The organism is Rhodococcus sp. MH15 (assembly GCF_019266045.1).
GTDB lineage: Bacteria > Actinomycetota > Actinomycetes > Mycobacteriales > Mycobacteriaceae > Rhodococcus_F > Rhodococcus_F qingshengii.
The window spans coordinates 1-103,450 of record NZ_LPNP01000056.1 but is presented as its reverse complement, the minus strand read 5'-3'; the positions used below and the strand labels follow the sequence as shown (position 1 = coordinate 103,450).

General features: G+C 62.4%; 95 protein-coding genes and 1 tRNA gene. 38 read left to right on the top strand and 58 right to left on the bottom strand.

The genetic code is table 11. The features are described 5' to 3' along the window. Positions 1–207 precede the first annotated feature (207 nt). The 4 genes from ATN37_RS32350 (at position 208) to ATN37_RS03650 (ending at position 4,116) form a co-directional block, all read left to right on the top strand. Positions 208–630 carry a polysaccharide biosynthesis C-terminal domain-containing protein gene (locus tag ATN37_RS32350; RefSeq protein WP_306300742.1) on the top strand — a complete coding sequence of 141 codons (423 nt, stop codon included), beginning with the start codon at positions 208–210 and terminating at the stop codon, positions 628–630. 1 nt (position 631) lies between these two features. Beyond that, complete coding sequence (locus tag ATN37_RS03660; protein WP_218694763.1) at positions 632–1,720, top strand: glycosyltransferase family 4 protein; 1,089 nt, start codon at positions 632–634, stop codon at positions 1,718–1,720. Beyond that, entirely contained in the window at positions 1,713–2,798 is a 1,086-nt protein-coding gene (locus ATN37_RS03655) for a beta-xylosidase (RefSeq protein WP_054826095.1), read from the top strand. The genes ATN37_RS03660 and ATN37_RS03655 overlap by 8 nt, the downstream gene beginning before the upstream one ends. Positions 2,799–3,018: 220 nt before the next feature. Further along, positions 3,019–4,116, top strand: a complete 1,098-nt coding sequence (locus tag ATN37_RS03650) for a cellulase family glycosylhydrolase (protein WP_180279614.1) — start codon at positions 3,019–3,021, stop codon at positions 4,114–4,116. 15 nt (positions 4,117–4,131) lie between these two features. Here ATN37_RS03650 and ATN37_RS03645 read toward each other — a convergent pair whose 3' ends face one another. Together ATN37_RS03645 and ATN37_RS03640 are read right to left on the bottom strand one after the other, a co-directional pair. Further along, the gene (locus ATN37_RS03645; protein WP_218694762.1) at positions 4,132–5,895 is read right to left on the bottom strand and encodes a hypothetical protein; all 1,764 of its coding nucleotides are present in this window, start codon (positions 5,893–5,895) and stop codon (positions 4,132–4,134) included. 92 nt (positions 5,896–5,987) lie between these two features. After that, a complete protein-coding gene (locus tag ATN37_RS03640) occupies positions 5,988–6,767 on the bottom strand; it encodes an N-acetyltransferase (protein ID WP_125051698.1) in 780 nt (259 codons plus the stop codon). A 53-nt stretch (positions 6,768–6,820) separates the two neighbouring features. Between ATN37_RS03640 and ATN37_RS03635 the strand changes: the two genes are divergently transcribed. Further along, positions 6,821–7,342 (top strand): YdcF family protein, encoded by a 522-nt coding sequence (locus tag ATN37_RS03635; RefSeq protein WP_256933122.1) that lies wholly within the window; start codon positions 6,821–6,823, stop codon positions 7,340–7,342. A gap of 60 nt (positions 7,343–7,402) precedes the next feature. Here the strand turns inward: ATN37_RS03635 and ATN37_RS03630 are convergent, their stop codons facing one another. The 11 genes from ATN37_RS03630 to ATN37_RS03580 form a co-directional block, all read right to left on the bottom strand. Next, complete coding sequence (locus ATN37_RS03630) at positions 7,403–8,884, bottom strand: sugar transferase (protein ID WP_125051702.1); 1,482 nt, start codon at positions 8,882–8,884, stop codon at positions 7,403–7,405. A 319-nt stretch (positions 8,885–9,203) separates the two neighbouring features. Continuing rightward, entirely contained in the window at positions 9,204–10,040 is an 837-nt protein-coding gene (locus tag ATN37_RS03625) for a MazG family protein (protein WP_030536281.1), read from the bottom strand. A gap of 7 nt (positions 10,041–10,047) precedes the next feature. After that, positions 10,048–13,674 (bottom strand): transcription-repair coupling factor, encoded by a 3,627-nt coding sequence (mfd, locus tag ATN37_RS03620; RefSeq protein ID WP_003946285.1) that lies wholly within the window; start codon positions 13,672–13,674, stop codon positions 10,048–10,050. A 128-nt stretch (positions 13,675–13,802) separates the two neighbouring features. Then, positions 13,803–16,388, bottom strand: a complete 2,586-nt coding sequence (locus ATN37_RS03615; RefSeq protein WP_218694760.1) for a glycosyl hydrolase — start codon at positions 16,386–16,388, stop codon at positions 13,803–13,805. Between the two features lie 2 nt (positions 16,389–16,390). Then, positions 16,391–17,377 carry a DUF1839 family protein gene (locus tag ATN37_RS03610; protein ID WP_081558197.1) on the bottom strand — a complete coding sequence of 329 codons (987 nt, stop codon included), beginning with the start codon at positions 17,375–17,377 and terminating at the stop codon, positions 16,391–16,393. Next, positions 17,377–18,333: an amino acid--[acyl-carrier-protein] ligase gene (locus tag ATN37_RS03605; protein ID WP_054781160.1), complete on the bottom strand. Its 957-nt coding sequence runs from the start codon at positions 18,331–18,333 to the stop codon at positions 17,377–17,379. Before ATN37_RS03605 ends, ATN37_RS03610 begins: the two co-directional genes overlap by 1 nt. Beyond that, complete coding sequence (locus tag ATN37_RS03600; protein ID WP_217017643.1) at positions 18,330–19,520, bottom strand: acyl-CoA dehydrogenase family protein; 1,191 nt, start codon at positions 19,518–19,520, stop codon at positions 18,330–18,332. The genes ATN37_RS03605 and ATN37_RS03600 overlap by 4 nt, the downstream gene beginning before the upstream one ends. After that, positions 19,517–19,759, bottom strand: a complete 243-nt coding sequence (locus tag ATN37_RS03595) for an acyl carrier protein (RefSeq protein ID WP_003946296.1) — start codon at positions 19,757–19,759, stop codon at positions 19,517–19,519. The genes ATN37_RS03600 and ATN37_RS03595 overlap by 4 nt, the downstream gene beginning before the upstream one ends. Next, complete coding sequence (locus tag ATN37_RS03590) at positions 19,752–20,198, bottom strand: holo-ACP synthase (RefSeq protein WP_047270297.1); 447 nt, start codon at positions 20,196–20,198, stop codon at positions 19,752–19,754. Before ATN37_RS03590 ends, ATN37_RS03595 begins: the two co-directional genes overlap by 8 nt. A 286-nt stretch (positions 20,199–20,484) precedes the next feature. Next, positions 20,485–21,126 carry a ScbR family autoregulator-binding transcription factor gene (locus ATN37_RS03585; protein ID WP_003946317.1) on the bottom strand — a complete coding sequence of 214 codons (642 nt, stop codon included), beginning with the start codon at positions 21,124–21,126 and terminating at the stop codon, positions 20,485–20,487. Positions 21,127–21,315: 189 nt separating this feature from the next. Then, a complete protein-coding gene (locus tag ATN37_RS03580) occupies positions 21,316–21,969 on the bottom strand; it encodes a TetR/AcrR family transcriptional regulator (protein ID WP_003946303.1) in 654 nt (217 codons plus the stop codon). A 154-nt stretch (positions 21,970–22,123) separates the two neighbouring features. On the opposite strand from ATN37_RS03580, the gene ATN37_RS03575 reads away from it, so the two are divergent. The 6 genes from ATN37_RS03575 to ATN37_RS03550 all read left to right on the top strand — a co-directional run bounded on the left by ATN37_RS03575 (position 22,124) and on the right by ATN37_RS03550 (position 28,245). Further along, a tRNA-Gln gene (locus tag ATN37_RS03575) sits at positions 22,124–22,194 on the top strand. A 76-nt stretch (positions 22,195–22,270) separates the two neighbouring features. Further along, entirely contained in the window at positions 22,271–23,731 is a 1,461-nt protein-coding gene (glmU, locus tag ATN37_RS03570) for a bifunctional UDP-N-acetylglucosamine diphosphorylase/glucosamine-1-phosphate N-acetyltransferase GlmU (RefSeq protein ID WP_081558199.1), read from the top strand. Positions 23,732–23,821: 90 nt separating this feature from the next. Beyond that, entirely contained in the window at positions 23,822–24,802 is a 981-nt protein-coding gene (locus ATN37_RS03565) for a ribose-phosphate diphosphokinase (protein WP_003946284.1), read from the top strand. A 239-nt stretch (positions 24,803–25,041) separates the two neighbouring features. Then, positions 25,042–25,698: a hypothetical protein gene (locus ATN37_RS03560; RefSeq protein WP_030536285.1), complete on the top strand. Its 657-nt coding sequence runs from the start codon at positions 25,042–25,044 to the stop codon at positions 25,696–25,698. Positions 25,699–25,777: 79 nt separating this feature from the next. Next, positions 25,778–27,358, top strand: coding sequence for an SLC13 family permease (locus tag ATN37_RS03555; protein WP_218694759.1), 1,581 nt, complete (start codon positions 25,778–25,780; stop codon positions 27,356–27,358). Then, a complete protein-coding gene (locus ATN37_RS03550) occupies positions 27,358–28,245 on the top strand; it encodes a cyclase family protein (RefSeq protein ID WP_218694758.1) in 888 nt (295 codons plus the stop codon). Before ATN37_RS03555 ends, ATN37_RS03550 begins: the two co-directional genes overlap by 1 nt. A gap of 3 nt (positions 28,246–28,248) precedes the next feature. On the opposite strand, the gene ATN37_RS03545 is transcribed toward ATN37_RS03550, so the two are convergent. Next, entirely contained in the window at positions 28,249–29,454 is a 1,206-nt protein-coding gene (locus ATN37_RS03545) for a sorbosone dehydrogenase family protein (protein ID WP_209447831.1), read from the bottom strand. 108 nt (positions 29,455–29,562) lie between these two features. Next, on the bottom strand, positions 29,563–31,104 hold the full coding sequence (locus ATN37_RS03540) for an HNH endonuclease signature motif containing protein (protein ID WP_218694757.1): 1,542 nt from the start codon (positions 31,102–31,104) through the stop codon (positions 29,563–29,565). A gap of 97 nt (positions 31,105–31,201) precedes the next feature. Between ATN37_RS03540 and ATN37_RS03535 the strand changes: the two genes are divergently transcribed. Further along, entirely contained in the window at positions 31,202–31,546 is a 345-nt protein-coding gene (locus ATN37_RS03535) for a DUF4288 domain-containing protein (protein WP_047270343.1), read from the top strand. Between the two features lie 12 nt (positions 31,547–31,558). On the opposite strand, the gene egtD is transcribed toward ATN37_RS03535, so the two are convergent. From egtD to ATN37_RS03510, 5 genes are all read right to left on the bottom strand, one after another. Next, a complete protein-coding gene (egtD, locus tag ATN37_RS03530; RefSeq protein WP_218694756.1) occupies positions 31,559–32,530 on the bottom strand; it encodes an L-histidine N(alpha)-methyltransferase in 972 nt (323 codons plus the stop codon). After that, entirely contained in the window at positions 32,527–33,273 is a 747-nt protein-coding gene (egtC, locus tag ATN37_RS03525) for an ergothioneine biosynthesis protein EgtC (RefSeq protein WP_030536290.1), read from the bottom strand. The genes egtD and egtC overlap by 4 nt, the downstream gene beginning before the upstream one ends. Before the next feature lies 1 nt (position 33,274). Then, positions 33,275–34,582 (bottom strand): ergothioneine biosynthesis protein EgtB, encoded by a 1,308-nt coding sequence (gene egtB / locus ATN37_RS03520; RefSeq protein ID WP_003946306.1) that lies wholly within the window; start codon positions 34,580–34,582, stop codon positions 33,275–33,277. Next, positions 34,579–35,802 carry an ergothioneine biosynthesis glutamate--cysteine ligase EgtA gene (gene egtA / locus ATN37_RS03515; protein WP_003946302.1) on the bottom strand — a complete coding sequence of 408 codons (1,224 nt, stop codon included), beginning with the start codon at positions 35,800–35,802 and terminating at the stop codon, positions 34,579–34,581. Before egtA ends, egtB begins: the two co-directional genes overlap by 4 nt. A 78-nt stretch (positions 35,803–35,880) precedes the next feature. Beyond that, on the bottom strand, positions 35,881–37,155 hold the full coding sequence (locus tag ATN37_RS03510) for an APC family permease (RefSeq protein WP_218694755.1): 1,275 nt from the start codon (positions 37,153–37,155) through the stop codon (positions 35,881–35,883). 14 nt (positions 37,156–37,169) lie between these two features. On the opposite strand from ATN37_RS03510, the gene ATN37_RS03505 reads away from it, so the two are divergent. Together ATN37_RS03505 and ATN37_RS03500 are read left to right on the top strand one after the other, a co-directional pair. After that, a complete protein-coding gene (locus ATN37_RS03505; RefSeq protein WP_218694754.1) occupies positions 37,170–38,351 on the top strand; it encodes an aminotransferase class V-fold PLP-dependent enzyme in 1,182 nt (393 codons plus the stop codon). Between the two features lie 82 nt (positions 38,352–38,433). Beyond that, complete coding sequence (locus tag ATN37_RS03500; RefSeq protein ID WP_218694753.1) at positions 38,434–39,894, top strand: FAD-dependent oxidoreductase; 1,461 nt, start codon at positions 38,434–38,436, stop codon at positions 39,892–39,894. Here ATN37_RS03500 and ATN37_RS03495 read toward each other — a convergent pair. Then, the gene (locus ATN37_RS03495) at positions 39,891–41,096 is read right to left on the bottom strand and encodes a GAF domain-containing protein (RefSeq protein ID WP_075834005.1); all 1,206 of its coding nucleotides are present in this window, start codon (positions 41,094–41,096) and stop codon (positions 39,891–39,893) included. The genes ATN37_RS03500 and ATN37_RS03495 overlap by 4 nt on opposite strands. Before the next feature lie 290 nt (positions 41,097–41,386). On the opposite strand from ATN37_RS03495, the gene ATN37_RS03490 reads away from it, so the two are divergent. Both ATN37_RS03490 and pth read left to right on the top strand, forming a co-directional pair. Continuing rightward, positions 41,387–41,995 (top strand): 50S ribosomal protein L25/general stress protein Ctc, encoded by a 609-nt coding sequence (locus ATN37_RS03490; RefSeq protein WP_003946242.1) that lies wholly within the window; start codon positions 41,387–41,389, stop codon positions 41,993–41,995. Positions 41,996–42,101: 106 nt separating this feature from the next. After that, on the top strand, positions 42,102–42,674 hold the full coding sequence (gene pth, locus ATN37_RS03485) for an aminoacyl-tRNA hydrolase (protein WP_003946229.1): 573 nt from the start codon (positions 42,102–42,104) through the stop codon (positions 42,672–42,674). A gap of 3 nt (positions 42,675–42,677) precedes the next feature. Here pth and ATN37_RS03480 read toward each other — a convergent pair whose 3' ends face one another. Then, positions 42,678–44,312 (bottom strand): fatty acyl-AMP ligase, encoded by a 1,635-nt coding sequence (locus ATN37_RS03480; RefSeq protein ID WP_218694752.1) that lies wholly within the window; start codon positions 44,310–44,312, stop codon positions 42,678–42,680. A gap of 352 nt (positions 44,313–44,664) precedes the next feature. Between ATN37_RS03480 and ATN37_RS03475 the strand changes: the two genes are divergently transcribed. The 3 genes from ATN37_RS03475 (at position 44,665) to ATN37_RS33105 (ending at position 47,583) form a co-directional block, all read left to right on the top strand. Continuing rightward, positions 44,665–46,269, top strand: a complete 1,605-nt coding sequence (locus ATN37_RS03475; RefSeq protein WP_135000451.1) for a peptide chain release factor 3 — start codon at positions 44,665–44,667, stop codon at positions 46,267–46,269. Continuing rightward, positions 46,269–46,919, top strand: coding sequence for a nicotinamide riboside transporter PnuC (gene pnuC / locus ATN37_RS03470; RefSeq protein ID WP_019744670.1), 651 nt, complete (start codon positions 46,269–46,271; stop codon positions 46,917–46,919). The genes ATN37_RS03475 and pnuC overlap by 1 nt, the downstream gene beginning before the upstream one ends. Before the next feature lie 355 nt (positions 46,920–47,274). Next, the gene (locus ATN37_RS33105; RefSeq protein WP_306669658.1) at positions 47,275–47,583 is read left to right on the top strand and encodes a hypothetical protein; all 309 of its coding nucleotides are present in this window, start codon (positions 47,275–47,277) and stop codon (positions 47,581–47,583) included. A gap of 18 nt (positions 47,584–47,601) precedes the next feature. Here ATN37_RS33105 and ATN37_RS03460 read toward each other — a convergent pair whose 3' ends face one another. From ATN37_RS03460 to ATN37_RS03430, 7 genes are all read right to left on the bottom strand, one after another. After that, on the bottom strand, positions 47,602–48,276 hold the full coding sequence (locus ATN37_RS03460; RefSeq protein ID WP_042920963.1) for a pyridoxal 5'-phosphate synthase: 675 nt from the start codon (positions 48,274–48,276) through the stop codon (positions 47,602–47,604). A gap of 25 nt (positions 48,277–48,301) precedes the next feature. After that, a complete protein-coding gene (locus ATN37_RS03455; RefSeq protein ID WP_003946235.1) occupies positions 48,302–48,802 on the bottom strand; it encodes a nuclear transport factor 2 family protein in 501 nt (166 codons plus the stop codon). A gap of 97 nt (positions 48,803–48,899) precedes the next feature. Further along, on the bottom strand, positions 48,900–49,541 hold the full coding sequence (locus ATN37_RS03450; protein ID WP_235867843.1) for a TetR/AcrR family transcriptional regulator: 642 nt from the start codon (positions 49,539–49,541) through the stop codon (positions 48,900–48,902). A 5-nt stretch (positions 49,542–49,546) separates the two neighbouring features. Then, a complete protein-coding gene (locus ATN37_RS03445) occupies positions 49,547–51,283 on the bottom strand; it encodes an ABC transporter ATP-binding protein (protein ID WP_030536297.1) in 1,737 nt (578 codons plus the stop codon). Beyond that, complete coding sequence (locus ATN37_RS03440; RefSeq protein ID WP_231915160.1) at positions 51,280–53,181, bottom strand: ABC transporter ATP-binding protein; 1,902 nt, start codon at positions 53,179–53,181, stop codon at positions 51,280–51,282. Before ATN37_RS03440 ends, ATN37_RS03445 begins: the two co-directional genes overlap by 4 nt. Then, positions 53,178–54,170 carry an ABC transporter substrate-binding protein gene (locus ATN37_RS03435; protein ID WP_166502528.1) on the bottom strand — a complete coding sequence of 331 codons (993 nt, stop codon included), beginning with the start codon at positions 54,168–54,170 and terminating at the stop codon, positions 53,178–53,180. The genes ATN37_RS03440 and ATN37_RS03435 overlap by 4 nt, the downstream gene beginning before the upstream one ends. Before the next feature lie 55 nt (positions 54,171–54,225). Next, the gene (locus ATN37_RS03430; protein ID WP_047270341.1) at positions 54,226–55,608 is read right to left on the bottom strand and encodes an MFS transporter; all 1,383 of its coding nucleotides are present in this window, start codon (positions 55,606–55,608) and stop codon (positions 54,226–54,228) included. Positions 55,609–55,692: 84 nt separating this feature from the next. On the opposite strand from ATN37_RS03430, the gene ATN37_RS03425 reads away from it, so the two are divergent. Together ATN37_RS03425 and ATN37_RS03420 are read left to right on the top strand one after the other, a co-directional pair. Then, positions 55,693–56,331 (top strand): TetR/AcrR family transcriptional regulator, encoded by a 639-nt coding sequence (locus ATN37_RS03425; RefSeq protein WP_030536301.1) that lies wholly within the window; start codon positions 55,693–55,695, stop codon positions 56,329–56,331. A gap of 71 nt (positions 56,332–56,402) precedes the next feature. Then, positions 56,403–57,377, top strand: a complete 975-nt coding sequence (locus ATN37_RS03420) for an ABC transporter substrate-binding protein (protein ID WP_042448946.1) — start codon at positions 56,403–56,405, stop codon at positions 57,375–57,377. A 1-nt stretch (position 57,378) separates the two neighbouring features. Here ATN37_RS03420 and ATN37_RS03415 read toward each other — a convergent pair whose 3' ends face one another. From ATN37_RS03415 to ATN37_RS03395, 5 genes are read right to left on the bottom strand one after another with little or no spacing between them, the layout of a single operon-like run. Continuing rightward, the gene (locus tag ATN37_RS03415) at positions 57,379–58,419 is read right to left on the bottom strand and encodes an ABC transporter substrate-binding protein (protein WP_064074046.1); all 1,041 of its coding nucleotides are present in this window, start codon (positions 58,417–58,419) and stop codon (positions 57,379–57,381) included. Continuing rightward, a complete protein-coding gene (locus tag ATN37_RS03410; RefSeq protein ID WP_050794099.1) occupies positions 58,416–59,267 on the bottom strand; it encodes an ABC transporter ATP-binding protein in 852 nt (283 codons plus the stop codon). The genes ATN37_RS03415 and ATN37_RS03410 overlap by 4 nt, the downstream gene beginning before the upstream one ends. Before the next feature lie 23 nt (positions 59,268–59,290). Then, a complete protein-coding gene (fepG, locus tag ATN37_RS03405; protein WP_003946259.1) occupies positions 59,291–60,340 on the bottom strand; it encodes an iron-enterobactin ABC transporter permease in 1,050 nt (349 codons plus the stop codon). After that, positions 60,337–61,464, bottom strand: coding sequence for a Fe(3+)-siderophore ABC transporter permease (locus ATN37_RS03400; RefSeq protein WP_003946222.1), 1,128 nt, complete (start codon positions 61,462–61,464; stop codon positions 60,337–60,339). The genes fepG and ATN37_RS03400 overlap by 4 nt, the downstream gene beginning before the upstream one ends. Further along, entirely contained in the window at positions 61,461–62,348 is an 888-nt protein-coding gene (locus ATN37_RS03395; RefSeq protein ID WP_308125193.1) for a siderophore-interacting protein, read from the bottom strand. Before ATN37_RS03395 ends, ATN37_RS03400 begins: the two co-directional genes overlap by 4 nt. A 257-nt stretch (positions 62,349–62,605) precedes the next feature. Between ATN37_RS03395 and ATN37_RS03390 the strand changes: the two genes are divergently transcribed. Both ATN37_RS03390 and ATN37_RS03385 read left to right on the top strand, forming a co-directional pair. Then, a complete protein-coding gene (locus ATN37_RS03390) occupies positions 62,606–64,264 on the top strand; it encodes an ABC transporter ATP-binding protein (RefSeq protein ID WP_225320113.1) in 1,659 nt (552 codons plus the stop codon). Next, complete coding sequence (locus tag ATN37_RS03385) at positions 64,261–66,018, top strand: ABC transporter ATP-binding protein (protein WP_064074043.1); 1,758 nt, start codon at positions 64,261–64,263, stop codon at positions 66,016–66,018. The genes ATN37_RS03390 and ATN37_RS03385 overlap by 4 nt, the downstream gene beginning before the upstream one ends. Before the next feature lie 43 nt (positions 66,019–66,061). Here ATN37_RS03385 and ATN37_RS03380 read toward each other — a convergent pair whose 3' ends face one another. Further along, a complete protein-coding gene (locus tag ATN37_RS03380; RefSeq protein WP_063316779.1) occupies positions 66,062–66,886 on the bottom strand; it encodes an AraC family transcriptional regulator in 825 nt (274 codons plus the stop codon). Between the two features lie 139 nt (positions 66,887–67,025). On the opposite strand from ATN37_RS03380, the gene ATN37_RS03375 reads away from it, so the two are divergent. Then, a complete protein-coding gene (locus tag ATN37_RS03375; RefSeq protein ID WP_217017653.1) occupies positions 67,026–68,516 on the top strand; it encodes an acetyl-CoA acetyltransferase in 1,491 nt (496 codons plus the stop codon). Between the two features lie 80 nt (positions 68,517–68,596). Here the strand turns inward: ATN37_RS03375 and ATN37_RS03370 are convergent, their stop codons facing one another. After that, a complete protein-coding gene (locus ATN37_RS03370) occupies positions 68,597–69,835 on the bottom strand; it encodes an HNH endonuclease signature motif containing protein (RefSeq protein ID WP_064074040.1) in 1,239 nt (412 codons plus the stop codon). A 218-nt stretch (positions 69,836–70,053) separates the two neighbouring features. Between ATN37_RS03370 and ATN37_RS03365 the strand changes: the two genes are divergently transcribed. Further along, positions 70,054–70,473: a TetR/AcrR family transcriptional regulator gene (locus tag ATN37_RS03365; protein WP_218694747.1), complete on the top strand. Its 420-nt coding sequence runs from the start codon at positions 70,054–70,056 to the stop codon at positions 70,471–70,473. On the opposite strand, the gene ATN37_RS03360 is transcribed toward ATN37_RS03365, so the two are convergent. From ATN37_RS03360 to ATN37_RS03345, 4 genes are all read right to left on the bottom strand, one after another. Beyond that, a complete protein-coding gene (locus ATN37_RS03360) occupies positions 70,470–72,278 on the bottom strand; it encodes an ABC-F family ATP-binding cassette domain-containing protein (RefSeq protein WP_003946255.1) in 1,809 nt (602 codons plus the stop codon). The two genes, ATN37_RS03365 and ATN37_RS03360, sit on opposite strands and share 4 nt — an antisense overlap. After that, positions 72,278–73,213 (bottom strand): 4-(cytidine 5'-diphospho)-2-C-methyl-D-erythritol kinase, encoded by a 936-nt coding sequence (locus ATN37_RS03355; protein WP_030536307.1) that lies wholly within the window; start codon positions 73,211–73,213, stop codon positions 72,278–72,280. Before ATN37_RS03355 ends, ATN37_RS03360 begins: the two co-directional genes overlap by 1 nt. A gap of 81 nt (positions 73,214–73,294) precedes the next feature. Beyond that, entirely contained in the window at positions 73,295–74,071 is a 777-nt protein-coding gene (locus ATN37_RS03350) for an ABC transporter permease (protein WP_042448972.1), read from the bottom strand. Positions 74,072–74,107: 36 nt separating this feature from the next. After that, entirely contained in the window at positions 74,108–75,103 is a 996-nt protein-coding gene (locus ATN37_RS03345; protein WP_080726601.1) for an ABC transporter ATP-binding protein, read from the bottom strand. Between the two features lie 97 nt (positions 75,104–75,200). Between ATN37_RS03345 and ATN37_RS03340 the strand changes: the two genes are divergently transcribed. After that, positions 75,201–76,169 (top strand): YafY family protein, encoded by a 969-nt coding sequence (locus tag ATN37_RS03340; protein ID WP_042449230.1) that lies wholly within the window; start codon positions 75,201–75,203, stop codon positions 76,167–76,169. Between the two features lie 96 nt (positions 76,170–76,265). Here ATN37_RS03340 and ATN37_RS03335 read toward each other — a convergent pair whose 3' ends face one another. Beyond that, the gene (locus tag ATN37_RS03335; RefSeq protein ID WP_003946232.1) at positions 76,266–76,469 is read right to left on the bottom strand and encodes a cold-shock protein; all 204 of its coding nucleotides are present in this window, start codon (positions 76,467–76,469) and stop codon (positions 76,266–76,268) included. A gap of 314 nt (positions 76,470–76,783) precedes the next feature. Between ATN37_RS03335 and ATN37_RS03330 the strand changes: the two genes are divergently transcribed. From ATN37_RS03330 to ATN37_RS03320, 3 genes are read left to right on the top strand one after another with little or no spacing between them, the layout of a single operon-like run. Continuing rightward, positions 76,784–76,993 carry a heavy-metal-associated domain-containing protein gene (locus tag ATN37_RS03330; protein ID WP_003946267.1) on the top strand — a complete coding sequence of 70 codons (210 nt, stop codon included), beginning with the start codon at positions 76,784–76,786 and terminating at the stop codon, positions 76,991–76,993. 7 nt (positions 76,994–77,000) lie between these two features. Further along, on the top strand, positions 77,001–77,915 hold the full coding sequence (locus ATN37_RS03325) for a hypothetical protein (protein WP_064074038.1): 915 nt from the start codon (positions 77,001–77,003) through the stop codon (positions 77,913–77,915). Then, complete coding sequence (locus tag ATN37_RS03320) at positions 77,915–80,176, top strand: cation-translocating P-type ATPase (RefSeq protein ID WP_003946240.1); 2,262 nt, start codon at positions 77,915–77,917, stop codon at positions 80,174–80,176. Before ATN37_RS03325 ends, ATN37_RS03320 begins: the two co-directional genes overlap by 1 nt. Positions 80,177–80,234: 58 nt before the next feature. Here the strand turns inward: ATN37_RS03320 and rsmA are convergent, their stop codons facing one another. The 3 genes from rsmA to ATN37_RS03305 are packed head-to-tail and all read right to left on the bottom strand — an operon-like array spanning position 80,235 to position 83,427. After that, entirely contained in the window at positions 80,235–81,134 is a 900-nt protein-coding gene (rsmA, locus tag ATN37_RS03315; protein ID WP_003946263.1) for a 16S rRNA (adenine(1518)-N(6)/adenine(1519)-N(6))-dimethyltransferase RsmA, read from the bottom strand. A 9-nt stretch (positions 81,135–81,143) separates the two neighbouring features. Then, positions 81,144–82,271 carry a resuscitation-promoting factor gene (locus tag ATN37_RS03310; protein WP_064074037.1) on the bottom strand — a complete coding sequence of 376 codons (1,128 nt, stop codon included), beginning with the start codon at positions 82,269–82,271 and terminating at the stop codon, positions 81,144–81,146. A 31-nt stretch (positions 82,272–82,302) separates the two neighbouring features. After that, positions 82,303–83,427, bottom strand: coding sequence for a resuscitation-promoting factor (locus tag ATN37_RS03305; protein ID WP_063316774.1), 1,125 nt, complete (start codon positions 83,425–83,427; stop codon positions 82,303–82,305). Between the two features lie 236 nt (positions 83,428–83,663). Between ATN37_RS03305 and ATN37_RS03300 the strand changes: the two genes are divergently transcribed. After that, the gene (locus ATN37_RS03300; RefSeq protein WP_003946214.1) at positions 83,664–85,112 is read left to right on the top strand and encodes an amino acid ABC transporter substrate-binding protein/permease; all 1,449 of its coding nucleotides are present in this window, start codon (positions 83,664–83,666) and stop codon (positions 85,110–85,112) included. Next, on the top strand, positions 85,109–85,876 hold the full coding sequence (locus ATN37_RS03295; protein WP_003946239.1) for an amino acid ABC transporter ATP-binding protein: 768 nt from the start codon (positions 85,109–85,111) through the stop codon (positions 85,874–85,876). Before ATN37_RS03300 ends, ATN37_RS03295 begins: the two co-directional genes overlap by 4 nt. Before the next feature lie 36 nt (positions 85,877–85,912). On the opposite strand, the gene ATN37_RS03290 is transcribed toward ATN37_RS03295, so the two are convergent. Both ATN37_RS03290 and ATN37_RS03285 read right to left on the bottom strand, forming a co-directional pair. Further along, positions 85,913–86,302, bottom strand: coding sequence for a DUF6578 domain-containing protein (locus tag ATN37_RS03290; protein ID WP_218694745.1), 390 nt, complete (start codon positions 86,300–86,302; stop codon positions 85,913–85,915). A gap of 76 nt (positions 86,303–86,378) precedes the next feature. Beyond that, positions 86,379–87,206, bottom strand: coding sequence for a TatD family hydrolase (locus ATN37_RS03285; RefSeq protein WP_030536315.1), 828 nt, complete (start codon positions 87,204–87,206; stop codon positions 86,379–86,381). A 21-nt stretch (positions 87,207–87,227) separates the two neighbouring features. Here ATN37_RS03285 and metG point away from each other — a divergent pair, with 21 nt between their 5' ends. Then, positions 87,228–88,826 carry a methionine--tRNA ligase gene (gene metG, locus ATN37_RS03280; RefSeq protein ID WP_003946248.1) on the top strand — a complete coding sequence of 533 codons (1,599 nt, stop codon included), beginning with the start codon at positions 87,228–87,230 and terminating at the stop codon, positions 88,824–88,826. 81 nt (positions 88,827–88,907) lie between these two features. Continuing rightward, positions 88,908–90,155, top strand: a complete 1,248-nt coding sequence (locus ATN37_RS03275) for a DUF2786 domain-containing protein (RefSeq protein ID WP_202425863.1) — start codon at positions 88,908–88,910, stop codon at positions 90,153–90,155. On the opposite strand, the gene rsmI is transcribed toward ATN37_RS03275, so the two are convergent. Further along, the gene (rsmI, locus tag ATN37_RS03270; RefSeq protein ID WP_003946264.1) at positions 90,152–90,982 is read right to left on the bottom strand and encodes a 16S rRNA (cytidine(1402)-2'-O)-methyltransferase; all 831 of its coding nucleotides are present in this window, start codon (positions 90,980–90,982) and stop codon (positions 90,152–90,154) included. The two genes, ATN37_RS03275 and rsmI, sit on opposite strands and share 4 nt — an antisense overlap. 74 nt (positions 90,983–91,056) lie before the next feature. Here rsmI and ATN37_RS03265 point away from each other — a divergent pair, with 74 nt between their 5' ends. Continuing rightward, positions 91,057–92,565, top strand: coding sequence for a dolichyl-phosphate-mannose--protein mannosyltransferase (locus ATN37_RS03265; protein ID WP_003946230.1), 1,509 nt, complete (start codon positions 91,057–91,059; stop codon positions 92,563–92,565). Positions 92,566–92,637: 72 nt separating this feature from the next. On the opposite strand, the gene ATN37_RS03260 is transcribed toward ATN37_RS03265, so the two are convergent. The 4 genes from ATN37_RS03260 to ATN37_RS03245 form a co-directional block, all read right to left on the bottom strand. Continuing rightward, entirely contained in the window at positions 92,638–94,272 is a 1,635-nt protein-coding gene (locus tag ATN37_RS03260; protein WP_003946258.1) for a BCCT family transporter, read from the bottom strand. Positions 94,273–94,356: 84 nt separating this feature from the next. After that, entirely contained in the window at positions 94,357–94,788 is a 432-nt protein-coding gene (locus tag ATN37_RS03255; protein WP_003946228.1) for a DoxX family protein, read from the bottom strand. A gap of 48 nt (positions 94,789–94,836) precedes the next feature. Then, positions 94,837–95,196, bottom strand: coding sequence for a GntR family transcriptional regulator (locus ATN37_RS03250; RefSeq protein ID WP_003946225.1), 360 nt, complete (start codon positions 95,194–95,196; stop codon positions 94,837–94,839). A 42-nt stretch (positions 95,197–95,238) separates the two neighbouring features. Continuing rightward, the gene (locus tag ATN37_RS03245; RefSeq protein ID WP_050654500.1) at positions 95,239–95,922 is read right to left on the bottom strand and encodes an SDR family oxidoreductase; all 684 of its coding nucleotides are present in this window, start codon (positions 95,920–95,922) and stop codon (positions 95,239–95,241) included. Positions 95,923–96,016: 94 nt separating this feature from the next. Between ATN37_RS03245 and arsC the strand changes: the two genes are divergently transcribed. After that, positions 96,017–96,370 (top strand): arsenate reductase (glutaredoxin), encoded by a 354-nt coding sequence (arsC, locus tag ATN37_RS03240; protein ID WP_003946209.1) that lies wholly within the window; start codon positions 96,017–96,019, stop codon positions 96,368–96,370. A gap of 13 nt (positions 96,371–96,383) precedes the next feature. On the opposite strand, the gene arcA is transcribed toward arsC, so the two are convergent. After that, the gene (gene arcA, locus ATN37_RS03235) at positions 96,384–97,601 is read right to left on the bottom strand and encodes an arginine deiminase (RefSeq protein ID WP_003946210.1); all 1,218 of its coding nucleotides are present in this window, start codon (positions 97,599–97,601) and stop codon (positions 96,384–96,386) included. A 99-nt stretch (positions 97,602–97,700) separates the two neighbouring features. Between arcA and ATN37_RS03230 the strand changes: the two genes are divergently transcribed. Together ATN37_RS03230 and soxR are read left to right on the top strand one after the other, a co-directional pair. After that, positions 97,701–98,189, top strand: a complete 489-nt coding sequence (locus ATN37_RS03230; protein WP_218694743.1) for an FABP family protein — start codon at positions 97,701–97,703, stop codon at positions 98,187–98,189. Between the two features lie 5 nt (positions 98,190–98,194). Continuing rightward, on the top strand, positions 98,195–98,674 hold the full coding sequence (gene soxR, locus ATN37_RS03225; RefSeq protein ID WP_003946250.1) for a redox-sensitive transcriptional activator SoxR: 480 nt from the start codon (positions 98,195–98,197) through the stop codon (positions 98,672–98,674). Here soxR and ATN37_RS03220 read toward each other — a convergent pair. The 3 genes from ATN37_RS03220 to ATN37_RS03210 all read right to left on the bottom strand — a co-directional run bounded on the left by ATN37_RS03220 (position 98,660) and on the right by ATN37_RS03210 (position 100,338). Then, positions 98,660–99,142, bottom strand: a complete 483-nt coding sequence (locus ATN37_RS03220; RefSeq protein ID WP_030536322.1) for a DUF2505 domain-containing protein — start codon at positions 99,140–99,142, stop codon at positions 98,660–98,662. The two genes, soxR and ATN37_RS03220, sit on opposite strands and share 15 nt — an antisense overlap. A 48-nt stretch (positions 99,143–99,190) precedes the next feature. Beyond that, entirely contained in the window at positions 99,191–100,036 is an 846-nt protein-coding gene (locus ATN37_RS03215) for an SDR family oxidoreductase (protein WP_007729029.1), read from the bottom strand. A gap of 146 nt (positions 100,037–100,182) precedes the next feature. Further along, complete coding sequence (locus ATN37_RS03210) at positions 100,183–100,338, bottom strand: hypothetical protein (protein WP_003946253.1); 156 nt, start codon at positions 100,336–100,338, stop codon at positions 100,183–100,185. A 479-nt stretch (positions 100,339–100,817) separates the two neighbouring features. Between ATN37_RS03210 and ATN37_RS03205 the strand changes: the two genes are divergently transcribed. Continuing rightward, positions 100,818–101,234, top strand: a complete 417-nt coding sequence (locus ATN37_RS03205) for a helix-turn-helix domain-containing protein (protein WP_003946231.1) — start codon at positions 100,818–100,820, stop codon at positions 101,232–101,234. Positions 101,235–101,294: 60 nt separating this feature from the next. Here ATN37_RS03205 and ATN37_RS03200 read toward each other — a convergent pair whose 3' ends face one another. From ATN37_RS03200 to ATN37_RS03190, 3 genes are all read right to left on the bottom strand, one after another. Further along, positions 101,295–102,296: a hypothetical protein gene (locus ATN37_RS03200; RefSeq protein ID WP_003946245.1), complete on the bottom strand. Its 1,002-nt coding sequence runs from the start codon at positions 102,294–102,296 to the stop codon at positions 101,295–101,297. Beyond that, a complete protein-coding gene (locus ATN37_RS03195) occupies positions 102,293–102,793 on the bottom strand; it encodes an ImmA/IrrE family metallo-endopeptidase (protein ID WP_003946241.1) in 501 nt (166 codons plus the stop codon). The genes ATN37_RS03200 and ATN37_RS03195 overlap by 4 nt, the downstream gene beginning before the upstream one ends. A 3-nt stretch (positions 102,794–102,796) precedes the next feature. After that, positions 102,797–103,450 (bottom strand): cell surface protein (locus ATN37_RS03190; RefSeq protein ID WP_218694741.1); only part of this gene is annotated, 654 nt, incomplete at its 5' end.

Sequence of the window (103,450 nt, the reverse complement as noted above, 5' to 3'; positions counted from 1 at the left end):
CCGCACCGGCCTTCTCCTCCGGCGAATACCGCCGCATCGTCGGCCTCCCTGACACCCGTTCATTCGGCATGCTTCCATCCTCGTTTCCAAGGCCAGAAGTCTCCACCGAACCCAGGGCGATTCAGAGTGCTCACCTTTCTGTACGGAGAGCGGTTCGCAATTGCAGGGACCTCGACGCGACTGTTGGTGCTTGGCGCATGCTTCTCGATGCTCACCCAGTTGGGGTTGATGATCCTGGTTGCGAGCGGCCGGCATCGAATATATCCGTGGATTGCATTGGGCGGCTTACTCTTCAATATCGTGGTCAACATCGTGTTGATTCCTCGAATGTCATTCAACGGAGCGGCAGTTGCGACCGTATCGACCGAACTGCTTCTTTTCGTTGCAATTTGGGTTGTAGTGCGGCAAAGTCTGCCGGTTCACAGAATGTTTCCGATGCTCCCGCTCGGAGCGGCCGTCGCCCTCTGCGCGGTGGTCACAGTAGCAGGAACGATCTGCGTCGAAAGGTTGGGCGTGCCATGGCCAGTCGTTTCGGTTCTCGCTCCACTTGGGACAGTCGGAATCTATGCACTTGTATCGCTCGCGGGCGGGAAGTCGCCACTCGCAATGGTAAACCCGACAGGGAAGTAAAATGACACGAACGATCATTTTCGTCAGCCACACTGGAGAGATCTCCGGCGCCGAACTGGTCATGCTCCAGCTGATGCGTTTGGCACACGAGCAGGGTTTCACGGTAATGTTGGCTTGTCCGGAAGGGCCGCTGAGGGATCGCGCACGCGCGTCAGTCGACTTCGAAACGGTCACGCTACCAACCCTGTCGCTCAGAGGCGAAGGGGGTCTGGCACGCGTCCTGGCGATTCTCGAAGTTGCAAAGAATTGGCGAATTGCCGGGCGCATCATTGCGTCTCGGCCTCAGTCGGCCAGCTCGACCGTGATAGTCAACTCACTGTTCGCATTGCCGGTGATCAGGCTCGGCCGCGTACCGCAACGTGCAACGTGGCTTGTCCACGACACTCTCTCGAGCACAAAACAACGAATCGTCGTACGGATTGCAAAACCCGGGATCCGACGAGCAGTCGCCGTCTCCGGACCGACATCGCTTCCTGTTCTTTCGCTGGGAATTCCCACCTCGGTGTCACGACTTGGTGTTGTAGTTCCCCCTGAGGTAACGGAAGTTCGATCACCGGCACGCCGAGTTGTCGGAATCATCGGGTCACTGACGCCGTGGAAAGGCCACTTGGTGTTGATGGATGCCATCGCCCGCACAGTAGACGTCCAACTCGAAATCGCCGGACTTCCGTTCCCGGGCGATGAAATGTACGCACAAGTACTTCGTGAACGCGCACAGCAGCCGGATCTGGCGGGTCGCGTCACATTTCTCGGATATGTCGATTCACTGGCAACTATCAAAGGATGGGACATCGCGATTTCTGCGAGCACCTCTCCCGAAGCCGGCCCACTCGTGGCACTCGAAGCAATGAGCATCGGAGTGCCAGTCGTCGGAACCGATCTCGGCGGCACCAGCGAGCTGCTGGGGGACGGCGCCGGATCGCTCGTCGAGCCATCTGATTCAGTAGAACTCGCAGCCGAGATAACGAGACTGTTGGAGGACGGGAGTGCACGATCCGAATTGTCACGCATCGGCCGGCGGAAGGTAGAGGACCGATATGACATCCAGAAGAATCTTCCGGCTCTGCTGAAGGAGCTCATCGATGGCTAAGGCACGTCGAGTCGCCGCAGTCGCAGTGGTCTTGTTGATTGTCGGATTGGTAGTCCATTCTTCGATTACCGCAACCGGCGAACCTTGCGCAGTTCAACCTTCGTCAGACAATACTGGCATCGCACTTGGTTCCGGCTATACCGCAATGAGTGACGCCGAAATGGATCGAACGGTGGAAGCTATTCGATCATCGGGTTCGCACTGGGTCAGATTCGACATCGACTGGTCCGCCATCGAAAGTACCGAGGGCACCTTCGATTGGTCCGGAACCGATCGCCTCGTGGACATCGCGAAATCTTCCGGGCTCGAGATTCTCGGTCTCATCACCTACACGCCTGCCTGGGCAAGAGATCCGGCAGCGACGAGTCCTGACACGCATACCCGTCCGGCCGACCCGGACGCGTTCGGTAGGTTCGCGGCGCTTGCCGCTGCCCGCTACTCGAATTCCATTTCGTCATGGGAGATCTGGAACGAGCCCAATCTCCAAACATTCTTCAATCCGACGCCGGATCCTGAGTATTACTCGAAGCTGCTCGCCGCATCGAGCGTAGCAATCGAGGCAGTGCAACCGGGCGCAACAATTGTCTCCGGTGGCTTGTCCCCCGCAACTGACAACGGCGCTGACATAAGCCCCACGACGTTCCTCGCGAACATCTACGAATATGGAGCTGGACAACACTTCGACGTTGTCGGAATGCATCCGTACACCTACCCGGCACTGCCCTCGGACCCGTTGACTCGAAACTGGAACTCTTTCTATCGAATGCGGCTGATGCACGACACAATGGTTGCAAACGGCGACTCGACCAAATCTATTTGGGCGACCGAATTCGGGGCACCAACAGGAACTGGTCTCGACGCTGTGACCCCGTCGATGCAAGCCGAGATACTGCGTGACGGATTCAACGAAGCGCGTAGCCTCGGGTTCGTTCAGAAGGTCTTCGTTTACAGTCTCCAGGACCGCGGCTCCGATCCCGGTGATCGCGAACAAAACTTTGGCCTTCTGGATCTCGACTTCGAACCGAAGCCCGCAATGGCCGTGTTGCAAGATGCAAACGAAACTGGAGGATGCCTCTGAACTATTGATCATTTTCGACCACAGTCACCGAGAAAATCGGACAATACCAACCGGCGCATTTCGCAGTAGCACCCAACCGGACGGAAGTACTGCAGAACCGACTTCGAGACTGGTGCCAAGTGACCCAATTCATGCAATTCTTTGATTTGTCGGATTGGTCATCTAGTTCGGCTTCCAACTTGTCTGTTCCGCACCGGTTTCGAGTCACTGTGGAAAGAAGGTGGTCGGCGTGAGTCGACTTCGATTGTCCCTCGCCTGCGCCCTGTTGACTGTCGGGTCATTGAGCGCGTGTGCACCGAGTCCAGTTCCAACAACAACCCCAACCCCGAACTCGACGTGCAGTTCCGTTGGTTTAGGGATCGCCGCGGGCGCCCCACTCAACGGTCTCTCTCAGAATGATCTCGATGCAGAACTGACCGCAATGAAGAATGCCGGCGCGACCTGGCTCAGGTTCGACGTCGATTGGTCCGCCGTCGAATCAACCAAGGGCCAACAGAATTGGAGCGCAACGGACCGCGTCGTCGATCGAGCACGTCTCCAAGGATTGAGCGTCTTGGGAATCGTTACGTACACGCCGGCTTGGGCTCGCGTCGCCGGGGTCAACGATACCCACGGGTATCCATCCGATCCGGCCGCGTTTGCCAAGTTTGCACAACAAGCAGCACAACGGTACTCGAACAGAATCAGCACTTGGGAGATTTGGAACGAACCGAACCTGACACAATTCTTCCGCCCCAAGCCGAATGTGAACACATACACTGCACTCCTGAAAGCCGCATCTGAAAGTATCCGTGCGGTACAACCGGGTGCAAAGATTCTCAACGGCGGTTTGGCACCGGCCGTCGACAACGGATCCGACATCTCACCGGTCACATATCTCAAGGGTATGTACGCGGCAGGAGCAAAGTCTTCATTCGATGTCTTTTCGATCCATCCGTACAGTTGGCCTGCGCTACCTTCGGATTCGTCCACCCAGAATTGGAACACTTTCTACAGGATCCGACTGATGCGAGAATCGATGGTGCAGAACGGGGACAGCGGAAAGAAAGTCTGGGCAACCGAATTCGGAGCTCCGACAGGTACAGGCCCGACCGCCGTCAGCCCGCAATTACAGGCCAACATCATCTCGGATGGATTCGCGCAAGCAAAGGTGCTCGGTTACATCGAGCGCATTTTCATCTACAGCATGCGTGATCGCGGAACCAACACTTCGGATATCGAACAGAACTTCGGTCTGGTCACGATCAATTACACTCCGAAACCCGCACTCGCAGCGGTGAAACAGGCAGTTGGAGGGTGCAGCACACCCAAGATCTAGTGAAAGCCCGGTCCTTCAGGATTCCGACTGTCCGTCTGCTGAATCCGAACGTATAAGGCTCACGCGAGTTCTTTGCCTCCTCTTTCGAATTTCCGCTATATCTTTGGAGGTCAGCATAATTCGTTCGGTCGAGGCTTCGGAGTCGATGCCGTCGGCTTCCCCGGACGCCTTGACACCAGTTGCATCATTGCTGGTCGACTCCGCTCCGGAAATCTCCACTGCGGACGCCTCGACTCCGGCGCCCTCGACATCAACAGCCTGCACGATCTGCGGCTCTTCGAGCTCGACCCCTGCGCTCGGCTTGGGCATAGCCTTCGGCAGGTTCTTCTTCGCAATACTGACCGTTTTCGCATCCACCAGGCTGGCGCGATCCCTCCTCGAATCCAGGGCGGAAGTATCCATTCCGTACGGCACGGCAACGGAAGGCTCGTTCAGCCGCGGCGCACCGGACTTCACCCAGGCGCTGTCGGACGGGGCCTGTGAGTTCGTGGCCGAGTTGGTCGGCTCGGCCGCCAGTTTCACTGAACTTGCGGGCCTGCGTCTGCGACGCAGCACCGCGAGGGTAAGTACGTCGAGGAGAGGCTCGGGAGCAGACGGACCCACGAGTACCAGTGTTCGCGCAACATCGACTTCGGCCAAAGCCCTGAGGCATTCGACGATCTCCCGTTGGTTGGCGTGCTGTGCGGAGACAACAACCAGGGCAAACCCGGTTCCATTGGAGTCAAATCGGCGCCACCAGTCCGACTTCAGCGAATATCGGGAGACCCCGGATCGCACGTGCGCAGGAACATCCCATGATGTGGAGAGGACGCCGTCACCCGAAAGCACCAGGACATGATCACCGAGACTTGCACGCTGGCATATCGTCAGCGCGAGGTTCGGCGGAAACTCAGCGGCTTCGGAGTGCTGCAGGAGTAGTGAGGCTCCGTATTTCCGGGCCGTTCGACGTGCCCACGCGTCGGTCACTCGCGAACTGAATCGACCCCGGCAGGCAGAGAGGATTTCGGCAGCGAGAATGAGGACCACCAAGAACGCAACCGCCGACTCGACGAGTGGCTTCGGCGCAACCGGCAGACCCGTTCCCGCGGGGGCGGAAAGCAACTGCAGTCGGTCGGAACCGGATACGGTCGATCTCAACTGGCGCAACTGCTCCAGCCTCGCGTCGAGATCCGCCTTGATAGTCGGATCGTCGGCGGGTGTCTCGTATTCGTCCGAGCTTTCTCGCCGCGCTGCGTCCAAGTCCCCGTTCAATCGAGCGATGTCGTCGGTGAGAACTCGGGTACGACGATCCAGCGTGTCTGCATTGCGTCGTGCCTGCGCGTCGCTCAAGGTGGCGACGACTATTCGTGCCAGCGCGTCCGCGTCAGCCTGACTGAAGGCAGTCGCCTTGACGAATACCAATGCCGGAGAAGTACCGGGCGTCACCGAGATGTGGCTTGAGACATCCGCTGTCGTCCACCCGTTATTCAACTGGTCGTGGATGGCGGCAACCACATCGCTATCGGTGGCCAGCGCGACATAGGGGGCAACCAACTGGCCGAGGTTCGCGTCCGTCACGACGATCTGAGAGGCAGACTGAACCTCCGCGACGATGTCGGATTGATACACCGGTGTCGCGCTTCCCCGCACAGCGTAGACAATCCCACCGACGAGCAATGCGATGACAAGAGCGGGGAAGAACACTCTTGCAAGGTTTCGTGCATGCCTCACCAGGTCGAAAGTGGGCGGAACGCCGAGTTCGCGACGTATCGCCGCATCCCTGGTACTCGAATCTGCCATCTTGAGTACCCCCGATTGGATCGCGCGTTGAAGCGTAGCTGAAAGAAACCAAAAGTTTGCCGAACGCACACAAACATACCTGACGGCTGATGTCAGCTACCAAGTAGCCATCGCGGTCGCGACCACATCTGCCAGTACTCGACGATTTCGGCTCCGCTCGCGTCGTACAGAGCATTGCCGGCAGCGCTGGCGAGACCACACACGGCGCCGTCGCCGACAGCCTCGAATGCGGCTGCCGACACTTGCCGAAGGACCCGTAACCCATGTCCGCGCCGCTGTCCTTGCGCCCTGGTTCCGGCCGCCCACACAGTGCTGATGGGCTTACCGAACGACAGCATCGCTGCGGTCTGCAGCGTGTCGAGTTCGAACAGGCCGACGACTGAACGCTCACTTGGTCGGTCGGGGGCCGCCTCCTGATACACCAGAGTCGCAGATTCGCGATCGATACCGAAAACATCCTCCGCAAGTTGTCGTGCTGAACGCAGGTCGCCATCTTCCAGGATCCGCACCGCGGCATCCGGCGCTGACGGAGAATTCGGTAGCGCGCGCAGCGAACTCGAACCGACGCACACCCACCCTGCATCCGCGAGGACGGTCGCGGCATCCAGACCGGCCCCGGCGAGCATGACAACGGTGCGCAGTCGCTCTGCGAGCACTCGTTCCACAACGGCGACCGTGTTTTTCCGCACATCACCCCCATGGACCAATGCAAGGTTGTAGCTGGGATCGGGTGCACCCGTGAGAGCGATCCACCAACCGTCGTCGGCGAGATACACACCGGTCTCAGGTACGAGTCCAGACATGTTCTGCCCATAGGCATCCCGTAAGGCGGTCAACCCCGCCACCGTCCGAAGTGGTTGCCATCCGGTCATCGTCGTCTCCTGGGTCCAGGTATTGTGGGGCCATCAAACAGATCAAATCGGCCTTGAAGATTGCGGGCATACCTCTATCACTCCTCGCCCTTGGTGCGGCAGCGGGTTGGCCCGTCTTCGTCTCACCCAAGATCGATGCACCACGAAGTGCTGACGCTATCGTTGTCCTCGGCGGAGCACACGACGGACGCGAGGAGGTCGGAATCCAACTGATGAAAGACGGTTACGCACCACGCCTGATCTTCTCGAATCCTTACGGCGACAACGACAAGAAGATGCGGTCGATCTGCGAGGGTACGTTCGACTTCCCTGTCGACTGTATCGTCCCGTCACCGTCCACCACCGAGGGCGAGGGGTTCGAAATCGAGAGAATGGCTAATGCCAACGGATGGAAGACTGTCATCGTCGTGACGTTCGTTCCTCATATCTCGCGGGCGCGGCACATCATTTCGCAGTGTTATCAAGGAGAACTGGTCATGGTCGCAAGCCGTCCGGAACTCTCGATCGGGACGTGGACATTCAACTACGTTTACCAAACTGCCGGCTACGTCAAGAATCTGTTCTCGCATTGTTGAGCTCGACAGCTGACAGGTTGGTGCCCGGCGCGGATATCCGCGCCGGCACCAACCGCGTAGTCAGTACGCTCCGTCGCTTTTCGCGACCGCTGAGACGGTACGAGTAATGATCGAAAGATTTTGCAGGATAGACCAATTCTCCACGTAGGAAGAGTCCAGTCGAACAGATTCTTCCCACGAGAGATCACTGCGACCACTTACCTGCCAGAGACCGGTGATGCCAGGCTTGACCAGCAGGCGCCGGGCAACCTCGTCGTCGTACATCTCGACCTCGCGACGCAATGGCGGCCGCGGGCCGACAACGCTCATCTCTCCGCGAATGACGTTGAAGAACTGCGGTAGCTCGTCGATACTCAATCGACGAAGGATCTTGCCGACGGACGTGATTCGTGGATCCTCACGCATCTTGAACAACACACCTCCGGCGCCTTCGTTGTCCCCCATCAGATCGACAACCTGCTGATCGGCGCCTTCCACCATGGTACGAAACTTGAACATGGGGAACGGTTTCCCGTTGAGGCCGATGCGTTCCGCCTTGTAGAACACCGGGCCTTTCGACGTGAACTTGACTGCAGCGGCAGCGGCGAGCATGACCGGCGCCACGAGGAGGATCATCAGCATCGAGAACACCGCGTCGAAAACAGCGGGCGCAAGCCGGTTCGCGCCCTGGTAGCGCGGCCGCGCAACGTGAATCAACGGGAGTCCCGCCGCAGGGCGAAACATCAAGCGAGCCTTCGACACATCGGCCACGACCGGTGAAACCACCATGTCGACGCCCTCGGCTTCGAGGTCCCACATCAGTTTGCGAATGCCCACCTGTCCGAGGTCTTCGGTCCCGGTTACGATGACGGTGTCTGCGCCACTTGCGCGCATCGCCTCGACTACCTCGAACTCGTTGCCCATTACCGGGACTGCTGCTCCGTCGACAACGATGTGATCGTCCAACGCGGTCGCCCGACGCGGAATGCACGCTCCCACAACGTCGTAGCCTGCCGAGGATTCCCGCACGAAGGCACGCGTAGTAGCAACGACGGACGCATGTCCACCGACCAACAGCACCGAGTTACGGCAATCCCCGATCGCACGCTTCCTTCGAATGTCGCGTCGCCAGAGGTAACGTCCGAGAAGCAGCGCAGCGAGTCCGACGGGCAGTGCGATCATGAGGTAGCTTCGCGCAATTCCCACGCCCAGAATGATCCCGGCCAATGCGCCTACTCCGAAGACCTGGCCGGTAGCGAGCAGTACCTTCTCGTACTCGTCACTGCCCTCGCCCAGCATCGCCTGATGACGGCTACGCCCCCGTGCGAGGGCGATCATCCACAGTCCGCCCAACGCTGCAGACGCGATCACTTTAAGTGGTGTCAGCCACTCGATGGGATGCGGCCACATACTGCCGATCTGAGCGAGTGCGATCACGAACAGGACCGTGATCGAATCGCTCACTGCGATCCGCTTCCGGTATGCCCGGCGCCAGTCTGTTCCGACATGAGCGGAATCCTGCGATACCGCCGACCGGCTCTCCACCTCAGCATGAACGCTCATTTGCCATCAGTCTTTCTTGTCATACGAACGGCGTCAGCGGATCGAACGGCTTGGGGGATCGCTGATCGGTAGCCACCGCGAGCGTCCAGGTACGGCAACACCCCGCCGGTTGCCGTACCTCGCTTCTCGCAGTGCAGAAATGAACCGTCATCGGACCCCCCTACATAACCGCCGATCAAAGGCCAATTCATGCAAGAAAACGACCCAGTGTTGCTCATTTCGTACGTAAACATACCTTAGGTTTGTTTCAACTGCACTCACCAAGCCCAAGCTATTTTCCGATTGCCAGGTGATTACCGGGCAATTACGTCAAAGTGGGCTAATCCTCCACGTCTTCGAGACGTCTTCCCTCACGAATCCGAATGTCGGCGATCAGCATGTCCAGGGCGCCCAGGAGTGCAGTGTCGGCGCGTCGGCACTGCTCGATCAGAGCTTCCAGATCAGCTTCATCGGCGCTTTCGATCACACCAGCTTTGGCGGCCCTGCTCAGTACTTTTTCGGCGAGGAGCAACGGCGGCTGCGACCGAGCGATGCCGTCCATGGATGACGCGCGAGCCTTCTCGGCAGCCTTCAAAGCGTCCCACGCCCGCTCTTGCTCAGCGATGTCGACCGCCCCGGAACTGACCAGGTGCGGGCTGCGGTGCACGAGTTTCGCGATCAATGCGCCGGCCACGTCGTCCAATTCGAAAACACCGTGTGCTTGAGCGATCCGCGAGTGGAACAACACCTGAAGCAACAGGTCTCCGAGTTCCTCCCGAAGATCGCTCTCGTCGTCGCTTCGAATCGCGTCGAGTACCTCGTAGGTCTCCTCGACGAGGTAAACGGAGAGGCTCTCGTGCGTCTGGGTCGACTCCCAACCGCCGCGATTCCACAACCGGTCCATGATCGACGCCGCTTCCACCAGTCGATCGCCGTGAATGGGTTCGGCGCGAATCATCTTTACCCCAGCGGCAGACAACGCCGCGATCTTCGGCTCGGCGGTGTCCATCATCACAGTCACCGCGGCGCCGGGTGTCGTGGCCGGCAGTGCGCCGCGTACCGAGTCGGGGACGTCCGGGTCGATATCGATCGCGCCGGACAGGAACGGGAGCGCCTCCAGCGGAAAGACATGCGGCCGCAAAGGATCGAGCAGTACGACGACGGGCGATTCGTTCACCGTGTGCTCACGCCTCGACCAGGACGGCACCGGCGGCGCGCCCGTCAATCGCCAGGATGAAGTCCGCGATGTACTGGAGCAATTCGACGTCCCGCAGGCGATCCGAGCCGACTCCGCCGGTGCGAGGCAGCGGGAGTTGCACGAGCCCGGTCGTTGCCCGGTACTGCGCGCTCGGATAGATCCTCTTGAGCCTGATCTGTTTGGAATCGGGCAGTGACATAGGCGAGATCTTGAGCTGAGTTCCGGTGACGGCGACTTCCTCCAGTTGATACTCGCGGCAGAGCAGTCGAAGCTTGGCCACCGAGATCAGCCGTCGAACCTCTTCGGGCAGTGGGCCGTAGCGATCGACCAGTTCTTCGACTACGGCAGCGATGCCGTCGGAATCAGTTGCCGCAGCGAGCTTGCGGTACCCCTCCAACCTGAGCCTGTCACTGGTGACGTAGTCGGGCGGGATGTGTGCGTCCACCGGTAGGTCGATCCGGACTTCCTTCGTGCCCTCGTCCATGGTGATCGGTTTGCCGTCGGCTGCAGCCCGGAAGGCTTCGACCGCCTCACCGACCAGCCTGACGTACAGATCGAACCCGACCCCGGCGACGTGGCCGGACTGCTCTGCGCCCAGAACGTTTCCGGCTCCACGGATTTCAAGGTCCTTCATCGCGACTGCCATACCAGCGCCGAGGTCCGAATTCTGCGAAATCGTTGCCAGTCGGTCGTATGCCGTTTCCGTCAAAGGCTTTTCGGCCGGGTACAGGAAATATGCGTATCCACGTTCACGACTACGCCCGACGCGTCCGCGAAGCTGATGCAACTGCGAGAGGCCCAGCGAATCCGCACGTTCGACGATCAGTGTGTTCGCGTTCGAGATGTCCAGACCGGTTTCGATAATCGTGGTACAGACCAACACGTCGAAGTCGCGTTCCCAGAATCCTTGCACGGTCTTTTCGAGAGTGTCCTCGTTCATCTGACCGTGCGCGACGACGACGCGAGCCTCCGGGACGAGTTCACGGATCTTCTTGGCTGCCTTGTCGATCGAGCTGACACGGTTGTGTACGTAGAAGACCTGGCCGTCGCGCAGAAGTTCACGCCGGATGGCCGCGGCAACCTGCTTGTCCGCATACGCGCCGACGTACGTGAGGATCGGATGACGTTCTTCCGGCGGTGTGAGGATCGTGGACATCTCGCGGATCCCGGCCATGCTCATCTCGAGAGTACGAGGAATCGGGGTAGCCGACATCGTCAGGACGTCGACGTGGGTGCGTAACGCCTTGATGTGTTCCTTGTGCTCGACTCCGAATCGCTGTTCCTCGTCGACGATCACAAGCCCGAGGTCCTTCCAGCGAATACCGGTCTGCAGCAACCTGTGAGTACCGACGACGATGTCGATCTCACCTTCCGCCATGCCGGCGATGATTTCCTTCGAGTCCTTGGCGTCGGTGAACCGGGACAGCCCTCGCACCTTCACCGGGAACGACGCCATTCGTTCGGTGAAGGTCTGAAGATGTTGCTGTGCAAGCAGAGTCGTCGGCACCAGCACCGCCACTTGCTTGCCGTCCTGCACTGCCTTGAACGCGGCGCGGACGGCGATCTCCGTCTTGCCGTACCCGACGTCACCGATGACCACCCGGTCCATCGGAACCGGCTTCTCCATGTCGGCCTTGACCTCACTGATAACGGTCAACTGGTCGATCGTCTCGGTGAACGCGAATGCGTCTTCGAGTTCCTTCTGCCACGGTGTGTCCGGGCCGAACGCATGCCCGGGAGCAGCCTGACGCGCTGCGTAGAGCTGAACCAGCTCGCCCGCGATCTCACGAACTGCCTTGCGGGCCTTACGCTTGGTGTTTGCCCAGTCGGATCCACCGAGCTTGCTCAGCGCCGGCAACTCCCCACCGACGTATCGGGAGAGTTGATCGAGCGATTCCATCGGGACGAACAGACGATCGCCCGGGTGACCGCGCTTGCTCGGCGCGTATTCGATGACCAGGTATTCACGACGCGCCCCACCGATGGTGCGTTCGACCATTTCGACGAACCGGCCGATACCGTGCTGATCATGCACGACCATGTCCCCTGCCGACAGCGCGAGGGGATCAACCTGATTGCGGCGCTTGGCCGGCAAGCGCTTTCCGTCGCCGACCGCAGCAACGCGGTTGCCGGTCAGATCGGACTCGGTGACGATCACCATCCCAGGCGTCGAGTCGTCGCCGGCGAGTACCAGTCCGTCATGCAGTGATCCGCGGAGCACCGCGACCTGTCCACGGGCGGGGGTAGCGCCGGCATCGAGCATCTTGGCGGGCACTTCGGCTTCACCGAGTCGCTCCACGACGCGGCTTGCGGTTCCGGCACCTGCCACCACGATCGCCGCGCGACCGCCCGTGCTCACGTGCGCCCGAAGGCTGACGAACAGCTCGGCCAACAGGTCGTCGGAACCGCGCACCTGCGGTGCCGCATGCACCGGGAGTTCGAGTTCTTCACCGTTTCCCGACGCCAGCGGGCTGACTGTCCACCAGGGTCGGCCGGCAGCTTCGGCAGATTCGCGAACATGACGAAGCGACCGGTACGCGGAGGCACCGAGATCGACTCCTCCGCCGTTGAGGATCGACGTGTCGAGCGGTGCAGCGCCGCCGATCGACGCCGCCGTCCACGATGCTTCCAAGAATTCCTGGCCGGTGCGCACCAGGTCGGTGGCGCGGGTGCGCACCTTTTCCGGATCACACAGAAGAATGTGCGCCCCTTCGGGAAGTACATCGGAAAGTAGCTGCAGTTCACCGGGTTTGAGAACCGGGAGCAGAGCTTCCATCCCCTCGACGGGGATACCTGCCGAGATCTTGTCCAGCATCTCGACCAACGACGCGTCAGCCTGGTTCTCAGCAGCGAGTGCCGCAGCTCGATCACGAACATCAGCTGTCAGAATCAGTTCACGACACGGCGGCGCGATCACGGAATCGACGTCGACGTCCGCTAGCGAACGCTGATCGGCAACTGAGAAGTACCGAAGCTCGGATACCTCGTCACCCCAGAATTCGATACGGACCGGATGATCCGCCGTGGGCGAGAACAAGTCGAGAATGCCACCACGGACCGCGAACTCACCACGCTTTCCCACCATGTCGACCCGGCTGTACGCCATCTCAACCAGACGAACCAGAACGGAATCGAAATCGATCTCGGTGCCGACGCGCAACGTGATCGGTTCTATCTCGCCCAGGCCTGGCGCCATCGGCTGAACGAGGGAGCGCACCGTGGTGACGATCACCCGAAGAGGCGATCCGTACGAGGCGTCGTCTGGCCTGGCGAGTCTGCGCAGTACCTCCACCCGTCGCCCAACGGTATCCGCGCTCGGCGACAGTCGCTCGTGCGGCAATGTTTCCCACGACGGAAACTGCGCCACTCCTCCACCGAGCATCTCGGTGAGTTCCGAAGTCAGATCGTCGGCTTCACGACCGGTGGCTGTCACCAGCAGCACCGGCGTGCGAGCGGCGAGTGCAGCGGCGATGAACGGCCGAGCCGGCTTCGGAGCCACGATGTCCAAGGCGGCCGATCCGATGGATTCGATCACCGGAGTGAACGCGGCATCTGCGAGGGCGACCTCGGCGAGTCCAGCGAGCGCAGTCTGGGCAGAGGACAAGGAAGTCAACGAACGCGCTCCTGAACAGTGATGACGGGTTGCGGACGCACAGCCCGAGCGCAATATCCCCACCGAGGCAGAGTTGTGCGCCGGTTCGATTCTATCGGTGTGCGATCTCGCAGCGCAGTCCGATCCGTTCAGTTTCCCGTAGCACTCGTCTTCTTCGACGTCCGCTTGGACGGCGAGGATTGTGTGACCGGAGTGATCGGCGGCGCCACGGCCACACTCACGTGCGAGTTGAGCGCCCGAACGCGACCGATCACCTTCGTCGCCTGACCGGTTCTCCGTAGGCGTACAGTCCTGCGACCGTTCGGCGCGAGGTGGAACCAGGAGTCTTCGGGCTCGAAGCCCTGCAGTTCGAGGGCAACGTATTGGGCGGAAGCATCCGTCGAGACGTCGACTACCCACTCTTCGTCACCGACGTTGCGCGCTGTGGCAACAAGTCCGACCGATCGCTCGCGAGGCCGCGCCGAGCCACCCAGGAGGTGGACCACTTCGTCCACCATCTCGCCGTCTTCGTCTTCGAGTGTGACGGTGACGGCGTCGTATGTCCGCGCCCCGAACCGAAACACGTGAGTGAGGTCGGTGAAACGGCCGACAAGGCTGTCCACGGACCAGGTCAGACTTGAATGCGCTTCCACCTTGACCGGTAGCGCGACGTCGACCGGGACGACACCTGACCGACTGTGCGCTCGAAACCTGATCTCGCCGACGACAGGTTCGGCGGTCTCGTTGATCGCGTCGAGCCTCAATCCGTCCATACCGTCGTCCGTGACGAGGAGCGCGATCGGTTTGGCGCTCCTACGGAGCACGAACCACGGAGCTTTGGGGCTGCCGCTCCAATCGAGGACCCCCCATCCCGGTCCGGGCTCCATGTCTCGCAGTGCGAGTGTCAAGGCGCCGTCGCACCGAGAGTCCGGGCGACGCCAGTATCCGAGCGTCGATGCGAACGCCTCACATACAGCTGCTCGCCCCAGGTCGAGATAGCGTTCCGGGTCGGACCACCGGACTTCACGAGCGTCTTCGCCGAAAAGCGCGTGGACGTAGTGGTCCCGAACATCCTCGAAATCCCACGACGATCCGTTGTCCCGAGGCACCGCGGCTTTCCATGCCGGGTGGTGCCCCGCGACGGCGAGTGAACCGAATTCGTTCTCGATCACCGCATTCGACGGTGGAATCGAAAATGCCAATGATTCGGTCGCAAAACGTACTCGCGCGCTGAGCACGTCGGCCAGTGGACGACGATAGGCACCCACCCCGAAGTAGTGAGCGACCCCGCTTCCGACATGCGTTGCCAATTGCTCGCCCCCGCGAGGCGCCGAGGGGGACGACGTCACGTACTCGAGTTCGGGTGCCACCGTCGAGATCAACTCCGGCAGTCTCGAATGAATGAGCGGGATGTGTTGATCGACCAAGCCCAGCATGGTCGGCTGCTGTTCGGTCTCGCTGCCGCCGCAGAAGACTGCCAGAGCGGGATTTCCGCGCACTCTGTGAAAGAACGCGGTGACCTCGCCGGCAACAAGTTCGAAGAATTCGTCGGTGTCGGGCGGATCGAGCGTCGCCAACATCATGTCCTGCCACACGAGAATGCCCAGTCGCGCACATTCCTCCCAGAAGTGGTCGCTCTCGTAGACCATCGTCCCCGGGATTCGAATCATGTTCAGGCCCGCCTCAGCCAGGCGTTCCAAGACACGAGTTGTGCCGGCGTCGCCTTGAAGCGAGATCGGGTCGGTCGGCACCCACACCGAACCACGGCAGTACACCCGGATGCCGTTGACATACAAACGGAATCCACCATCGGATCTGTCGACCTCCACCGTCCGGAAGCCAACTGAACCGAGATGCTCGGAGACTCCGACCGCTTCCATCGTCACCGGATAAGTGCGCGGGGTGCCATGTGTGTGCGGCCACCACAACTGCGCGTCCGGCACTACGACGACACCGGACACCTCGAGAAATCCATCCGGTCCGGCGGATACAGCCAATTGCCGCGAGTGTTCGCCGACGCGCACGGTCACGTACTCCAGCGCGGCCGGCAATCCGGTGAGCCGAGCACTGACGGCAACGCGACCGGTTGTGCCGTCAACACTCGCATGCTTGACAGCAGAGACTACGGCGGCAATCCCCTTGTCCAACAAGCGGATACCCCGCCACGGACCCACCGGTACCGGTACACCACTGAACACGGGAGCCATACCGAGCATCGTGGTTCGGATCCACCGAAGACCCTGTTCACGGACCATCGACGAGCGCCAACGCCCTCGGGGACGCCTCGATCTCAAAATCGCGGAGAGAGAATGAAAATGAACAGCCACCTGGACACGTTTACCAGCTCCGACTCCGGCCGGAATGATCACTTCCCCAGGTGTGAACATGGATTCAGTGGACGCGACACGGACACCGCCGATCCAGACATCCGCAAACGCCGTCATACCGTCGAACTGGAGCAGCCACGACCCCTCACCGGTCGTGGCCACGGTAGTCACGAACCACCAGTCCGACGATGAAACGGACGATTCTGAAACAGACGACGACGAAACGGACTTTGTGCGTCCGGCGTCCGTTTGCGCCGCACGTAACGCACCGATGACTGTTCCAGGCACGGACGCTGCGACCCACTCGGTCACAGCTTCGAGGGCATCCGGGTCGGATATGGATCCGGGTTCGGTTGCAGCGCATCGCCATATCGCGCCGGCCAGCAGGTCTGCTGACGAACGAGGCACTGTCAGACCAACCTCAGGTGTCGATGCGAGTCGACGCCGACTGTGTCGGCAACGATTTCCATCGCCCTCTTCCACGACACGGCCATCTCGTCGAGTTGCTCACGCGGGTCCACCGCGCGACCCCTGGAGGCACGCGCCATCTGAAACTGCACGCTCTTGGCACCGGATGCCACTTTGCGGAAATCTGGCGCAGCTTCGCCTGTCCCGGAGAAACCTGCAGTGTCCAAGAACTCGCTGGCGTCGGCAGCCAGCTCCGCGCTGGCCCCGCACTGACGAAGTAGCCCGAAGGACCAGAGGTGAAAGGCATCCATACCCGCCCCCTGCACCCATTCGAGGTCTTCGATCACCTTGCGTCCCAGCTCTCGCACGGGATTACCCACCGCTCGAACCGCTACATTCCGCCGAGCCACTTCGGCGATGTTTCCGGCGTTGGTCGCGTGAACCGGATTCAACCTGATCTGTTCGACATAGGGCACGAACGAAGGAAGTGAGGAACGATCGAGATCGAAGACGCCGGAGAAATCGTCGCCTCGCAGCAAGTAGTACCCGCTGTTGTGAAAGTACTCGAGCTCGCCGGCAACGCGATCGATCCGATTGGGCACGATCGTGGTCTTGGTGTGCCCCTCGTGATAGCTCGTTCCAAGAGTATCGGGAAGCCAGTATCCGTCCACTTCAACCGTCGACAGCATCCCAACCGCGAGGTTGTCCTCGACATGGATCAGCGGTGCCCGCCAGACGTTCATCTCGGCGACTTCGATTCCGTACAGCGCGTAGATGTCCTCGGCCTTGAGCTTGAGGAACGTCCACTGAGTCCCGTCGAACCGCGATGAGAAGGCACACGCCAATGCCGGGACGGGGTCCAACCCCAGCGAATGCAACACTTCGATCCACAGATCCGTGTAGCAGTTGGTCTGCGCCCACACGCGGTCGTCCTGGTGCAACGAATGGGGCCGGTAGCGATCAGGTGAAATGTCGATGAGCCGTGACATCAGATGCCCATTCGTTCACGAACGGAGGTTGGCCATGCAGCCACGTCAAGACCATGAGTCCGCAACAAGGACAACGCGATTCGCTCCATCCCGAAGCCGACGCACGAGCTGTGTGCCACCTCCCCCTCCGCCGTTCGGATGTCGAAGTTGACACCGAAATGGTCGAGATGGTTGTTCGAGGACACGATCGCCGTGCCCTCGTCGAGATCTCCGTAGAGCCGAACTGTCAGTTCCGTCTTGAGATTCTCTTCACGCTGGTTGGCTGCAAGCATCTTTCCGGCGCGCCCGAAGAAAGGATCATTGGCGATCACCGGGGTAGCGTCGAGTTCGAGCCGGCCGAGCACCTCGAGCCCCCGCTCGATCCAGTGCTCGCGATGCGCTCGCGCTGCCGCGGCGTCACCGATCGTCACGAACTCGTGCATCCGAAACGCTTGCATGCGAGCCGGATCGATGGCCGGTTCGTGCCGGAAGCAAAAACCGTAGATGTCCAGCAGCACGCCGCCTTCGGGCAGAACTCCGGTGTACCGCGCATAGGCAGGATGGCACGCTGCGGACACGAGCATGGTCTCGGTCGGCTCGAGGTGGCGGTCCCACGATTGTCCGTCGGCGCGATCGGCCAGCAGTCGCGCGTGATCGCGATTGGAACCAGCGAAGGTGTTGATGGCGCCGGTGAGGTTGGGAAACGAAGCGATGTAGTCGGTGCGCTCGAAACTGCTCCGCGGGAACACCGGCGGGAACCGCAGCCGAGTCGCGGCGTCGCCTGGCCCCGCTGCAATCACCACTCGGTCGATACCGTCGACGATGTCCTCGAACACTCCGGAACGCCCGTAGAGTCCCGGCACCTCCGTCTCGACGAGAAGTCCTTCGACGAGCAGTTCACGTTGAAATGCAGCCCGGGCCCGATCCAGATCGGTCTCGCCTGTCACAGTCTCGGTCGTCACAGTCTCGTTCGTCATAGCGTTCCCCGGTATCCGATGGCCATGTGCGCTGAACCTGCCATGATTCGATCGTTGTTCACCATCACCGCTGCGCCGTGCGCGTCACGAAGGTGCCGACCGAGCGAAAATTCGGTGTCCTCGCGATATCCCGAGATTCCACAGATCAACATTGTCTGCCCCACGATTTCCACCACCGCTGTCGACGCTGTGACTTTCAGGTTGTTCATCGCGAGCGAAAATCCCACCGCTCCCGTCGCCTCGAAATCGGCAACGCCTTCCACCGCGTGGACTGCGCGGTCGTACCTGCGCGCAGAGGCGCCGACGAGATCGGCGAATTGTTGTGCCGAAGCGGCAACTTCGGCGAGCCGCAGCGCTCCGGGGGAAGTGACCCCGGGCTGCTTGCGGGCGGCGGCACGCACGTACTTGCGCGCCTTCTCGACTGCAGCGTCGGCAATTCCCAACCACACCGAACTCCAGACGACGTGCGAGACCGGAAGCATGGTGTGGGTGGAGATATCGGAATACGGTACGCCGGCGACCATCTCCGGCGTCGAGGTGGCCCGAAGGATGTAACCGAGACTGCAAGTACCCCTCAGCCCCAGCGTGTTCCACTCGGTGGTGCGTTCGAGCGTCAGGTCTGGGGTACGACACACCACGAGAACCTGATCGTTCGGCTGACTCTCCGGTGTTCGCCGAGCCGTCACGACTATCGCGTCGGAGTGTTCACCGTACGAAATGACAGGCGCGTTCTTGATCAACAGCAGGTGACCGCCCAAGTCTTCCACCGCGCAGTAACTCCGGCTGACGTCACCACCGATTCCCAGCTCAGTGGTTGCCGATGCCAACAGCAATTGCTTGTCGACCGTTTCTTCGACAAACTCGCGTAGTGCTTCGGTGTTGCCGTGCTTGACCAACGAGTATATCTGCGTCTGATGCATCGCGAAAATCATTCCGCTTGCTGCACAGCGCGTTCCGATCACACGGGCGATCTGCGACACTTCCTGCAGCGAGAGCCCTTCGCCGCCTAGTTCCCTCGGCACAGCTACGGACAGCAGCCGTTCGCTTCGCATGGCGTCGACAGCTTCACGCGGAAACCTTGCTTCTGCATCGACTTCGTCGGCCCACACCGCTGCAACTTCGTCGGCCAACCGTGCGGCCCGCTCGAGGGCCGTTCCGGTGGAGCACTGCGATTGCGGAGCGTTCATGCAGCACCCAACTCCGTCAACGCACCCTCGATCGCCTTGACGCTTGCGAAAGTACTCTTCCGCAACAACTCGTCAGGGAACTCGATGTCGAACGAATCCTCCAGCGCCAACATGACATTCACGCTCGCGTGCGACGTCAAACCCAACTCGTAAAGATCGGCCTCTCCGTCGATCGTGCTCACGTCGACTGCCAGCCGACCGTGCTCGACGAGCACTTTCCGAATTGCCTGATCAATCATCAGCGATGTCGTCCTTCTTTTCGATGCGAGCGCCCGAGCGTGTTGCGATCACCATTGCGATGGCCACGTCCGCTTCGTGCGAGATAGATACTTGAAAATCGTGCAGATCCTGGGTCCGCGCGAGTTCCGCGGCATTACCGGACAGCGTCACCCCACAGCCACCCCACTCGGCCCGAGTGATTTCGATGGAACTCCACGGAACGGGAACGTCACCAGGCCGCAGTACCTTCACCACAGCCTCTTTGGCGGCGAAACGTGCAGCCAATCGTTGATCCCGCGCCGGCCCGGCGCACGTCTGCAATTCGTGCGGGGTGAAGGTCCGATCGAGATACCTCCGCCCGAAGAGTTCGATACTTCGAGTGACATCCACGACGTTCACTACGTCACAGCCGATCCGCGGGCCGATGTCGAGCATCGGCGTCGGCGCAGTGTCACCCATCTGTTGACTCCCCATCTGGGGTCGTACACGCCGGGCAGCCCCCTATGCTGCCCGGTGCGCCGACGCCGTCACCCTGCCCTGACAAACCTTCATTCTCAGCAATTCTTCAGCTACCGATAGAACATACCGCAATCCGAAGATTGACGGCAAGATCGGACTTTCAGATTCCCATCAACACTATAAACATACTCTTAGTTTGTTTCGAATGCAGAACAAAGAGAACAATGTCCCTACCAGGACATTTGCAGTAAATTGACCAAAGGAGCAGTGCGGAGAGCCAGTGATTTCAGTGATCACTGGCAAGGCGACGGGCCGCGAATTGCCTGAAGTACTCCACTTTCGATTCCGGGACCACGATCGGAAGTATCAGGTTCCACGATGCCTTCATAGAGTCCGAAAGCTCACGAACGGTCCCGGTCGCGGCTGCCATCAGCCGAACTCCCGACGCAACTTCCAACAGGAAACGAGCAATGTCAGCAGAATCCGCGTCCGAACGCAGATCACCTTCGTCGGCCGCACGGCTGGCAAGTTCACGGTAAATGTCGAGCCACACGTCCAGAGTCGCCGGCCCGGAGCCCCGATAGTCCCCGATCTCGACCAACAAGCGGAACGTAGCTCTAACCATGGCGTCATGCGCACCGATGTCGACGATGACCGACGAAATACCGATCAGTGACTCGAGCGCGGGAGTTCGACGGTCCAACCAGAGCTCACATTTTGCGTCGAAACGTGCCGAACCCTCGTCGATCACGGCCCGCGCGAGTTCTTCCTTGGACCCGAAATGGAAGTACAGGGCGCCTTTGGTCACCTGCGACTCGGCGATGATCTCGCTCAAGCTGGCATTGGCATAGCCCAGGCGCAAGAACACACCCGCTGCTCCGCGCAGCACCGAATCACGGGTGGCTTCTGCCCGCTCTTGCCTCACCATCGATCCGGCCTCCAATCACCACACATCGAACGAATTCTTGGTCTTACCCGTTCACAGCGTCAAAATGGATGGCACGGTTCGGCATTCAACCCACCCTGCAAACAAATGAGACATTTGCCCATCAAACGATCGTGATACAGCGAACACAGCTTAGACCGCGATCCATCTCTGCGCGGCAGGCGCGCCTGGTTAACCCTCCAATTGTGGATCGGCTTCCAGATTCGTCAGCCCATTCCAACACAAATTCACGAGGTGAGCGGCGACAACTTCCTTCGACGGAGTCCGTTCGTCGAGCCACCAAGTAGCCGTAGTGGACACCATGCCGACAAGCGCCTGTGCGTACATCGTTGCTAGTCCGGGGTCGAAACCGCGTCTGGAGAAGTCCCCCGCCAACAGGTAGCCCACCTGACTGATCGCGTCGTTGAGGAGGCTCGAATATGTCCCACTGGGCGCGACAACGGACGAATCGCGCACGAGTATCCGAAATCCGTCGGTGTGCTCTTCCACGTAGGTGAGCAAAGCCAACGCAACCCGCTCGACTCGAACTCTCGAGCGATTTTGTGAGAGCGAAGACGTGATCATCTCGAGGAGTCGCGACATCTCCCGGTCCACTACGACGGCGTACAGCCCCTCCTTGCCGCCGAAGTGCTCGTACACGACAGGCTTGGACACGTTCGCGCGCTGGGCGATCTCCTCGATCGAGGTCGCTTCGTATCCCCGTTCGGCGAACAATGCCCGCCCGATCTCGATCAGCTGTTGCCGACGTTGGGTACCGGTCATCCGGATCCGTGTCACTCGTTCGGGAACTGGATCCCCGCCACCTGAACCGGACACCGTCGCCATTGTCTTCCTCTCGCCGACACACAAATCACTGCTGTGGACGCTCAGCCTATCGGGACTTCAGGGGCCCGATCGGAGGAGCGGTTCGACCTACGGCGGGTCGGCATGCGATTATTCTCTCGCGCGTTCGGCCGCAAGGCTCGGCAATGCGTGGCAATCCGCCGTGGTGTAATGGCAGCACCTCTGATTTTGGTTCAGATAGTTCAGGTTCGAGTCCTGGCGGCGGAGCTGGTGAACAACATGCTTTCCCGAGCGGAATGTATGTCTTGATCGACAGTTTGATCGACAGAGGGAGCTCAAACCAGTGCAGACCGCCGTGATCGTTCTCGCAGCGGGTGCCGGTACACGAATGAAGTCGAAGACTCCCAAGGTCCTCCACACTCTCGCCGGACGCAGCATGCTGGCACATTCGCTTCACGCGGCAACCTCACTGAATCCCACGCACCTGGTGACCGTCGTCGGTCACGATCGTGAGCGTGTCACCGAAGCCGTGAACGCAGTCGCCGGGGAACTGGACCGTTCCGTCACCGTCGCTGTTCAGGACGAGCAGAAGGGCACCGGGCACGCTGTCAGTTGTGGGCTCGAGGGGTTGCCGGCCGACTTCTCCGGGACCGTACTCGTCACAGCCGCCGACGTGCCTCTGCTCGACGGAAAGACCATCGCAGACCTCCTCGCCCAGCACACGGCTGCTCCCGCGGCCGCGGTGACGGTGTTGACGTCGACGGCCGTCGACCCCACCGGCTACGGGCGAATCCTTCGTACGACGGACGGCGAGGTGAACGCCATAGTCGAGGAGAAGGAAGCCACCGATTCGCAGCGCTCGATCACCGAGGTCAATTCAGGGGTCTACGCCTTCGACTTCGAAACTCTGCGCGACGCGCTGGCGTCCCTCGACTCCAACAACGCACAACACGAGTTCTATCTCACCGATGTGATCATGATCGCCCGTCGCGCGGGCAAGCGTGTTCGTGCTCAGCACATCGCGGATTCGGTTCTCGTCGCGGGCGCCAACGATCGCGTGCAGCTCTCGACGCTCGCCCGCGAGATGAACCGTCGGATCCTCGAGAAGTGGATGCGTGCCGGCGTCACCGTCGTCGATCCTGCGAGCACATGGATAGATTGCGACGTGCACGTCGCACAGGACGTGACGCTCCTGCCCGGAGTTCAGTTGACCGGCACAACCTCGGTGGGCGAAGACGCCGTGATCGGCCCGGATACCACCTTGGACAACGTGACCGTCGGTGAGCGCGCAGTAGTCGTCCGCTCGCACGGGACCGACTCCGTTGTCGGCGCGGACGCGGCTGTGGGCCCCTTCGCCTATCTCCGGCCTGGTACCCGCCTCGGGGCACACGGCAAGATCGGCGCCTACGTGGAAACCAAGAACGCGGATATCGGCGAGCATTCGAAGATTCCGCATCTTACCTACGTCGGCGACGCCACCATCGGCCATCACAGCAATATCGGAGCTTCGAGCGTCTTCGTCAATTACGACGGGGTGAACAAGAGCCGTACTGTGGTGGGGTCGCATGTCCGAACAGGCTCCGACACCATGTTCGTCGCCCCTCTCGTCGTGGGAGACGGCGCATACACGGGTGCGGGCACGGTCTTGAAGAACGACGTACCGCCTGGGGCGCTCGCCGTCTCGGGTGGGGTGCAGCGCAACATCGAGGGCTGGGTCCAGAAGAATCGTCCCGGCACACCCGCGGCCGATGCCGCTGCAGCAGCTGCAGCAGCTGCACAACCTGACGGCCCTGCAACAACCTGACAGCCCTACAACAACCTGACAGCCCTGCACAACAGACAGCACAGATCACCACCAGATCGACCGGCAAGTACAAAAGGACGGCATGAACCAGTGACTGCGAATTGGATCGACAACCAGAAGAACCTGATGTTGTTCTCGGGTCGCGCACATCCCGAGTTGGCGGAGCAGGTGGCGAAGGAACTCGATATCCGCGTCACCCCGCAGACCGCGCGCGACTTCGCGAACGGTGAGATCTTCGTTCGATTCGAAGAGTCGGTTCGCGGCTCCGATGCGTTCGTCCTGCAGAGTCATCCGGCACCGCTGAACACGTGGGTGATGGAGCAGCTCATCATGATCGACGCTCTCAAGCGTGGATCGGCAAAGCGCATCACCGCCGTTCTTCCGTTCTACCCGTACGCCCGCCAGGACAAGAAGCATCGCGGACGCGAGCCGATCTCCGCTCGCCTGATTGCCGACCTGCTCAAGACCGCCGGCGCCGATCGCATCATCACGGTCGACCTGCATACCGATCAGATCCAGGGCTTTTTCGACGGCCCCGTCGATCACATGCACGCACACAGCCAGTTGGCCAACCACATTCGCGCGGGCTACAACCTCGAGAACATCACGGTGGTGTCCCCCGACTCGGGCCGCGTTCGTGTCGCCGAGAAGTGGGCCGACTCGCTCGGCGGAGCACCGCTGGCATTCATTCACAAGACGCGCGACCCGTTGGTACCCAACCAGGTCAAGTCCAACCGCGTCGTCGGTGAGGTCGAAGGTCGCACCTGCATCCTGATCGACGACATGATCGACACCGGCGGAACCATCGCCGGCGCGGTCAAGGTGCTCAAGGAGGCCGGTGCAGGTGACGTCGTCATCGCTGCAACCCACGGCGTCCTCTCCGACCCTGCGGCCGAGCGTCTGTCGACGTGTGGCGCGAAGGAAGTTGTTGTCACCAACACACTTCCGATCGACGAGTCGAAGAAGTTCCCGACGCTGACGGTGCTGTCCATCGCACCGCTGCTCGCTCGCACCATCAAGGAAGTTTTCGAGAACGGTTCTGTGACTTCGCTGTTCAACGGCAGCGCCTAGTCTCGCGCCGCACTACGGGCGCGTACCTGTGACTTCACGGTCACCGGTACGCGCCCGTCGTCGTCTTCGTGAAGGTCTCAGAAACAGACCACCCGGTCATCATGAAACCACCTGTGGGACACACGAATACCGTCGAATGCGGCGATTGACATGATCTTGATCACGCTCCCGTCGAGAAACCCAGGTCGATGTTGGGGCGGTGTTCACCGCGCCGCAATCTTCGCCTAGTGTGGCTCGTCGTGATCGACGCGCAAACCCTGGAATCCCGGCCCGAATCTCATTCCCTGAATTCATCAGTTCCGACGATCCGGCGGTGGCGCCCAGGATCTTGTGTCTGGTGCGGAGACGACAACTCCGTGGACATGTTCCGCAACGAACCCCGCTGCGGAAAATGCCGTGAAAACGAAGGCATCATCGACGACGCCAAGCGCTTCCTCGGCATGTACGGTCTGCGCCCGCTCGGCGGCACGCTGCAGTCCGACGACGACGAAGAGCGCGAGTACCGCGTCAACGCACGCGAGGCACGCCGAGTCCTGAACGAGATCCGTATGGACGTCCTTCCTGATGCGGCCGCTGTTCGCAAGGCAATTCGGCCCCGCGCCGCAACGGTTGTCGCCGACACGTCACCCGCACGCGCTTCCCGCCCCGCCAGCACGGGCACAGCGACGCGTGTTGCCGCTCCGGTCAAGACCGACACCGTGGACATCGACACTCTCCAGACGCGCGTCCTAGGGCTTCTCGATCAGCTCGGTTCAATCGACGAGCAGATCAAGGTCGCCGAACTCGCACAAGGGTTGCCGGCTCGCGCACGACTGAGCGATCTGAACAAGCAGAAGGCCACGGTTCTTCGCACGCTGGCCGCTCTCGAGAAGGCCCGCATCGCCGCCTCCAACTAATTCCCCTCGCGTCCGTCCCACGGCCCCGTCTCACTTGCGAGACGGGGCCGTTCTGTATGAGCAGGTACCTTTACGAATCGTGAATGACATCACCATCACTTTCGTCGTGCTTGCACTGGTCGTGGCGCTGTTCGTGATCGGCCGAATCCCGGTCGGCATCATCGCGATCGGCACTGCCCTGGCGCTGTACGCCACCGGTGTGATCACGATGGAGCAGGCGCTCGCCGGATTCGGCGATCCCACGGTGGTGTTCATCGCCGCGCTTTTTGTCGTCAGCGAAGCCCTCGACGCCACCGGTGTCACCACGTGGGCGGGCGAGAAACTGCTGGCGAAAGTCGGCGAATCCCGAGTCCGTCTCGTGAGTGCGATCATGTTGCTGGTTGCCGCGTTGACCGCATTGATCAGCGTCAACGGGGCCGTAGCCGCGTTGGTACCGATGGTGGTCGTCTTGGCGGTACGTCTCGGTAAATCGACGTCACAACTGCTTCTGCCGTTGGCATTTGCCGCCCATGCCGGATCGATGCTCACCTTGACCGGAACACCGGTCAACATCATCGTTTCCGAAGCCGCCGAGGAATCCGGGGCCGGTGCTTTCGGGTTCTTCAGTTTCACCTTGGTCGGTGCGCCGCTCGTATTGGGAACGATTGCGATCGCCGTACTTCTCGGTCCTCACGTCCTCCCCCATCGTGCGGGGACGTCGATGTCGCCTGACCTGAGCCGGCATGCCAAGACCCTCGCGAAGCAGTATCAGCTCATGGGAAAGGATGCGCCGTCCGCAGAGCCCTTGATCACCAAGCACGACGGCGTGGTCGAAGTGATCATCCCGCCGCGCTCGGAAATGATCGGCGACAGGGCTTTTCCGGGCATGGTGACCGACAGTGGAGATCTGGTGATACTCGCAGTCCAGCGCGCCGGTGAGGACTGCGGCCCCAAGGGCGTCAAGTTGGCGGCCGGTGACACGCTTCTCCTGCAAGGAAGCTGGGACGATCTCGACACCCACACCTCCGTCGATCCGAACGTCCTCGTGGTCGACGCACCTGCCCAGATCCGTAAGCAGGCAGCCCCGTTGGGAACCCGCGCGGTCATCGCTCTCGTCGTCGTTGCGGCGATGGTAGTGATGCTGACGTTCGGATTGGTGCCATCCGCGATAGCCGGACTCCTCGCGGCATGTGCGATGGTGCTGCTACGAGTCATCAGCGTCGAGCAGGCGCATCGGTCCATCTCGTGGACCACGTTGATTCTCGTCGGCGGAATGATCCCGCTGTCGACCGCAATCCAGCAGACCGGCGCGGCCGAAAAGCTCGCGCATGCGTTTGTCGACGTCGTCGGTGGGGCAAGCCCGTATGTCGTCGTCGCTGGACTCTTCGTCGTGACGGCGACTCTGGGCCAGCTGATCAGCAACACTGCAACCGCGTTGATCATCACGCCGATCGCGATCTCGGTCGCCATCGAACTCGACATCTCGGTGCTGCCCCTTCTGATGACGGTCACCGTCGCTGCCGCGGCCTCCTTCCTGACGCCCGTAGCCACTCCCGCGAACATGATGGTGATGGGCCCTGGTGGTTACAAGTTCGGCGACTACTGGAAGCTCGGACTCCCGATGTTGTTGTGGTTCCTGATAGTTGCAACGGTGTTGATCCCAGTGATCTGGAGTTTCTGATGTGCTCACCGAAGGTCTTGTCGGAGGTCTACGAATCGATCGGACGCGAAGGCAGGAAGATCAGCCGTCGATCGATGTTCGCGGCGCTGGGCACCGGTGCCCTCGGCGCGACCGTCATGGCCGGCGCTGTACAGCCCACTGCGTCGGCAACGCCATCGGGTCGGACCATCGTCGATCTGACCCACGTACTGACGCCGGAGTTCCCGGTGTGGCCGGGCGCGCGCTCGTTCGAGATGAGGAACCTGGCGAAGATCGCCGACGCCGGCGGGTCTCTGGGCTCGCTCGGCTCCGCCGAGTCAGGTGGAAACTTCTACCTCAACGAACTCCGCCTCGAAGAACACACTGGTACTCACATCGACGCCCCCGCACACGCCAGTGCGGACGGAATCACCGTCGAGAAGATTCCCGTCGCCGACCTCGTCGTGCCGATTGCGGTCGTCGACATCAGTGCCCGAGCCTCCGTCGACCCCGACACACTGCTCACCCGCCAGGACATCCTCGATTGGGAGTCCCTCCACAGGACCATCGCTCCCCGCAGCCTGGTTGCGATGAACTCGGGTTGGGATACCCGGGCCGGTGCCGGTGGCGCCTTCACGAATCGAGATGCACTCGGCGTGCAACACACACCGGGATTCAACCCCGAGGCGATCGACTTTCTCGTCCGCGAGCGCAACATCGTCGCCGTGGGCTCGGACACCCTCAGCATCGACGCGGGCCGAAGCACCACCCACGGGGCTCACCGAAGCGCTTTGGGCTCAGGAAAGTACGCAGTCGAAGCCCTCGCAAATCTGTCCGCACTTCCGGCCGTCGGCGCCACGGTGATGGTGGGAGCGCCGGCGCATGCGGGTGGTTCGGGTGGTCCGTGCCGGGTCATCGCCTGGTACTGAAGATCAGGGCGTAGGCGTCACCCGCAGCACCTTGTCGCCGGCGCCGTTGTCGGTGGTCACCAGGAGCGAGCCGTCGGGCGTCGGGGTCACCGACCGCAAGCGACCGAACTGGTTCTCCAACCCGAAGGTCTGCGCGTCGACCGAGCGTCCGTCGGCACTCAGGCGGAGGAAGATCAGTTCCTTGCTCTTGAGGCCACCCATTACGAGCGCACCGTCCCAGGCACCCCATACAGCTCCACCGGTGAAGGCAGCGCTGGCGGTAGCCAACGTCAAGCTACCCGAACGCCACACCGCCGCAATCGCTCCCGGCACTCGCACGGGATCGGTCATCGGCACGGATTCGTCGTACGTTCCGGGAAGCCGATCCGGGCGGTAGCCGTAATTTCCGCCGGGGGTAAGCAGGTTGACTTCGTCGTCGACGCTTGTGCCCTGTTCAACCGAGTACACCCGGCCGGTTCCGGGTTGCACGGCCAAGCCTTGGACGTTGCGGTGCCCGAGCGTGTAGACCGGGCTGGAAGCATTCGGATTCCCCGCCGCCGGAGTTCCGTCGGCGTTGATGTGCAAGACCTTGCCGCCCAGCGAATTCGGATCCTGGGGGACGCTCGGCGTCGCGGTGTCACCCGTCCCGACGAACAGCGTTCCGTCCTGCGCCGCAAGAATTCGGCAACCCCCGTGACGCCCGGACGAGACCGGGATTCCTGGCAGTACAGTTCCGGTTCGCGTGAGTGCGGTCCATCCGGCATCGACGGTCCACGAGATCACTCGAACGTCCGTGACTCCCCCAGCGCTGAATCCCTGGCAGGTGTAGAGGGTGCGCGACTGAGCGAAGTCGCGGGCAAGCGCGATACCCATGAGACCGGTTTCGGACTGCGCGTAGAGATCCGAAAGGTCAGCAGCGACTGGACCTGTCGTGTTGTCGCCTCGGCGAACGAAGAATCCGCCGGATCGTTGTCCGGTCAGGATTGCACCGTCCGGGGCCGCCACCACGTCCCAAGGGTGGTCGAGTCCGTCGACCAGTGTGGTGACCGACAACTGCGGGAGGGTGTCCTCGATGGGTATGTCCGGGTCGTCGCTCCCCAACGATCCGGTGCTTCCGTTGCCGAAACTGCCGGGGTCGAAGGGGAATGGTTGAGCCACGCTCTGCGTTACCGGCATCACCAGTACTGCAGTCAGGGCCACGGTCAATGCGGCGAGCTTCGGATGACGCACGCGTTCTCCTCGGGTCGGAAACCGTTCTGCGCCTCACTATAAACAGACAAACACCATTTTTCGGGCCCTCTCGCTATACCCGCAGGCCACAGGAGAAACGAAACCCCTTCAGAAGTCGGCAAACTCCGGCAAAGCGTTCGCCAGTGGGGATGCGTTACGTCTTGATGCAGATCGTGCCTTCCGCCAGCCGGGCGCACTCCAGTCCAGGAGGTATTCGAGATCCGCTTCCACTCCCCTGTCCCGAAGTCCGAAACGTCGTTCCAGCGCATCGTCGTCCGTCAAATGCAGTCTCGCCGCGTCGGGCACTCTCAGTTCGGGGTCACAGAATGGGCCTACGGGCGCGGTAACCGTTCGTCGTCCTGACGGATCTTTCCACTCCAGAAGACCACCTCCGATTTGCTTCACTGTCCACCTGCCAAACGTCTTCAGTCGGTGATGTTTTCGACACAGACAGGCCAAGTTCCGTTCTGCAGTAGGCCCTCCCTGAGCGGGGTTGCCGTGATCGAACGGCACCGTGTGATCGATATCGCAACTATCAGAACGCACAACACAATTCGGAAAGCGGCACGTACCGTCTCGCGTCCTTACAATCGTCACCAACGCCGCGGACGGCTGGTACGTGGATTCACCGCGCCGCGAACCACTGTTCCTTCTCGAGCGATTATCCCTTGCCGCAGCGGGCAATATCTCCGGTGAGCGCATCGACCGACCCACGCCGAGCACCGGTCCGACTGCCCCCGCAGTCGAACAATGTTGCACCTCGGACGGTGCAAGGGTGAGGACTCTCTGCCACGTGGCGTCCGCGGCGATCGCGCGCGCATGGTCGGCATCGATGTGGCCGTACCCCTGCAAATAGCCTGGCAGGTCGTCGAATCCGAGCAGGGTGGAGGCGTTGACACCCACAAGAATTGTCGCAATCGGGAGCGCGGAGGTCTTCGTATCATCCCTACGGGTGCAATCGCCGTCGCACTGACAATCCAACGACGTCTTTCCTTCCGCCAATGCGATCAGTGCGTCGGCACGCCGTTGCCCGAAAGTTCTCGGATCGGAACCACAGACCTGCATCGACATCGCACGGAGCCTCGTGGCCAAAGTCTGAGCGCCGACCGCTGGAAGCATTCCGTCCAGAGTCGACATACCGTCGTGCGACGCGCACGTCCGAACGTCCCGATCCGCCTCCGCACGAACTCGCCTGGCACGCACCCCATCAGGGTCGTGCCGAGCAATGAGGCCTCGTGCGCGCGCCTTCAACTTGTTACCGGTTACACGGCAGGCACCGTCCACGAGGAGTCGCTCGATGTCATCGAGCGCGTGCTCGGAAACGTTGGCGAGAGCTTCGGACAGTGCCATCGCTTTGGCCAGATCGATGTCACCGCAAGCAAAAGCGGCCGCCACCCGCGGAAGTCGCCAGCGCAGGTCACATCCCAGTGCAATCATTTTCTGCGCGACGTACTCCGTAATGCTCAGTATCGACGCGATCTCCACGTGCGCGAATTGACCCCGAAAAGCCTCATTGACTCCAACCGCGGCATCCTCCTCACAACGGTCCAAGTACAGCGCAGTGACCGCGTCGATCTCGAGGAAGTGGGCGCGCGCGATTTCCGCATGCTGCCGAAACAGCGCGTCCGCGGAAGTCTTCGATTCGAACATATGAGCTATTCTACGGGCGCCCACCGACAAAGTTTTTGCGAAATCCCGGGGTATTCACCGATACCTTTTGCGCTCCGATGTCACTACGTTCAATCGCATGACTCAGCATCCGACACGAGATCAACCGTACTTCGGCATAGCGATATTCGAGTTGGGGAAGAATGACGGGGTCGGGTGCTTCTACCGAGAGGACTGTTATCTCATCTGGGCTGGCGACCCCGCTGAGGCGCAGTCAAAATTCGAGCGCAAGGCCGGCGAGCAGGAGTATCCGCTCGGCGCGAGCGATGACCAGTCCTATGTAAAACTCGCGCATCTCGTGGATCTTGCGCCGGTGTCGGAAGCTGTCCATACCGGCACCGCAGATCTCTACTCTCGACACTTCTCAAATATTGCCGCCTACAGAACTTTTGAGACACTTCTAGGAGGAGACAGCATCCTCTGACAAGCGCCCACTTCACGCCCGCTGCGCGCACAACAACGCGAAGCGCTGATCCTGATCCGTCCACACCTTCCGTACCCCGAAGCCCGCGGACGCGAGTTCCGCGGCAATCCCCTCCTCGGTGAACTTCGCCGAGATCTCGGTGCGCAGCTGCTCGCCCGCTGCGAAGGTGATCTCCAGATCCAGGTCGTCGATATGCACCGAGACTTCACGAAGTGCTTCCAGGCGCATCTCGATCCACTCGTTCTCGGCATCCCAGAGCGCGACGTGACGGAAGTCCTCCAAGGGAAAGTTCGCTCCCAGTTGCTTGTTCAGGACCGAGAGAACATTGAGATTGAACTGCGCAGTCACACCGGCAGCGTCGTCGTAGGCGGGCACGAGAACTGCGGGATCGATCACCAATCCCACACCCAGGATCAGGTTCTCCCCCGGAGCGAGCACCGCTGCGATCCCCGAGAGGAACTCGGCTCGTTCTGCGGGAACGAGATTACCGAGAGTCCCCCCGAGAAAAGCGACCGCGCGCCGTCCACCACCGGGCAGATGATGCAGCGAACCGGTGAAGTCGCTGACCACTCCGAGCACGTCGATTCCGGGAAACTCGGCACCGACTTGCTCCGCCGCACCTTCGAGGGCCGTCACCGAAACATCCTGCGGTACATACGTTCGCAGAGTTCCGCGAGCCGTCATCGCGTCGAGGAGCAACCGCGTCTTCTCAGAGGAACCTGAACCCAGTTCGATCAGGATCTCGGGTTCGGTCAACGCCGCGATCTCGTCGGCGTACCGAGCGAGCAGGCCGCGTTCGGTACGGGTGGGGTAATACTCGGGTAAGGCCGTGATCTCCTCGAACAGTTCACTTCCACGCGCGTCGTAGAACCATTTGGGCGAGAGCCACTTCGGCGTAGCGGTCAAGCCCTCCCTGGCCTCGGCTCGCAATGCGTCGACCGATTCGGCCGGTGTCAGATAAACCTCGAGCGTAGGGGTTTTCATTGTTCTCCCATCGGTATCGGGGTGATGATCAAATGGCCGGGACGCGCGCAGACGATGTGCCGGTCCGGCACCTGCTCCCAGTCCGGCGAACGATCGGACGGTTCGGAAACGATCAGTGCCCGCGACTCGTCGACCCGCGTGTACAACGTGTGGCCCCACGCCGTGGCCCACAGTTCCTGCCCGTCGCCGAACAGGAGGTTCAATCGTGAATCCGGTGCCGCCGCAGCCACATCGTGAACCAGGCTCGTCACGGCGGCTTCCGCGGGCTTCGACTTCAACCGATGCCGAAGCACTGTCCACAACAAGGCAGCATCCGTCGGCGCGGGCATCTTCAGCAATTCGACGGCCGGAACTTCTGCTGCCAAGTCGGCGAGTGAGCCAGGCCAACCGGATACCGCTCCGTTGTGGCTGAAAGCGTAGGTTCCGTCGACGAACGGTGCGCAGGCACCGATCTCGACGGCCATCCCCTCCGTCGCGGAACGTACGGCGGCGAGAACGGATCCGGAAATGATGTGGGACAACGTCTCGTCGACTGTCGGGTCCGACCAGATCGGCGAGATACTGCGGTACCGTCCCTGCCTTCCACCGTTCCACCACACCGCGCCGAATCCGTCGGCATTGATGGTCCCGCCGCCACGCATCTCGCGAGGTGCCCACGACTGTCGCATCAGTGAGTTCTCGCCGTCGTGGAGGAGTTCACGAACCGAACGCGGCGGCCCGAGATACCCGAGGTGCCGACACATGTCAGGATCTACCCGAAATCGTTCTGGCGCAGCGAAAACCCGAGAAGATTTGCCGCCTGATCGGGTGGTCCCAGTTGCGGAACGTCCCCCGGCAGGCAACGCTGTCGGTCCCGAACGATCCCCCTCGCAACACTTTGTAGTCGCCGCCGAAGAACACCTCCGAATACTCCCGATACGGGAAGGCCCGGAAACCCGGATACGGATGGAAACCCGAAGACGTCCACTCCCACACGTCACCGATCAACTGCTCGACACCCGCTGCCGACGCACCCGCCGGGTACGAGCCGACGCCGGCGGGACCGAGATGGCGCTGACCGAGATTGGCATGATTCTCGTCTGCGGACACGTCCCCCCACGGGAATCGTCGCGATCTTCCGGATTCCGGATCCCACCGCGCGGCCTTTTCCCATTCCGCCTCGGTGGGAAGCCGTTTGCCTGCCCAACTCGCGTAGGCCTCGGCTTCGTAGAAGCTCACATGCACGACGGGCTTGTCCGGTGGGACCGGCGCCTCGACGCCGAAAGTCTCGTGCCACCAACCCGAACTGTCGCGTTCCCAGAACAGCGGTGCACGGAGTTTCGCGTCGACGCGATGCCGCCAACCGTCACGGGACCACAGTTCCGGTCGGGAATAGCCGCCGTCCTCGATGAATTCGACGAACTGCCCATTGGTGACCGGGAATCTGTCGATCGCGAAGTCGGTGAGATAGACCTGATGCGCAGTGCGCTCGTTGTCGAGTGCCCACGGTTCGTCGTCGGTCCCCATGACGAAGGGGCCGGCGGGGATCGTGACCTCGTCGAGTTCCGGCATGCGGGCCGCTTGCGGAGCGGGAGTCGCAACGAGCGCCGTGGGTCCCGAACGCAATTGGTGTGTTGCGAGCATGGTTTCGGCGTGTTGCTGCTCGTGCTGCGCGATCATCCCGAAGGCAAAACCGTCCATGTCGAGTTCTGTGCGCCCGAAGGTGCTGGCTTCGAGCACATCCCAGACCTTCCCGCGAACCGTACGTACGTATTCGCGCGCCTCGGCCGGGTTAAGCAGGGGAAGTGTGGGTCTCGACGATCTCGAATGCTTGAACGCGTCGTACAGCTCGTCTATGTCGCTACGCACCGGATCGCGGCCACCGACATCTCGCACCAGCCAGAGTTCCTCTTGATTGCCGATATGCGCCAGGTCCCACACGAGTGGACTCATCAACGGGGAATGCTGAGCGACCAATTCGGTATCGTCGACGCAGTCGGTGAGCAGCGTCGACCGTTCACGCGCTCGCAGAAGTACGGCCTCGACCGCTTCCTTGGTGATCTCCCCCGTCATGTGTCGCTCTCACCGGGCACAATTGCGCGACAACACCGTTCGGCTGCGGCATCGAGAAGACGGACAAACTGCGGCTCCGGCGCGTACGACGCGGCAAGCGACATCAGAGAGGTTGCCGCCGAACGCAGTTCGACGTCGTCCAAACCGTACTCTGCCGCATCCCGCCATCTCCCGGCCGTCGACGCTGCGGCATCACTCGCCTCACGCATCACGGCAGGCCCGGACAGCAACGCGTCGATCGCTGCTACCGGTACTCGCCACAGATCTCCCGGCTGCGCATCGATGTAGCGAACCTCCAGATGGCCGACAGCGCGAACCGGCGGGAACAGCGTGGACAGGTGATAGTCCAAGTCCGCCCAGACGGGTCGGCGTCCGATCTCGGCATCCAAAGCGCCGTCTATCCAGTCCCCGAAAGTGGCACCCCGCGGAGCCGTCCAATCGTCGCCCTCGTTTCGCACACACATCAGCGGAACATCGAGCGCCCAGCCGGCGTAGTCCTGCACTTCCGGGACTGCGACCGTTCGCCAGGAATCGAGTTCGAGCCACGTCCGCATGCGTTGGGACGCCCAATCCCCTCTCGGAACCCCTTGCAAGCGTGGAGAACACGCAAACGCAGCGATGAGCGCCGGCCCCATGTCCCCGAGGAGCCGCCAACGCTGGGCAATGGACTCCGGGCTGCCGCCGGCATCGACACTGACCTGCACTGCTGCTGTATTGCACATCATCAAGGTGCCGTACGGTCCTATCCCGGCGAAGCGGGATTCCATTGCGCAATAACGTGGCAACCGGAGAATCCGGGAAGGTGGGCGGGCGACGTCGGCCGCGGCAGAACTGATTTCGATGGAGTACGACGCGAGGAGTGTTTCAAGAGTACGACGGTCTTCGTCGAGACAGTCACACAGTTCTCGGGCGGACGTCCGCGGCGCTGACGAGAGTTCGATCTGTCCGCCAGGTTCTACGGTGACGAGGCTGCCACGAGGAAGCGGAACCGCTGGTGAATCCGGGTCGATACTGGTGGGTGCGTGTCGCCCGAGTGCCTTTGCCAGAGTCGCTGCTGACGGCCGCTCCCCACCGGGAACCTGGCTGGTCAGCCACTCGAGCTCAGCTCCGACCAAACGGGGTGGCCCCTGTTTGAAGCACACACCACCGACGTAGGCCTCGGCCGCAGGACGTGAATCCACCTGCGTGGTCTGTGCTGCTGTCAACGCTGCTGTCACCATTCGACTTCCCCTTCGGGCGGTCTTCGCGGTCGCTACCGACGATAGAACGCCAACGTCCGAGATGCACCCTTTGTGGTGTTACGTGTCGTTGAATTTCTTCAGTCGTATCCACCGGTACCCACAACCGGCCAGAACCACACCTGCCCCGGAAACAACCGCGATCCACGGAAGTGTGACCACCAGAACGACACAACCAGCCGCGCCGACCGCTTGCAGCCACTTCGGATACAACCGGTCCACACCGCGTTGGCTGTACGCACTCACGTTCGCGACGAAGTAGTAGAGCAACACTCCGAACGACGAAAAGCCGATCACCCCACGAAGATCGGTTGTCGAGACCAAGGCGATCACAACGGCACCGACCACAAGTTCCGCATGGTGAGGGACCCCGAACCGTGGATGGACTGCAGCGAGGGCCACTGGCAGATCGCGCTCGCGGGCCATCGCCATTGCCGTACGGCTCACCCCCGCGATCAGAGCCAGCAGCGCCCCCGCCGACGCCGCCGCGGCACCGATCACCACTACGGGAACCGCCCAGTTCCACCCGGCCGTGCCCACTGCATCGGCCAGTGGTCGCGCCGAATTCGCCAGCCGATCAGGTCCCAGCGTCACCAACAGCACCACCGCTACCAGCGCATAGAGGATGACGGCGACGGTGAGTGCGATCAGGATCGCCCGCGGAATCGTTCGACGCGGATCACGCACTTCCTCCCCCAGCGTCGCGATCCTGGCGTACCCGGCGAAGGCAAAGAACATCAGTCCCGCCGATTGCAGAACGCCGTACCACGACCCGAATGCGAGATCCGGGAACTCGCGCACTGCACCAGGACCGACGACGGCAACCACCAGCGCTACACACAGCGCCGTCGTCGACACGGCGACGATCACCCTGGCCATGTGCGCCGTCCGCGTGACTCCGCGGTAGTTGACTGCAACCAGCGCTGCCACCACCAATACCGCGACGGGGACACGCCAGGCCGTAGGCGCAACATACGTCGCGAAAGTCAGAGCCATTGCCGCGCAGCTCGCGGTCTTCCCGATCACGAACGACCAGCCGGCGGCAAACCCCCACCAGGGTCCGAGCTGCTCACGTCCGTAGACGTAGGTCCCACCTGAAGTGGGGTATCTGGCCGCAAGCTGCGCCGACGACGTCGCGTTGCAGAATGCGATGAACGCTGCAATCGCCAGGCCCACAAGCAACCCGGTACCGGCTACTGCGGCAGCGGGCGCGAAAACCACGAAGACTCCGGCGCCGATCATCGCGCCGAGGCCGATCACCACGGCATCGGCCGTGCCCAGTCTTCGCTCCATCGGGACAGCTTCGTTCACAGGTAGTTTGAACCACACCGACATGAACGGAAGGTGCCATGTTCGATCTCGACACGATCCGCCGCGACACTCCCGGATGCCTTGACAAGGTGTTCCTCGACAGCGCGGGATCCTCGCTCCCGCCCGAGCCGGTGCCGGCCACGATGATCGAGCACCTGCGACGTGAAGCCGACGTCGGCGGATACGTCGCAGCTGCTCGTCAGAGCGGCGCCCTCGCTGCTGTTCCGCATTCGCTGGCCCGGGTCATCGGCGCTCAGGCAACCGATATCGCGTTGACGGACAGCGCGACCCGCGCGTGGAACGACTTCTTCGCCTCGGTTTCGCTCGGACCTGGTGATCGAATCCTCATCAGCGGAGTCGAATACGCGAGCAACGCCATCGCTGCACTGGGGCGGGCGCGTTCGACCGGTGCCCACGTCGAGATCATCCCGAGCGATCAGTACGGACGCATCGACCTCGACGCACTCGAGAACATGCTCGACGATCGGGTTCGCGTCGTCTCCGTCGTCCACGTCCCCACCAACGGCGGCCTGATCAACCCCGTCCGCGAGGTCGTCGAACTCGCGAGGGCCCACGGCTCGCTCGTTCTGCTCGACGCATGCCAGTCCGTCGGCCAATTGCCCATCGACGTCACCGAACTCGGCGTCGACGCCCTCAGCGCAACCGGCCGCAAGTGGCTCCGCGGGCCACGCGGAACCGGATTCCTGTACGTCCGCCCCGGACTCGTCGACGCACTCGAACCCGCTGCGATGGACCTGCACGGAGCGGAATGGACCAGCGAGAACAGCTTCGTACCCGCACCGGACGCAACACGATTCGAGCTCTGGGAAACGAGTGTCGCTGCGCGCCTGGGTCTCGGCGTCGCCGCCGACTATCTGCTCTCGATCGGCACCGACACGGCGTGGGAGCAGATCGAATCCCGAGCAGTCACGCTGAGGGAAGGTCTGGCAGCGATTTCCGGAGTCGAAGTCCGCGATCGAGGAACCCATCTGAGCGGCATCGTTTCCTTCACCGTCGACGGTATCCCCGAGCACTTGGTGCGGGATCAGCTTGCAGCACAGAACATCACCGTTACCGTCAGTGGTCGCGGGTCCACCCTCCTCGACATGGATGCCCGCGGGCTCGATGCCGTGGTTCGCGCATCGCCGCACTACTTCGTCGACGAAGCCGACCTGGACACATTTCTGGGCGCGGTCAGGGGATTACAAACCTCCCGTTGACCGGGACCATGCCTGATCTGTGGAAGTCGAAACTGCAACTGTGGGGTGATCAGCAGTTTCGCCTTCCGAGAGGACTATTCGCATGGCCGACCCCACCGTCAGACCGATCTCCGCTGCCGACATCACCACCTGGGACTACGAGGCCGACGTCGTCGTCGCGGGATACGGCATCGCCGGCGTCACCGCTGCGATCGAAGCAGCGCGTGCCGGCGCCGAGGTGCTCGTCCTGGAGCGGACGGGCGGTTGGGGCGGAGCCGCGTCACTGGCTGGTGGATTCATCTACCTGGGCGGTGGAACGCCGTTGCAGAAGGCGTGCGGGTTCGAGGACTCGGTCGAGAACATGAAGACGTTCATGAAGGCAGCGCTCGGCCCCGGAACCGACGATACGAAGATCGACGCGTACTGCGAGGGCAGCGTCGATCACTACAACTGGCTCGTCGACGCCGGGGTCCCGTTCAAGGAATCGTTCTGGGGTCAGCCCGGCTGGGAACCGCCGTACGACGACGGCCTGATGTACTCGGGAGGCGAGAACGCCGCGCCGTTCAACACCCTCGTCGATCCCGCGCCCCGCGGACACGTTCCGCAGATGTCCGAGAAGAACACCGGCGAGAAGGGCGGCGGCTACATGCTGATGAAGCCACTCGTCGAGACGGCCGAAAAGCTCGGTGTCCGAGCAGAATACGATCTGCGCGTCCAAACTGTGGTGGTAGACGGCGATCGGGTTGTCGGCGTCGTCGCCAAGCGCTACGGCAAGGATGTCGCGATTCGTGCCCGCAAAGGCGTAGTGCTTGCGATGGGCAGCTTCGCGTACAACAACGAGATGGTGCGCTCGAACGCACCGCGCATCTTCGGCCACCCGGCGGCCTCCATCGAGGCGCACGACGGCCGCGCAATCCAGATCGGTCAGGCACTCGGCGCCGACACCGCACACATGGACGCCACCGAGGTCGCGTTCTTCTGCGACCCACAGTTGATGGTGCGCGGCATTCTTGTCAACGGCCGCGGTCAGCGATACATCCCCGAGGACACCTACCCCGGCCGCATCGGCCAGGCAACGCTGTTCCAGCAGGACAACCAGGCATTCCTCGTGATCGACGAAGCTGCGTACGAGGAAGGCATGAATGCCGAATCGTCCAGTGCACAGTTGCGGGCGCAGCCGAGCTGGGTGGCGGAGACCGTCGAGGAACTCGAAGGCGAGATGGGATTGCCCGTCGGATCGCTGCAATCCACCGTCGACCTCTACAACCGGCACGCGGCTGAAGGTTCGGATCCGGTGCTCGGCAAGAAGTCCGAGTGGGTGAAGCCGATCGTCGGCCCGTTCGCGGCAATCGATCTCCGTGGCCGCACAGGCGGATTCACGCTGGGAGGATTGAAGACCACCGTCGATTCCGAGGTTCTGCACGTCTCGGGTGCGCCGATCCCCGGACTCTTCGCAGCGGGTCGCTGCACGTCCGGTGTCTGTGCGGGCGGTTACGCCAGCGGGACAAGTCTCGGCGACGGCAGCTTCTTCGGACGTCGTGCCGGAATCAGCGCGGCACGCTAGATCACCACAACTCGCACGCCCTCGGCAAAGCGGTACGGCTGAGTCTGCAGGACCGCGCCGAGGTGTTTCCTCAGTCTGGACACCTCGGCGCGCACTGCCACGACATGCTCGCGATCACCGAAGAGCACTTCGCTCAGGCCCGCGGCATCCACACCTGCCGAACCGACGGCTGCCAGTGCCCGCAAGATCTGGGCGTGACGCGGCGAAAGCGCGCGCGTCCAGTTGGCGTCACCACGCACCGTCACCTGCGGCGATGCGCCGAGGGCCAGCTCCAGCTCGATCAACGGCCCGCCGACGCCGGTGCGCAACAGCCAGCCGTCTCCGAGCGGCTCAGGCAGACACATCCCCAGACCTGGCACGATGACGGGCTTTCCCGCACTGGGTGCTGCCACGCGGTCAGGCGCGGCAATCCCGCTGGCGCCGGCCACCCAGCCGTACTCGTCGACCACCAATGCCGGACCTGTTCCTGCCGCGAACAGCGGTGCCGCCCGCGAGCGCAGGCGCTCGAGCGAAGCCGCGTGCTCACGCCACAGCGTCGCCTCCGCGAGGCGAACCGCGGTGCGCACCAGCGCGACGGTGGTGGGATGCACCGAAGCTGCGGATCCACTGATGTCCACCACGCCCAGTATCTCGCCCGTCCGTGGGTCGTGCACGGGCGAGCCGGTACACGACCAATTGTGATGCGTGGGCGCATAGTGCTCGGCCGAGAAGAGTTGCACCGCAGAGTCTTCGATCAGCGCGGTACCTATCGCGTTGGTCCCCACCGACTGCTCCGACCAGCGTGCGCCTTCCGCGAACCCGAGAGCGTCCGCCGCACGTTTGACGGTCTTCGCCCCTTCGCGCCAGAGCAGGACACCGTCGGCGTCGGCAACGACCACGATGAAGCCCGCGTCCTCGGCGACCTCGGTGAGCGTGGTTCGCAGTTCGGGCAGAACGCTTCGCAGCGCGGTACGCGAACGCCTCGCCTCCAACTCGGAGAAATCGGCGACAGTAGACGCACCGCAGTGATCCGGCGTGAGCCCGCCGGCGGCCACCCTCGACCACGACCGCGCCACGACGGTCCGCGGCTGCGCCGGTGGTTCCTGGCCGGAGAGAACTGCGTCGTGCACCCGACTGAGTAGGCGAGCATGCTGCGACAGGTCGGTACCCGGCACGACGGCACCGAGCCGACTGCCTTCGGGAGCGTTCCCCACGGTGGTCACTCCGTCAGGCTACCGCTTTCGATGTGACGCGAACCACGTCCACACGGCCAGGTCCCCACCACCTGCGATTAGCGGCCGGGAGCAAACTCCGGTAACGTATCCAAAGTTGTCTCGGCGAGGGTGAATCGCAGCAGTTCCACACGTTGCAGGTTTACCGTGATCGACGCGGCTACGGCTCAGCTCGAGCGTTTCGCTCCTGGCCGTGTGCGCGCCTGTCCGCCTTGCCGCAGGCAAAACCACACGTCAGTAAACCGAGCACGAACCCCGTGAGTTGTAGGAGCCGTTTCATCATGTCTGAAGAAAACAACCTTGTCGCCGTCGTCCGCACCGAATTCGGCAAGGGCGCAGCTCGCCGCGCACGTCGTGACGGCCAGGTCCCCACGGTTCTGTACGGCCACGGTGAAGATCCCCGCCACCTCAATGTGCCGGCTCGCGACTTCGCCGCCATCCTCCGTGCACACGGCACCAACGCCATACTCACCCTCGACATCGAGGGCACGGAGCAGGTTGCACTGACCAAGTCGGTCGTCGTGCACCCCATCCGCAACTACATCGAGCACGCCGACCTCCTCGTCATCAAGAAGGGCGAGAAGGTCACGATCGACGTGAACGTCATCGTCGTCGGCGATGCTGCTGCAGGCACGATGGTCGCGCAGGACGCATCCACGATCTCCATCGAGGCCGACGCGCTTCACATCCCCGAGCAGATCGAGGTTTCGGTCGAGGGTCTCGAGATCGGAACCCAGATCCTGGCCAGCCAGCTCGAACTGCCCAAGGGCTCGACCCTGCAGGCTGACGCCGACACCCTGATCGTCAACGTCGTTGCTGCACCCACCGAGGCAGACCTCGAAGAGGGCGCAGAAGCTCCCGCCGCCGACGAGGCTGCAGAAGAGGCCTGATCCTCTCGGTTCCAACAGAACTCACTGCGCGCGGCGCGTCATTCCGATTCGGAGTGACGCGCCGTTCGTGCGTAGCAGGAAAAATCAAGCCAGAAAGTAGCGTCCGTTGAGCACAGATACCGCCCTCGTCATCGGCCTGGGTAATCCCGGCCCCCAGTACGAGAAGACCCGGCACAACGTCGGCTTCATGGTCGCCGGCACCCTTGCCGGGCGCATGGGCGGAAAGTTCAACGTACACAAGAAGAGTGGTGCCGAAATCGTCGAAGGTCGCCTCGCCGGCCGGCGCGTGATTCTCGGAAAACCACGCTCGTACATGAATCTCTCGGGTGGCGCTGTCGCCGGTCTCGCACGGTTCTTCTCGGTCGACGCCGCGAACATCATCGTCGTCCACGACGAACTGGATCTCGATTTCGGGACGATCAGACTCAAACTCGGCGGCGGCGAAGGCGGCCACAACGGCCTGCGGTCCATTTCGAGTTCGTTGACCACCAAGGACTACCTGCGCACGCGCGTCGGGATCGGTCGTCCGCCGGGCCGCATGGACCCGGCGGACTACGTTCTCAAGCCGTTCTCGTCCACGGAGCGAAAAGAACTCGATCTCGTATGCGAAGAGGCTGCGGATGCAGTGGAGCTACTGCTCGAACTCGGGTTGGAAGCCGCACAGAACCGCCTGCACTGACGGTCAGTTACCCAGCAGTGCAGCCGAATTCGCGCGGCGGAGCTTCCCCGACGACGTCTTCGGGATACTGCCGGGACCCAGGACCGCAACGGCGCGAGGTCGGACACCGACGTCGGCAACCACGGCGTGGACCACTTCGCGTTCGATACGCTTGACCTCTTCCGGATCTTCGAAAGCGTTGGTCTCGACGGCGACTGCAAAGCTCTCACGCTTCTGGCCGGCGTCGAGACGAATCGCGACGGCGTTTCCGGGACGCACACCGGAAACGGTTCCGGCCGCCCGTTCGATGTCTGTGGGGTACACGTTCCGGCCGCCCATGATGATGACGTCCTTGACACGCCCGCACACCACGACCAGTCCTTCCTCGGTGAAGTACCCGACGTCACCGGTGTCGAGCCAACCGTCGTCGTCCTGGGCCGGCTTGTGTCCGTCGACCGTGACGTACCCGGGGGTGACTGCCTTGCCGCGAACCTCGATGATTCCGACACCGCGGGCCGGAAGCACCTGACCGTCACGGTCGACGATGCGTCCCTCGAGGTCAGGCACCATCTTGCCGAGTGTGGCGAGGGCACGAGCGTTGGGGCGATTGGACGGCACCGCTCGAGACATCGATTCGAGAAAGTCTGGATCGACGTAGTCGAGGACCTGACCTTGATCGGGATCCGGAATCGACACGGCGAGCGTGGTTTCCGCCATTCCGTACACGGGCGCCAGCGCAGTCGGGTTCAAACCGAAACGCGCACCGGCCTCGGCGAGTGCATCCATCGTGTCGGGATCCACCGGCTCGGCGCCGTTCCACATGTATCGGACGCTGGACAGGTCGACTGCCCCGTCTTCCGCCTGTGCGAGTCGACGAGCCAAGAGCGAGTACGCGAAGTTCGGTGCGGCGGTGACGGTTCCGCCGTACTTGCCCATCAGTTCGGCCCACAGCACCGGGGTACGCAGGAAATCCATCGGCGTGATGCTGATGACCTCTGCGCCCACCTGCATCGGAACCGTGAGAAAACCGACCATGCCCATGTCGTGGAAGAGCGGAAGCCAGCTCACCATCACGTCGTCTTCGATGGAGAACTTGATGCGGTTGATCATGGCGTAGGCATTTGTGTAGAAGTTCTCGTGCGTGATCTGCACGGCCTTGGGCGAACCGGTGGAACCGGACGTCAACTGCTGGAGTGCGATATCCGATTCGGCCGTCTCCACGGGATCGATCGACGTTCCGCTGCGAAGCTCGTCCACCGTCACGACGGTGATGCCACGCTCTTCGAGGAGCGGCTTGGCCGCGTCGAAGGGCGCACCCAGAATGACGGCTTTCGCGGAGATCATGTCGATCACAGTCTCGGTGTCCTGAGCCCAGACGCCCAGATCCGTTCGGGGGGTCGGCTGATGCAGCATCGTCACCGACGCACCGCGCATCCACGTCGCCTGGCAGGCAGGTGCGATGTCGACGGGCTGTCCGGCGAGAATGCCGATCGCGACGCCGCGATCGATACCGACCTCGGCCAGGCCGCCGGCCATGCGCCGAGCCTCCTGGTGGATGTCGCCCCAGGTCTGACGGAAAGCGTTGTCCGGCTCTCCCGTCACCAGGCCGCGGTCGGTGACTGCGGCGGTCGCATACATCTCTTCGGTGAACTTGCTCAACGCAACTCCTCGGTCAGTGTCACTCTTCGATCAGTGCAACTCTTCGCAGGACACAAATGGCTGTGTGTTCGAACACACACATACATGGATAATCAGCGATCGTTCGCCGAGTGTTACGCCGCAGTGGCTATTGCATCGTGGTCTGCGAGTATCCTTTCTCTGTTGTGCTGCCGCACTCTCCACCTGTCCGCGCACCGGCACGTCGCCGGCACCGACGCCCACTTCGAGAGGTTCTTCGTTGACTACCCCGTCCGACTCGACCGTCCCTTCCGACTCGACTGTCCAGTCCGACACCGAAGGCCCCGATTCAACCGAGAGCGGGTCGGTCGCGGTCACGACGACGACCAAGGGCCTGTCCGCCGAGGCAGAGCGTCGCCGCACCTTCGCCGTCATCTCGCATCCCGACGCCGGAAAGTCGACGCTGACCGAAGCGCTGGCACTGCACGCGAAGAAGATCTCGGAGGCAGGAGCCGTCCACGGCAAGGCAGGCCGCAAGTCGACGGTCTCGGACTGGATGGAGATGGAGAAGGCCCGCGGCATTTCCGTCAGTTCCACCGCACTGCAGTTCAACTACCACTCGTCCGAGACCCCGGACGAGCAGATCAACGTCATCAACCTCGTCGACACCCCCGGTCACTCCGACTTCTCCGAGGACACGTACCGCGTCCTGACCGCCGTCGACGCGGCGGTCATGCTCATCGACGCTGCCAAGGGCCTCGAACCGCAGACGCTCAAGCTGTTTCAGGTGTGTCGTCACCGCGGCATTCCGGTCATCACCGTCATCAACAAGTGGGACCGTCCCGGTCAGACTCCTCTCGAACTGCTCGACGAGATCAGCGAACGGATCGGCCTCACACCGACCCCCCTGTACTGGCCGGTCGGCATCGCCGGCGACTTCCGCGGACTGCTGCGGCGCGGTGAAGACGGTGAGGCTCGCGAGTACGTCCGCTTCACCCGTACCGCAGGCGGCGCGAAGATCGCCCCCGAAGAGGTCATGGACGCCGACGCGGCGCTCGCCAAGGAAGGCTCCGAGTGGGAGACCGCGGCCGAGGAGAGTGAACTGCTCTCCGCTACCGGCCAGGACCACGATCAGGAGATGTTCCTCGCCGGTCAGACTTCCCCGGTGATCTTCGCGTCCGCGATGCTCAACTTCGGCGTCCGCCAGATCCTCGACACCCTCGTCGAATTGGCGCCGCCGCCGCGTGGGCGCGAAGACCTCAGCGGCAAGCCGCGCGAGGTCACCGATCCGTTCAGTGCGGTCGTCTTCAAGGTGCAGGCCGGTATGGACACCGCGCACCGCGACCGTCTGGCGTTCATGCGCATCGTCTCCGGCGTGTTCGAGCGCGGCATGGTTGTCACACACGCCCAAACCGGCAAGCCCTTCACGACCAAGTACGCCCAGACGGTATTCGGACGTGAACGTTCCACCGTCGAATCCGCGTTCCCCGGCGACGTCGTCGGCCTCGTCAACGCCACCGCACTCGCACCCGGCCACACGCTGTACACCGAGAAGAAGGTGGAGTTCCCGCCGATTCCGTCGTTCGCGCCGGAACACTTCTCGATCCTGCGCGCCGAAAGCGCCGGCAAGTACAAGCAGTTCCGCCGTGCTGTCGACCAACTCGATTCCGAGGGCGTCGTCCAGATTCTCCGCAACGACATCCGCGGCGACGCCTCCCCCGTCATGGCGGCTGTCGGCCCGATGCAGTTCGAGGTCGTCGCAGCGCGCATGAAGGCCGAGTTCAACGTCGAGGCCAAGATGGAACCGCTCGGCTACGCATTGGCTCGCCGTACCGACGCCGCGTCCGAGGTCGAACTGAACCGTCAGCGCGGTGTGGAGGTCTTCACCCGATCCGACGGTGTTCTGCTCGCCCTGGTCAGTGACAAGTGGCGCCTGCAGTACATCCAGAAGGAACTCCCGGATCTGACGCTCGAACCCCTCGTCGCTGCTGCGGACTGATGAGCCTGATCGAGGCGCTGTTCGACGCCGAACTGCACATCGGCAGCGCCACGATTCTCTGGCGAGAGATCATCGGAAACGCGTTCGGAATCGGCTCCGCGATCGCGGGCGCGCGACGCTCGGTATGGGCGTGGCCCGTCGGTATAGCCGGAAATGCCTTGTTGTTCACGGTGTTCATGGGCGCACTTTTCCACACTCCGCAAGAGCTCAATCTCTACGGCCAGGCCGGCCGTCAGTTGTTGTTCATCACCGTCAGCGTCTACGGGTGGACTCAGTGGCGACGCGGGGCACGCGACTCCGGTCGCGCAGTCCTGCCCCACTGGGCGACAACTCGCGAGCGCGTCGCCATGATCGCCGTCATGGCCAGCGGCACAATCGCTTTCGCCTGGATCTTCGACCTCCTCGGCTCGTACGGAGCGTGGGCGGAGGCCTGGATCTTCACCGGCTCCATCCTCGCGACATACGGCATGGCGCGCGGCTGGACCGAATTCTGGCTCATCTGGATCGGCGTCGACGCCGTTGGTGTTCCGCTTCTTTTCCGAGCCGGCTATTACCCTTCGGCGATCCTCTATCTGGTCTATGCATTCTTCGTACTGTGGGGCTTCGCAATGTGGCTGCGCATTCAACGCCGAACTCCACAAGGGGTGTGACCGTAAACCAACTCCTGGTATGTTTGCGTCGATTAAGCAAACCGGCGGTCTGTTTACGGGCATCAGGAGCGAAACAATGGAAGACAAGAATTCTCACGGAATAGCGGGCCCCAACGGTTCCGGCAACGGATCGAGAGCCAATAGTTCCGCAAGTAATGGTTCTGCAAGCAATGGTTCTGCAAGCAATGGTTCTGCAAGCAATGGTTCTGGGAGCAACCTTTCCACGGGTAACGGTTCCAGCAGTGCCACCGCCACAGCGGATTTTCTGTCGACCGCACCCAAGCAATCCGATGCATTCACGTTTCCGCTTCCTGCCCGAACCACGGCCGCACACAGCAGCGGAGAGGACCTTTCAGTGCCAGCTTCAACACGCGAATCATCGAGGACGCTCGAAACTCGGAGTCGTACCGTCGTACGTCGCGACGCGATGGGCGTAGCCGCCGTTCGAGTGGCCGGTCGACTCACCCACACCGAACTCATCGCAAATCAGGCCTCACCCTCGAGCGCACATTCCTCCGATCCCACGACGGATCTGGACGAGTTGCTCACGATGCTCGGCAGCTACCTGTTGTCCTCGGGGTTCGAACATCCCGAAATCCACGCCAAGCTGGGCGGACAGTCGATCGTCGTCAACCTCGTATCGCCGGAGATCAGCGCGAGCTGATCTGGGCCCAGCTGCCCCTTAGGGCCACAGCACTGCTCGTGTCCATGCTCGGTCCGAGCCGCGCCGGTACAACCACCGCTGATGTCGACGCCCGGAGTCTGCCTGCCAGAACTCGACAGACTCCGGCTCGAGGCACCACGCACGCCAGTCCTTCGACACGAACCCTGGGTCGTCGCTGATTCTTGCTTCCGCAGCGGCCACCGACGTGTCGTACGCCCCTAAGTCTTCGAGCACCTCGCTCTGCTCACTTGCCGTCGCCACCGCTCTCGCCGTGACGGAGCGTTCGACGAAGTCTCGGCGTCGAAGTGCGTCGTCGCCCTCGCGAACCGTTCCGCGAATCCGGACCTGTTGGCCTGTTTCGCGCCAGTAGAAGGCGAGCGATGCTCGCGGATTTTCTTTCAACTCAACACCTTTCGGCGAAGCAGCTGAACCAGAGAACCAGAACCCACCCTCGGTCACGTCCTTGAGGATGAGGAAGCGAGAATCAGGCATACCGTCGCCGTCCACGGTCGAGAGCGCACACACGTGTGGCTCGACGACGCCGAAGGCCACGGCCGCACGGAGCCAGTCGAGGAACAACTCCCCCGGCTTTTCCGGAAAACACTCGGGCGCGGGCGGCGGAGTTCCGGTCAGCGCGGGGATACCGCGAATCCACGTCCGTACGTCAGGCAGCGAAAAATCTGCATCAACCATGAGCCGACTCTAATCGCGGGTGGCCTCAGGAGACGTTGCGAACTACCGAGTCGCCGAACGACGGTTGCTGCAGCAGCGCCCACTTGTTGGACGTCAATCGGAAACTCGGCATGTCGGCGAGCGCCACCACCGATTCCCAGGTCCGCTCGTAGCTCGTGTGGGAGATTCGCCATTCACCGTCGCTGCAGCGGGTGTATCTGTCGTGATAGAAGGCCGATCCGCGAAGCAGCATGCCGTCTTCGGGGATGACCACTGTGTCCGCGAGGCACCAGATCCCGGTTGCAGTGTCTCCGTCGACGTCGATCTCGGGTTGCCCGCACTGATGTTCGGTGATGATGTGTGATCCGAGAGTGTTCTCGAGGAAGGAGACGAACGAATCTCGGGAATCGAAACTGAGTTGTTCTCCGTAGATCGCGGTGGCGTCGACGGTCAGAGTGTCGGCGAATTCGACCCACGATTTGGTGTCCAAGGCGCGTGCGTATCGGTACTTGAGTCTTTGGATGAGAACAATCGCTTCGAGATCCATGATCCCCGCCTCCCGGTGCAGCAACCACCCGTCCTATGTGTGCACATTAGCCTGTAACACGCCGAAACGGGCATTACTCTCAAAGCTAGTAGAAATGTCAGCCGATAACACGCTTTTCCAGGCCGTCGAGCATGATCGTGATCTTCTCGTCCAACCAACCTCGCCCGTGCCACGTCGATTCGTCGCCGATTCCCTCGATCAACGACTCCGATGCATTCCAACTTTCCTGATACGCCTGTCGCGCGGAACGTGAATCGGCGGAGCTGACGGTCTTGTCCATCGCCGCCATCATTGCGAACTGCGTCATGGTCACCTCGGAGATGAAGTCCACCGCCAATATCGCATCGTGGGGTGTGAAGCCTTGCGCAGTCAACGAACCGACCAGTTTCTCCACGATCTCGATTATCGCCGGCGGCGTGCCCGGAACTGCGAGACCGACCTGGGCCAGACCTGGATAGCGCTCGAACGAGGACCACAGAACGTCGCAGAAATCCTTCAGGAATTCGCGCCACGGACGATTCGTATCGGGCCATACAGTCTGACGCACAACATGATCCGAGCAGGCACGCAGCAGCGCTTCGCGGTCTGCGAAGTAGCGATAAAGTGCAGAATGACTGACGCCCAGCCGCTTTGCCACGCTCGGCATGGTCAGTTCACTCAGATCACCGGCCAGGGCGGCCTCGACGATGTCCGTTGTCGACAACGTCGGCGGCCGCCCCGTCTTCTTTCCGGTCTGCATTCTCCTCAGCTTGCCACCAACCGCCATCCCGACGCACGGTGGCGCTGGTTCCAGAACGCGGCGTAGTTCCCACCGGCTGCGAGCAGAACTTCGTGGGTTCCCACTTCGACGATCGATCCGTCGTCACCGAGCACGATGATCTGATCTGCGGCCACGACGGTCGACAGTTTGTGAGCGATCACGAGCAGTGTGCTTTCCCTGGCGAGTTCTTGCATCGCACGCTGCACGTGTGCCTCGTTCTCGGGATCGAGTGCGGCCGTCGCCTCGTCGAGCAGAACGACAGGTGCGCGTTTGAGGAGTGCGCGCGCAATGGAGACCCGCTGCCGCTCTCCACCGGACAGTGCCGTCCCGCCCTCACCGACACGGGTGTCCCAACCCCGCGGAAGCCGCTCGACGATTTCCGCGACGCCCGCGATCCGAGCCACGTCGAAGACTTCCTCGTCCGTGGCTTCGGGGCGGCCGAGGCGGATGTTCGCGATCAACGTGTCGTCGAAGAGGTACACGTCCTGGAAGACCAGAGACAGCTGCGACATCAGGTCGGCACTCGTGAGGTCCCGCACGTCGACGCCGCCGACACGCACCACACCGGAGTCGACGTCGTAGAAGCGCGAGATCAACCGGGTGACGGTGGTTTTGCCGGACCCTGACGGACCGACCAACGCCGTCAACGACTTCCGTGGCACGTCGAAGGAGATGTTTCGCAGAACCTGCCCACCGTCCGCGTATCCGAAGTCGACGGCGTCGAACTGCACTGCCGTCTCCCCCGTCGCCGTCCCGCTGGTATCGGGTTCGACCATTGGTTCAACTTCGAGGATCTCGGACATTCGCCGGATTTCATTGCGTGCCATTCTGATTGCACCGCCGAACTCGCCGATCTCACCCAGCGGCTGGATGAACCGTGCGGTCAGTCCGAGTAGCGCGATCAACGTGACCGGATCGATGTCGCCGCCGAGCGCGAGGAACGCGCCCAAGATGATCACGGCAGAGAACACGAATTGCAGGGCGATCCCGTTGACCACGGACCCGATCACCACGAACCACAGTTGTGAACGACCCGCAGTGTGTTGCGCTTCGATCGCGTCGTCGAGCGGTTCGTACACCCCGTGTGTGCGTCCGAAAGCACGCAGGACCGGTTGGCAACGCGCGTATTCGAGCACTCGATTGTTCGATTCGACGGCCGCTGCATGGGCCCGATCGTCGGCCTTGGCAGTCATCGTCGAGGCAAATCGTGCTGCCGCGAAGAGAATCGGAACGCTGATTACCAGCGCGAGCCCGAGCCGCCAGTCGAAGAACAACATGCACACGACAATGGTTGCCGGGCTGGCAATTCCGGAGATGATCGGTGTCATCAGGTGTGCAGCCGCCCCCATCACCGAGATGGTGCCCTTGCTGGCAACCTGCGATACCTGCCCGAGTCGGCCGGCGCCGAACCAGCCGAGCGGCAGAGTGACGAGATGATCTCCCAGACGAAGATGCATCGTCCGCAGCAGAGTGAGGGCCGACTCGAAGCCCTTCATCGCCTGCAGGTAGTGCGCAATCGAACTGATCACAGCGCATACGGCCATGGCGGCGAGCCACCGAACGAAACTGCCCCAGCTCTGATCGAACAGTGCCTGCACCGCAGGGACCAGAAGCGCCACTGCCAAACCCTGCATCACGCCGTACAACACTGCCCACACCAGGAACTCGCGATAGCGGCCCTGATTCTGCGGGCCGAGTATCCGGAAGAGGTCGCGAATCATGAGTTGGCCTTTCCTGCTGCGTCAGACTTACCTGCGATGTTGCGTTCAATCGAGTCGGCCCGACTGTGCTCAATCGAGTCGGCCCGACTGTGACTCGCCCACATCCGGGCATAGGTTGAACCACTCGCCACGAGCTGATCGTGCGTGCCCTTCTCCACGATCCGTCCGGCGTCGAGGACCACGATCTGATCGGCACTCACGATCGAAGCCAACCGGTGCGCGATCACCAGCACGGTGCGCCCCACCGTCAAACGCGACAGCGCTTCTTGGATATCGGCTTCGGACTCCGGGTCGGCGAAAGCGGTTGCCTCGTCGAGCACGAGAACAGGAGTGTCCGCGAGAATCGCACGCGCGATGGAGACTCTTTGGGCTTCACCACCCGAGAATCTGGCGTCGACCCCGACCACCGAGTCGTACCCCCTCGGGAGCGCTTCGATTCGGGTGTCGATCTGCGCGGCTGCGGCAGCGGCCTTCACCTCGGCCGAAGTCGCCTGCGGTCGGGCAAGCCGAATGTTGTCGAGCACGGTCGCTTCGACCAGCTGCACGTCCTGCAGAACGAATCCGACGTGGCGGTACAGCTCGTCGGTAGCGACTTCCCTGACGTCGACACCACCGATGGCCACGGATCCGGCACGCACGTCGTGGAACCTCGGAACCAGCGTTGCCAGCGTCGACTTACCCGAACCCGAAGGTCCGACCAACGCCGTCACCGTGCCCTCCGGCAGCGTCAGATCGATGCCGGTCAGAACGTCGGCGCCGTCGTCGTATGCAAAGGAAACTCCGGAGAATCGAACTTCGTTCCCCACAGGCTTTTTCGGATGATCGGTTTCCGGCAGAGCGTCGGTTGCGAACAGCGCGATCAGTCGCGCCGCAGCGGCGGCTGCCTCACGGCGTGCCTGCATACCGAAACCGATGGTCGTCACCGAAACCGGAATCACCATCGCGACAAGAGAACTGGTCAGCACATCGATGGGTGACACCCATCCGGAGTGAACGAACCACGAGCCGAGGCCAAGGTTGACCACCAGCACAACCGGTGCGCTCAACGCAATCGAGGCCAGCGCCTCGGTCCGGAGCATCGGGCGAACCCAGCCCTCGTACGAGACGGCAAACGCCTTGGCAGCGTCGCGGTATCGAGAATGTGACTGCTTGTCCTGACCGAAGGTCTTGACCACTGCGATGCCGGTGACGAACTCGACGATGGTGTTGCTGATGGCCGCGATGCCCTCATTCATCCGGCTCAACTTGACGGCCATGTCCTTGGTCATCATCGCGTAGGCGATCATGTAGATCGGGAGGGTGGCAATCGCGACCAGTCCCAGACGCCAGTCGATCGAGATCACGTAGCCGAGCCCGACGAGCGGCACCGCAATGGCGCCGGTGGTCTCGACGGCGCTGTGCGCAACCAGGTAGTGGAGATCGGAGATGTCGTTCTGCGCGGCTTTTCGCACGGTTCCGGACGAGTGGGAGGTGAACCAGCCCAGTGGAAGTCGACCGAGTGTCGCTGCGATTCGACGCCGAAGCACAGCCTGAAGATTGACATCGGCGAAGTGCGTCACGATCAATGCACCGCCTCCGAAGAACGCGCGCATACCCAGACCGAAGACGACCACCCACACGATCGTCCAGACGCGAGACGAGTCGATGTCGCCGCCCACGATCAGCGTCTTACCCAACTCGGCGATGGCCACGTACGGCACGATGGCCGCGACCGCGGCGATCACCTGCATCACCATCGCGATGGTGGTCCGTGTACGAACTGGCGCAAGGAGTTCGCGAAGCGCGCTCTTGTGCGCCGCCGCTTCAGCTTTGGCTTGCGAGGCTTCGGCCGTCGCTCCTTGTGATGCGTCGGCCTCTTCAGATGAAATGTCTGCTTTCGTAGCCTGTGTCGTCGTCATTTCGAGAACGCCTTCCATCGGGTTACTGCGTCGGCGTCGGATGCGATGCGGCCTTGGAGTTCCGCGCCGGTGAGAGTGAGATCGGCAAGAGCCTCGAGGTCTTCGAGGATCCAGTAGACCGCGAAAGGATAACTGCCGAACCAAAGTTCACCGCTCACGTCCACTGTGCGTCCGGCCTTCACTGCGGAGATCTCGTTGAACAGTGGATTTGCGTGAACTAGAGCGCCGTCGTAGATGTTGCCCGAGGTCACGACCATCGCGTCCGCCGCGTGCTGTCCGACCTCCTCGCCTGACACCGAAGACGTGGCAACACCTGTGTTGGGGCCGATCTTCGCGTCGAGTTCGGCTTGCGGGCGCCCGAAACCGGCTTCCTCGATGATCGAGGACATCGGCGACTGTGGGATGACGGTGTAGATGCCGCCGGAGAATCCCACCAGCACTGACAGTGTCTGCGGTTGCGCCTCGACCGTTCCGGATACTTCGGCAAATTTGGCCTCGAGCCTCGACACGATTTCGCGAGCTTCGGACTCTCGACCCAGTGCAGTCGCCGCGGTATTCAGAACTTCGCGCCACGGCGCCGCATAGGCGAGCACCGTCGTCGGGGCAATCTCGTTGGCCCGCACGGTGATCGACGTCAACGAGCCGACATCACTGAGCAGGATTCGGTCAGGATGAACGGCCGCGATCTGCTCCGCATCTGGTGATTGGAAGAACGTCGGTTTGTCGACGACCTCGATCCCCTCACTCTGCAATATCTCCTTCGCCGCCTGCGACTGCAGCGTGGCGAAGACCGTATCGGGCTTGACCCCGAGCGTGAGTGCGTTGAGCGCTGCGAACTCGTCCAGTGCGAGCAGTTTCTGAGGTGCAGGTACGGCCGACGACTCGCCTGTTTCCGATGCGTCTGCGTCATCGCCGCCCACGGAGCAACCGACAAGCGCCGTTGCTGTCGCTGCGAGTGCCGTTGCTCGCAGGCCCCACTGCTGCCGCATCCTTCTCTCCCCGCTTTAGTTACACGCTGTCTCGATTAGGGGAGCCTACAATAAGTCACGCCTTTTGTGCAGTCCTCGTCGCTGGAAGTGCAATCGCCGGCAGACAGGCGACAACACTGATGACGGCACCCATCACGAACGCCAGCGCGAACGAGTCGCCGGAAATGCCGATCGCCAGGACCGCTGTGGTCACCGGGGCGCCCACCGCCGAACCGACGGTTCTGATCACACTGTTGACTCCACTGGCTGCTGCCATTTCCGATGGCGGGACGATCGAGGCAACCAACAGAGCACAGACCGCGAACCCCACGCCGTTCCCCAATCCGACGAGGGAAAAGAACGCCACGATCGCAACCACCGAACTCGGCCAGATCGCGAGTCCGACTGCGCCCGCCGCCATGAGGGCCAGCGCTATGACAGCGGGCACCCGCGGCCCGAATCGCCGCGCGAGAGCCGGCGTCAAGCGGCCACCGAGAAAGACGAGGACAGCGGCGGGCAAGAGCGCCAAGCCGGTCTGCACAACGGTGAATCCGCTTCCATACGTGGACGTTTCCGGCGCCTGGAGGATCCGCGGCAGACAGAGATAGAAAATGTACGGCACGAACCCGAACACCAGGGTGAGTGCGCTGGTGATCATCATCGGCTTGTCCCGAAAAACTCGCATGTCGACGATCGGCGCGTCGTGGCGGGAATCGACGGCAATCAGTGTCGCGAACGAAACGAACGCGACTACCACCAGACCCCAGAATCCGAGCGACAAAACTCCCCAGTCGGAGGCTTTCGTGATCGCCAATAGCAGGCTCACCAATCCGAACGCCAGAGCGCCGGCACCGGCCCAGTCCGTCGGCATACCCGGGCGGCGATGCGAGCCCGGAACCACGGCCACCACTGCGACCAATGCGAGCACGATCAAGATCCCGGTGATCACGAACAACCACTGCCAACTGAGATACTCGAGGATGACACCGCCGATCACCAGTGCACTTCCGGCACCGATTCCCAAAGTCCCAGCGAGCCAACCTATCCCTGAAGACAACTCGGGACCTACTACCGTTCTCCGCAGTACTGCCATCGCAAGCGGGAAGCTCGCCATGCTCACTCCCTGGACAGCTCGAACGACAAGCAGCACCCCGATATTCGGGGCGGCTGCCGCGGCAAATGTCGCGAGAGCGAAGATGATCAGGACGATCACCAGGACTCGCTTGTCGCCGAATCGGTCACCCATCGCGCCGACTATCGGAGCCATCACCGCGGCCGCCAACAGGTACGCCGTCAGGATCCAGCCGGTCACCGCCACGGACGTGTCGAAATGCTCACCCAACACCGGCAACGCCGGTACCAGCATGGTCTGCATGAGCGAGTAGACGAGTACCGCCCCCGCAAGCGCGGCGATCACCCGGCTCCCGGATCGCGTGGGCGCCTCCGCCAAGGTTGTCATCGACACCTTCCTCCAATCATGAATCGAATCGGAACGGAACACTCCGTTCCGATTGAGTAAACCATGCATTGCTAGCCTGTGGGAATGGCGAAAGAGAATGCGAGCCTCCCCGGACGCGCCCGAGAAGCCGCAGACAACGACGTCACCGTACTGCGAGCAGCGCGCGAGATTTTTGCCGAACAGGGTTGGAATGCACCGGTATCGGCAATTGCCACCCGGGCCGGAGTGGGAGTAGGCAGCATCTATCGCCGATACCGAGGCAAGGAGGAACTGGCGCAATCCCTGCGCGTCTGGGCGATCGACCACCTCGCCACCCTCGCCCGAGAGTGCATGAGCACCGCGAAAACCGATGAAGCCGTATTGAAGACGTTCTTCTCGCGATATCTCACCGAATCAGTGGGACCGCTCATTCCGGTCCTCGGCGGCAAGTTACCTGAACACGCCGAAGTCACTCGTGCCGCCGAAGAATTGGAGGCCGCACTGCAATCGATGGTCGACGTCTGCATCGACGCTCGCGAAGTCCCGCCCGACTTCACTGCTGCTGACGTCATGCTCATGACAGTGCATCTGCGGCCGACTCTGCCGATCGAGGGTGATCGAGCCACCGAAATACACACGCGCTATCTCGACTTCATGCTCGACGGACTTCGTGGCGGAACACCTCGACCAACGATCACTCCCCCGTCCTGGAGCGAATGGCTTCAGATGTGGCAGGGCAACTGACCCCGAGAACACCCGAATGACATGTCAGGTTAGGCTTACCTAGCTTATTTCGCCATGTTCGGAAGGTTCTCATGAAAATCAATCGCCGGCTCGCCGGCTTCGCCGCACTACCCGCCGTCGCCACGCTCCTACTCGCCGGTTGCGGAAGTAGCGACGCAGCGCCCTCTACCGAGACCAGGTCTGCCGACCAGTCCTGGAGTTACACAACGGGATACGGAAACACGATCACCCTCGACCACGCCCCGGAGCGGATCGTCGTCGACGCGTACTCCGCTGCGGCTCTGTGGGACTACGGCATTCGGCCGGTCGGCATCTTCGGTTACGGCGTCGGCAATCCAGACGTCACCGATCGCGCTGACGAGTCGACGATGACCGTCGTCGGCCGTGAAGGTGAACTCAGCGCGGAAGCTCTTGCGGCGCTGGACCCAGACCTGGTCATCGGGTACGGCAACAGCGACGACCCGACACGATGGACTTGGTGGGACGAGCCGATGGGCAAGACCGTCAACAATGTTGCACCGTTTGTCGGCGTCAAGTTCTCCGGAGCCTCGACACCGGACGTGTTGAACGAGTACGCCTCACTCGCCGAAGCACTCGGCGGGAACACCGACACAGCCGCAGCACGCGAGGGCAAGGAAGCATTCGAATCCGGTGCAGAGCGCATCCGAACTGCTGCGGCCAAGGTCGACGACATCGAAGTCCTCGCCCTGAACGGTGACAGCTCCGAGTTGTACGCAGGCACAACGGCGCTCGCTCAGTTCGGGTACCTGAAGGAACTGGGCGTGAAGTTCACCGGTCCGGGAGGCGACAAGGGCTGGGCCGATCTCAGCTGGGAACAGGTACCGGACTATCCGGCGGACATCGTGTTCCAGTTCGCGAAGTCGGCAGAGGCATTCGCGGCATCACCCGTGTTCGTCAAGCTGCCCGCGGTGACCGCGAACCAGGTGATCGACTTCGACGACAAGCGTCCCAACACCTACGCCAATTACGGCGCCTGGTTCGAGCAGGTTGCACAACTACTCGACCAGGCCCGCAACGTCGCCTGAATTACTGCCCAGCAGTGATTCGTCCGGCCGCTTCCTCGAGAACGTCGAGGAAGATGGCCGCGGTGAGCGCAAATCCTTGGTTGTATCGCGCGTCGCTGGTCAACACGTTGCCCGCTTGAACTGCAGGCAACCGCTGCCACGTCGGCTGCGACTTGATCGCGTCGAGCGCTTCCTGATCGCGTGCTTGGGCGATGATCACATCCGCCGGAGCCAAGGTGTCGAGTTGCTCGAACGACAACTCGAACGAGTTCTCTGCATTGTCGTCGTCACGGAAAAGCACGTCCAGGCCGGCATCGAGTGCAACACTGATTCGCAGATTCCGCTGATGCACAAGGAAGCCCGTCGGCGTCTGAACGCCGAACACGATCTTCTTTCCGCCCAGCTTCTCCTGCAACATCGGTCGCAGTCTCGCGAGCTTGTCGTCGTACCCCGCAATGGAAGCCTCGGCGATCGTCACCCGGTCGAGCTGGCTCGCCTGCGCCATCAGAGCACCTCGCCAGTCGACCGGGTGCCCGGCAATCGGTTCGACGTCGTCGCCGACGACCAACAGCGGCGCGATGGAAGACAAGCGCTCGGTGCCGTACCAGTCACTGGTGTATCCGATCGCAGTGATGACGATCAGATCGGGCTCGAGAGCGAGCAGAGCCTCGAAGTTGGTGGAGAAGTCGCCGGCGACGTTGACGAAGCTCGCGTCCTCGATGGTGCGGCCGGGAAACTGGAATCCTGCCTTGGCGTCGGGGAACCAGAAGTTGCCCGATCCGACGATCGGGTAGTCCATCATCATCGCGAATTCGAGGTCGACGCGGCCGTCGAGCACCACCACACGCCTCGGGTCGCGCGGAACGTCGCCGCTGAACTCGGCCCACGTGTACGGGAGAGTGTCACTGGCAGAGTCGGATTCGCCATCGGAGCTTCCGCAGGCGCTCAGCGCCAATGCTGCAGCCACACCAGCTGCGCCACCGAAGAATCGGCGTCGCGAAATGCGGTCGACGATCTGAGCCCACTCCGTGTCGGTAACCTGCGCATCCAGGACGAGTGTCATACCTTTGCTCCTTCGATGTTTCGCTGACGCTCGCGTCCCAGCGGAATGACCAGCGGTGTGTGGGAAACCGGATCGTCGATGATGCGGCACGCCATGCCGAACACCTCCTGCACCAGTTCTTCGGTGATGATCTCCGCGGGCGGGCCCTCGGCGACCACCGCGCCGTCCTTCATCGCGATGATGTGAGTTCCGTAGCGGCACGCGTGATTGAGATCGTGAAGCACCGCCACCAGCGTGTGTCCGTCGTTCTCGTTCAGATCGCGGCAGAGTTCCAGCAGCTCGATCTGGTGCGCGATGTCGAGGAACGTCGTCGGCTCGTCCAGTAGCACCAACGGAGTCTGCTGCGCGAGAACCATAGCTACCCAGACACGTTGGCGCTGACCACCGGACAGTTCGTCGACCGGCCTGGCCGACAGATCCGTGACCTTGGTTGCTTCCATCGCCTTGATGACGGCGGCCTCGTCCTCTCGGGACCACTGGCGGATCAGCTTCTGGTGCGGATAACGCCCTCGCGCAACCAGATCGGCGACTTTGATTCCGTCCGGCGCGATCGACGTCTGCGGCAGAAGCCCGAGTCGCCTCGCAACTTCCTTTGCCGGGTACGACGTGATCGCCTTGCCGTCGAGAAGGACCTTGCCGGTGGTCGGCTTGAGCAACCGGGACAGCGCACGCAGAAGCGTCGACTTGCCGCAGGCATTGGGACCGACGATGACGGTGAAGCCACCGTCGGGGATTTCGACGTCGAGGTGTTCCGAGATGACGCGCTTGTCGTAACCGATCGTGACGTCCTCGGCGCGAAGCCGATTCGTCCTTTCGACCACGACGGCGGCCGTACTTGTCTCGTTCACGCTGTTCCTCGTTCCTTCACCGATCACTGCTTACGTGCCTCTCGCGCGAGAAGCCATACGAAATAGATGCCACCGATGGAGACGGTGACGACGCCGACCGGCAACTGTGTCGGCGCGAAAGCTCGCTGCGCCACCCAGTCGCTGACCATCAGCAACGCGCCACCCATTGCTGCCGACGGCAGCAGGGTCACTCCGGCACTACCGGTCAATCGCCTCACCAACTGCGGAGCCGCCAGCGAGACGAACCCGATGGGACCGGCCGCTGCTGTCACCATGGCCGTCAGGGCGACGCCGAGAACAACCAGGGAAAGCCGCGTGGGTTCGGCCCGGACGCCGAGCGCCTTGGCGGCGTCGTCGCCCATCTCGAGCATCTGCATCCGCCTGCCCAACACCAGGATCAGCGGAACGAGGATGGCCAGCACGACGACCACCGGCCACACCTGAGTCCAGCCGAGTCCGTTCAACGAACCGGCACCCCACACTGCGGCAGCCATGGCGTCGTCAAGTTTCGCCTTGAGGATCATCCAGGTGTTGACCGAGCCCAACATCGCGCTGATGGCGATACCGACGATGATCAACCGGAATCCCTGCACACCTCGCTTGTACGCAAGGAGATAAACAACTGCTGCGGTGGCGATTCCGCCCACCAGAGCACCGACTGCGATCTCGTAGTAAGTACCACCGATGAGGAGGATGACCACCAGAGCGCCCGTGTACGCACCGGAGTTGAAGCCGATGATGTCCGGGCTACCCAACGGGTTCCTGGTCAGCGATTGGAAGATCGCACCGCTCATACCGAGCGCCGCACCGAGCATCAGCGCCAACAGAACTCGGGGCAGACGCCATTCCACGACGACCATGTGGATACGCGCGGGGGCTTCGCCGAACAGTGCACCGAGGACGTCCCCGATCGGCACTTGGTAGTCACCACTACCGAGCGCGATGACACCGATGGCCAATGCAAGCGCAACGAGGACGAGGCAGACTGTGACCGTGCGGACGTCGATCCGCGCGGACCAGCCTTCTTTGGGTGAGCGCACCACCGTGGTGGCGCGCCCGAAATCGATGCTCACAGACCGCTCACCTTGCTTCGACGCACCAGCATGATCAGCACCGGAGCGCCGATGAAGGCCGTGACGATGCCGACCTGAAGTTCACCCGGGCGCAGCACGATTCGGCCGACGACGTCGGAGAAGAGAAGAAGAATCGGCGAGCACACCAACGTGTACGGGAGAATCCATCGCTGATCCGGTCCGACGAACCATCTCGCGACGTGCGGAACCATCAATCCGACGAATCCGATCGGCCCGGCCGCAGCTGTCGCCGCGCCGCACAGCAATGTCACCGCGATGACACCGAGGATGCGAGTACGAGTGATGTTGGCACCGAGCGAACGTGCCAGATCGTCACCCAGGGCCACCGCGTTGAGTTGGCGCGCCAACGCGAGCGCCAGGAAGAGCCCGATGAGAATGAACGGTGCGACGGCGAGAACGATTTCCAACGAACGCCCGCTGAGTGAGCCGGCATTCCACTGGCGCATCTGGTCGAAGGCGGTCGGGTTGAGCAAGGTGATCCCGGACGAGATACCGCCGAGCACGGAGCCGATGGCAACACCGGCAAGCGTCAGCCGAATGGGCGTCGCACCACCTCGACCGATCGAGCCCAGCGTGTAGACGATCGCCGTGGCTATCACCGCTCCGAGGAAAGCGAACCAGATGTACGACCAGATGCTGGTCAAGCCGAAGACCGCGACGGCAACGACCATCGCGAAGCCCGCGCCGGCATTGACACCGAGAATTCCGGGATCAGCCAAGGGATTTCGTGTCATCGCCTGGATGAGGCCACCGGCCACACCCAGTGCCATACCGACTATCAGACCGAGCAGAGTACGAGGTAGCCGCAGATCACGGATGATCACATGATCATTGGAATCGTCGTAGTTCACCAGCGCGTCGATCACGGTGCCGAACGGAATGGTCTTCGATCCCACCGCGATACTCAGCAGGAGCACGGCGGCGAGCACCACCAGGCACACCAGAAGACCCGCCATACGACGAGAGTTGGTCGATACCAGCCCGTCCGGTTGCTTCTGCTTCTCGTGCAGCGACTCGTCGATCAGTTCTTCGGTGTGTTTGTCGACTGCGCTCTTGTCCGCCGCACCGCTGTCGACAGCACTCTTGTCGAATCCAACGGTCACAAGCCGGCGCTCTCTAGAGTCTTCTCGACCTCGTCGCGGATCTCTTCCTCGTCGCGGTCCGATTCCCAGACCGCATCGAGTGCCGCGCGGACACTTTCGTCGAGGGCCTCGTACTTCGCGTTCCACACCTCGGCTTTGTACGTCCAGTAGCCGATGACCTTGTACTGCTCACCCGGCAACTTCAGTTCGTGGCGAAGGTACTTGCGGATGTCACGGAGCATCGTGCTCTCGCCTGCAACCCACACGTATCCGAGTTCGGTGGGCAGGTTCATCGCGCGAACCGCGTCCGGCAACTTCGACGGTGCAACACCGTTGCCACTGCCGACCAGCCAGATGAACTCGACGTCGGCCGACGAGGTGATCTGCTGCTTGTGAGACTCGTCCACCACCTCGACGATCGCCTTGGCCGACATCCCGGCGGGCAACTGTTCGATCAAGCGCCCGAGTGCGGGGAGTCCAGTCGCGTCGGCGACGAACACCTGCCAACGTGCGTCGGCCGGGGGCTCGTAGAGGCCACGAGACTCGCCGATCGCCAACTTGTCACCGATCTCGGCCTTCTGCGCCCAGTCGCTGGCGATACCACCCTCGTGAACGACGAAGTCGATCGTCATGCAGCTGGTTTCGGAATCGAACCGTCGCACGGTGTACGGCTGGCACGGGGACGGTTCCTCTCCCTCCGGGTATCGCCAACCGCGCGGTGCATCCGGATCTTCCGCCGGAAGAACGAACTTGCCTGTAGCCGGGACCGGGAAGTGGAGGCGCAGGTATTCGTCACCGGTACCGGTGGTTTCGAAGGCGGTCAGCTCCTCCCCACCGAACACGATACGAACCATTCCCGGGGTCACGTACTCCTTGTGAAGTACCTCGCCGAACACAAGACTCACAACAATCTCCAACATCGATGGAACATGAACCGGACCCGAACACGAGGATCCATCCGACTTCCGGACATAGTTAACCCGTGCTAAGTAAGGTAGACCTTAATTTATTGCAGTGTCGTCGATGAGTCGATGCCTTCTCCGCTGCAACGGGGCCAACTACTATCGCAATTCGGCCAACGCAATACGTATGGCCTGTTCACGACAAGTATTGGCACCGGTGTGACTTCTGACTACCGCCCACGATCCCTAGCGTGGACCCAGTGCCTTCGACACCACTTCTTTCGGCCGAGACAAACGGTCCCCCAACCAGCCCGGCGATCACGCCGCGTCAGGTAATCACACGCGCGATCGCTTCCGAAGGTCGCGGAGCCAAGCTGGCGGCCGCGTCCGTCGGCTTCACCGGCCACCAGGTCGCGGAAGCGTTGGTGCCGGTGGTGATCGGTGCGGTCATCGACCGTGCTGTGGCGACCAACGATGCCGCCGCACTCGGAAAGTGGATCCTCGTTCTCGGAATTCTCTTCACCGGCTTGTTGCTCAGTTGGCGCTTCGCGGCGCGCATCTCCGATTCCGTCACCGAGCACGGAGCACATCGCTTGCGGATGGACATCGCGCGCCGAGGCCTCGATCCGCACGGCATGTCGCCGCGGCGTATGCCGGGCGAGGTCTACTCGATTGCAACATCCGACGCGGGTTCGGTGGCCGGATTCACGCACACGCTGAGCACCAAACTTGCGGCCGCTTGCGGAGTGCTGACCGCCGCGATTTCGCTACTGGTGATCTCGGTGCCACTTGGCCTGCTCGTCATCCTCGGCACTCCCCCGGTGCTGGCTCTCATGCAGGTGGTCAGTCGGCCGCTCGAACGCCGAGCCGAAACCGATCAGTGGCAGGGCGCCAAGGCCGGCGCGCTAGCCGCAGATCTACTCTCCGGACTCCGAATCCTCTCCGGAATCGGCGCCGGAGATGCTGCAGCGCAGCGGTATCGGGCAGCCAGCCGGACTTCGTTGGAAGCAACCCTTCGCGCACAGAGATACCAAGCGATGTACTCCGCCGCCAACGTTGCGATCGCCGGCGCTTTCCTCGCCGTCATCGCGTACGTGGGCGGACGGATGGCAGCGTCCGGGAGCATCTCGGTCGGTGAATTCGTTGCCGTGGTTGGTCTGGCACAGTTCCTTCGCGGTCCGTTGATCGACATCATCTACTTCGGCGCCGGCCTGGCACGGGCACGCGCCTCGGCCAACCGCGTCGCAGCACTTCTCGGGACCGGCGAGGCTGTCACTCCCGCGGGTGAACCTGTGTCCCTGAATCACTCCGAGTTCCTGACGCTGCGCGACGTCGTGTTGGCCGGAGCGTCACCAGTCGATCTCGACGTCAAACGCGGCGAGATCATCGGCATCGTCACCGAGAATGCCGCCTGGGCGGATGCGTTGGTCGACGCACTGGCGCGTCGAATCGAGCCTTCGAGCGGAACAATTCATCTCGGCGACAACGCCATTCACGAGCTGCACATCGACGAACTTCGCACTCACGTTCTGGCAGCACCGCACGACGCGGCACTGTTCATCGGCACAGTCGGCGACAACATCGACGCCCTCGCACCGATCGGCAGCCGCAACGACGAGGCCATCGCCGCTGCTGCGGCAGATCAAGTGATCTCGGCACTGCCGCTCGGCCTCGCAACCCGAGTCACCGAGCAAGGGAATTCTTTGTCCGGCGGTCAACGTCAGCGCATCGCGTTGGCGAGGGCACTGGCGAGCGAAGCTCCCGTCCTGGTCCTGCACGATCCCACCACTGCCGTCGACTCCGTCACCGAAGCGCGCATTGCTCGCGGGATCGCCGAGGTACGCGGGGCGCACGCCACAATACTTCTGACCAGCAGCCCCGTGCTGCTCGATATCTGCGATCGGGTGATCGAGCTGTGAACGAACTACTCCCCACCGCAACACCGAAACAAGCGCGGCGCGCGGCACTTCGGTTGATGGGACCCCACCGGATTTCCGCGATCGCAGCAGTCGTCACCCTGACCGCCGCGACCGCGATCGGTCTGCTCACACCGCTGGTCCTCGGCGCCATGGTCGACGCCGTGACCGACGCAGACGGCGACGCTGTCTCTCGCATCGGCACACTGACTCTCGCGTTGGTCGGTATCGCGGTTGCCTCATCCCTTCTCGTCGGAGTGAGCAACTACCTGCTCGCCGGCGTCGGCGAGCGCGTTGTCGCCGACCTTCGCGAAGAAGTTGTCGTCCGGGTTCTCGACCTTCCGCAGAGCGACGTCGAACGGGCCGGGCGCGGAGATCTCGTCTCCCGCATCACCGGCGACGTGCGGTTGGTGACCCGGGCCGTATCCGAAGCACTTCCGGTTTTTGCCACCGCGGCACTGACCATCGTGTTGACCCTGATCGGATTGGGTAGCCTCGATTGGAGATTCGCCGTCGCCGCGGTGATCGCGGAACCCATCCAGATCCAGGCGCTGCGCTGGTACCTCTCGAGGTCGGCACCGGTCTACCGCGAGGAGCGGGAGGCAGAAGGTGCACGTGCGCAACAGCTCCTGGACTCGCTGAGCAACTCCGACACCGTCGGATCGCTTCGCCTGGCGCAGCCGCATCTCGAACAGATCGAATCCCGATCGATGACGGCCGTCCGGCTGAGCTTGTTGACCACGCGTCTACGCACCAGGTTCTTCGGCCGGCTCAACATCGCGGAGTTCATCGGCCTGTCCGCTGTGCTGATCACCGGCTTCTGGCTGGTGAAGGACGGTCAGATCAGCATCGGTGCCGCCACCGCCGCAGCCCTGTTCTTCCACCGCCTCTTCGATCCGGTGGGCGCGGTTCTCAGCGTGTTCGACGAATTGCAGGAAGGCACAATCGCGTTGGCTCGCCTGGTCGGAGTCACGCTTGCGCCCGTGCCATCCGCACCGACCGATCCGCAGGAACCTGTCGACAGCTCAGCTTCTTTGGAACGCGTCACATTCTCGTACCGAAGCGGCGACGCTCCTGTTCTGCGAGACATCGACATCACCATTCCGGCAGGAACCGTCACCGCACTGGTGGGCGCTACCGGAGCCGGAAAATCTACAGTCGCAAAGCTGATCGCGGGAACCTACGAACCGACCGAAGGCGTCGTGAAGATCGGGACGGTGCCCCGGAACGAACTGCCACCGTCGACATCTCGGAGCGCGGTGGCCCTCGTGACTCAGGAGGTCCACGTCTTCGCCGGCACGTTGGCCGAGGATCTGCGGCTGGCCGACCCGTCGGCAACCGACAACGACATCACCGCGGCGCTCGATACCGTAGGCGCGTCGGATTGGCTGCGGGCTCTCCCGGACGGACTCGAAACCGTGGTCGGAGACGGTGGACACCGGCTGACCGCAACACAGGCCCAACAACTTGCGTTGGCAAGAATCGAACTACTGGATCCGCCGCTGCTGATTCTCGACGAGGCGACCGCCGAAGCGGGCAGCGCCGGAGCCAGGGTCCTCGACGATGCCGCTCTCGCTCTGACCCGGGGTCGCACTGCTGTCACAGTGGCACACCGACTCTCACAGGCCGTCGACGCCGATCAGATCCTGGTGATGGACCACGGCCGCGTCGTCGAGCACGGCTCTCACGACGAGTTGGTCAACCTCGGGGGTCGGTACGCGGAGCTGTGGGAAGCGTGGTCCGCTCCGCGGAGTTGACCGCGACGGTTGCACCGAGCACTTCCGCCCGGTGCAACCCAACTCATGCGTGCAGAAGGTACGGCACCGATTCGGGCGCCACACTCCGCTTGTTCATCATGCTGCCGGGTGTGCGGCCGGTGACCCGGCGGAACACCGCGACAAAGGCACTCGGAGTTTCGTATCCGACCCGCCTACTGACAACCGAAACCGGCACTCCAGCAGCTAAATACGTCAATGCTGCGCGGACACGTACCTGAATTCGCCACTGCGCAAAAGTCATTCCAGTGCCCTGCGCGAACACACGCGTCAGCGTACGGACGCTACCGCCAGCCGTCAGCGCCCATTCGGACAGCGACCGCTGGTCTGCCGGATTGGCGACCAACGCTTCGGCGACGAACAACGCTCGCGGATCGGTCGGCATCGGAACCTCCACCGCAGCAACTTCGAGCGGCTGCAACATGTCGAAGGCCACCCGCTCGGCGCGACTGCGCGCCTCGTCGGGCATGTTCCGCCGATGCATGTGCAGGAGTACCTCACGCAGGAGAGCGCTGACACCGAACAAGCCCGGAACACCCGACGGCGCCTCGTGAGCCTCGGGCCGGAAGTAGGTGCAGAAGAACTCCGTACCCGGACCGGCCTTCACGGCATGCAACGCCCCGGCAGGCAGCCACAGTCCGGCCGAAGGCGGCACCTCCCAAGTGATGCCGTCAGCGACAACCGTGAGCATTCCACCGGAGTTTCCCCAGATCAGCTCATGTTCAGGATGACGATGCGGGGCCCACTGCCGCTGATGAGAGAGCTTCAGAGTCACCGTTGTCATCGAGTAGGGGTGATCGATGGAACGCGGCCCCACGGGCACCGAAATTCTCTCTGCCACAGCTGTCATGAAGACGAGTATAGGACTTTCGTTAGGCATACCTAAATAGGAACCCGAAAATCGTTGACTGTGACCTCAGAGTTACACATACCAGGGTCCCCGATATCGTGACTGCAACTCCCGGCTACGGGTCGGCAACGAGAGGTACATGATGGTTGACGCATCACGAATCCCGGTCATCGTCGGCGTCGGCGATCTGCGCTGGAATCCTGCCGACGGGCACCGCGAACCCCTCGATCTGATTCACGACGCCACCGTCGCCGCGTTGAACGACAGTGGCCACGCTGAACTGGGAACACAGATCGATTCCGTGTTCGCGATCAAGACAGTCAGCTGGTCGTACGACGATCTCCCCGGGCTGCTTGCCTCACGATTAGGCGCGACCCCCACGGTCACCTCTACCTCGCCGATCGGTGGCCACTGGCCCGCGGCGCTCCTCGATCGGATCGGCGCGGCCATCGCTCGCGGTGAATCCTCGGCTGCTCTGCTCGTGGGCGGCGAATCGCACGCCAGCAGCACCGCGCTGCGAAAGTCCGGAGTCGCCCCCGACTCGATCGGGTGGACAGCCGCGCCCGGTGGGCCTCCCGGATTCGATCCGACCGACCTGGGAAGCCCCGAAATGCAGCGCGCCGGTTTCATCGTGCCGACTCGTGTCTACCCGCTCTTCGAGAACTGTTTCAGTGCTGCCGAGGGCCATGACGCCCGTGAATCGCTCGACTGGTCCGCGCGGATGTACGCCGCGTTCTCGGAACTGGCTTCGAAGAATCCCGCCTCCTGGACGTCGGAGATCCGATCGGCAGACGAGATCGGCACCGTCGGCCCCGGCAATCGGATGGTCGCCGAGCCGTACCCGCTGATGCTCAACGCCATGCCTTTCGTCAATCAGGCTGCGGCCGTTGTCGTCTGCTCGTTGTCGACGGCCCGCGAGTTCGGGATCGATGAAAACAAGCTGGTGTACCTCTGGGGCGGCGCAGGTGCGAGTGATCCGTTGGACATACTCAGCCGCAACAGCTTCGACAGCTCGGCCGCGATGCATGACGCCGTACATCGCACACTCGACGGTGCCGGAGTCGGCGCCGACGCACTCGACATCGTCGATGCCTACAGCTGCTTCCCGATCGTGCCCAAGCTGTTGATCCGCGAACTCGGACTTCCCGATACCGCGATCCCAAGCGTCACCGGAGGACACTCGTTCTTCGGTGGACCGCTCAACAGCTACACCCTGCATTCCGTCGCTGAAGTCACCAGGCGAATTCGCGACGGCGCGAACCTTGCCCTCGTCCACGGCAACGGTGGATTCCTCACCTACCAGCACTGCGTACTGCTGTCGTCCGCCGCTCACGCTGGCGGGTACGTCGGTGATCCCGACGCACGCGCGCTAACTGCGGAGGTTCCGGAACTGATCACTGATTACACGGGCACGGCGGAAATAGTTACGGCCTCTGTCGAATACGGCCGCACCGGGGAGCCTGAGATCGGGTTCGTGATCGCGGCAACGCCGGACGGCGGCCGCGTCGCCGGTCACACCGGTCCCGAGAATGCCGCCGAACTGACCCAGCTTCGCGGTGACAACCCTCCGTCGATCGGGCGAACTGTTCACATCAGCGACGAGAACGGGCGACTCACGCTCACGTTCTGACAGTAGCGTTCTGACAGTAGACAGCCGTCAGCACCGGGGCATGGTTGTGCCCCGGTGCTCACGTCTTCAGTTGTCGCGATTCACGCCGCGGTGGGTGGGCTGTTCCCGCCGATCGGCTGCTGATACGGATCAACAGACATCGGCGGATAGAACACCGATTTGCGATCCGGCCCGATCTCCACCCGCCATTCGGTGTGGTGCATCGTCCGATGATGATGACCGCACAACAAGATCAGATTGTCGAGATCCGTTGGGCCACCATCGTTCCAGTGAACAATATGATGGGCATCGCACCACCCCGACGGTGTCCCGCATCCCGGAAACGCACACCCACCATCACGAACCGCCAACGCCCGCCGCTGGGGTAGCGTCGCGGTCCTTGCTTCTTTGCCGCAGTCGAGCGGAACACCGTTCTCGTCCAACAAAATCCGGGTGACCGTGCAGTCGCACGCCAGCATCCGGGCAGTATCGATACTGATCGGACCTACCCAATCCGCCCACGCGAAACCCAGTTCCTGAGTCGACGGCAGTAGATCCTTCAATGCTTTGAGGTCGGTCATGTCTTTTGCACTGGCGGTGACTGTGATGTGCGGTTTCACTCCGCCTTCGATCGGACCCAGCCCCGCCCGCTCGTACCGCCGCAACAATTCGCAGAACCCATCCGCCCGTCGTAATGCCGGCGTGCGGGCGTCCTTGACGCCGTCTTTCTCCGGCGTCGGCGCCGACAGGCTCGACAGCAACGTGATCAGACGTGCCCCGTTCACAGCATCCAGGTCGCCCTTCACGGTCACCCGCCCGTACAAGCCTTTCGAGGCGTAGAACTCGTTACGCTCCGAATCCTCACCCACCGGAACGCCGTCTTCGCGTTTGCCGTACTGCTTCTCGATCCGCCGGATCGCTGCCCGCACTGCATCACAATCGGCGATGTTCTTCGACGCCAGGCCAAGCAGGATCCCGCGAGCCTTGTCCACATCCGCCAGGGTCATGTTCTTGGGTGGATGCTGACAAAACGACGCCACCTGCCGCGCCTTCAACGCATCCACGTCACCACGGTGAAACGCATCCGCGACAACAGGTTCGAGCATCAGCAACCGCGCCAACCCGACCAGCAGACTGCACTCACCGATCTCCAGATTCGTCGACCCATGCAACCACTGCGCGATCGCCCGAAAACCCTTCCCACCGAGAACCTCCCGGGAAAACATCTCCACGATCAGCAACACCATCCGCGACTGCAACTCGTGTCGGGCGCGCACCAGATCCAGAACCTCACCCTTGAGGTCCTCGCCATCCAGCTGCCACGCTTCCCGACTGTCCATGCTCAAAGTTTAATAGAACATACTTTCGATAACCAGAGACAAACCGGACAACTTCGGGAACATGAAGACTTGAGACCTGTTGAAGTACATAAACATTCGCCTAGTCGTCCAATATCACGCGATAGAAGACATACCCCACAAAACACGCAATCGCAACAACGCACAGCACGAGCAGGATGTCGAAAAAGACGGGCCGGGTTGGGTTTCGAGCCTGGTCGATGAGAGGCGTCGAAGACGAGGCGGGCGTGCCACACGGCAGCGCACGGCACTACTTCGCAAACCAGCGTGGACTGATAGTCGAGGTGGTGCGACACCTTCTGGACGGTGATCTTCCTCGCCCGGGCGAGACGCCGAAGCAACAGGTGGCCCGGTGGCTGGGGCCTGAATCCGGCCGCACTCGGGCGCGTTACGAACTGATCATCGCGTCATTCCACGATCCCGACCTCGCAGTGGAACTGGTGCGTGGTCGGGATCGGTTTGTCGACATCCTGGTCGAACGCGGCATGACCTCGTCCGATGCAACGGAGTTGGTCGCAGCACTGGACGGGCTCGTTCTGGACGCACTGCTGTGCAGGCAGGCGCCGGAAACCCTGGATCCAGAGCAAACCTTCAAGAGGTTCGGGGCGAAGTTCCCCTAGCCGTCCAACTCGGCGAAGAGCTCCATCCACTGCTCTTCGGCGGCTTCCTTGTCGGCGATGACCTGCTTGAGTTCTGCGCCGAGTTTCTGCAGCTTGTCCGGGTCGGTGGCCGCGTCGGCGAGGGAAGCGTGCAGTTTCTTCTCGCGGTCGTCGAACTTCGCAATTGACCGCTCGAGCTTCGAAAGTTCCTTGCGTGCAGCGCGATCCGCGGCACCGTCGCGGACCTGCTTGCTCTTCGACGCACCACTCGCCGTCGAGGCCACCGACGGGTTGTCGCCATCCCCCATCGCTGCGCGTCGACGCAGGTAGTCCTCGATACCACCCGGCAGGTTGGTGAGCTTGCGGTCACCGAAGAGAGCCCAGGTGGTGTCACAGATGCGCTCGATCAGGTACCGGTCGTGCGAGATGACCACCATGGTGCCCGCCCAGCCGTCGAGCAGATCTTCGAGTTGCTGAAGCGTGTCGATGTCGAGATCGTTGGTCGGCTCGTCGAGAAGCAGGACGTTGGGCTCGGCCATGAGGACACGCGTCAACTGCAGACGTCGGCGCTCACCACCGGAGAGATCACCGACTGGGGTGCGCTGACGCGCCGGTGTGAAGCCCAACCGCTCAGCCAGCTGACCCGCCGATACTTCCTTGTCTCCCAGCGTGATTCGCTCGGCTACATCCTTGACCGCGTCGAGTACGCGCATGTCGGTCGGTAGATCGTCGAGTTCCTGCTTGAGCCAACCGATGTGGACGGTCTGCCCCTGAATGCGCTTTCCGGCGGCAGGCTCGAGTTCGCCGGCCAGAGTCCGCAGCAGAGTCGTCTTGCCCGAGCCGTTGACACCGACCAGGCCGACACGCTCACCTGGAGCGAGACGCCAGGTCAGATCCTCGACGAGTACACGGCCGTCCGGAGTCTCCAGACGCGCGTCTTCGAGTTCGATGACAACCTTGCCGAGTCGACGCTGGGCGAAGGACGCAAGTGCCACCGCGTCACGAGGTGCCGGAACGTCGGCGATCAGGGCCTCCGCGGCCTCGATGCGGTACTTCGGCTTGGACGTACGGGCCGGCGCACCGCGGCGCAGCCATGCGAGTTCCTTGCGTGCAAGGTTGCGTCGACGCTCTTCGGAAGCGTCAGCCTGACGCGAACGCTCGGCGCGAGCGAACACCCAGTCGTTGTAGCCACCCTCGTAGCTTTCGACGCCGCCGCCGACAACCTCCCAGGTGCGGGTGGCGACGGTGTCGAGGAACCAGCGATCGTGGGTCACGACGACAAGCGCGCTGCGACGCGAGACGAGGTGCTCGGCCAACCACTGAACACCTTCGACGTCGAGGTGGTTGGTGGGCTCGTCGAGCACCAGCAGGTCGAGGTCCTGAACCAGGGCCGCAGCGAGAGCCACGCGGCGACGCTCACCGCCGGACAGGCCGTCGACCTTGGCGTCCAATGCGGACCGCTCGCCACCGGCGCCCAGGTTGTCGATGCCGATACCCGAGAGCACCGAACGGATGCGCGCGTCGCCGGCCCATTCGTGTTGCGCCACTCCGAGCGGCCCCAGGACCACTTCACCGACAGTGGAGCCGGGAGGCAGCACACCGCGCTGCGTCACGACGGCCATACGCAATCCGCCGACGCGGCTGACGCGTCCCGAATCCGGCTGCTCCACACCCGCGAGGACTTCGAGCATGGTCGTCTTACCGCCACCGTTGAGGCCGACGACGCCGATGCGCTCGCCCTCCTCGACGCCCAGGGAGACCCCGTCGAGCAACGGCTTGACGCCGAAAGACTTCGACACGTTTTCCAGATTGATCAGATTCGCCATCAGTGCTGTCCCTTTGCCGCATTGTCGAGTATTCGTGCTCCGGGAACGGGTCCGCTCGCCACGCGAACGGTGCGGCACACCCCCGCTCCCGCAAGTTCTGCGCTCACTTCCACCGCGGACTGTGCGTCGGCGCAGAGAAAGGCGCATGTCGGTCCGGAGCCGGAGACGATGCCGGCCAAAGCTCCGGCTTCGACGCCCGCTCGAAGCGTCCGTCGTAGATCCGGGTTGAGTGAGAGTGCCGCAGCCTGCAGATCGTTGCCGAGCAGCGACGCAAGCAGATGAGCGTCACCCGTGGTCAGTGCCTGGATCAACGCATCGGCGCTCCCCAACCGTTTCGGGGAGCCTTCTGCCCGCAGCTTGTCCAGCTCGCGGAACACGACTGGTGTGCTCAAGCCACCCTTGGCCAGCGCCAACACCCAGTGAAAAGTGTGGCGGGTCAACACGGGGACAAGTTGTTCGCCGCGGCCGGTTCCGAGGGCAGTGCCACCGTGCAGCGAGAACGGAACGTCACTCCCGAGGCGTGCCGCAAAAGCGTCGAGATCAGGCCGCGAGAAGTCGAGCTTCCACAAAGCGTTGAGCGCAACCAAAGCGGCGGCTGCGTCGGCACTCCCGCCGGCCATTCCGCCTGCGACGGGGATGCCTTTCTCGATGACTATCTCGACGTTCGGGGCCACGCCACCCTCGACGGCGAGCATCTCGGCGGCACGCCACACGAGGTTGGTGCGATCGGTCGGCACGGCCGCGGCGTCGTCGCCGATCACCCGCACGGTCAAGGTGTCCGCAGGCGCCACCGTGAGGGTGTCTGCCAGCGACAATGCCTGAAAAACCGTCGTCAGCTCGTGATAGCCGTCGTCTCGCAGGTCCCCGACGGCAAGGTGGAGATTCACCTTGGACGGGGCCCGGACGACTACGGGGCGTGGAACGACGGAGAGCACAAGGAACAACAATAGGCGCTGCGAACACCTGGGCGAAAACCTGCGACCGCAGCAGCCCGTCCGACAGCCAGCACACCCACGCTATTTCACCGCGCGCACACCTACGCCCAGACCGACCACCGCCACGCCCAAGGCGGCGACGATTCCTGCCAGAACGCTGCTCGACGCGAAGTCTCCGGCAAAGAGTGCCCGCTCGGCGTCTACGACGTAGCCGAGCGGATTGATGTTCACGAGGACCTTCATCCAACCTGGTGCGTCCTCGAGTGGAAGCATGGTTCCCGACAGGATCAGGAGCGGGAACATCAGCGTCTGCTGAACGACCCAGAACATCCAATCCTGCTCCCGCACAGCCAGAGCGAGAGCGTACGAGAGCGCACCGAGTCCGACGCCGAACACTCCCAGCAGGACTATCCCGAGCGCGGCTCCCGCTGCATTGACGTCCAATCCGAGCGGAAGTGCGACAAGAATGATCAGAATCGCCTGCGCGGCAAGCGGAACCATCTCCTTGCACGCTCGCCCGATCAACAAGGACGAGCGTCGGAGCGGAGTCACCAACATTCGCTCGTGCGATCCCTGCTGCATCTCCATCAGGAGGTTGGACCCGGTCATCGTCGTTCCGAAGATCGCGATCATCACCAACACACCGGGAATGAACCAATTCCATACGCCGTCACCGGTACCCGGAACCCCTTTGAGCAGAGGCCCGAACAACGCCAACAGGATCAGCGGCTGGATGAGGCTGAAGATGACGCTGACCGGGTCGCGCAACATCGGTCGCAGCTCACGGCCCATCACGATTGCGCTGTCTCGAACGATGTTGCCGTGCACGGTACGTGGGGTATCGAGTGTGATTGTCATGGCGGATTCCTGTTCGTCGAAGTTCTTTGTCGTGTTTCAGGAAGCGACCGCGGCGGCGCTCTCGCGCAGGCTGCGGCCGGTGAGAGTGAGGAAGACGTCGTCGAGAGTCGGCCTGGTGATGTCGGCAGTGAGTGCGCGGGCACCACGGGCATCGGCTTCACGCAGCAACACCGGTAGCGTCGAATCACCCTCGCCGGCACGGATACTCACCGAACTCGCCTGGACGGTGACGTCACGCACAGTGACAAGTCGCTCGGCCACCGACGCTGCGACGGCGGCCGCCTCGACGCTGTCGAAGGTGAGCAGAAGATGATCCCCCGCAAGATCCGCTTTGAGTGCAGCGGCGGTGTTGTCCGCGATAACAGTGCCCTCGTCGATGACGATGACCCGCTCTGCCATCGAATCCGCTTCTTCGAGGTAGTGCGTGGTCAGCACGATCGTGGTGCCCATCTCGCGCCGCAGCCGGAGGATGTGGTCCCAGAGGTTGGCCCGACTCTGCGGGTCCATGCCCGTGGTCGGCTCGTCGAGGAACAGGAGCGGTGGGCGATGGACCAGGCCCAGAGCGATATCGAGCCGCCGTCGCTGCCCGCCGGACAACGTACTGACCTTTCGAGTGCCCAACTCGGTGAGTTCGAGATCACGCAGCAGCTCGTCGGCCCGGACCTGCGAGTCACCCTTGGGCATTCCGTAGCACAACCCCTGCGTCACCAACTCGTCGCGAACTCGCTGGTTGTGGCCGGCTCCGTTCCCCTGTCCGACGTATCCGAGGCTCGATCGCACCTCGTTTCGTGCCGCAGCGATGTCAAATCCTGCGATTCGCGCGCTGCCGGACGTGGGCTCGAGCAAGGTGGTCAACATGCGCAACGTCGTCGATTTCCCGGCGCCGTTCGGCCCCAGCAAGGCAACCAACTCACCCTCCGCTACGTCGAGAGTGACTCCCTTGACTGCTTCCACGAGTTTCTTGCCCTGAGCGAAGTGCTTGGTGAGCGCCTTCGTCTCGATCATCGGTCTGCCGTCGTTGATGCGACTCATGACGTGGCCCCAATTTCTTCTCGACTGGTCGGATGTGGACCAACCTAAATTCAATTGAGGACTCATACGGTCCTAAATGTTTGGCAGACTTCTGGCCATGAAGGAGACATCGGCTCGCCTACTGCGGTTGCTGTCACTGCTCCAGACGCGTCGAGACTGGTCCGGTGCCGAACTCGCAGACAAACTCGCGATCACCCCGCGCACGGTTCGACGTGACGTGGACCGCCTCCGCGATCTCGGCTATCCGGTCGACGCGACAGTCGGAGTCGGTGGCGGATATCGCCTGGGTGCCGGCGCGGAGATGCCCCCGCTACAGCTCGATGACGAAGAAGTGCTCGCGGTGGCACTTTCACTGCAGTCCGGAGCGACCGGCTCTGTGGTCGGCATCGGCGAGGCTTCGATGCGCGCGCTGGCGAAGCTGCGGCAGATCATGCCGTCGAGGCTGCGACACCGTCTGGAGTCGCTGTCGATCGATGTCGTGCCACGCGAGCCCGCCGCGAGCGCAGTCGATGCGTCGGTCTTGTCCGCCATCGCGTCGGTGTGCCACAACCACGAACGCCTGCGATTCGATTACAGCACTCACGACGGCACCCAGAGCCGGCGCGAGGTGGAACCGTACCGGCTCGTACGGTCGGGTGTCCGGTGGTATCTGGTGGCCTGGGATCTCGCTCGCGAAGACTGGCGATCATTTCGCGTAGACAGAATGGAACCCAAGATCCCCACCGGCCCACGATTCGTGCCGCGGGAACTACCCGCCGGTGGTGCAGCAGACTTCGTTTCCCGCGGTGTCGCTCGGGCCTATTCCTCCACGCGCGCAACCGTTCTACTGCATGCACCCATCGAGCAGATAGCACCGATGGTCAACGAACAGTGGGGATCGGTGGAGTCCACCGACGAAGGGCGTTGCGTCATAGTGCTTTCGGGCACTTCTCTGCGATCGATCGCACACTGGCTCAGAGCTTTCGACGTCGATTTCACCGTTGTGAATCCACCTGAACTCCGCGAGGAATGCCGCACGATCGCGGCGGAAACGGCAGTCGCCACTCAGCGGTATCTCGATGCATGACAGCGTTTTTCACCCAAATACAACAAGACCCCAACTCCGAAGAGTTGGGGTCTTGTCAGTACGTCATGCGTCGGTTGCCCGACTCGCATGGACGTCTTAGACGATGGTAACGCCGGTGGCCTGCGGGCCCTTGTTGCCCTGACCGATCTCGAACGCCACGCGCTGGTTCTCCTCGAGAGTGCGGAAGCCGCCACTCTGGATCTCGGAGTAGTGAACGAAGACGTCAGCACTGCCGTCTTCGGGAGCGATGAAGCCGAACCCCTTCTCGGAGTTGAACCACTTCACGATGCCCTCTGCCATGTAAATCTCCTCTAACACAGTGTCAACAGGCAGTCGCTTCGACCGCCCGGGTCACTTACTACGACCGTTCTGAGACAAATCCGTGGAGGATGTCCAAACGCTCGCAACCTAACCATTTGCGAGCGTGGAAACACAAACACAAACACTTACGACCAACACAAGTAGACCACACATCCGCCGTGTTGTCTTCCTTGAGGCCTTCATCACTGCCCAGCCCGTTGACAGGCATACCCCCTGGGGGTACCTTCGATTGCAGAGCGATACCTACACCGGGTATCCGTAAAATAAGCTTTCCACAACCGAAGGGATCTGCGATGACCACCGCCGAATACACCGTTTCCGGAATGACCTGCGGACACTGCGTCGGATCCGTCAAGGAAGAGATCGGCAACATCGCGGGAGTAACCGCGGTGGATGTCGAACTGGCGAGCGGACGCGTCGTTGTCACCAGCGATGCTCCCGTCTCCGCAGCCGACGTCGTCGCAGCAGTCGACGAAGCCGGCTACGCAGTCGTACCAAGCTGAGTCAGCCGTGCGCACCTCGACAACACTTGCCGCCTACGCCGTAGGGCTGGTCGCCGTCTTCGGCGCCGCCCTCGGCGTGGGGGCCGCAATCGGAAGCCCGATAGACATGTCCACCACCCAGCACAGCACCCACGAATCAACCACCGAATCGATGCCAGGCATGGATTCGGCAACACCTGCAGGTCTCGAAGTCTCTTCCGGCGGATACACACTCACCGATGTGACCGCACCCGGTCGAGCTGGGGAGCCGGGAACCTTGACCTTCCGGATTCTCGACGACACCAACACGCCCGTCGTCGATTTCGACCTCCTGCACGAGAAGAAACTCCACCTCATTGTCGTCCGAAACGACACCAGCGAATTCCGCCACGTACATCCGTCCCTCGCTGCAGACGGCACCTGGTCGATCGACTGGGCCTGGCCCGCCGCCGGCACCTACCGAGTCTTCGCGGACTTCGATCCCACCGACGGCACCCAACTGACACTCGGCCGAAACTTCGACGTGGCAGGCGAATTCACTCCTGCGCCGCTACCTGAGAAGAGCGCGACCGCAACCGTCGACGGATACACCGTGACTCTCGACGGTGATCTGACCACTGCCGGCGGCCCGATCACGCTGAGCGTTGCTCGCGACGGAGCCCCGGTCACCGATCTCGATCCGTACCTCGGTGCCTTCGGTCACCTCGTTGCCCTGCGCACCGGCGACCTCGCCTACCTGCACGTGCACCCCGAAGGCGAGCCAGGCGACGGCGTCACAGCTCCTGGTCCGGACATTTCCTTCCACGCACAGGCACCGAGCGAAGGCACATACCGACTGTTCCTCGACTTCCAGCACGAAGGCGTGGTTCGGACCGCCGAATTCACTGTTGATGCAGGCACTTCCACGGCTTCAGTTCCAGACAATCACGAGGGAGGGCACTGATGACGTCACCGACTGCGGTCGACAATGCTGCCAACTCGAGCAGCGTCGAACTCGCGATCACCGGGATGACCTGCGCCTCCTGCGCGTCACGAATCGAGAAGAAGCTCAACAAGATCGACGGCGTCACAGCCACCGTCAACTACGCGACGGAGAAGGCCAAGGTCACCTTCCCGGACGGGGTACCCGTCGAAGATCTGGTCACTGCCGTCGAGAACGCCGGTTATTCCGCCGCGCTCCCCAAGCCGCCCAGCGCGCCGGACACCGTCGACCCGGATGCGGAAACCCCGCAGGATCGTGATCTGCGCGAGCTCCGTACCCGCCTGATCATCTCGACTCTTCTCTCCGTGCCGGTCATCGCTATGGCAATGATTCCTGCGCTGCAGTTCGACAACTGGCAATGGCTCTCCCTCACACTGGCCGCACCGGTCATCGTGTGGGCGGCCCTCCCCTTCCACCGGGCTGCCTGGGTGAACCTGCGTCACGGCGCGGCCACGATGGACACGCTCATCTCGCTGGGCACCATCTCGGCCTTCGTCTGGTCGCTCTACGCACTGTTCTTCGGCACTGCGGGCGAAGCCGGTATGAAGCACGCCTTCCGGCTGACGGTCGACCGGATGGACGGCAGCGCCAACATCTACCTCGAAGTTGCCGCGGGCGTCATCACGTTCGTGCTGGCCGGACGCTACTTCGAGCACAAGTCCAAGCGCACGTCCGGCGCCGCACTACGCGCACTCATGGAACTCGGTGCGAAAGACGTCGCGGTATTGCGCAACGGCGTCGAAGTACGAATCCCCGCCGAAGAACTGGCAGCGGGCGACTCCTTCATCGTCCGGCCCGGCGAGAAGATCGCCACCGACGGCATCATCACCGAGGGCCGCTCAGCCGTCGACATGAGCATGTTGACCGGCGAATCCGTGCCGGAGGAAGTCGGTGTCGGGGACACTGTCGTCGGCGCCACCGTCAATGTCGGTGGAACCTTGACCGTCGAGGCAACCCGGGTCGGGAGCGACACCCAACTCGCCCAGATGGCGGCACTGGTCGAAGACGCCCAGAACGGCAAGGCCGAAGTTCAGCGCCTCGCCGATCGGATCGCCGGTATCTTCGTGCCGGTCGTCATCGCGATTGCCGTTGCGACACTGGGCTACTGGCTCGGTACCGGTAACCCCATCGAGATGGCCTTCACCGCTGCGGTCGCCGTGCTGATCATCGCGTGCCCCTGTGCCCTCGGATTGGCAACGCCCACAGCCCTGTTGGTGGGCACGGGTCGCGGAGCTCAGATGGGAATCCTCATCAAGGGACCCGAGGTGCTCGAATCGACGCGCGCAGTCGACACCGTCGTGCTCGACAAGACGGGAACCGTCACCACCGGTCAGATGACATTGCTGGACACCGTGGTGGGCGAAGGAACAACCGTCGACGAGGTCCTTCGGCTGGCCGGCGCACTCGAACATCGCTCCGAGCACCCCATCGCCGCAGCGATCGCGAAGGGTGCGACCGAAGCTGTGGGCGAATTGCCTACGGTCGAGGATTTCGTGAACGTCGCCGGGCGCGGCGTGCAGGGAATGGTCGACGGTCACGCCGTCGTCGCGGGCCGAGACGCGCTGCTCGCCGACTGGTCGATGCCGTTGCCGGAAAATCTCCGCGAGGCGAAGGCTGCAGCAGAGAAGGCCGGGCGCACCGCAATCGCGGTGGGCTGGGACGGCAAGGCGCACGGCATCCTCGTGATCGCCGACGCGGTCAAGGACACGAGCGCCGAAGCAATCGCGCAGTTGAAAGCACTCGGCCTCGAACCGGTTCTGCTGACCGGTGACAACGCCACCGTTGCTCGCACTGTCGCGGATCAGGTCGGGATCAGCACCGTCTTCGCCGAGGTCATGCCTGCGGACAAGGTCGACGCCGTCAAGAAACTGCAAGCGGAAGGACGCGTCGTGGCCATGGTCGGCGACGGCGTGAACGACGCGGCAGCCCTGGCTCAGGCCGATCTCGGCCTGGCGATGGGCACGGGTACCGACGTTGCGATCGAGGCCAGCGACATCACTCTGGTGCGAGGTGACCTGCGGTCGGCAGCCGATGCAATTCGACTGTCCCGCAAGACGCTCAAGACCATCAAGGGCAACCTGTTCTGGGCATTCGCCTACAACACGGCTGCGATCCCGCTGGCTGCGGCCGGCCTGCTCAACCCGATGCTCGCCGGTGCCGCAATGGCATTCAGCAGTGTGTTCGTGGTGAGCAACAGCCTGAGGTTGCGGCGGTTCAAATAAGGGGGCAAGCCCCTGTGCGCGGTTAGGGAGTCCCTGCACTCCTTAACCGCGCACGGGGCTATTCGCCTCCAGCCAGCCGAACGAAGGCTGCTGCGTCGAGCATCTCACCACGCGTCTGTGGCTCGATGCCGGCAGCGAGGAGCCGTCGTTCGGCCTCGGCAGGCGAACCTGCCCAACCGCTGAGCGCGGCACGCAAAGTCTTGCGGCGCTGCGCGAATGCGGCGTCGATCGCCGCAAAAACCTGCTTGCGGTGCTTCTCGTCCATCGGCCACGGCGGCTCCGCATACCGGTCGATACGAACCAGACCTGATTCCACCTTCGGCACCGGCCAGAACACGTTGCGTCCGACGGCACCGGCGCGGCGAACCTCGCCGAAGAAGTTGGCCTTGACGCTGGGAACGCCGTAGATCTTGCTTCCCGGATCAGCCGCCAGGCGGTCGGCAACCTCGGCTTGCACCATCACGAGTGCGGTCCGCAGACTCGGAAGCGACGCGAACAGGTGCAACAGCACCGGCACCGCGACGTTGTACGGCAGGTTCGCGACAAGCGCGGTCGGCTCGCCGGGAATCTGCGAAGGCAGCACACGCATCGCGTCGGCTTCGACGACGGTCAGGCGATCGGCCAGTTCCGGCGCTCGCTCGGCCACCGTCTTCGGCAGGCGAGCCGCGAGGTTGGGATCGATCTCGACCGCGATGACCCGATCGACCACGTCCATCAGCGCCATCGTCAGCGAACCGAGACCAGGCCCTACCTCGAGAACGACGTCGTCACGTGTCACGCCTGCCGTGGTGACGATGCGCCTCACGGTATTGGCGTCGTGAACGAAGTTCTGCCCCAACTGTTTCGTGGGCCGGACACCGAATTCCTCGGCAAGAGCGCGCACCTCGACCGGACCGAGCAGGGCTGCCTGCCCGCGCGGAGTAGCGATGGGTTCGTTCGATTGTTCGGCGTCTGACACCAGTAGAACTTATCCCAGTCCGAGGCGACCCGAGCACGACGGCCATGCGCCCCAGCCCTGAGTGCGCTGGGTCTGTGTCGCAATCGCGATCTGTTCTTCACGGGTGGCGAGGTCGGCGCGGGGCGCATACTTCAACCCGCCCTGTCGTTCCCAGGTGTTCTGATCGAACTGCACGCCGCCGTAGAAACCGTTGCCGGTGTTGATGGCCCAGTTACCGGTGGCCTCGCACTGTGCGAGCGCATCCCACGTCGAACCGTTCTCCACGGGCGGCACCTCGGTGCCCGGCTTCGTTCCGACACGCACGACCTTCGGCTGCGCCGGTGTGGTGATCGTCTCCGCGACCTGGGTACGTCCGGCTTCGACACCGTTGACGAGATTCACGGCGAACGTCACGTCACGCACGCCGGGCACGCCCGGGTTCTCGACGATCGTGCGGCTCTGGTTCATCGTCGGATCCTCGATGCGCTGATCCGGCGGATCGAGCGGCAAGGTCTCGACCTTGCTCTCGGTGCGGTTGCGCGTCACCGTGACCTCCAGGCCCTCGGTCAGTGGAGCGTCGGCGGCGGGAACCACCGTGTCCGACTGCTCGAGCGGAGTGCCGTTGGCGGTAAGGAACTCCCCGACCGTCGGCGCCGCGATACGCACGTCTGCTGCCGCGTTTGCGCCGTCGACCAGTTTTGCGACGACCGGTGTCAGCACGTCGAGCGCGGCGCCGTCCAGCGGAAGACGCTGCGAGCGCGAAGCCGACACGTGCACATCCGCCGCGACGTCCAACTGCTTCAACGCGTCGTCGACGGTCAAGGCTGTGGTCCAGAGCTTCTGCGGCTGACCGTCGACCGTCAGCGTGATCTCACGGGCACGACGGAGCACCACGGTGTCGCCGTCGGACAGCGAAGCGTCGGCCGCGGGAGCAACTGCATCCTTGTCACCGATCGGGTAACCCGCGTCCTCGAGAGCGCCGTCGACGTTGGTCGACATGGTGCTCAGGCGAATCTGCTCACCGTCGACATCGAGAGTGATGGTCTTGTGCCGGACGACGGCCAGAACACCACCCACGAGAACCGTCAGGAGAAGAGCGGCGATCGCCGAGTACAACAACGGCGACCTGGTCGAGTTGATTTTGGCGAACGGTGACATCGGTTCCTGTGTTCTGTGAGGTGTGAGCGCGTCAGCGCAGGCCCAATTTGCTGGTGCAGGACGGCCAAGCACCCCAGCCCTGACCGGCGCGGACCTTCTCGCCGATCGCGATCTGCTGTTCACGTGATGCGAGGTCGGCGCGAGCTGCGTACTGACCGCCGCCGAATGCTTCCCAGGTGCTCTGGGTGAACTGAAGTCCTCCGTAGAAACCGTTGCCGGTGTTGATGGCCCAGTTTCCGGTCGCCTCGCACTGAGCAATGGCATCCCACGTCGACGCGTTGGACACAGCGGGAGCGGAAGCCTGCTTGGTACCGACCTTCACCACTGCTGCGACCGGTTCCTTGATCACGGTCGCGGACAGTTCGGTTCGTCCGGCCTCGACGCCGTTGACGGTCTTGACCTCGACGGTGGCCGTGCGCTCACCCGGAACACCCGGGTTCTCGACGACGGTCTTGTCCTTCTCCAGCTCGGGATCCTCGACCTTGTTCTCCGGCGGCGCGATCGGCTGCGTCTCGACGCGAGTGTCCGTGCGGTCGCGAGTGACCTGGATGGTCAGGCCGTTGGTAACGGGTGTCTCGGCGGTGGGAACCACCGAGTCGGCCTGCTCGAGCGGCGTATTCTTGGCCGCGAGAAGATCGCCGACGGTCACGGCGGCGAGCTTGACCTCCGCCGCGGGAGCGCCACCGTCGCTGACGCTGACGGTCTTCGGGCTGACGACGTCGAGCTCGGTCCGTTCGAGCGGCAGACGATGCGAGCGCGAAGCCGAGACTGCGAAGTCGTCGGAAACATCTACCTGCTTCAATGCCTCGTCGACCGTCAATGCGGTGGTCCAGATGGTGGTCGGCTGACCGTCGACGGTCAGAGCCAACTCACGGGCACGGCGTAGTACGACGGTATCGCCATCGGACAGGGAGGAATCGGCACTGGGTGCGAGCGCGTCCTTGGGATCGACCGGGTATCCGGCGTCCTCGAGAGCGGTACCGACGCTGCTCGACATCGTGGACAGCGAAATCATGTCGCCGTCGACGTCGAGGGTGATCGTCTTGTGCCGAACCACGGCGAGCGCACCCCCGACGATGAGCGTCAGAAGCAACGCACCCACCACTGAATAGAGAAGTGGTGACTTCGTGGAGTTGATCTTGGCAAAAGGCGACACAGGAAATCCCAAGGCAGACGACGTTCGATCACAATACGGTAACGACCGAGCGTTGTATCGGCAACCAAATCACAACGAAATGCGACTTTTGTCACGGAACGGCAACGGCGTGTCGTGTGTTCTACACTTTCCGGCTCCGATACCCGTGTATCGATTCAGCTCTGGGCGCAGTATGTTCTCGTCTGGTTCAAAGCAGTCCGGCGATCCCGGGCGCGACAGAAGAAAGCTGGGCGATAGTGCGAAGAAGATTCGACAGACCACGTAATGCCAGGTGGCCGATCCTGGCCATCCTGCTGGCGCTGATCGCAGCGCTGTTCGCCCCCGGAATCGCGAGCGCGCAACCCGGCCGCACCTACACGATCGCCACCGATCTGACATTCGCCCCGTTCGAATTCGAGAACGAAGACGGCAAACTCGTCGGCATCGACATCGACCTGCTCAATGCGATCGCCGAGGACCAAGGCTTCAAGGTCGACATCAAGCAGCTCGGCTTCGACGCGGCCCTTCAGGCCGTGCAGGCCGGGCAGGCGGACGGCGTCATCGCGGGCATGTCCATCACCGACGCCCGCAAGCAGGTGTTCGACTTCTCCGACCCGTACTTCGAGTCGGGCGTGCAGATGGCGGTCCTCGAGACCGACAACGACGTGAAGTCGTACGAGGATCTGAGGGGCAAGCGCGTCGCCGTCAAGAACGGCACCGAGGGCGCCAGCTTCGCCGAGTCCATCAAGGACCAATACGGCTTCACCACAGTCTATTTCGCCGACTCCGCCAGCATGTACGACGAGGTCCGCACCGGGAACTCCGTCGCAGTCTTCGACGACTACCCCGTCCTCGCCTACGGCATCACACAGGGCAACGGCCTCAAGACGGTCACCGAAAAAGAGGTGGGCGCGAGCTACGGCTTCGCAGTCAACAAGGGCCAGAACGCCGAACTGCTCCAGATGTTCAACGCCGGACTGCAGAACCTGCGCGACGACGGCCAGTACGACGAAATCGTCTCGACCTACCTCGGTCAGGGCGCGTCGACGTCGGACAACTCCATCATCGGCTTGATCAAGAGCACCTACCCGCAGCTTCTCAAGGGCCTGTGGTTGACGATCGTTCTCTCCGTCGTCTCGATCGCGATCGCTCTGGTCCTAGGCGCGATCTTCGGTCTCTGCCGCGTGTCCACCAACATGTTCGTCCGAGGTATAGGCACAACCTACGTCGACATCTTCCGCGGCACACCGCTGTTGGTGCAGGCATTCTTCATCTACTTCGGCATCCCGGCAGCCCTGCATTTCCAGATGTCCGCCTTCACCGCAGGCATCATCACGCTCTCGCTCAACGCCGGCGCGTACATGGCTGAAATCGTCCGCGGCGGCATCCTGTCCGTCGACAAGGGACAGATGGAGGCGTCACGAAGCCTGGGCATCAGCTACATGAAGTCGATGCGAAAAGTCATCATGCCGCAGGCAATTCGCACGATGATCCCGTCGTACATCAACCAGTTCGTGATCACCCTCAAGGACACGTCGATCCTGTCGGTCATCGGACTCGCCGAGCTCACTCAGACAGGGCGCATCATCATCGCGCGCAACTTCCAGTCGTTCAACATGTGGCTGATCATCGGCGTCATGTACTTCATCATCATCATGGCGCTCACCAAGCTGTCGAACCGCCTCGAGAAGAGGATCAACAAGTGACCGAAACAGCCGTCAACATGGGCAAGTCCGCCACCGAGGTCAAGATTTCGGTCAAGGGACTGAAGAAGTCGTTCGGCGACAACGAGGTCCTCAAGGGCCTGGACGTCGACATCAAGAGCGGTGAAGTGGTCTGCGTCATCGGGCCTTCAGGTTCCGGCAAGTCGACCTTCCTGCGTTGCCTCAACCGCCTCGAAGACATCACCGCCGGATCCGTGCGCGTCGACCAGTTCGACCTCACGAACAAGGATGTCGACATCGACAAGGTGCGCCAGCACATCGGGATGGTGTTCCAGCACTTCAACCTGTTCCCCCACATGAGCGTCGTCGAAAACGTGATGCTCGCTCCGGTGCAGACCGGGCGATCGACCAAGGAGCAGGCTCGCGAGATCGCCGTCAAACTGCTCGGCCAGGTCGGTCTCGCGGAGAAGGCAGATGCCAAGCCCGCCAGCCTGTCCGGTGGGCAGAAGCAGCGCGTTGCCATCGCCCGCGCACTCGCGATGAGTCCGGACATCATGCTCTTCGACGAGGCCACCAGCGCCCTCGACCCCGAAATGGTGGGTGAGGTTCTGCAGGTGCTGCGCGACCTCGCCAAGCAGGGCATGACCATGGTCGTCGTGACCCACGAGATGGGCTTCGCCCGTGAGGTTTCCGACCGAGTCATCTTCATGGCCGACGGATACATCGTCGAAGAAGGTAAGCCGGAGAGTCTGTTCGGCAACCCCCAGCAGCAGCGCACCCAGGACTTCCTGGCGAAGGTTCTCTAGGGGCAAGCCCCCTGTGCGCCTTTTTGGTAGTGGGGACTACCGGAAAGGCGCACGGGTGGTGGCCAATTCGACGACAACGGCCGTCTCCATCCAGCCACGACGACCGGCAACCAGCGACGACATGCCGCGAAAAGACCGTGGGACCTTCTCGACTCGAACGTGATCGGTGCTCCCAGGTACCAATACCCAGTGCCTGGGTTCTTGTTCGACAAACTCGCCGCGCTCGAGTCGGATCGAGAGAACGATCCCGGCCGTAGGTTCCACGTCGTCGGGATAGATTCCTCCATGAACCGTCCCGTCGAACCACTGCGACTCATCTATCGGGTGCAAAGCCCACGCAGATTTTTCGCCGACCACCGGCAACGGTGCACAGCACTCGAATTCCCACGTTTCGATGCGGACTGTGACCACGTTGTAGTCATTCATCTGAATACTCCGCGCAGTAGACGGACCGGGACACGACGGTCCCGGGCGCGGAGTTACCTGTCAGACCACCATAGCGTCAGAGCTTGTAGACGCGCTCCGCTGTCGCCGTGGACGCTGCTGCCAGCGCCTGCGGATCCTCGCCGCGGATGTCTGCGAGTGCGCGCACCGTGTACGGCAGGCAGTACGACTCGTTGGGCGCACCGCGGAACGGGTGCGGAGTCAAGAACGGCGCATCCGTCTCGACGATCAGTTGATCCGACGGCACCAATAGCGCGGCCTCACGCAGCGCCTTCGCATTCTTGAAACTCACGGTTCCCGAGAAACTCAACACGTAGCCCGCGTCGATGCACGCACGGGCCATCTCCGAATCCGAGGAGAAGCAATGGAACACCACGGTCTCCGGCGCGCCTTCCTCGTGCAGCACCCGCAGCAGGTCCTCATCGGCTTCGCGATTGTGAATCATCAGCGTCTTGCCGAGACGCTTCGCGAGGTCGATGTGCCACCGGAAACCGTCGACCTGCTCCTCGATGGTGGCGCACCCTTCGAGCTTGCCTGGCCAGTAGAGATCCAGCCCGGTCTCCCCCACCGCGACGACCCGCGGATCGGACGCCAACCGTTCTATCTCGGCTCTGGTGTCGACATCGAGGACGTTCGCCCTGGTCGGATGGATTGCGACGGCTGCGTAAACCCTCGAATCCCAGTTCGCAGCGTCGACGGCAAAGCGTGCGGCATCAAGGTCGTCGGCCACCGTGACGACCCGTCCGACGCCGACGGCCTCGGCTCGATCGACAATTTCGGCCACGGTCGCAGCGTCGTGCGCACCACAGGCGTCGAGGTGCGTATGTGCGTCGATCAGAGGCGACAAGGGCTCAGGGGCATCGGGGGCGGGACGGTCTTTGCTCACGCCCGATAGAGTAAGCCCACCATGACTGTGCCTGCCTCACCCTCCCAGACCCCGCGCCCGGACTCCGCTGCCCCGGAAGGCGCGGAACGATCGCCGTTCTACATCACGACAGCGATCGCGTATCCCAACGGCGCTCCGCACATCGGCCACGCGTACGAGTACATCTCCTCGGACGCGCTCGCCCGCTTCAAGCGGTTGGACGGTCATGAAGTGTTCTTCATGACCGGCACCGACGAGCACGGTCTGAAGATGCAGCAGACAGCGATCAAAGAGGGCATCGACGTCCGCGAACTCGCGGCTCGGAACTCCGACGTATTCCAGAACCTCGACAAGGTCCTGAACATCTCGTACGACCGGTTCATCCGCACCACCGACGCCGATCATCAGGTCGCCAGCAAGGCGATCTGGGAAAAGATGGCCGCATCGGGCGACATCTACCTCGACACGTACTCGGGGTGGTATTCGGTTCGTGACGAGGCCTTCTACACCGAAGCCGAGACCACGCTTCTGGACGACGGCACCCGTCAGTCGACGGAGACCGGCACTCCGGTGGAGTGGACCGAGGAGTCCAACTACACCTTCCGTCTCTCGGCCTACGAGGACCGTTTGCTTGCTCTGTACGAAGAGCATCCCGAGTTCATTGCCCCCGCGACTCGTCGCAACGAGATCGTCAGCTTCGTCAAGGGCGGCCTCAAGGACCTGTCGATCTCGCGCACCACGTTCGACTGGGGCGTCGAGGTTCCCGGAGACCCCGACCACGTCATGTACGTCTGGGTCGACGCCCTCACCAACTACCTGACCGGCGTGGGTTACCCGAACGTCGACTCGGCGGAGTTCGAGAAGTTCTGGCCCGCGAGCCTGCACATCATCGGCAAGGACATCACGCGTTTCCATACCGTGTACTGGCCGGCGTTCCTCATGTCTGCCGGCATCGAACTGCCGGAGCGGGTCTTCGTCCACGGGTTCTTGTACAACAAGGGCGAGAAGATGTCGAAGTCGGTCGGCAACGTCGTCGACCCCATCGCGATGGTCGATCAGTACGGCCTCGACGCGGTCCGTTTCTTCCTGCTCCGCGAGATCTCGTACGGCCAGGACGGCAGCTACAGCCACGAAGCAATCGTGACGCGTATGAATGCAGACCTGTCCAATGAACTGGGCAACCTCGCGCAGCGTTCACTGACGATGGTCGCGAAGAACTGCGATGCCCAGGTACCGACCCCCGGCGAGTTCACCGAGGACGACCTGGCGATGCTGGCGTCGGCGGATGCCCTGCTTGCCAAGTGCCGCAGCGAGTTCGACGTGCAGGCGCTGCATCTCGCACTGGAAGCCATCTGGGGCGTTCTCGGCGAGACCAACCGGTACTTCTCCAAGCAGGAACCGTGGGTTCTGCGCAAGACGGATCCGGCACGCATGGCGACGGTTCTGTACGTGACGCTCGAAGTGGTCCGCATCGTCGGGCTTCTCGTTCAGCCGGTGATGCCCGACGCGGCGTCACGCATCCTCGATCTGCTTGGCCAGAGCGAAGAGAACCGGCAGTTCGCCGACATTGCGGTTCGCATCGACGCGAACCGGAAACTGCCTGCTCCGGCGCCAGTTTTCCCCCGCTTCGTCGAGGAATGAGCTAAGCGAGAGTGCCGCACGTGGGGTCCGAGATATCCGGTTACAGGCGGATGTGTCGGACCCCACGTGCACACTCCAGCCATGACGACGAATAGAACATACATTCGAACCAGCGCTTCGGCGCAGACACTGCCATGGAACGGAGCGCGGGTGTCCACTCAGGAGGTCAGCCCTCAATCCGTTTCCGCGGTGCGAGATCTCGTTTCCGAACTGTCCGCGGCGTACGACCGCGGATGGCAGCCGGCGGATCTGATTCATCTGGCGCGTCGAAGCAAAGAAGCGTCCGACGCCGATCTCGCCGCCACCACCATCCTGTTCGACGCGAAGGCGTCGCGCGCCTCCGATCGCGCTCCGCTCGAATGGGTGGGGCAGTTGCAGACGATCGGCGAGCAGTATCCGAAGTCTCGGCACATCGCTTCTCGAATCACCGTGGACGACGACGTTTTTCGCTCCCTCGCGGCCGGCCTTCTGTTCCAGGATCCCTACTTCCTCGTTTCGCAGATCGTCGACGTCGCGCGATCGTGGATGCGCCTACCTCAGTGGACGGTGTTGCTCGCGCCACCATCCACCTGGCCGTCGCAACGCACCGATACCAGCTATGCCGGCGTCGGCGATACCGAGGTCGACGCCAAGGTACTCAAGCGAATTCGTGGACTACTCGCCAAAGCGGAAGCAACCAACTTCGCGGAAGAAGCCGAGATTTTCACCGCGAAGGCCCAGGAGTTGATGACCCGGTACGCCATCGACTCCGCACTGCTCCACAGTCGCGCCGGGGTCACCGACACATCCGTCAATGCCCGACGCATTCACATCGAGAACCCGTACGTGAAGGAAAAGGTTCACCTCCTGACCGAGATCGGCGAATCGAATCGAGTCAGGACTGTCTGGTTCAGCGACATTGCACTCGCGACCGTCGTCGGCACTCCGGTCGACCTTCAGCAAGTCGACATGCTGTTCACTTCCCTGCTCGTACAGGCAACCCGTGCAATGCAATTCGCCGACTCGAGCAATCGTGGCGGCTCACGCACCACCTCGTTCCGCAAGGGATTCCTGGCCGGGTTCGCCAGCCGCATCGGACACCGCCTGCGTGACGCCGGCACCAAAGCCACCGCCGAAGCGGCCGACGCGGCATCGATGGACGTCGCGGATCTTCTGCCGATCCTCGCCACCACATCCGAGGCCGTCGACGCCGAATTCGATCGATTGTTCCCCACAACCCGCAAGACTCGCGGACGGTCCGTGGACGCCGAAGGCTGGCACGCCGGCCAGGCTGCAGCCGACGACGCCAACCTGCGTCCCGGCGCACCCGCCGTGAACCGCTCCCGCTAGTCCTTTCGAGCGGCCAGGACCGTCTCGTACAACTCACGCTTGGAGACTCCGGCCGTTGCGACCAGAGCACACGCGTCCTTCAATCGTGCTCCCCCCTCGACCAGCCTTTCCACCTCGTCGACCAGATCGGCAGGATCAGATGCCACCAGCACTGCGCCTTCGAGCACCACCGTGATCTCACCGCGAACGCCCTCGGCGGCCCAAGCAGCTAACTCCCCGAGAGTGCCGCGCTTCACTTCCTCATAGGTCTTGGTCAATTCCCGGCACACGGCCGCGCGGCGATTCGGCCCGAGCACTTCCACCGCATCTGCGAGGCAGTCGGCAAGGCGATGAGGCGCTTCGAAGAACACACACGCTCGCTGCTCGGTTGCCAAGGCAGAGAGCCACGTCTTGCGCTGCCCCTGCTTACGCGGCGGGAACCCGTCGAAGCAGAACCGCTCGACGGGCAATCCGGAGAGTGCCAGCGCCGTCGTCACCGCCGACGGACCGGGCAAGCACGTGACGGCGAGGTTCTCGGCTACGCAGGCGGCGACAAGGCGATATCCGGGATCGCTGACCGACGGCATGCCCGCGTCCGTGACCAGCAGGACGGTCTTGCCTTCGGCGACGTCGGCGACCAGCGCGGGCAGCCGGGAAATCTCGACCTGATCGTAGAAACTGACGATCTTCCCGGTGATGGTTACCTCGAGCGCGGACGCCAGAGACTTGGTGCGTCGTGTGTCCTCCGCAGCAACGACGTCGGCGGTTGCGAGAGCAGACCGAAGACGCGGAGACGCGTCACCGACATCTCCCATGGGTGTTGCGGCGAGTACCAAGCGACCAGTCATACCTGACAGCCTACGATTGCCAGGTGACTGTGCAGACGGACGAGCGGCCAACGCCCGCCACGAGCGATCGGGTAATGCGTAGTCCCGGCCCGCTGGTACCGGATCCTGATTTCGGCCCGACCGACAGATTGCGCGGCTGGATCGTCACCGCTTTCGTCACCGCTATCGCGGCGATCACACGCTTCACGATGCTCGCCTACCCGACCGACGCCGGCACACCTGTCTTCGACGAGAAGCACTACGTTCCGCAGGGCTGGCAAGTTCTGACCGGTGGCGGCATCGAAGACAATCCCGGTTACGGATTGGTGGTACACCCGCCGATCGGTAAGCAGATGATCGCGATCGGCGAAGCACTCTTCGGTTACAACGGTTGGGGGTGGCGATTCTCGTCGGCCCTGGTCGGGACACTGATGGTCTTGCTGATCATCCGGATCGTGCGCCGCATGACGCGCTCCACGCTGATCGGCGCGATTGCCGGAATCCTGCTCATCGTGGACGGCGTCACCTTCGTCTCCTCACGCCTGGGGATGCTCGACATCTTCCTGGCTTTCTTCGTTCTCGCCGCCCTCGGATGCCTGGTGGTCGATCGCGACCAAGTCCGCGAACGGATGGCGAAGGTATACGAAGAGGGCCGAATCGGCGACTCTGCCTGGGGTCCGCGGCTGGGTTTCCGGTGGTGGAGGTTCGGCGCCGGCATCCTGCTCGGCCTGGCCTGCGGAACCAAGTGGTCCGGCATGTACTTCATTCTGTTCTTCGGATTGCTCAGTGTTGCCTTCGACCTGTCAGCGCGCCGCGCCTACCGCGTGCAGCGCCCATGGGTCGGCACTGCAGTTCGCGACATCGGGCCGGCTCTGTATGCCTTGGTGATCATTCCGCTCGGTGTGTACCTCGCGAGCTACTGGGCCTGGTTCACCAGCGAGACCGGCGTCGACCGACACGCCGTCGGTAACGAGATCGGTGAGGGCGGCACATGGAGCTTCATTCCCTCCGCGCTGCGCTCACTCTGGTACTACAGCGGAAACGTTCTCCAGTTCCACGCCGGTCTGACCAACTCCGCCGGAAACCACCACCCGTGGGAGTCGAAACCGTGGACGTGGCCGATGGGGCTACGACCGATGCTCTACTACTACGCCGACGGCGAGCAGGTCACCGGTTGCGGGGCCGCCAGCTGCGTCAAGGCCGTGATGCTGATCGGCACACCGGCGATGTGGTGGCTGGCCCTACCGATGTTGGCGTGGGCGATCTGGCAGACGTTCGTGCGCAGGGACTGGCGATACGCCGTGGTCCTGACGGGCTACGGTGCCGCTTACCTCCCGTGGTTCGCGACGCTCGACCGCCAGATGTACTACTTCTACGCAGTTGCACTCGCCCCGTTCATGGTCATGGGATTTGCGCTGGTCCTCGGCGATGTACTGGGCAAGGCGAGCGCGTCCGTCGAGCGTCGTACCACCGGACTTCTGGCAGTCAGTCTGTACATCGGTCTGGTCGTGGCCAACTTCGTCTACCTCTGGCCGATACTCACCGCCATGCCGATCACGCCGGAATCGTGGCAGAACCATCTGTGGTTGCCCAGCTGGAAATAACCGGACGACAAAAGGGGCACCGAACCGCAGTTCGGTGCCCCTTCACGGTTCAAGTCCTACTCCGCTCAAGTCCTACTCCACTGACTTACCCACACGGCGTCCTCGGCGCGGGCGTAGGAGAGCACGTTTCTGCTCCTTCGCCGCAATGATGATCGGGTCGTGCGAAAGATCCTTGTACAGCGAGAAGCATAATCCGATCATGACCAGCACGAACGGCGCCGCAGCGATGATCGTCATGGTCTGCAAGCCGTCGAGCGCTTCGGAACCACCGGTCCACAGCAGAAGCGCCGCGACGCCACCGGTCAACATGCCCCAGAACACCACGACCCAGCGACTCGGTTCGAGCGTTCCGCGCTGCGAGAGCGTCCCCATCACCATCGACGCAGCGTCGGCGCCGGAAACGAAGAACACTGCCACGAGCAGCATGACGAGGACAGTCGTCACTCCGGCCAACGGCAGATTGTCGAGCATCCCGAACAGTTGAGCCTCTTCCGAGCCTCGGCCGGACAAGCCGATTCCGTCGCGTTCCTCGCCGATGCCTGCGCCGCCGAAGATCGCGAACCAGAGCAAGCTGACAGTCGTGGGAACGGCGATGACGCCGACGATGAACTGGCGGATCGTGCGGCCGCGGCTGATGCGGGCCAGGAACATGCCGACGAACGGCGTCCACGACACCCACCATGCCCAGTAGAAGATCGTCCACGACGAAAGCCACGCGCCGGTTTCAGGATTCGACGATGCACCCGTGCGGGCCGACATCTGGGCGAGGTCGGAAACGTATGCACCAATGGTCGTCGGGAGCAGATTGAGAATCAGCACGGTCGGCCCGAGAACGAACACGAACAGGGCCAAGATCAACGCGAGCACCATGTTGATGTTGGAGAGCCACTGAATTCCCTTGGCCACACCGGAAACTGCCGAAGCGACGAACGCCAGGGTCAGTACCGCAACGATGGCCACGAGCAGGAATACGCCGGCTTCTTCCATCCAGCCGACTACCTCGAAACCGGAGCCGATCTGAAGTGCGCCGAGCCCCAAAGATGCTGCGGTGCCGAAAAGTGTCGCAAAGATTGCCAGGATGTCGATGACCTTGCCGATCGGCCCTTCGGCTTTGCGACCGAGCAACGGGATGAAGGCCGAACTGAACAGTTGCTTGCGTCCTCGGCGATACGACCCGTACGCAATGGCAAGGCCCACAACGGCATACATCGCCCAAGGATGAAGACCCCAGTGAAACATGGTGGTAGCCATGGCAGTTCCGACGCCACCGTCGGTGCCGGGAGGCGGAGTCACGTAGTGCGCAAGCGGTTCCGCGACACCGAAGAACATCAGGCCGATGCCCATGCCGGCGCTGAACATCATGGCGATCCAGCTGACGGTTCGGAACTCGGGCTTCTCACCGTCTTTGCCCAGCGGAATGTCGCCGAATCGACTGACAGCGAGGTAGATGGAAAACAGCACGAAAGCCGAAGCTGCGAGTACGAAGAGCCAGCCGATGTTCGTCACCAACCAGCCGAGAACACTTCCGGTTACCGAGTTCAGGTTGTCGGGAGCTACGAGACCCCACACGACAATAGCCAGCACCGCTGCGGCCGCCACGGAAAACACCACGTAGTCGGTCCGAACGCCTACCCGAGTAAAGCCCGTCTCCGGGCGCTCTTCGTTGGCCCCGGAATCTTGTTCGGATCGATCAGATTTCGTCACCATAGATGACTACGTTCGTCACTTTGTGGGCCAAAAGCAAGCTGGAAGGCGGGCTCAACAGCCGTTGAACCCGCCTTCTCACCCCGATCAAGCTGGGGTTTTAACCCAACCGTTGCCCTTGCCGATCAATCCGTCGATGCTGATGCGTCCTGCGCCGATAACAGCGATCAAGAGCGAACCGACACCGAGTGCGACGACGAGTTCATAGCCGCCGTTGTCTATGAAGACGCCCTTGTCGGCGTGCACGATGAAGAACGCGCCGACCATGTCGAGGAACAGCAGTGCGCCGACGAGCGGGGTCAGCAGACCCGCGATGAGCAGGATGCCGCCACCGAGTTCGATGGATGCTGCCAGAACTGCAGAAATCTTGGGGAGCGGGGCGCCCATCCCTTCGAATGCGGCCTGCGTTCCGGCGATCTTGTAGGTGAAGAACTTCTGCCAACCGTGGGCGATGAAGATGATCCCGAGGCCGACACGGGCGATGAGGAGTCCGAGGTCACGAGCAATCGACGAATTCATGAGCCAAGACCGACAGCTTTAAGTTGAAGCGTCAACTTAATCAATGTGTCACGCACCTCTCAATGCCGACTCCACCATGGCGACGATCTCAGTGTCGGAGTACCCGAGCGAGCGGACCTTATGCGCAAACGCGGTCGCCGCCTGCTCCGCCTGCGCCTGCACCGGATCGGTCCCCGAAGCGATGAACGTCCCTTGCTTTCCCCTCGTCTCGATCACGCCCTGATCGCTGAGCGCGCGATAAGCCTTCGCGACGGTGTTGGCCGCCAATCCCAGCTCCGAGGCCAATGCACGCACCGTCGGGATCTTGGTTCCCGCAATCAATCCGCCGCCGTGAACCTGCTCGATAATCTGTTGCCGCAGTTGGTCGTACGGAGCTGTGGAGGAATCGTGTTCGATCGCGATCTTCATCGTCACCCTCGTCGTATCTTCTCGGTCACAGCATCTTCTCTCTCACAAACCCTCGATCGCTTCGCGGATCGTATGCGGGCCGGAGGTCAGAACCAATATCTTGCCGACACTGGACGGCGCGTCGATGAGCGCTTCGATCACTGCGGCGACATCTGCACGAGGCACAGAGCCTCGATCGACGGGCGGCTCTGCAAGAAGGACTTCACCGGTGGGGTCGTCGTCTGTCAGAAGTCCTGGCCGAAGAATCGTCCAATCCAGCGAAGTCCTTGTCTTCAGGTCTTCCTCCGCTGCCGTCTTCGCCCGCAGGTAGGCGGCAAAAATCTCGTCGGTGTTCTCCGGTATTTCGTCACCAGCACCCATGGCGCTGATCTGTATGAACCGACGCACTCCCGCTTTCTCGGCGGCATCGGCCAACAGCACCGCCGCAGCTCGGTCTACGGAGTCCTTCCGCTCGATCGAGCTACCAGGTCCGGCGCCCGCGGCGAAGACCGCGACGTCGGCACCGTCGAGTACCTTCGCAACTTCCTCGACCGTGGAGGATTCCAGATCGATCACCACGGGGAACGCGCCGAGTGTGCGGACCGCACCCTCGTGCGCGGAGTTGCGGATCAGCGCTACCGGCCGATCACCATGTCCTGCCAGCAGGTACGTCAGGTGCTGCGCGATCTTGCCGTGCCCACCGGCAATGACCACGCGCCGTTCGTCCACACTTCGATGTTCCGTCATCGTTTTCTCCTCACAAGTCGGTATTTCAAGTGCAGCGCGCCGGAGGTGTCCGTTGTTCCCCTGTTTGTCCCACGAGTTCGGACACAGAGGCAGAATGACGGACATGGCATCAGCAACCATCTTCCACAATCAACGGTGCAACACGTCGCGGACTGTTCTCGGACTTATCCGCGACGCCGGCATCGAACCGACCATTGTGAAGTACCTCGATACTCCGCCTACCCGATCCGAGCTGGAAAAACTCCTCGCCGACGCCGGCCTCGAGCCCAGCCAAGCCGTTCGCAAGCGCGAAACGCAGTACAAGGAACTCGGGCTCGCCGATGCATCCGAATCCGAGATCCTCGACGCGATGATCGAGCACCCAATTCTGATCGAACGCCCGTTCGTGGTCACCGACAAAGGCACCGTCCTCGCGCGGCCTGCAGCCAAGGTGGAAGAAATTCTCTGACAGCGTCGACGGCTTACAGCGGATCGCGGGCGATCGGGCAGGACATGCACCGAGGACCACCTCGGCCGGACCCCAGTTCCGAACCCGCGATTCGCAAAACCTCGATACCCGAGGCCTCCAGCCTGGCGTTCGTTTCGACGTTGCGCTCGTAAGCGACGACGACGCCAGGCTCGACGGCGAGGGTGTTGTTTCCGTCGTCCCACTGCTCACGCTCGGCAGTCACCGTGTCGAGTCCGGTGTCGATCACACGCAGTTTTCCGATTCCCATGGCGTCGGCCGCCGCTTCGAGGAACGGCGTCGCACCGCGAATACTCACCCCGTCGTCTTCCTTGCGCAGAGTGAACGCCGCCAGGGTGTCCTGAATGGCCGGATACATGACGACCGCGTCGGCCTCGACCATGGTGCAGACCGTGTCGAGATGCATCGACGCTCGGCGTTGCTCGATCGGAACAACCAACACCGTGTGGGCGAGGCCGTCGTCGAACACGCTACGCGCCAATGCTTCTGCTCCGGCGGGTGACGTACGTTCACCGACACCGATTGCGATCACCCCCGGCGCGAGAAGCAGCACGTCACCTCCCTCGACAGGAGCCGTGTGCGACTCGTACGCGCGGCGCACGCCTTTGAATCGGGGGTGATGCGCGTAGACGAGATCCGTTATCGAGGATTCGCGAGCTCGCGCTGACAACGCCAAGGACGTGATGATGACCCGTGGCCCGACCCAGAACGACGAATCACGGGTGAAGAGCAAGTTGGGCAACGGGTCGATCACGAAGTCACCGCCGTGATGCATCCTGCGCACCAACGAGGTCGAGTCGGCATCGATCGGCAATTCGTCGAACGTCATTCCTGCAGTAAGGATCGACGAAAGCTCCTTCGGCTCCACCTTTCGCAGGTAGGCGGCCAGGTGTTGCCCGAGCGCGTGGCCGATCTTGCGTGCGTCGACGGCGGCCGCGATTCCCTGGATCCTCGCTGCGCCACTGACCTCGAGCGCCTCGGTGAGGAGATCGGACAAAAGCAGTACCTCGACGCCGCGCTCACGAAGGACGGTCGCAAACTGATCGTGTTCTTCCTGCGCGCGGTCCACCCACGGCAACGCGTCGAACAGCAGCTCGTCGTTGTTGCGCGGAGTCAATCGTTTCAACTCGTCGCCAGGACGATGAAGAATGACCGATCGCAATCGGCCCACCTCGGAATCGACACCGAGGGGGACGGAGCCAGAAGCGTTCATGAGTGAACACTAATCCCGTAGGCCCCACCCAGCAGGGACAAGCAGCTGTCGTACCGGCCCGCGTAACGTCTGATCCGACGCAGGCGAGAGGACCAGGCAATGAGTAGTACGGATCAGGCGGCGCTGAACGGCGCCGGAATCGAGAGGTTCACCGGGCGCTGGGTCGGCGCTGGAGCCGGACATTTCCCCACCATCGACGACTTCGAGTACTCCGAGGAGATCGAGTTCGCGCCCATCCCGAAACCGTTTCTCACCTACTCGTCGCGCACTCGTGGGCTCCCCGACGGACGACCGCTTCACATGGAATCGGGATACCTGCGCCCAACACCGGGTGGTGAGCTCGAATTGCTGGTCAGCCAGCCCACCGGATTCGTCGAGATCCATCGCGGCACCCTCGACTCCGACGGCACTCTCGCCTTGACCCGTCTCACGCTCGCAGCATCACCCGACGCAAAACCGGTTCACGACGTTCGGCGAGTCATGCGCGTTCAGGGCGACACGCTGACATACGACCTGTGGATGGCGCACGGCGACACCCCGCTGACGCATCATCTCCACGCCACCCTCCACCGCGCGACGGACCGGTAGTCGCCATGGAGATGCCGTCGTGGAAGGCAAAGGAACTCACGCCCGGCCAGCTCTCCGAGCGCAGCGGTGTCGCCGTCTCGGCCCTGCATTTCTACGAACGAGAAGGCCTCATCGTCAGTCGCCGGACCAGCGGAAACCAGCGCCGATACCAACGAGACACGCTTCGACGCGTCGCCTTCATCAGAATCTCGCAACGCGTCGGCATTCCGCTGTCGGAAATCAGAGAGGCCCTCGGCACACTTCCTGAAGGCCGTACCCCGAACCGCGCAGATTGGGAAAGATTGTCGACCGGGTGGCGGCGCCACCTCGATCTACGCATCGAGCAACTGGAACGTCTACGGGACAACCTCACCGGTTGCATCGGTTGCGGGTGCCTCTCGTTGGAGGGGTGCGCCCTCGCCAACCCGCACGATCAACTCGCATCCGCCGGCCCGGGTGCGCGCGTTCTGGAAGTAGATTTCGGTGCAGGCTCAGGCGAGAAATGACTCGACGGCGTCCCGATCGCGCCCCAGCAAGTCCTCGACGGTCTTCTTCAGCAACTTCTCGATCTGGCCGCCGATGATCGGCATCTTCACCTCAGCCGTTCCGTCGACGACCAACCGCGTGCAGGACTCGGCGGCGGTGAGATCGAGCGTCGTCTCGATTCGGATCGGCAGTCCCCGCGCGATTCCGGTGACCGACCCTGCTGCACGCCCGTCCGACAGAGGTCCCCACCGATCGACCCGTTTCAGACCGAGCCGACTCGGCGCAACCTTGGCGACCAGGCTCGGGAGGGAGGCGGAGTCGATTTCCTCGGACACGGATACTTCGATCGATCCGTCTCGAACTTCGATGTCCGAGGTGGCATAAAGGTCTCCGAGTCTGCCTTTCCAATAATTCGGGTCGGTCAAAGTTCGATGCACGTCGTCGATCGGATATTTGAATTCGATATCGAAGTGAAAACTCTTCGGCATGACTTTGGTCCCTATTCGACTAGATAAAAGTCCCGGCGGAGTTAACGCTCATCGCTTGAGCAATTTACTGAACTGGTCGTTCGCTTTTTGCATCACGAACTCGTAAGGCAGGGCGAATTTGCGCGCCCACCAGTATCCGAATCGGATGTCATTGGACGTATACACGAGGTACGTATTCTTCTCGATTCCCCGCAGAATGCACGACGCCACCTTCTCCGGGGAGACAGCACGCGCCTCGAACCGGTGCGTGAGTTTTTCGACCCGCGGGTCGTTCCTGTCGATACCCGCTATTTCCACGGTTCCCACCAATGGCGTCTTCACCCCACCCGGCACAACCAGACTGACCCCGATTCCGTGCCGCTTCAGATCGAATCGCAGCACCTCGGACACCCCGCGAAGGCCGAACTTGCTCGCACTGTAGGCGGCGTGCCACGGCAGGGCCAAAAGTCCGGCAGCCGAAGACACGTTGACCAGGTGTCCACCCTTGCCGGCACGAATCATGGGTGGAACAAACGTCTCCATGACATGGATCGGCCCCATCAGGTTGACGTCCACCATGGACTTCCAATGCCGATGTTCGAGGTTCTCGATAGTTCCCCACGCTGAAATGCCGGCGATATTCATGACGACATCCATCGAAGAAAATTGAGTGTGAATCTCGGTACCGAATTTCACGACCTCGTCGTAGTCCGAGATATCGAGCGCCTTCGCCATGCTGACCGTGCCGCCGCCGGCGCCGACCATCGCGACCGTCTCTTCCAATCCGACGCTGTTGATATCGGTGAGAAACAATTCGGCGCCGACCTCTGATGCACGCAGCGCAGTTGCACGTCCAATTCCACTACCGGCGCCGGTGATCAGGCATTTCTTGCCGTCGAGCGACCTTACAGACATGGATGAACACTCCCCCGCACTCGTACTGTGGACATGCGGGAAAGTCTACGCACGCACGGTGCGGCCGCCCTGAAACACGCATGACGACCTGCGGGGCACGGCCGTACTGCCGCGCAAACACCGCACAGAGACGACCGCAGCGAGCACTAGAGACGCTGCATCATCTGCTCTTGATAGCCCTTGACCGTACGGTCGAGTTCTTCCGCCGCTACATCGTCCCCACGCTTGCGTGCGTCGTGGGCTCGATCCTGAATTTCACGGATTGCGCGGCGCAATTCATCATCGCTCATCGTGTGTTTCATGTCACAATTCTGCACCCACTCGGAGAGTTTAGCTAGCACAGATCGCAATCCGGCAAACCGTTCAAGGTTCAACCCCGAGGTGATCCGCATGACATCGCAACCAGCCACCCTGATCGCGACCCCAAACCTTCAAACATCGCTTGAACTGCAGTTTTTCAATCGAAATAGTTGTGAAAAACCAGGCTAACGCATAGCTAATATCGCCAAAACGGGTAAAAGGTTTGATATTGGGCGGATTGGCCAAGTACTGGAAGGTTCGAATAGCGCAGTCGTAGCTGCACATTTCCGTGTGGCGGAAACTCAATGTGCGCTGAGACATAGCTGAGCACTCATTGGCCGGACGAATCGAATCTCGGACACATTTGACAACTAGTCCACTAAACAGACTACGGTGAGCTACCGATCGGTTATCCGCGTGATACCGTAGGATTCACTGAACGGACAATTGCTAGCTAGAGAGGATTACGGGGCGGTTCACAATGGCTGACTTTGCAGAACGATTGAACAAACTGTTCGACAGTGTTCATCCTCCGGGGCGCAAACCCCATACCAACGCCGAGGTTGCGGCAGCGCTCATCGAAGACGGCCATCAGATCTCCAAGCCGTACATCTCGCAGCTCCGCTCGGGACAGCGCACCAACCCCTCAGACGAGACAGTCGCAGCCTTCGCCCGGTTCTTCAAGGTGAAGCCCGACTACTTCTTCAACGACATCTACGCAGCCAAGATCGATCACGATCTCGAACTGCTCTCACAGCTCCAAGGCTACGGGCTTCGCCGCCTCTCGAGCCGTGCATTCGACCTCTCGGAAGAATCGCAGAATCTACTCACCACGATGGCTGAAAAGCTCCGCGCGAGTGAAGGTTTGCCAGAGGTTCCGCCTGACGCGTCACGCTGATGTGACCGTGCTGAAGCACTGACTCGATCTCGAGCACTGCAATGACATGGAGTAGGTCGACTACGAACGTCGACCTACTTTTGTCGTTTCATCGAGTTCTTTCGCCAACAACAACACCCATCGGCGCGCCGACATCTTCTCAGGAGGCGCAATCCACCTGGTGTCCAACACATCCGAGGCCAAGGGATCGGCGATCCACCCCGCCAAAATCCCCGCGTGTGCAGTGACGGCCCGCGGCGGTTCCTGACCACCGACGTCGAACATCCCGGCGCCGGACTGGATGTACATCGCATCCATGATCTGCGCGATCATGTCCGATGCCCGCAGCACAGACGTACTCCCGGCGCTGTCCGCGTCGACTACCTCGGGGAATCGCTTGACGAGAAGCGCGTGCATCCGCCGCAGCCGGTACAGATCTCGTCGCGCACGTAACCAGGTCTCGAGAAGCACCCACGTGATGCCCAGCGCAATCAGAACACTCGAGGCAGCGATGAACCACACCCCTGCGCCCGTCCAGATATCCGATTCGAGTGCGCCGGTGCCACCGATCGATTCGACAAGCATCACGACGACCACGACGAGCAGGATCGACGAACCGGTCACGATCAACGCGATTCCGCGCCCCAACGGCGCCCACGCAACGTGCCGTAGCCCCGTCGAAATGACAAGGGACAGAGCGACGATGATAAAGATCAGAGCCGGCGCCGGGTAGCCGAAGAGAACCGCGATCGCCACCAGGAGCCCCACCGAGTACAGCACGGTGGCGAGGCCGCGCATAGCCGGACGTGACATCACCGGCCACGCAGACACGGCGCCGACTGCACTGGCCGCAGACAACGCTGTCCACAAGACGATGACGATCATCGCGGCGGCATGCTGCTCCGGCGCAATGCGATCGACGATGTCCCATACCGCCGGCACCATGACCGTCGACGACAATGCGACCGAGAAGCCTGCAAAGACCATCGACATTCGCAACGGCGTCGCGGTGCGCGCGACAACTCGACCCAGTCTCGCGCCGGCTGCAACCCAGACGAGAAGGGCCACAGCCCAAAAGATCATCCGATCGCCTCGTCGTACCGCAACACCGACAGCGGTGTCCCACGGCCACTCATCGTTCGCAGACGCATGATCAACATCGACGCGAACGTCTCGGCTTCCCACTCCGCGATGTCGTCCATCGGCACGGGTTCGTTGCGCCGCAGAGAACGTTGACTCAACATGTAGGCGATCAAATCATCACTGACCTCGAGCGTCGCCTCGGCGATCTCGGCACCCTCGTGGCGAAACACTATGTGCCCCAACTCATGTGCCAGAGTCCGCTCGACATTGGGTAGTCCGGGAGCCAAAACGATGACGTCGTGGTCGTCGTAGGCCCGGCGCTGACCGCACACTCCGGTGGCGAGAGGGGTTTCCAGATCGATCTCGATCGGGCGCCCACGCTCGCGGGCGACTGTCTGCACCACCGTCAGCAGTGACACTGCCTCCGACGACGCTGCTGCGTCGCATACGGCATCCACCGCGGCCAGAACGCGGCGATGTGAACGTCTGTCCGGCACGACTCACGCACCTCCCTGTGATCCGGGTGCCAGGAATTCGGCACGCGCGGCAGCCAATCGTGCCTTCTGCAGCGATGCTCCGCGGAAAGTCAGTGCTCCCGCACCGGCCGCTACCACTGCCATTCCGCCTACACCGCCGGCGACGGCGGCGGCGTTGAGAATCGGCGGAAGCCCTTGAGTGAACGCCGTCGGAAATGCCTGCGGGTTGTCAGTCGGAGCCGCGACGTTCGGAACGTTCGACGGTACCTGCGGAGCTACGGGTGCGGGTGCGGCCAGAACCTCGGGTGCGGAAGGGGCTGCGACTGCGCCCGGCGCAGCGTTTGCCGGTCCACCGGCAGAGGGTGCAGGCGCTCCGCCGCCCGCTGACGGTCCCTGCGGATCAGACGGTCCAGCCGGCGGAGCCGCTACCGCGGACGACTGCTCGGAACTCGGCTGCGATTCGGAAGGAGACTGTGTCTCGGAGGGTGCTTGGCTCGAAGGACTCTCGGTCTGCGAAGTTGCGTTGGTCGCGGGGGAAGCGCTGCTGCTCGGACGTTGCGACGCCGAAGGGTTGGTCGTGGGCTCAGTCGTCGTGGTCGGCTCAGTCGTGGTCGGCTCAGTCGTCGTGGGCTCAGTCGTCGTGGTCGGCTCAGTCGTCGTGGTCGGCTCAGTCGTCGT

Excerpts from the sequence above, each read along its gene's own strand:
- ATN37_RS03600 (WP_217017643.1), bottom strand. The coding sequence starts at position 19,520 with ATGAACGCTCCGCAATCGCAGTGCTCCACCGGAACGGCCCTCGAGCGG.
- ATN37_RS03645 (WP_218694762.1), bottom strand. The coding sequence starts at position 5,895 with ATGGCAGATTCGAGTACCAGGGATGCGGCGATACGTCGCGAACTCGGC.
- ATN37_RS03215 (WP_007729029.1), bottom strand. The coding sequence starts at position 100,036 with ATGTCTGTAAGGTCGCTCGACGGCAAGAAATGCCTGATCACCGGCGCC.
- ATN37_RS03580 (WP_003946303.1), bottom strand. The coding sequence starts at position 21,969 with ATGGCGACGGTGTCCGGTTCAGGTGGCGGGGATCCAGTTCCCGAACGA.
- ATN37_RS03220 (WP_030536322.1), bottom strand. The coding sequence starts at position 99,142 with ATGCCGAAGAGTTTTCACTTCGATATCGAATTCAAATATCCGATCGAC.
- ATN37_RS03505 (WP_218694754.1), top strand. The coding sequence starts at position 37,170 with ATGTTCGATCTCGACACGATCCGCCGCGACACTCCCGGATGCCTTGAC.
- ATN37_RS03210 (WP_003946253.1), bottom strand. The coding sequence starts at position 100,338 with ATGAAACACACGATGAGCGATGATGAATTGCGCCGCGCAATCCGTGAA.
- ATN37_RS03230 (WP_218694743.1), top strand. The coding sequence starts at position 97,701 with ATGAGTAGTACGGATCAGGCGGCGCTGAACGGCGCCGGAATCGAGAGG.
- ATN37_RS03440 (WP_231915160.1), bottom strand. The coding sequence starts at position 53,181 with ATGACGACGACACAGGCTACGAAAGCAGACATTTCATCTGAAGAGGCC.
- arcA (WP_003946210.1), bottom strand. The coding sequence starts at position 97,601 with ATGAACGCTTCTGGCTCCGTCCCCCTCGGTGTCGATTCCGAGGTGGGC.
- ATN37_RS03610 (WP_081558197.1), bottom strand. The coding sequence starts at position 17,377 with ATGTCACGGCTCATCGACATTTCACCTGATCGCTACCGGCCCCATTCG.
- ATN37_RS03275 (WP_202425863.1), top strand. The coding sequence starts at position 88,908 with ATGACGACGAATAGAACATACATTCGAACCAGCGCTTCGGCGCAGACA.
- ATN37_RS03335 (WP_003946232.1), bottom strand. The coding sequence starts at position 76,469 with ATGGCAGAGGGCATCGTGAAGTGGTTCAACTCCGAGAAGGGGTTCGGC.
- soxR (WP_003946250.1), top strand. The coding sequence starts at position 98,195 with ATGGAGATGCCGTCGTGGAAGGCAAAGGAACTCACGCCCGGCCAGCTC.
- ATN37_RS03540 (WP_218694757.1), bottom strand. The coding sequence starts at position 31,104 with ATGTTCGAATCGAAGACTTCCGCGGACGCGCTGTTTCGGCAGCATGCG.
- ATN37_RS03420 (WP_042448946.1), top strand. The coding sequence starts at position 56,403 with ATGAAAATCAATCGCCGGCTCGCCGGCTTCGCCGCACTACCCGCCGTC.
- ATN37_RS03200 (WP_003946245.1), bottom strand. The coding sequence starts at position 102,296 with ATGATCTTTTGGGCTGTGGCCCTTCTCGTCTGGGTTGCAGCCGGCGCG.
- pnuC (WP_019744670.1), top strand. The coding sequence starts at position 46,269 with ATGAGCCTGATCGAGGCGCTGTTCGACGCCGAACTGCACATCGGCAGC.
- ATN37_RS03585 (WP_003946317.1), bottom strand. The coding sequence starts at position 21,126 with ATGGTGAGGCAAGAGCGGGCAGAAGCCACCCGTGATTCGGTGCTGCGC.
- ATN37_RS03490 (WP_003946242.1), top strand. The coding sequence starts at position 41,387 with ATGTCTGAAGAAAACAACCTTGTCGCCGTCGTCCGCACCGAATTCGGC.
- ATN37_RS03265 (WP_003946230.1), top strand. The coding sequence starts at position 91,057 with ATGCGTAGTCCCGGCCCGCTGGTACCGGATCCTGATTTCGGCCCGACC.
- rsmI (WP_003946264.1), bottom strand. The coding sequence starts at position 90,982 with ATGACTGGTCGCTTGGTACTCGCCGCAACACCCATGGGAGATGTCGGT.
- ATN37_RS03205 (WP_003946231.1), top strand. The coding sequence starts at position 100,818 with ATGGCTGACTTTGCAGAACGATTGAACAAACTGTTCGACAGTGTTCAT.
- ATN37_RS03365 (WP_218694747.1), top strand. The coding sequence starts at position 70,054 with ATGAGAGGCGTCGAAGACGAGGCGGGCGTGCCACACGGCAGCGCACGG.
- ATN37_RS03460 (WP_042920963.1), bottom strand. The coding sequence starts at position 48,276 with ATGGTTGATGCAGATTTTTCGCTGCCTGACGTACGGACGTGGATTCGC.
- ATN37_RS03430 (WP_047270341.1), bottom strand. The coding sequence starts at position 55,608 with ATGACAACCTTGGCGGAGGCGCCCACGCGATCCGGGAGCCGGGTGATC.
- ATN37_RS03425 (WP_030536301.1), top strand. The coding sequence starts at position 55,693 with ATGGCGAAAGAGAATGCGAGCCTCCCCGGACGCGCCCGAGAAGCCGCA.
- ATN37_RS03640 (WP_125051698.1), bottom strand. The coding sequence starts at position 6,767 with ATGACCGGATGGCAACCACTTCGGACGGTGGCGGGGTTGACCGCCTTA.
- egtA (WP_003946302.1), bottom strand. The coding sequence starts at position 35,802 with ATGGTGACAGCAGCGTTGACAGCAGCACAGACCACGCAGGTGGATTCA.
- ATN37_RS03450 (WP_235867843.1), bottom strand. The coding sequence starts at position 49,541 with ATGCAGACCGGAAAGAAGACGGGGCGGCCGCCGACGTTGTCGACAACG.
- ATN37_RS03445 (WP_030536297.1), bottom strand. The coding sequence starts at position 51,283 with ATGATTCGCGACCTCTTCCGGATACTCGGCCCGCAGAATCAGGGCCGC.
- ATN37_RS03370 (WP_064074040.1), bottom strand. The coding sequence starts at position 69,835 with ATGGACAGTCGGGAAGCGTGGCAGCTGGATGGCGAGGACCTCAAGGGT.
- ATN37_RS03345 (WP_080726601.1), bottom strand. The coding sequence starts at position 75,103 with ATGAGTCGCATCAACGACGGCAGACCGATGATCGAGACGAAGGCGCTC.
- ATN37_RS03590 (WP_047270297.1), bottom strand. The coding sequence starts at position 20,198 with ATGGGTGACACTGCGCCGACGCCGATGCTCGACATCGGCCCGCGGATC.
- ATN37_RS03630 (WP_125051702.1), bottom strand. The coding sequence starts at position 8,884 with ATGAGCGTTCATGCTGAGGTGGAGAGCCGGTCGGCGGTATCGCAGGAT.
- ATN37_RS03510 (WP_218694755.1), bottom strand. The coding sequence starts at position 37,155 with ATGTCGGTGTGGTTCAAACTACCTGTGAACGAAGCTGTCCCGATGGAG.
- ATN37_RS03455 (WP_003946235.1), bottom strand. The coding sequence starts at position 48,802 with ATGGATCTCGAAGCGATTGTTCTCATCCAAAGACTCAAGTACCGATAC.
- ATN37_RS03375 (WP_217017653.1), top strand. The coding sequence starts at position 67,026 with ATGATGGTTGACGCATCACGAATCCCGGTCATCGTCGGCGTCGGCGAT.
- ATN37_RS03320 (WP_003946240.1), top strand. The coding sequence starts at position 77,915 with ATGACGTCACCGACTGCGGTCGACAATGCTGCCAACTCGAGCAGCGTC.
- egtB (WP_003946306.1), bottom strand. The coding sequence starts at position 34,582 with ATGACGGGGGAGATCACCAAGGAAGCGGTCGAGGCCGTACTTCTGCGA.
- ATN37_RS03290 (WP_218694745.1), bottom strand. The coding sequence starts at position 86,302 with ATGAATGACTACAACGTGGTCACAGTCCGCATCGAAACGTGGGAATTC.
- metG (WP_003946248.1), top strand. The coding sequence starts at position 87,228 with ATGACTGTGCCTGCCTCACCCTCCCAGACCCCGCGCCCGGACTCCGCT.
- ATN37_RS03340 (WP_042449230.1), top strand. The coding sequence starts at position 75,201 with ATGAAGGAGACATCGGCTCGCCTACTGCGGTTGCTGTCACTGCTCCAG.
- ATN37_RS03605 (WP_054781160.1), bottom strand. The coding sequence starts at position 18,333 with ATGACGAACGAGACTGTGACGACCGAGACTGTGACAGGCGAGACCGAT.
- ATN37_RS03245 (WP_050654500.1), bottom strand. The coding sequence starts at position 95,922 with ATGACGGAACATCGAAGTGTGGACGAACGGCGCGTGGTCATTGCCGGT.
- ATN37_RS03535 (WP_047270343.1), top strand. The coding sequence starts at position 31,202 with ATGACTCAGCATCCGACACGAGATCAACCGTACTTCGGCATAGCGATA.
- ATN37_RS03350 (WP_042448972.1), bottom strand. The coding sequence starts at position 74,071 with ATGACAATCACACTCGATACCCCACGTACCGTGCACGGCAACATCGTT.
- ATN37_RS03260 (WP_003946258.1), bottom strand. The coding sequence starts at position 94,272 with ATGGTGACGAAATCTGATCGATCCGAACAAGATTCCGGGGCCAACGAA.
- ATN37_RS03330 (WP_003946267.1), top strand. The coding sequence starts at position 76,784 with ATGACCACCGCCGAATACACCGTTTCCGGAATGACCTGCGGACACTGC.
- ATN37_RS32350 (WP_306300742.1), top strand. The coding sequence starts at position 208 with ATGCTCACCCAGTTGGGGTTGATGATCCTGGTTGCGAGCGGCCGGCAT.
- ATN37_RS03250 (WP_003946225.1), bottom strand. The coding sequence starts at position 95,196 with ATGAAGATCGCGATCGAACACGATTCCTCCACAGCTCCGTACGACCAA.
- ATN37_RS03415 (WP_064074046.1), bottom strand. The coding sequence starts at position 58,419 with ATGACACTCGTCCTGGATGCGCAGGTTACCGACACGGAGTGGGCTCAG.
- ATN37_RS03655 (WP_054826095.1), top strand. The coding sequence starts at position 1,713 with ATGGCTAAGGCACGTCGAGTCGCCGCAGTCGCAGTGGTCTTGTTGATT.
- ATN37_RS03360 (WP_003946255.1), bottom strand. The coding sequence starts at position 72,278 with ATGGCGAATCTGATCAATCTGGAAAACGTGTCGAAGTCTTTCGGCGTC.
- ATN37_RS03435 (WP_166502528.1), bottom strand. The coding sequence starts at position 54,170 with ATGCGGCAGCAGTGGGGCCTGCGAGCAACGGCACTCGCAGCGACAGCA.
- ATN37_RS03310 (WP_064074037.1), bottom strand. The coding sequence starts at position 82,271 with ATGTCACCGTTCGCCAAAATCAACTCGACCAGGTCGCCGTTGTTGTAC.
- ATN37_RS03550 (WP_218694758.1), top strand. The coding sequence starts at position 27,358 with ATGTGCTCACCGAAGGTCTTGTCGGAGGTCTACGAATCGATCGGACGC.
- arsC (WP_003946209.1), top strand. The coding sequence starts at position 96,017 with ATGACGGACATGGCATCAGCAACCATCTTCCACAATCAACGGTGCAAC.
- ATN37_RS03660 (WP_218694763.1), top strand. The coding sequence starts at position 632 with ATGACACGAACGATCATTTTCGTCAGCCACACTGGAGAGATCTCCGGC.
- egtC (WP_030536290.1), bottom strand. The coding sequence starts at position 33,273 with ATGTGTCGGCACCTCGGGTATCTCGGGCCGCCGCGTTCGGTTCGTGAA.
- ATN37_RS03255 (WP_003946228.1), bottom strand. The coding sequence starts at position 94,788 with ATGAATTCGTCGATTGCTCGTGACCTCGGACTCCTCATCGCCCGTGTC.
- ATN37_RS03500 (WP_218694753.1), top strand. The coding sequence starts at position 38,434 with ATGGCCGACCCCACCGTCAGACCGATCTCCGCTGCCGACATCACCACC.
- egtD (WP_218694756.1), bottom strand. The coding sequence starts at position 32,530 with ATGAAAACCCCTACGCTCGAGGTTTATCTGACACCGGCCGAATCGGTC.
- ATN37_RS03380 (WP_063316779.1), bottom strand. The coding sequence starts at position 66,886 with ATGACAGCTGTGGCAGAGAGAATTTCGGTGCCCGTGGGGCCGCGTTCC.
- ATN37_RS03595 (WP_003946296.1), bottom strand. The coding sequence starts at position 19,759 with ATGATTGATCAGGCAATTCGGAAAGTGCTCGTCGAGCACGGTCGGCTG.